This window comes from Xanthobacter variabilis (genome assembly GCF_043831965.2).
Classification (GTDB): domain Bacteria; phylum Pseudomonadota; class Alphaproteobacteria; order Rhizobiales; family Xanthobacteraceae; genus Xanthobacter.
In genome coordinates, this window is the sequence record NZ_CM195533.1 from 787,717 (window position 1) to 903,059 (window position 115,343).

Below are 115,343 nucleotides of genomic sequence, written 5' to 3' on the forward strand. Positions count from 1 at the left end.
TCCCGCCTCGGGCCGCTCAGCCTCACCACGGCGGAGGTGCGCCACCGCGCCGGCGCGCCCGCCACCGCCCTGCGCCTCACCGACGGCGCGCGGACCCTCGCCTTCTCCGGCGATACAGAGTGGACCGAGGCCCTCATCCCCATCGCCCGTGAAGCCGACCTGTTCATCTGCGAATGCTCGCTGTTCGAGACGGCGCCGCCCGGCCACATGGCCTATCGCGTGCTCGCCGGGCACCGGGGAGAGCTGGCCGCCGGCCGCGTGCTGCTCACCCACATGGGCGACGACGTGCTGGCCCGCCGCGATGAGGTGGACCGCGCCCTGTTCATGCTCGCCGAGGACGGCCTCGTGCTCGATGTCTGAGAGCGCGCTCGACACCCTGCTTGCTCGCATCCGGGCCTGCCGGGTGTGCGTGGAAACGCCGCGCGGCGCGCCTCTACCCCATGTGCCGCGGCCGGTGCTGCGGGTGTCCGCGACCGCCCGCATCCTGGTGGCGAGCCAGGCGCCGGGCACCAAGGTGCACGCCAGCGGCCGGCCCTTCACCGACGCGTCCGGCGACCGGCTGCGCGCCTGGATGGGGGTGAGCGCCGACGAATTCTATGATGTGGCGCGCATCGCCATCGCCCCCATGGGCTTCTGCTTTCCCGGCCAGGACGCCAAGGGCGCCGACCTGCCGCCCCGCCGGGAATGCGTCGCCACCTGGCACGACCAGCTGTTCGCCGCGCTGCCCGCATTCCGGCTGGTGCTGGCGGTGGGCCGGCCCGCCCAGGCCTATCACCTGAAACGCCTCGGCCTCGGCCACCTCACCGGCAGCAGCCTCACCGAGACGGTGGCGCGCTGGCGCACCGTGCGGGCGGAAGGCCGGCGGCTACCGCGGCCGGTGATCCTTTATCCGCTGCCCCACCCCTCCTGGCGCAATACCGGCTGGCTGAAGCGCAACCCCTTCTTCGAAGCCGAGCTGCTTCCGGAGTTGAAAGCCGACATCGCCCGCCTGCTGCGACTCGGCGGCACACCCCTCCAGGGCGCTTCCGATCCAAGTGGGACCGGCTCGCGTGAAGGACACCCGTAAAAACAATAGCCTGGAGCAGGCCTTGCCGCATTGCAGCGGGAAGATGCCCCAGCGGCGACTTCGCCCGCTGTGCTCCGGCGATCCTGTGCCAGCCACGCTCGGACGCGCGCAAAGTCCTTGCTTTCCCCCGTTCGCCACTCAGGTATGCAATGCGTCACCAGTGAACGAAGCTTAGGCGTGGAAATTGCCTTCTGCTTAAGCAGCGCTCATTAGTGAGGCTTTGCAGAAGGGCGACATCGTGCGAAGCAAGGGTACATTCAATTGGTTCCAGAGTGCCGCTCACGCGCTCCGCGCCCTGTTGCCGGGCGCCGCCGCAGGCCGGCGGCGCGGGAGAGACGTGATGGCCGACAGCACACTGGCCAACGGCGCCAGCGAAACCGCCACCGAGAGCGCCGTGCGCGCCGCCCTCAAGCAGGTGAAGACCCCGGAGGGCGTGACCCTTGCGGATTCGTCCGCCCTGTCGGGCGTGGTGATCACCTCCGGCAAGGTCTACCTGTCCATCAATGTGGATCCGGCCCAGGTGCGGGCCTGGGAAGATGTGCGGATCGCCGCGGAAAAGGCGGCCGCCTCCGTGCCCGGCGTCGCCTCGGCCCTGGTCGCGCTCACCGCCGAGCGCGCGGCCGCCCCGGCCGCCAAGCCCGCTCCCGCCGCCAAGCCCGCCCCGGCGGCCGCCCACGGGCACGCGCCCGCCAAGGGCACCGCGGTGCCGGGCGTGAAATCCATCATCGCCGTGGCCTCGGGCAAGGGCGGGGTGGGCAAGTCCACCACCTCCATCAATCTGGCCCTAGCCCTGCGTGATCTCGGCCTGAAGGTGGGCCTGCTCGACGCCGACATTTACGGCCCCTCTTTGCCCCGCCTCACCGGACTGTCCCAGAAGCCGGAGATGGAGGACGGCAAGACCCTCATTCCGCTGGAGAATTTTGGCCTGCAGCTGATGTCGATCGGGTTCCTCGTGGAAGAGGAAACGCCGATGATCTGGCGCGGCCCCATGGTGATGAGCGCCATCACCCAGATGCTGCGCGACGTGAAATGGGGCCCGCTCGACGTGCTGGTGGTGGACATGCCCCCTGGCACCGGCGACGCCCAGCTGACCATGGCGCAGAACGTGAACCTGGCCGGCGCCGTCATCGTCTCCACCCCCCAGGACCTCGCCCTCATCGACGCGCGGCGCGGCGTGGCCATGTTCGAGAAGGTGAACGTGCCCATTCTCGGCGTGGTGGAAAACATGGCCTATTTCGTGTGCCCCCACTGCGGCGGGCGCTCGGACATCTTCGGCCATGGGGGCGCCCATGCGGAGGCCGACAAGCTCGGCGTTCCCTTCCTGGGTGAAATCCCACTCAGCATGCGCATCCGCGAGATGTCGGACGCGGGCCTGCCGGTGATGGTTTCCGATCCGCAAAGCGAGCAGGCGGACGCCTACCGCCACGTTGCGGCGGGCGTGAAGGCCTCCCTCGACCGGCTGGAGACGGGCGGCAAGGCGGCCCCGCGCATCGTTATCGAGTAGTTGCGCAATTTTATGTCCAAATAGATGGCATTGGCGCAGTTTTAAGTACGCCAATGCCATTTTTGCGGTGCAAACATACTTTCCCTCTGCAGACTGCCGCTCTAGATAGGTCTTCGACGCCGCTTCGCCCGAAGCGATCAGGCGCGCGTCGTGCAAGACGTCCTAGGGAGCTGCCCGCATGAAACGCCGTGATTTCCTGACCGCCGCCGGTGCCGGTGTCGCCGCCTCCACCGCCGTGGCCATGCCGGCCATTGCCCAGTCCGCGCCGGAAGTGAAGTGGCGCTGCACCTCGTCCTTCCCCAAGTCGCTCGACACCATCTATGGCGCCGGCGAGCTGATGGCCAAGACGGTCGCCGAGGTGACGGACGGCAAGTTCCAGATCCAGGTGTTCGCGGCGGGCGAGATCGTCCCCGGCCTGCAGGCCCTCGACGCCACACAGAACAAGACCGTCGAGATGTGCCACTCGGCCTCCTATTATTATGTGGGCAAGGACCCGACCTTCGGCCTTGGCACCGCCATTCCGTTCTCGCTCAATACCCGGCAGATGAATTCCTGGTTCCTCTTCGGCAACGGGCTCAACCTGCTGAACGACTTCTACAAGAAGTACGGCGTCTCCATGCTGCCCGGCGGCAATACGGGCGGGCAGATGGGCGGCTGGTTCCGCAAGGAGATCAAGTCCACCGCCGATCTCCAGGGCCTCAAGATGCGCATCGCCGGCATGGGCGGGCAGGTGATGGCCAAGCTTGGCGTGGTGCCGCAGCAGCTCGCCGGCGGCGACATCTACCCGGCGCTGGAGAAGGGCACCATCGACGCCGCCGAGTGGGTCGGCCCCTATGACGACGAGAAGCTGGGCCTCTACAAAGTGGCGCCCTATTACTACTATCCCGGCTGGTGGGAAGGCTGCGCGGCCCTCAACTTCTTCTTCAACCTTGAAGAGCTGGAGAAGCTGCCGAAGACCTATCGCGCGGCCCTGACCACCGCCTGCGCCCGCGCCAACGAGAGCATGCTGGCCAGCTACGATGCCAAGAACCCCATCGCCATCCAGAGCCTCGTGAAGGCCGGCACCAAGCTGCGCCGCTACCCCAACGACGTGCTGGACGCGGCCTACAAGGCGGCCAACGGCCTCTATGACGAGGTTTCCGCCGTCAATCCCGAGTTCAAGAAGATCTGGGAAGACGTGAAGGCGTTCCGCAACAACGGCTATCTGTGGTGGCAGATCGCCGAGTTCAACTATGACGACTTCATGATCCGCGCGCGCTCGCGCGGCTGATCCCGACCGCGATCCTCCGCCATGGGAGCCCCGTCCGGCGCACCGGCCGGGGCTCCTCGCTCGCACGGCTCTCGCCCTGCGCGACTATTGCCGTACCCGCGCCGTGCACGGCTCTTGCCTCATCCGCACGCTGCGCGACTCCTGCCTTGCCCGCGCCGTTTGCAGCTCCTGGCCGACCCGGCTCCTGCCGTGCGCAGCTTTTGCCTCGCGCCAACGAGTTGGGGCCCACCGGGCCGCCTTCCCTTGATCTCGCCGGGCCGAAAAACTAGTGTCCGCCCGCGCGGCGGCGCATCCGGCCCTTCGGCTTCGCGTCCGCTCGCCCGTTTTCTCGCGAGCCCCTCATGATCGATCCCGCCCTTCCGCCCCACATGCGGCCCGACCGCTCCTTCCAGGCCCTGCTGCTGACCCTTCAGCGCTTTTGGGCGGACCAGGGTTGCGTGATCCTCCAGCCCTACGACATGGAAGTGGGCGCCGGCACCTTCCACCCCGCCACCACCCTGCGCGCGCTGGGGCCGAAGCACTGGAAGGCCGCTTATGTGCAGCCTTCGCGCCGGCCCAAGGACGGGCGCTATGGCGAAAACCCCAACCGGCTGCAGCATTATTACCAGTTCCAGGTGATCCTGAAGCCCTCGCCGGACAACCTCCAGGAGCTCTATCTCAAGTCGCTGGAAGCCATCGGCGTGAACCTCAAGGTGCACGACGTGCGCTTCGTGGAGGACGACTGGGAGAGCCCGACGCTGGGCGCCTGGGGCCTGGGCTGGGAGTGCTGGTGCGACGGCATGGAAGTCTCGCAATTCACCTATTTCCAGCAGGTGGCGGGCTTTGAGTGCTCGCCCGTCGCCGGCGAGCTCACCTATGGGCTGGAGCGCCTCGCCATGTATGTGCAGGGGGTCGAGAACGTCTACGACCTCAACTTCAACGGCCGCGAGGGCGCCGAGAAGACCACCTATGGCGACGTGTTCCTGCAGGCCGAGCAGGAATATTCGCGGCATAATTTCGAATATGCCGACACCGACATGCTGCTGGAGCAGTTCCGCATGGCGGAGGGCGCCTGCCACAAATATCTGGCGGCGGGCGACGCTGGCGAGAAGCACCTGATGGTGCTGCCGGCCTATGACCAGTGCATCAAGGCGTCCCACGTGTTCAACCTGCTCGATGCGCGCGGAGTCATCTCGGTGACCGAGCGCCAGAGCTACATTCTGCGCGTGCGCGAGCTGGCCAAGGCCTGCGGCGCGGCCTGGCTGAAGACCGCCGCCGGCCGCGCCGATGTGCGGGAGGATGCGGCATGAGCGGCGCGAAAACCCTGTTCCAGCTCGCGGGCGTGCCACAGCGCAAGCCGGCTCTTTCCGAATGCGCTGTGGTCGTCATCGACGCCCAGCGCGAATATGTGGACGGGCTCGTCCCGCTCGTGGGGGTTGAAGCCGCCCTCGCCGCCATCGGCCGGCTGCTTGAGGCAGCCCGCGCGGCCGGCGCACCGGTGATCCATGTGGCCCACAAGGGCGCCGAGGGCTCGGGCGGTCCGTTCGATCCCAAGGGGCCGGGCTTTGCCTTCGCCGCCCCCGCCATTCCCGGGCCGGGGGAAGGGGTGGTTGAAAAGCTGCTGCCCAATTCCTTCGCCGGCACCGACCTCAAGGCCCAGCTCGACGCCACCGGGCGCAAGGCCGTGATCTTCGTGGGCTTCATGACCCATATGTGCGTGAGCACCACGGCGCGGGCCGCGCTGGAGCTGGGCTACACCTCCTTCGTGGCGGCCGACGCCGTCGCCACCCGCGCGCTGCCGGACCCGCTGGGCGGACCCGACCTTGCCGCGCACGACATCCATCGCACCGCTCTCGCGGAGCTTGCCGACCGCTTCGCCACCGTCGTCACGACGGCCGAGATTGCTTGAAAAGCAGCCATGCCCGATCTTCTGCTCGAACTCTTCTCCGAAGAAATCCCCGCCCGCATGCAGGCCAATGCGGCCGACACCCTGCGCAAGCTCGTCACCGACGCGCTGGTGAACCGGGGCCTGCTCTATGAGGGCGCCAAGGCCTTCGTCACCCCGCGCCGGCTGGCGCTGGCGGTGCATGGCCTGCCCGGCAAGCAGGCGGACCAGAAGGAGGAGAAGAAGGGCCCGCGCGTGGGCGCGCCCGAGGCGGCGCTCGCCGGCTTCCTGAAGAGCGCGGGGCTTTCCTCCATCGATCAGGCCAAGGTGCAGACCGACCCCAAGAAGGGCGATTTCTATGTCGCCGTGGTGGAGAAGAAGGGCCGGCCCACGCCGGAGGTGATCGCCGAGATCATTCCGGAGATCATCCGTTCCTTCCCCTGGCCGAAATCCATGCGCTGGGGCACCGGAACGCTGCGCTGGGTGCGCCCGCTGCACTCCATCGTCTGCACCTTTGGCGCGGAAGGGGACGAGCCGGAAGTGGTGAGCTTCGAGGTGGAGGGCATCACCTCCTCCAACGTCACCTACGGCCACCGCTTCATGGCGTCGGAGCCCTTCACCGTGAAGCGGCTGGACGACTGGATGGCGAAGCTGGAGGCCGCCAAGGTGGTGGCCGACCGCGACCGCCGCAAGGACATCATCCTCAACGACGCCAAGGATCTGGCGCTCGCTGCCGGGCTGGAGCTGGTGGAGGATGAGGGCCTGCTGGAAGAGGTCTGCGGGCTGGTGGAATGGCCGGTGGTGCTCATGGGGTCGTTCGAGGAACGCTTCCTCGACATCCCGGATGAAGTCATCCGCGCCACCATCCGCGCCAACCAGAAGTGCTTCGTGCTCAAGGACCCCAAGACCGGGCGCCTGGCCAACCGCTTCGTCCTGATCTCGAACCTGGTCGCCACCGACGGCGGCGAGGCCATCGTGGCCGGTAATGGCCGGGTCATCCGTGCCCGGCTGTCGGATGCCAAGTTCTTCTGGGACACGGACTTGGCCAATGGCCTCGAAAGCCGCATGGGCAAGTTCGAGCACATCACCTTCCACGAGAAGCTCGGCTCGCAGAAGGCGCGCATCGATCGCATCGCCCGCCTCGCCAAGGAGATCGCGCCGCAGGTGGGTGCCGATCCGGCTCTCGCGGAGGAAGCGGCGCTAATCGCCAAGGCGGACCTGCTGACCGAGGTTGTGGGCGAGTTCCCCGAGCTGCAGGGCCTGATGGGCCGCTATTACGCGCAGGCTGAGCACATGGCGCCGGAAGTCGCCGTCGCCTGCGAGGAGCATTACAAGCCCCAGGGCCCCGGCGACCGCGTGCCCACCGCCCCGGTCTCCATCGCCGTGGCGCTGGCGGACAAGATCGACACCCTGGTGGGCTTCTGGGCCATCGACGAGAAGCCCACGGGCTCCAAGGACCCCTATGCCCTGCGCCGGGCGGCGCTGGGCGTGATCCGGATCATCTTGGAGAACGGGCTGCGGCTGCGGCTGCTCGATCTGATGAAGGCGGCGTGGATGCAGCTTCCGGAGAAGGTGCGAGAAACGTCTCTCCGCGAGAACTTCGACGTGAACGCGGTTTCAGTAGAAATTGGCGCCGCGCCGTCTCTTGCCACGCTACTCATTCAGCGCGAGCAGCTCGGGAACAGCCAAGAGGCAAAGGAGCTGGACGAGCTTCTGTACATTCCCTGTGCCGTCCAGCAGTCGACCGACCTCCTCTCCTTCTTCGCCGATCGCCTGAAGGTGTATCTGCGGGAGAATGGGGCGCGGTTTGATCTGGTGGATGCGGTGTTCGCCCTTCCCGGCCAGGACGATTTGTTCGAGCTGGTGCTGCGCATGAAGGCGCTGGCGCGCTTCCTGGAGAGCGAGGACGGCAAGACGCTGCTGGCCGGCTATCGCCGCGCGGTCAACATCCTGCGCATCGAGGAGAAGAAGGACGGCAAGACCTATAAGGGCCCGACCGAAGCCGCCCTGCTGAAGGAAGAGGCCGAGGAAAAGCTCGCCGCCGCCATGGACGACGTGAAAGAACGCATGGCCACCGCCCTTGCCGGCGAGGATTTCGAGGCCGCCATGACCGCGCTCGCGGACCTGCGCGCCCCGGTGGATGCCTTCTTCGAGGCGGTGACGGTGAATGCCGAGGACCCGGCCCTGCGCGAGAACCGGCTGAAGCTGCTGGACGAAATCCGCACCGCCACCCGCGCCATCGCCGACTTCGACCGCATCGAAGGCTGACGGCGGCGGCGAAAGCCGCGGAAGAGTGATGCAAGGCGCCCGGCTGGCAACGGCCGGGCGTTTTCGTTTTCCACCCACGCACACCGCACGGCCCCAGACAGCGGACGGGAAGACACCCCGCTCCGGGCTGTCATTCCAAATGTAAGGACCTGTCATTCTCGCCCATTATTCCAGATATTAACTCATAATCAACGCATTAGACGCTCGCCAAAGAACCGATCCGAAAGCGGATACTGCAAAATCTTCATATTCTGCCATTTCGTCTTGCCCATCACCGATGCGCGATGGTACGCAAGTGCGATACTCAGGGGGCAGGCCATGATGCAGCAGGTGGGGACGCGCGTCCGCTCGGACCTTCGGCAGGCGGTGTTCGGGACGAATGGGGGCACGGGCGCGCACGCCATATGCCGCCCCATATGGCGCCGCCCGCAGCGCAGCTTTCGCCAGTGGACGCGGGCGCTGCTGGCCGGGGTGGCGCTCTGCCTTTCCGCGGTGCCAGCCTTGGCCCAGGCCAGCTTTTGCCATACCCAGAGCTGCGCCGAGCACCAGACCGCGGACCACATCCGCGCCCTCTCGACATTCAGCACCCTGATGGACAGCGCGGCCGGCCAGGCGCTGCTGCAGGCCAATGCCCAGGCCACCATTGATGTCTACCAGGGCGCGAGCGAGGCGCTGAAGAACCTCGCCGTCAAGAATGCGCAGACCCCCTTCGACCCCTATGTTTCGACGGCCAACATCTTCGGCATGGTCTCCTCGCCCATCAGCGCGACCATCGTCGATTGGGCCTCGAACAACAGGCTGCCCGGCCATATCGCCTACGATCTCTACTATTCGTACGAGACCGAGCAGGTGAGCATTGTGAAAGACTATTTTGGCGAAAAGAACATCTATGGCCGCGCCTATAACCTGCCCGATCCACCAGTGGGCGATCCACGCCCGTTCCTAACCCTACCCGAAATCCGCGACCACCCTTGGACCACGCCCCCGACCGATCCCGACTCGGTGACCAGCCAGGTAGACCAGTGGGAGGGAAATAAGACGGTGGCGGCATTCCCGAGCGGCCACACCACCTACGGCTACACCTCCGCCATCTATTACGCCATCTTGCTGCCCACCTATTATCAGGAGCTTTTCGCGGCCGGCGAGCAATATGCCCTGAGCCGCAACGTCCTCGGCGTGCACTATGCGCTGGACGTAATCGGCGGCCGCATCGTGGCCATGCAGGCCCTGGCCAAGCTGATGGCTAACGATCCCAACTATTCGTCCAACTTCCAGGAATCCACCGAGAAGAACAAGCGGGACCTGGCCGAGGCCCTGGCCAGCGAGGGGCTCAGCGCCGTCTCGCCCCTTCATGCCGCCTGCGGCGCGGACGTGAAAGGCTGCATCGCCAGCGGCGCCGTTCCCACCGCCGCGGCCTATCGCCAGGCGCGCGAGGAGGCCACCTGGTTCCTCACCTACGGCCTGCCTTCGGTGGGCGCGACGAACCTCGCACCGATCGTGCCCGAAGAGGCCAAGGAGCTCATCCGCAACCGCTTCCCCTACATGACCGCCGACCAACTCGACGCCGTGCTGGCCAGCACCGAGCTGCCCTCCGGCGTCCCCCTGGACGACGGCACGGGCTGGGCCCGGCTCAACCTCTACGCGGCAGCCGGGGGCTATGGCGCCTTCGACGACACCGTGACCGTCACCATGAACGCGGCCGAGGGCGGCCTGCACGCCTTCGACATCTGGAGCAACGATATTTCCGGTGCCGGCGGCCTCGTGAAGATGGGCACGGGCACCCTGCTGCTGGCCGGGGACAACACCTATACCGGCGGCACCAGCGTCGGCGAAGGCACGCTCGCCTTGACCGGAACCCTGGCGGGCGACCTCGACATCAGCGCCGGTGCCAGCTTCATCAGCGCTGGCGGCTATGCCGTCGCCCCCGATGCCACCTTGAACAATGCGGGCACCTTCACCTCGGTGAATGCCGCGCTGTGGAACTTCGGCGCCCTGGTGAACAACGGCACCGTGGAGAGCACGGTGCAGAACTACGGCACCCTCTCCGGCAACGGCCTGATCGTGGGTGGCCTCGTCAATGCCGGGGTGGTGGCGCCGGGCAATTCCATCGGCACCATCACCGTCAGCGGGCCGGTCACCTTCACCTCGTCCTCGCTCTATGTGGCCGAAACCAATGCGGCGGGGGCCAGCGACCTCATCGCCGCCAGCGGCCTCGTTACCCTTGGCGGGCGCCTGGTGCTGGTGTCGGAGGATGGCGCCCTGGCCAAGCTGGGGTCCTACACCGTCCTGTCCTCGGCCACCGGCATCACCGGCAGCTTCGAGCAGGTGACGACGGCCGGCGCCTTCCTGAAGGCGGATGCGGTGGTGAGCGGCGACAGCCTGAGCGTTTCCGTGGCACCCGACCGGGCAGCCTTCGCCACCGCCGGCGGCACCCGTAATGCCGCGGCCGCGGGCCTCGCCGTGGCGAGCCTGCCCTATTCGAGCCCGATCCTGGAATTCGCCGTCACCCTCGACCGCGCCAGCGCGTTCGGTGCCCTCAACAGCCTCACCGGCGAGGTGCACGCCTCCACCACCTCGGTTCTGCAGAACCAGTCCATCTATCTGCGGCAGGCGGTGAATGGCCGCCTGCAGCAGGCGGCGGAGGAGACCGCGCCGCAGGCACAGCCCCTCGGCTACGCCCAGGCGCCCATCGCCACCGCGCAACTCGCCCCCACCCTCACCCCCACGGTCTGGGCCCAGGGCTTCGGCAGCTGGGGCAATGCCAGCGGAAACGGCGCCTTCGATGTCTCCAGCAATATCGGCGGCGTGTTCGGCGGCATCGACACGCGCCTGACGGCGGACTGGCGCCTGGGCATCGCCGGCGGCATCAGCCAGTCTTCCTTCGACACCGACGGCGTGAGCGGCTCCGGCACCAGCAACAATTACGATCTGGCGCTTTACGCGGCCACCCGCTTCGCCGGCTTCGATCTGAAGCTTGCGGGCAGCTATACGTGGCACGACATTTCCACCAGCCGCACCACGGCGCTGCCGGGCCTTCTGGCGCAAAGCCTCTCCGCCGACCAGAACGGCACCACCGGCCAGCTCTTCGGAGAGGCCGCCTACGACATGAACCTGTCGGGCGTGAGCCTCGCGCCCTATGCCGGCCTTGCCTATGTGCGGCTGAACCTCGACAGCTTCACCGAGACCGGGGGCGTGACCGCCCTGACCTCGAGCGGCCTGACCCAGGACAACGTCCTCACCGCCCTGGGCCTACGCACTGCCAAGACCTTCGCCCTGGGCCAGGCCAGCCTCACCGCGCGGGCGGCCCTCGCCTGGCAGCATGCCTTCGGGGATGTCGAGCCCACTCTCACCCAGAGCTTCGCCCTGGGCAGCGCGCCCTTCACCATCTATGGCGTGCCCATCGCTCGGGATGCCGCCCTGGTGGAGGCGGGAATCGACTGGAACCTGACGGCGAATGCCGTGCTCGCGGTGGCCTATTCCGGCCAGCTCGCCAGCGACTCGCAGGACAATGCCGTTCAGGGGCGCCTCAGCGTGTCCTTCTGAACGGCGCCAGCCTTTCAGAAGCAATTTTCTTCGGCGGTGGACCTCGATCGCGCCATCCGTTCCGTAAGCTCAGCAATGCCCGGCCTCGCGCCGGGCATTGACGTTTTGCGCCCCTCGCACATCCGCGCACTCTTCGGCCAAAGGCGGCGAAGAGCCGGAAAACGCAAGACCCGGCGCGGGTAACAGGAGGCGCCGCGCCCTTTCCCCGAGATGGGCCGTGCTTAACACTCTGCCGCGCGAAGTTTACACTTCTCCAACCATCTGTTCATGCCATGTTAAGATGAGTAAATGGCATCTTCATCAAGGCCTTAGGGAAATTTTCATCGCCACCTGCCAGTGTCTTCCCGGGTTGAGTAGAGTAAAAGGTGGCGTAAAGATGACCGATGCCTATCGGCCAAAAGCAAAATATGTGATCGGGCCGGATGGCAGTCCACTGACCATCGCCGATCTGCCGCCTCCGGACACACGGCGCTGGGTCATCCGGCGCAAGGCGGAGGTGGTGGCTGCGGTGCGCGGCGGGTTGATCTCCCTGGAGGAAGCCTGCAAGCGCTATACTTTGACGATGGACGAATTCCTCTCCTGGCAAGCCTCCATCGACCGACACGGCCTGCCGGGCCTGCGCACCACGCGCATCCAGCACTACCGGCAGTAAGCCGCCAATCGGGGCTCGCCCCCAAGGAAAAGCCAGCTTGCGCGAAAGCGGAAGCAACGGCGGAAGCACTTGCCCCAAGGCGGCGCGCGCAAAGGGACCTCCAGGGCACATGCGGTGAATTTCCATTCACCGCATGTGCCCTGTCTCCATTTGGCCAGCCTTTGCAGGAGCCCTGTTCCCGTTTTTGAGTGACGCAGGCGTCACGCGCCAGCCCCATCGGGACTTCCATCGTGGCAGATCACGCGATGCGGGCGGCGATGAAATCCGAAAGGCGCGCTCCGCCGTCATCCGGCGTCCCCACATTGTCGATCACCAGATCCGGCGCGATCGCCAGATCCGGCTGACGCAGCAGGCGCTCGCGGATGTCGGCCGCGTCCTCCCGCCCGCGCGCGGCAAGCCGCTCGGCGCGCACCTCCGCTGGCGCCGTCACCAGCACCACCGCGAGATGCGCAAAGCGGCGCCGCGCTTCCACCAGGGTCGCGCGCGAGCCGTTGGCCACCACCACGCCACCGGCGCGGATCTGCTGCGCCACCTCAGGCCCCAGGGCGTAGGCCAGGCCATGGGCGCGCCACCACAGCGCGAACCGGCCCTCGGCAAGGGCATCCGCGAACTCCGACTCGCTCAAGGTGCCGTGGGCTTCGCCGGCACCGGCCGCTCGGGTGACGAGCCGCCGCGCAAACATCACGCGGCCATCCCCTGCAAACCGCGCACGGGCGATGTCCAGCAGCGTGTCCTTGCCGGCACCAGAGGGGCCGACCACCAGAATCAGCGCGCCCGGACCCAAGGTCTCGATGGCAGGAGACGCCTCCGCAGGCGCCCCCTCTGCAGGTGAGCCGGCCACAGGAGGCCCGGCCGCAAGGCCGTTTCGATCACCCGTCATGCCACGCGCCGCCCCTCACGATAGACGCTCCTCACGGCTGGAATCCCGCCCAGCGGCGACACCCGCACCAGATCGGCGCGACGGCCCACGGCAATCTCGCCGCGATCCGCCAGCCCCACCGCCTCGGCCGGGATCTTGGTGACGCGCTGCACCGCTGCCGGCAGGGAAATGGAGGGCACGCGCCGCGCCAGGTCGAAGGCCGACCACAGCAGGCTTCCCGGCACGTAATCGGAAGACAGGATGTCGAGCAAGCCCGCCCGCGCAAGGTCCTCTGCGGAGGCGTTGCCGGTATGGGAGCCACCGCGCACCAGGTTCGGCGCCCCCATCAGCACGCGGATGCCCGCATCGCGCGAGATGCGCGCCGCCTCCTCGGAGGTGGGAAATTCGGCGATGGCCACCCCATCGCCAATGGCCTCGGCCACGTGCTCCGCCGTGGTGTCGTCATGGCTCGCCAGAACACAGCCATGGGCATGGGCGAGGGCAACGAGGCCGGCGCGGTTGTTGCGGGCATAACGCTCGTGGAAATCGAGGCGCGTGGAGACGATCACGTCCATTTCCTCGGCGCTGACGCCGCTTTTCTTCATGTAATAGCTGCGAAACTGCTCGATGGTGGCGAACTGGCGCTGGCCCGGCGTGTGGTCCATCAGCGAGATGAGATGGACGGGAGTAGCGGCCATGATGGCCGCGGCATCCTCCACCACCGTGTCGGTGGCGACCTCGCAGCGCAGATGAATGCGATGATCGGCGCGCAGGGCGTCGGCCTTCCGCGCGGTCTCGAAGGCCGTGATGAGGGAGGGCGCATCCCCATCCATGCCCACCGCGCGCTTGTCCGGCCACACCCGGAGCGAATCGAAGACGGTGGTGATGCCCGATGCGGCGATCTGCGCATCATGGGCGAGCACGGCGGAAAGCGGGTTCCACTTCACCTTGGGCCGCGGCGCCAGGTGGCCTTCCACATGGTCCGTGTGCAGCTCCACGAGGCCCGGCAAGAGATAGTCGCCGCCGAGATCCTCCGCGCCGGCGGGCACCGCACCGGTTCCGATCTCGACGATAAGGCCGTCAGCGACGCGCAGATGGCCTTCCAGAACCTCCCCGGCGAGCACCAGGCGGGCGTTGGCGAGCACCAATTCGTTCATGTCCTGTCCCTTTGCCTTCGGCGCCGGTCCTGGCCGGGGCCCCTCGGGCGGCGGGGGTGCGCCGCCCGGCTTCGTTCGTCAGGCGGAAAAACGCGTCACGTCCACCACCCGGTCGGCCACGGCCTCACGGGTGTCGGCATCGTGGAAGATGCCGAGGAGGGCGCAGCCGGCGGCCTTCTTCTCGGCGATGAGATCCACCACCACCGCGCGGTTGGCGGCATCCAGGGAGGCGGTGGGCTCGTCCAGCAGCAAGAGCGGCTGGGAGCCGATGAAGCCGCGCGCCACGTTCACACGCTGCTGCTCGCCGCCAGAGAAGGTGGCCGGCGGCAGGCGCCACAGCCGCTCGGGCAAATTGAGGCGGGCGAGCAGCGCGCCGGCCCGCGCCAGCGCCTCCTCCCGCGCAACGCCCTCCATCAGCAGCGGCTCGGCCACCACGTCGAGGGCGGATACGCGCGGGATCACCCGCAGGAACTGGCTGACATAGCCGATGCGCTCACGCCTGAGGCGGATGAGGCGGCGCGGATCGGCCCGCGCCACATCCACCAGTCCCTCGGCATCGGCTACCCGGATGGCGCCGGCATCGGTGCGGTAATTGCCATAGACCATCTTCAGGATGGAGCTCTTGCCCGCCCCCGAAGGCCCGCCCAAAGCGACGCATTCGCCGGGAAACACCTCGAACGAGACGCCCGCCACCGCCGGCAGTTCCACACCGCCCTGGAGGTGAAGGGTGAAGTGCTTGGCGATGGCCTCCACCGCCAGCAGGGGATGAGCCGCGCCAACGGGCGTCGTCGAAAGCTGCGTCTGGGTCATGGCGTGAGCACCGAGGAGACGAGGAGCTGGGTGTAGGGCTCGCGCGGATCGTCCAGCACCTGGTCGGTGAGCCCTTCCTCGATCACGTGGCCGGACTTCATCACCATGATGCGATGAGACAAAAGCCGCGCCACCGCGAGATCGTGGGTGACGATCACCACCGCAAGGCCGAACTCGGCCACCAGCTGGCGGATGAGATCGAGCAAACGCGCCTGCACCGACACGTCGAGCCCGCCCGTGGGCTCGTCCATGAAAACGAGGCGCGGGCGCGTCACGAGATTGCGGGCGATCTGCAGGCGCTGGCGCATGCCGCCGGAGAAGGTGCGCGGATCGTCGTCGACGCGCTCCGCCGCAATCTCCACCCGGCCCAGCCAGTCGATGGCCTCGGCGCGGATCCGGCCGTAATGGCGCTCGCCCACGGCCATCAGGCGCTCGCCCACATTGCCGCCGGCCGAAACCGCCATGCGCAGCCCCTGCTCGGCATGCTGGCGCACGAAGCCCCAGTCCGTGCGCAGCAGCAGGCGCCGCTCGCTTTCGCTCAAGGCGGCAAGGTCGCGCGTCTGCCCATCCCGCATGTGGTAGAGGACGCGGCCGGCGCTGGGGCCAAGCTCGGTGGAGAGAAGGCCCAGCAAGGTGGACTTGCCGGAGCCGGATTCGCCCACGATGGCCAGCACCTCGCCCGGATAAAGGGTGAGGTTCACATCCGCGCAGCCGAGCCGCGCGCCGTAATAACGGGTGAGGCCTTCGGCGATCAGCAAAGGCGTGTCGGCATCCCGGCCCTCATCATCGCGGCTCATGTCATCCCCGCTCATGGCTGGCCTCCCTCGCTCGGGGCGGCCTTGGGCGCATAGGGGGCGCTCATGCGGCCGGTGTGGCCCTCGCTCTGGCGGGTGGCGCAATGGTCCGTGTCCGAGCACACGAACATGCGCCCGCCCTGGTCATCCAGGATCACCTCGTCGAGATAGACCCCCTCGGCTCCGCACAAAGCGCAGGGCTCCGAGAAGGTCTGCACCTTGAAGGGGTGGTCCTCGAAATCCAGCGGCACCACCGGGGTGTAAGGTGGCACCGCATAGATGCGCTTCTCGCGCCCCGCACCAAACAACTGCAGCGCCGGGCTCATGTGCATCTTCGGATTGTCGAACTTCGGGATGGGCGAGGGGTCCATCACGTAGCGCCCGTTCACCCGCACCGGATAGGCATAGGTGGTGGCGATGTGGCCGTGATGGGCGATATCCTCGTAGAGTTTCACGTGAATCAATCCGTAGTCCGCCAGGCCGTGCAGGCGGCGCGTCTCGGTCTCGCGCGGCTCCAGGAAGCGCAGGGGCTCGGGGATGGGCACCTGATAGACCAGCACCTGGCCCGCCTTCAGCGGCGTCTCGGGAATGCGGTGGCGGGTCTGGATGACGCTGGCTTCCTCGGTGCGGGTGGTGGTTGCCACCCCCGCCGTGGTCTCGAAGAAGGTGCGGATGGCCACCGCATTGGTGGTGTCGTCCGAGCCCTGGTCGATGACTTTCAGCACATCGTCGGCACCAAGGATGGCGGCGGTCACCTGCACACCACCCGTGCCCCAGCCATAGGGCATCGGCATTTCGCGGCCGGCGAAGGGCACCTGATAGCCGGGAATGGCAATGGCCTTCAGGATGGCGCGGCGGATCATCCGCTTCGTCTGCTCGTCCAGATAGGCGAAGTTGTAGGTGATGGCCGGCATGCCCGCGCGGCGTTCTGCGGTGGGGTTCATTCGGCGGCCTCCTGTTGGGACGGCTCGGATACGGGCTCGGCGGCCTGCTCCTGCTCGGCGCGCATGCGGCGCACCAGCTCCAGCTCGGCCTGGAAATCCACGTAATGGGGCAGCTTCAGGTGCTCCACGAAGCCGGTGGCCTGCACATTGTCGCAATGGGAGAGGACGAATTCCTCGTCCTGAGCCGGGGCGCTCTTCTCCTCCCCCAGCTCGGCGAAGCGCAAAGTGCGGTCCACCAGCGCCATGGACATGGCCTTGCGCTCCGACTGGCCGAACACCAGGCCATAGCCGCGGGTGAATTGCGGGGGCTGGGTGGCGGAGCCCTTGAACTGGTTCACGCTCTGGCATTCGGTCAGCGTGATGTCGCCCAGCGGCACGGCAAAGCCCAGCTCCTCCGCGAACAGGCTCACCTCCACGGTGCCGAAGCGGATCTCGCCCACGAAGGGATGGGTGCGCGCATAGCCGCGCTGGCTGGAATAGCCGAGCGCCAGCAGGAAGCCCTCATCGCCCCGCGCCAGGGCCTGCAGCCGCAGCGGCCGCTCGGCCGGGAACGACAGCGGCGTGCGGGTCAGGTCCGGCGGCGTGCTGCCGTCATCCACTGGGGATGCCTCCACCAGGCCTTCGTCGCCGAGGAGGTCGGTGACGCGGGGCATGGGGGCGGCAACCGGCATCTCATCCGCCCCCCTGTCGGCGCCGTTCTCGGGCAATGCCGCATGGTTCTCCTGGGCAGCCAACGGAGGGACAGGGGCCGCCTGCGTGCTTTCCCCGCTGGCCGCGACGAGGGCGGAAGCCCCCTCCTCCCCCCGCGCCCAGGTGGCCAGGGTCTCGTCGAGCAGGCGGTGGGTGTAATCGAAGGTGGGGCCCAGCACCTGCCCGCCGGGCAGGTCCTTGAAGGTGGCGGAGATGCGCCGATGGATGCGCATGGCGCCTGTATCCACCGGGTCGCTCGAACCGAAGCGCGGCAAAGTGGTGCGGAAGGCCCGCGCCAGGAAGATGGCCTCGATCAGATCGCCCCGCGCCTGCTTGATGGCAAGGGCGGCCAGCTCCCGGTCATAGAGCGAGCCCTCGGCCATCACCCGGTCCACGGCCAGCGCCAATTGCTCGGCGATCTGGTCGAGCCCGATCTCCGGCACCTCGGGATCGCCCCGCCGGCGCCGCGCCAGCAGGTCGTGGGCGTTGCGGATGGCGTCCTCGCCGCCTTTGACAGCCACATACATGGCTCACACTCCGCTGTTCGTGTGCGAACGAACGGTGCGTGGCAGGCCTGCCACCGCGCCGGGCGCGCACAAGATGAGATCGATGCCGAGGGGAAAGCCCGCTGCATTGGCCTCGAGCCGCGCCGCGAAATCCGCCGGCAGCGGCTCGGCACCGAAGCCGCGATGACCCTCGATGCCCGGCGCGAAGAGGCTGAGCGGCCCCTCGGCAAAGCGCGCCACGTTCACCACCAGGGTGGCGGAACGGTCCGGATTGTCGGGCTCGCCCTGGGCGAAAGCGGTGAAGGAAGGCAGCTCCTCGCCCGTGCAGAAGAAAGCGAAGCGCGCTTCAGCCGCGTCCAGCACCCGCGGCGCGCCGGTGTGGAAGCGCAGGAAGTCCGCGACCTCCGGTTGCGCACCGAGGCGGCCGCCGAGGAAAACCGGGGTCTCATAATCAAGCAGAGCCAGGGCCACCGCGCCCAGTTCCGGCGTCAGCGGCGCGGGCGGGGTCAGATCGGCCGCCAGCGGCACCACCCGGCCCGGCTCGGCCATCGCCCACATGAGGGCGGAAAAGGTGCGCTGGGCATCGTGCACCGGATCGCCAAAGCCCGGCGCCAGGGCGGATGAGAGCTGTGCCATCAGTCTTCTCCCCGGGTCATGGTGAAGAAATTGACCTTGGTGGCCTCCGTTTCCGCAGCCTGGGCCGCGGCCTCCGCCGCCAGGCGCCGCCGCAGCGGGCGCAGAGCGTCGTCCACCGCAAGGCGCAAGGCCGGGTCCTGCCACAGGGCATCGAGCACCGCAGCCGCCCGCGCCCGCGCCGGAGCGCGACCCAGGAGATAGGACATGCCGGTGGCGCCGCCTTCCAGCTGCACGGCGGCGCGCGTCACCGTCGCCTCACCCAGATTGAAGGGGCCGCCATCACCGCCGGCCCGGCCCTGAACCATGACCAGCCCCACCTCGGCAGGACGCAGGTCCTTGAGCTTGGGCAGGGGCTGGAAACGCTCGACGGCCGCCTCCAGCTCCTTCAACGTGGCACGGGCCAGCAGCCCCATGAGTGCCTGACGGGCGGCAACCTCTGCGGACGCGGGCGGGGAAACGGCGGGCCCGGCCGCTGCCGATGCCTCGGTGCTGGTGTCGGGAATCATGGCGCTCTCGATGGCTTGATCGTTCGCCCGCGGTCACATCCGCACCGCGGCGTCACGGACGCTTCACTAGACTCAATTTGTCTATTCGTCTATACAAATATGCAAGACGCGAGAACAAGAGGGAGCAGCGCGTGTCGGGAGCAGCGCAGAATGTGCCCGCCGAGGGTCACAACGAGATGACGGAAGAAGCCGCCCCGGTGCCGCGCGGCACTGGCGTCACGCTCTGGCGCCAGATTGCCGAGCGCCTGGAGGCGGACATCGCCGCCGGCCGCTGGCAGCCGGGCGAGCGCCTGCCGGTGGAAGCGGAGCTGGCGAGCGCGTTCGGCGTGAACCGGCACACCCTGCGCCGGGCGCTGGCGTCCCTTGCCGAATCCGGGCTCATCGAAGCCACCGCCGGGCGCGGCACCTTCGTGAAGGCCTTGCCGTTGCGCTATCCCATCGGCCCGCGCACGCGCTTTTCGGAAATCGTTTCCGCCGGCGGGCGCTGGCCCTTCGGCCGCTTCCTGGGCGGACGGGTGGAGAATGCCGACGCCGAGGTAGCCCGGGAGCTGGAGATTGCGGAGGGCACGCCGGTGCTGCGCATCGAAAGCATCCACGAGGCGGACGGCGTGCCCATTTCCTATGGTACGGCCTGGTTCGTCGCCTCGCGCTGCCCGGACCTCGACCTCGTCTATGCGGCCACCGGCTCGCTGACGCGGGCCCTGTCCACCCTAGGCATCGAGGACTTCCGCCGCCGCGAGACCCGCATCACCGCCCGCCCCGCCAATGGACGGGAGATGGAACAGCTCTCCATTGCCCCCGGCCGGTCGGTGCTGGTGCTGGAGCGGGTGGACGTGGAGCCCAACGGACGCCCCCTGCAATGGGGCCGCTCCTCCTTCGCCGCCGACCGGGTCCAGCTCGTCTTCAAGCCCTGATACCGAGAGGCCCCCATGGCCCGCATCGACACCCTCGACGCCCTGCGCGCGCTCTACGGCTCCCCCTCCGGCCGCGCCCGCGACAAGGTTCTCGCGCGGCTTGACGCTCACTGCCGCCACTTCATTGCCCTGAGCCCGTTCGTGCTCATCGCGACCAGCGACGCGCACGGCGCCGCCGATGTTTCTCCGCGCGGCGACATGCCCGGTTTCGTAGTGGCGGAGGAGACGCGCCTGCTCATTCCCGACCGCCCCGGCAACAACCGCATCGACAGCCTTTGCAATATCATCGCCAATGCCCACGCCGGTCTCTTATTCCTGATCCCCGGCGTCAACGAGACCCTGCGCGTAAACGGCCGCGCCGCCATTCATGACGACGAGGCGTTGCTGGCCCGGTTCGCGGTGGCGGGGCGCCCGCCGCGCTCGGTCATCACGGTGGAGGTGGAGCAAGCCTTCCTCCACTGCGCCAAGGCGTTCATGCGCTCCGACCTGTGGAGCCCGCTGGCACAGCTTCCCCGCACAGCCTTGCCCACCATGGGCGAGATGCTCGCCGATCAGGTCGGTCATTGCGACCCGATGGAGACCCAGGACCAGATGGAGCAGCGCTACCGCGCCGCGCTCTATTGAAACCCCGCGTCAGGTGGTGATGCGGGCCTTGCCGATGATGGCAAAGCGCAGGCGTGAGGAAATGAAGTCGATCACGCCCACCATCACCAGCATCATGAGGATGAGGAACGACACCTTCTGCCATTCCAGCACGCGGATCTGCTCGGCCAGATGCAGACCGAGGCCGCCGGCGCCGACAATGCCGACGATGGTGGACTGGCGGGAATTGGACTCGAAATAATAGAGCAGCTGGCTCGCCAGCACCGGCAGAACCTGGGGCAGCATGCCGAAGCGCACCCCTTCCAGCCCCGAGCCCCCGGTGGACACCACGCCTTCCACGGGCTTGCGGTCCAGCGCCTCCACCGCCTCGGAAAACAGCTTGCCGAGCTCGCCGAAGCTGGCGGTGGCGATGGCCAGGATGCCCGCGAACGGGCCGAGGCCCACCACCGTCACATAGATCAGAGCCCAGATCAGGCGATCCACGCCGCGCACGGCGTCGAGGAACCGGCGCACGCCGAAATGCGCGAAGATGTTGGGAATGACGTTCTTTGCCGCCAGGAAGCCGAACGGCAGCGCCAACAGCGCCCCGCCCAGGGTGCCGAGGAAGGCGATGGCCAGCGTCTCGCCCAGCGCATGCATGTAGAGCGGAAGCTGGGTGCCGGGATCCGGCGGGAACATCAGCGTCACGAAATGGGCGAGCTGCGCCACGCCCGAGCCCAGCCGGTCCAGGCTGAAGCCCAGGCGCCAGAAGGCGTAGACCGCCAGCGCCGCGGCCGCCACCAACGCCGCCACGGCGCGCACCCGCCCGGCGGACGAAGGCTGCATGGCCTGCGGGAAGGCGGCGGCCAGGCGGGCCCGGTCGGCGTCGCCGAGGTCGAAGCGGGCGCGGCTCATCGGCTCCCCTCCAAGCCCAGCAGGCGGTGACGCACCTGCTCGGTCAAAAGATCAATAATCATCACCGTGCCGATGATGAGCAGCAGGATGGCCGAAACATCTGAATAGTAGAATTTGCGGATGGCCTCGATGAGATCCTGGCCGATGCCACCCGCCCCCACGAAGCCCATGATGGAGGCTTCGCGCACATTGATCTCGAACCGCAGCAGCCCGTAGGAGGCGAAGTTGGACGACACCTGCGGCACCACCGCGAAGCGCACCGCCTCGCTCCAGGACGCGCCGGACGCGGTGGCGCCCTCGACCGGCTTCATGTCGATATTCTCGACCACCTCCGCGAACAGCTTGCCGAGCGCGCCCATGGTGTGAATGGCCAGCGCCAGCACGCCCGGCAGCGGACCGAGGCCGAACGCCACCACGAACAGGAGCGCGAACACCAGCTCCGGCACCGTGCGGCAGAACTCCAGGAAGCGCCGCGCCGTGACCCGGATGAACGGGTTCGCCACCAGATTGGCGCTGGCGAGGAAGCTGAGGAAAAAGGCGCCGATGCCGCCCAGCAGCGTGCCCAGGTAGGCGATGAGGATGGTATCCACCAGCAGTTTCAGCCAGTGGTCGAGATTCCAATACCATTCGGACAGATCGGACCAGAGCGTGGCCCAGTGGAGGGTCGGCAGGATGGTCCAAAAATAGTTCGGCAGGCGGTCCATATGTTCAAGGAAGACGAGGGGCCGCACCTCGCCCATCCATCCGGACAGGAAGATGCACACCACCACCACCGCGACACCGATGAGCGTATGCCGCTGCCGCTCGCGCACCGCGGCGTCATAGCGGGTGAGCAGCGGGGCGAGCTGATCGTCGGGCAGGATGGGAACGGCGTGGGGCAAGGGCGCCTCTCTTGAACCGGCCGGGAAATGCGGGAATGTGGCCAATGGCGAAGCGGCAGCCCCGGGCATCCGCGCCCGAAGCCGCCGCCAGTCTCGACGCCCCCGAGGGGCGCGGGGATCAGTTCTTCTGCTTGCGCAGGTTGTCGACGAAGGTGATCAGCTCCACCACCGGGGTATAGGCTTCGTTGTCGACCGGCTGCCACATCTGCGACTTGCCTTCATAGATCTTGTCGAAGGCCGTCTTGTCGTTCTTGTCGATGGAGAAGAAGGCGTCGCGGATCTTCGCCTTCAGCTCCGGCGGCAGGGTGGAGAGATAGGCATAAGGCGAGTTCACGATCAGGTCGGACTTGTAGATGATCCGATAGTCGTCATACTTCGCCATGCCCTTGCGCTCCATGCGGCGCAGAGCGGATTCCTGGTCGTCGTTCCACCAGTTGAAGGCGGCGTCGCAGGTGCCCTGCTGCACGCCCAGCACCGCATTCTCATGCGAGCCGGCATAGACCACCTTACCGAAATATTCGTCCGGCTTGATGCCCATCTTGCTCATGGCGAAACGCGGGACGTTGTTGCCCGAGGTGGAATTGGGGTCCACCAGGCAGATGTTCTTGCCCTTGAGATCCTCGATGGTCTTGTAGGGGCTGTCCTTCTTCACATAGAGCACCGAGTGGTAGCCCTTGGTGCCGTCGGCATTCACCTCAATGGCGAAGGCTTCCACCGGCACGCCGGTCTTCAGCGCGCGGGCGAAGGAGGCCGGGCCATAGGAGGCGATCTGGATGTTGCCGGCGCGCTGGCCCTCGATCACCGCCGCATAATCGTTGGCGATGCGCAGCTTCACCGGAACGCCCAGCTCCTTGGTGAGGTAGTCCATCAGCGGCGCATAGCGCTCGGTGACGCCGGTGGCGTTCTCCGCCGGGATGATGGCGAAGGTGAGCTCCGGATACTTGGCCTTGTAGTCCTGCGCGGCGGCGGCGCCGGCCGAGAAGGTCAACGCGGCGGCGGCCGCGATCAGGGTACGACGGTTCAGCATGGTTCGGCTCCAGTCGAACGAAGAACAGGATGCGTGGGCGTGGTGCTTCACAGTGCGCGTGGGAAACGCATGATCCGCCACGCTCGCCCGGGCCTGCGGCCCCGGCGGAGTGCGGATCTCCGGCCGTGCTGGAAAACGGGTGTCGCGGCCGGTCGAGACCCATCATCGGGCGCGGCGCCGTGAGGCCCGCGCGAAATTTCAAAGGGCGGCGATCAGGCCAGCGCGGTATCAGGAAGGGGCACGGGCGCCACCTTCGGGGCGGCGACGGGCGCGGCCTCCATCACCTCGCCGACCTCCAGGCCATACAGGTCGCGCGCCACCTCGTCGGTGAGTGCTTCGGGCGCGCCGTCGAACACAACGCGGCCCTGGGCCATGCCCACCAGGCGATCGCAATAGGTGCGTGCGAGATCGAGGGAATGCAGGTTGCACAGCACCGTGATGCCGAAGTGCTTGTTGATGCGCAAAAGCGCATCCATCACGATCTTGGTGTTGCGCGGGTCGAGCGAGGCAATGGGCTCGTCGGCCAGGATAAGCCCGGGCTCCTGGGCGAGGGCGCGGGCGATGGCCACGCGCTGCTGCTGGCCGCCGGAAAGGCTGTCGGCGCGCTGGGCCGCCAGCGCGGCGATATCGAACTGTTCGAGGGCCGAAAGGGCCACCGCACGGTCCTCCCGGCTCCACATCTTGGTGAGCGCCCGCCAGGTGGGCACGGTGGCGAGCCGGCCCATCAGCACGTTGGTAAGCACGTCGAGACGGCCCACCAGGTTGAACTGCTGGAAGATCATGGCGGCCTGGGCGCGCCACTGGCGCAGCGCCGGCCCCTTGAGCGACGTCACGTCCTGCCCGTCGAACAGGATGCGACCGCTGGAGGGATCCTGAAGGCGGTTGATCATGCGCAGGAGCGTGGACTTGCCCGCCCCGGAACGGCCGATGACCCCGACGAACGCCCCATGGGCGATCTGGAGATTCACATCGGACACCGCAGCCTTGTCGCCAAACCGGCGGCCGAGGCCCTCGATCACAAGCATCGGGTCACTCCATGCGTTTCGGAGGCCCTAATTCACCTGCGCAACACTCTTGTGACGACTCAAAAGAATACTAACGCATACAAAAAAATCCCATTGTGCGGCGCACAGCGAATACAACTCAATGAGAAGGATTCCGGTCGTCTGACCGGTCTTCGCGCTGCAAGATGAAGCATCCGCGCCGCAGCATCGAATCCGCTTCTAATAGTTTCAGTTTTTGGTAACGTTAATCGGCACATCGATCCAGTGGGAGATGCCGATGATGTCGGACGTGCTCACCGTGTTTGAGACTTGCGCGGCCTTTGCCTTCATTGGCGCGGTCATCCTGGGCATGGTGTGAGGCCCGCCCCACGGCCTTCCGCGGACCCCCAAGACAAACAAGCCGGTACAAACAAGCCGGTACAAACAAGCCGGTCGGATCGATGATCACGGCGCCGGGGAGGCCTCCTCCCCGGCGCTCGCGTGTGAGGCGCCGTTCAGCGCACCGGCAGGATGCGCTTGCCGTTGCGGGCGGCCTCGTCATAGACGCGGGTGTCGCCGGGCTTCAGGGAATAGCACGTATCGGCGATCACCGGCCGCCCCGCCGCCAGCAGATCGGACACCGTGACGAAGCGGTAGCCCTTGGCGCGCAAGGCCGGGATGAGGCGCTGCAGCGCCTCCGCCGTGTGCTTTCCACGGCCATTGGCGTGCATGAGAACGATGGAACCGGGCCGGATCTGCCGCAACATGGTGTCGGCCATCACCTTCGCGCCCAGCAAGGCGGGGTCGCCGGAATCCACGTCCCACTGGATGGCGAGGTGCCCGGTATCATTCACATAAGCGAGGGACTCGGCGCTGCACGAGCCATAAGGGAAGCGGAACAAAGTGGGCCGCGCCGGCACGGAGGCGAGGCCGCAGCCCTGCGCCTGTGCGTCGGAGCGGCGCAGGGCATAGGCGATGTCCGCGTCATCCACCTGGCGCTGCATGGCCTCGCCGCTGCGCACCGTGAGATTGGCGTGGGACCAGGTGTGATTGCCCATCTCGAAGCCGGGGTCGGCAATGAGCTGCGCGCCGCGCTCGGGATGGCTCATCAGCCATTTGCCGCCGCCGAAAAAGGTCGCCGGAACGTCTTCGGTCCGCAGGTAATCGACGATGGCGCCATCATAGCCCGACCGCTCCGCCGAGGCCTCGCACAGATCGAACGTCAGGGCCACCAGCTTCTGCCCCTGGGGCAGGTCCACCCGGCGAATGGAGCCGCGCAGCCCCGCCGGTACCGCACTCGCCGGGGCCAGCGCCATCGAAGGCAGCGTGACCGGCTCGCCGCGCGGATGGGGCTCCACATTCTGTTCCCCCGGCCGGGCGGTGAGGGCGGATGGGGGATAGCAGGCCGGGCCGGCCGCCCAAGCGCACCCTCCTCCCGCGACGAGGGCTGCGGACAGTGCGGCACAGGCGGCCAGGCGGCGGACGACGGAATGAGACACGGGCGAAACTCGTCGCAGGAGGAAAACAGGTCGTGGAACTTTGCGTGGAGCCGGCACGGCCGGCACCGGAGCCCCTGAAAGCAAACGCCCGGCGCATGGCGAAAAGACGCCCATGAAACGGTTCCGATCAGAAGGCGCCCATCACCCGCGGCGGATGCCCCGCGCTGGGACGATGGAAAAGGCCGCCGGCTAAATTTCGGCCGGCCTCGCGCTTTCTCCTAGATCCGCCCTCCCCTGCGCCGCAAGGATGGCGTCCGTATTTTCCGCGCGCTGTTGCATGTGCACAACCCATGCGCTTCATGCACCTTTGGTCGCATGGAACGGCGCTGCGGGGCGGCTGCGCCCTCGGCTAGACTGGCGCACCGGCGGGTGCCCGCCGCCTCAGCGTATGGAGGATGCCGCGTTGCCGAAGGAGACCCCCGCCCCGCCCGCAGAGCGCTTCGCCGTGGTCACCGGCGCATCGAGCGGCATCGGCCTCGCCCTCGCCAAGCGCCTGGCGCAACGCGGCTATGACTTGGTGCTGGTGGGTCGCGACATGGACCGCCTCCATGGTGCGGCGGGGGAGATCGCAGCCCTCGACCGGCGGGTCGCCATCCGGCAGGTGGACCTTTCAGACCCCTATGCGCTCGAGGAATTCGCCGCCGACCTCATCACCCAGGTGCCGGACGTTCTGGTGAACAATGCGGGCTTCGGCGCCTATGGCCACTTCGCCGACATCGATCCCGGCCTCTCGCTCAACATGATCGACACCAACGTCGTCGCCCTGACGCGGCTCACCGCCGCCGTGCTGCCCGGTATGCGTGCCCGTGGCTCCGGCCACATTCTCAACGTGGCCTCCACCGGCGCCTTCGCGCCGCTGCCGTTTTCCGCGGTCTATGGCGCCACCAAGGCCTATGTGCTGAGCTTTTCCGAGGCGGTGGCGGAGGAGCTGAAGGGCAGCCCCGTCACCATCACCGCCCTGTGCCCGGGGCCCACCGAAACCCGCTTCTTCGATCGCGCCGGGTGGGATGGCACCCGCCTGTTCAAGGGCCCCATGACCAGCGTGGAGGAGGTGGCGGAGCGCGGCGTCAAGGCCATGGAGGCCGGCCGGCGGGTGACCGTGGTCGGGCTCCTCAACAAGCTGATGATCTTCGCCATCCGCCTGGCCCCGCGCCGGCTGGTGAGCGAGGCCACCCGCTTCATGCTGGCCTCGCGCCGGCGCTGAGGGCGCGCGCGGGACGCCCCGCGAATTCATTTGTCCCGCGCCGCCGGCGGGAGTAACGGCGGGCGGAGCTTTCTCTTGCGCCGGCCGAGGTCATGAATCTCCTGTCCATCCAGTCCCATGTCGCCTACGGGCATGTGGGCAACGCTTCCGCCGTCTTCCCGCTCCAGCGCCTGGGTGTGGAGGTGTGGCCCATCCACACCGTCCAGTTCTCCAACCACACCGGCTATGGCGCCTGGCGCGGCCAGGTGTTCGAGGCGGCGGCCATCTCCGATCTGGTGGAAGGCATCGCGGAGCGCGGCGCCCTGCCCCGCTGCGACGGCGTGCTGTCCGGCTACATGGGATCGGCGGATATCGGCGCCGCCATTCTCGACGCGGTGGAGCGGGTGCGCGAGGCCAATCCCCAGGCCAATTACTGCTGCGACCCGGTCATTGGCGACGTGGGCCGGGGCATCTTCGTGCGGCCCGGCATTCCGGAATTCATGCGCGAACGGGCCGTTCCCGCCGCCGACGTCATCACGCCGAACCAGTTCGAGCTGGAGCTGCTGTCCGGGCACGCGGTGGCGGACCTGGCAGACGCCCGCGCCGCCTGCGACCTTCTCCACCGGGCCGGGCCGAAGGTGATCCTGGTGACCAGCCTGCACACGCGGGAGACGCCCAAGGACTCCATCGACCTGCTCGCCTCCGGTCCCGATGGCCGCTTCCTGGTGCGCACCCCGCGCCTCGACGTGTCGCTGAACGGGGCGGGTGACGCCATCGCGGCCCTGTTCTTCTTCCACGTGAAGCGCACCGGCAGCGCCGCCCAGGCGCTGGGCGCCGCCGCCTCCTCCATTTTCGGCCTGCTGGAGCGGACCGAAAAAGCACACTCCCGGGAATTGCTGCTGGTCGAGGCCCAGGACGAGTTCGTGAAGCCCTCCAAGGTCTTCACGCCCATGACGGTCTGAGGCAAAGTCGGGGCGCCGGACACGGGAGGGGCGCCCCGGGGCCACGGCCACGCGCTCCCCATCACGTCGGCGGACCCTGAACCGGACCCCGTGGCCCTCCCTGGATGCCCGTGGACCCCTGTTGGCTCTCTTGGACCCTTGGACCCTGCCATGCCGCGCCGCTACGTGACGCTGGACGTCTTCACCACCCGCCCCTTCGGCGGCAATCCCCTCGCCGTGGTGCTGGACGCCTCTGGCCTCGACGACGCGGCCATGCAGCAGATCGCCCGCGAGTTCAACTTGTCCGAGACGGTGTTCGTGCTGCCCCCGCGCGACAAGTCCCACCGCGCGCGCATCCGCATCTTCACCGTGGCCCATGAAATGCCCTTCGCCGGCCACCCCACCGTGGGTGTCGCCGTGCTGCTCGGCCTCGAGGACAAAATCGAGAAGGGCACCATGCAGATCGAGCAGCCCATCGGCACCGTCACCTGCACGGTGACCACCGAGGGCGCCGGCTCCCGCAAGGGCACCGCCGTGTTCACCGTGCCGCGCCGGGCCGGGCTCGAAACCGCCGACATTTCCCGCGAGGCCTGCGCGGAAGCGCTTAATCTTGACCCGTCCGACATCGGCTTCGACGCCCATCGGCCGGTGGTGGCCTCCGCCGGCGTGCCGTTCCTGTTCATCCCCCTGGCGAACCTCACCGCCTTGGCGCGCGCCCGGCCGGACGAAGCGGCCTCCATCGCCGGCATCGGCGCGTTCGGGGATGCGGTGTTCCTCTACACCGTGGACGAGGAGGGCGACGCCGATTACCGCGCCCGCATGTTCTCCCCCGGCCTGGGCACCGTGGAGGACCCGGCCACGGGCGCCGCGGCCGCCGCCTTCCCCACCGTGCTCATGGACGCGGAAACCCGTGTCGACGGCCACCACAAGGTGCGTATCGACCAGGGCTTCGAGATGGGCCGCCCCAGCCGCATCGACCTCGGCTTCACGGTGAAGGGTGGCGCCCTGGTGGACGGCACCACGACCATCGGCGGCGGCGCCGTGCTGGTGGCCGAAGGCGTGCTGCACATCTGACGCGCCTTCGCGCCAGCGTTGCGAAGCTGCGCGGCGGTGCCCCAGCACCCACCTTCGCGCCTGCCCGCTCTATCCGCCCCGGCTCCGGCCGCAGGACAGGCCTGCCCTCGCGCGGCCTGTCTGTCGCCGCCATGCCGCGCAGCAGGACAAGCGCCGCAGGACGGGTCAACGCCTTCAAATCGCATACTCATGAGCAAACCTCATGAGTTCCATTTGAAATAAAGCGGAGCCGAAATGACTGAATCGGCGACCGACGGGGCCGTGGCCCCCTTGGCGTGGGCGCGGGGGTGCCTATGTTCGCCGCATCGCATCATCCCGCCCGCCATTCGCGGGCCTTTCCGAAGGGGATCTTCATGACTGCGAGCACCCCGTCCCTGTTCGACACGTATCGCCTGGGCGACATCACCCTGTCCAATCGCGTCGTCATGGCGCCGCTCACCCGCAATCGCGCTTTGCCGGGCTTCGTGCCCAGCGAGCTGGCCATTGAATATTATGCCCAGCGGGCGAGCGCCGGCCTCATCATCTCCGAGGCGTCGCAGATCAGCCAGCAGGGCCAGGGCTATCAGGACACCCCCGGCATCTATACCGACGAGCAGGTGGCCGCCTGGCGCAAGATCACCGATGCGGTGCACGCCAAGGGCGGGCACATGGTAATCCAGCTCTGGCATGTGGGGCGGGTTTCCCACACCTCGCTGCAGCCCGGCGGCGCAGCGCCGGTGGCGCCCTCGGCCATTTCCTCGGGCGGCAAGACCTTCGTCAACAACACCTTCACCGACACCTCGACGCCCCGCGCGCTCGACGTCTCCGAGATCCCCGGCATCCTGGCCGACTATCGCCGCGCGGCGGCCAACGCCATCAAGGCCGGCTTTGACGGGGTCGAGATCCACGCCGCCAACGGCTATCTCATCGACCAGTTCCTGAAGGACGGCGCCAACCACCGCACCGACGCTTATGGCGGCTCCATCGAGAACCGCTCGCGCTTCCTGCTGGAGGTGACGGACACCATCGTCGGCGAGATCGGCGCCAAGCGCACCGGCATCCGCCTGTCCCCCGTCTCACCCGCCAACGGCATTTCCGACAGCGCGCCCCAGCCGCTCTTCAACCATGTGGTGGAAGAGCTGGAAAAGCGGCATCCGGTCTATATCCACGTGGTGGAGGGCGCCACTGGCGGCCCGCGTGACGTGGCTCCAGACTTCTCCTTCGAGGAGCTGCGCAAGCGCTATAGCGGCACCTGGATGGTGAATAACGGCTATGACCTGAACCTCGCCACCAAGGTGGTGGCCGAGCGCAAGGCGGACCTGGTGGCTTTCGGCCGCCCCTTCATCGCCAATCCGGACCTGGTGGAGCGCCTGCGCCGCGATGCCCCCTGGAACGAGCTCGACCGCGACACCCTCTATGGCGGCGGCGCCAAGGGCTACCTGGACTACCCCACCCTGGACAGCGCGGCGTGAGCGCCGACGCCGCGTGGGGAACCATCACGCACGAGGATCGGCGCATCGCGCCGGTCCTTTCCCTCTCGCTCACCCTGGAAGCCGGAGGCTGGCCCGAGGCCGATGCCCGGCGGGATGAGATCGCGGTGCATTTCGCCGCCCGGCAGGCCGCCAACCCGCATCTGTGGAATGGCGACATCCTTCTGCTGCGCTCCCATCGCTTCGCGCGGGGCCATCTGGAAGGCCGCGTGCGGCAGACGGATTTCGCCTCCTTCCTGTGGTGGCGCGACCAGGGCTGGCCCGACCTCGGCATGGTCAACATCTTCGCCCTGGCCGCCCTCGAAGGCGCGGACGGCGGCTTTCTGATGGGGGTGATGGGCGCCCAGACCTCGTCCGCCGGGCGCATCTATTTTCCCGGCGGCACGCCCGACCTCTCCGACCTGACGGCGGACGGGCACTTGGACCTCGAAGCCTCCCTGTGGCGCGAGCTTCAGGAGGAAACGGGGCTGTGCCGCGCCGACATGGGCCAGGACGGCGGCTTCATCGCCGTGTTCGACGGGCCACGCCTGGCGCTGCTGCGCCGGCTCGTTCTGCCCCACAGTGCGCAGGACGCGGCCGGGCGCATCCGCGCGTTCCTTGCCGATGACCCCATGCCCGAGCTGAGCGACATGGCCATCGTCCGCAACGTCAAGGACATCTCGCCGCAGATGGCGCCGTTCGCGGTGGCGTATATGCGCCATCGGTGGGACATCGCGTCGCCGGCATCGTGACCGGTGGCGGGGTCCCGCGCGCGGAAACCCGCGTGCGAACGAGAGAGGCGAGACTCGCACATGATGGACACGGACGCGCGGCCGGCGCAGAGGCAGCGACTTCAAGGGCTGCGGGTTGGGCGACAGGCCCGGCCGACGATCTTCGGCAAAGGCGCGCGGGCGCTGATGGGCCGCGTCTGCAGCCTGGGCGCGCTGGTGGCGGCCACCGCCCTGCTGGCCAGCCCCTCCCACGCCGAGCCCGCATGGAGCGAGCTCCAGGGCCGCGTGCAGGGCACCTCCTATGGCGAGGCCGGCGGCATCGCGGTGTTCGTGCTCGGCTGCGGCCAGGGCACCGACCCGTTCGTGCAGGCGCCCCTGCCCGCCGGCGTGCGCCCGCGCGCCGGCCGCAGCACCACCTTCTACCTCGCGGTCGATGGCAAGCGCTTCGCCGTGCGCGGCCGCATCGTGGTCGATGACAAGGCGGAAGGCGGGCCGCGCGGCGCCGTGGTGGCGCCCGTGCATCTGGACGACGCGCTGGTGAAGGCCCTCACCACCGGCAAGCGCCTCACCCTCGGCAAGGGCGAAGCCAAGGAGGGCGAGCTTTCCATTCCGCTGGACGGGGGCACGGCCCTGCTCGCCAAGGCTGTGACCACTTGCGGTGGCCCGGCACCCGCTAAGCCCGATTCCAGCGCCAAACCTGAGGCAGGCGCCAAGCCTGATTCCAGCGCCAAGCCCGAAGCGGCCACGCCCGCACCCGCTCCGCAGGCTGCGGAAGCCCGGCCCGCACCGGCACAGGCGCCCGCCGAGGCGGCCAAGCCGGGGCGCGCCGGGGTGCCGGCGGCCCGCGACATCGCGGCCGCGATCTTCGTCGATCCGGCGGAAGGCCAGCGGGTGGCGGACAAGCTGAAGATTACGCCGGTGGACCTCAACGGCGACGGCGCGCCGGAGGCCATCATCACCCTCAACGATCCCACCTGGTGCGGCGACACCGGCTGCACCTGGTTCGTGGTGGACCTTTCCGGCAAGCCGCGGGTGATGGGCCAGTTCATCGGCCTCGGCCTTGCCCCCGGCAAGGACAGCAATGACGGCTGGCGGGACCTGTCGCTGAAGACCCCCGGCGGCGGCTCCGAGCGCATGTACTACAAGGACGGCACCTACCACTAAGGTGCGCGGGCGAGGCCCTGCCGGCCTCGCCGCCCCGGCGCCCGAAGGTGCGGCCTTCAGTTGTTGTTGAGCTCGGCCTCTTCGAGGGGCCGGGCATCGTCGGCGAGCATGATCGGGATGCCGTCGCGGATGGGATAGGCCAGCCGCGCCGCCCGCGAGATCAGCTCCTGGCGCTCGCGATCATATTCAAGCGGCCCCTTGGTGAGAGGGCACACGAGGATCTCGAGGAGCTTGGGGTCCACTTCCTGGCCGGAACGCTGGGACTGGGGCATGGCTTTCACCTTGAAGGACTCCCGCCGCGAACGCCGCGCGGCGTCGCAGGAGTGGCAAAGGCTTGAACAGGCGGCCGGCCGAAGCCGGGCCAAACGAAAACGGCCCTCCGGGGAGGGCCGTTCCGGTTGAGGTCACGCAGCCTGGCGGCGGGGCGTGATGAGCTTGCGGTTCACCAGAACCTCGGCGATCTGCACCGCGTTCAGGGCCGCGCCCTTGCGCAGATTGTCGGAGACGCACCAGAAATTGATGCCGTTCTCCACCGTCGGGTCGTCGCGCAGACGCGAGATATAGGTGGCATCCTCGCCGGCCGCCTCGTGCGGGGTGGCATAGCCACCGGGCTCGCGGGTATCGACCACCAGGATGCCCGGAGCCTCGCGCAGGATCTTGCGCGCGTCCTCCGCGGACAGTTCCTTCTCGAACTCCACGTTCACCGCCTCGGAATGGGAGATGAAGACCGGCACACGCACGCAGGTGGCGGTGAGCTTGATCTTGGGGTCGAGAATCTTCTTGGTCTCGGCCACCATCTTCCACTCTTCCTTGGTCGAGCCGTCATCGAGGAAGACGTCGATCTGGGGAATGAGGTTGAAGGCGATGCGCTTGGGGAACTTCTTCGCTTCCACGGGATCGGAAACGAAGATGGCCCGGGTCTGCGTGAACAGCTCGTCCATGGCGTCCTTGCCGGCGCCGGAGACGGACTGGTAGGTGGAGACCACCACGCGCTTGATGGTGGCGGCGTCGTGCAGGGGCTTCAGCGCCACCACGAGCTGCGCCGTGGAGCAGTTCGGGTTGGCGATGATGTTCTTCGCCTTGAAGCCGGTGATGGCGTCGGCATTCACTTCCGGAACGATCAGCGGCACGTCCGGATCGGTGCGCCACTGGGAGGAATTGTCGATGACCACGCAGCCCTGCGCGCCGATCTTCGGCGCCCATTCCTTCGACACCGAGCCGCCGGCCGACATCAGGCAGATGTCGGTGTCGGAGAAGTCGTAAGTGTCGAGCGCCTTCACCTTCAGGGTTTTGTCGCCAAACGAGACCTCGGTGCCCTGCGAGCGGCGCGATGCGAGTGCAACCACCTCGTCCGCGGGGAAGCCCCGCTCGGCGAGGATCGAGAGAATCTCCCGGCCCACGTTGCCCGTGGCGCCGACGACGGCGACCTTGTAACCCATAAATCATCCTCGGGATTGCCGGCCGAGGGCCATGAACGACCCCGCCGGTGAACGCGCCTTTTATGACGAACGCGCGCGCGATTCAATTACACCGAATCAAATAGGCCGCCGAACGTTTTTCACAAGGACGGCCCGGCACACGGCTTCGGCGCGCCCCCAAGGAGCGGCGAAAACGCTCGGGAAGGTGGCGGCAATGTGTTGCCACCTCGCCACGGGGGAAGATTCTCCCGTCGGAACACACCCCGCGCCGCTGACGTTTCCTTGCGCAAGGCAGCCAAGTGCCCTAATCGAAGCTAGACGGCAGATGTTTTCGGAAAGTGCCGTTTCCAGGAGGGTCCCATGCGTTTCGCGCCGCTTCACACCCTTGCCACCGCGTTGGCCGTTGCGCTCGCGGGCACGGTGGCGGTCGCCGGCTCTGCCGACGCGCAGACCACCAAGAAGCGCACCAAGGTCACCATCGAGCAGCGCTCGTACCTCAATCCGGGCAATGTGGTGAAGCCGGGCTCGAAGTCGTATCTCGATTACGCTTTGCCCATGAACTACAATTTCCCGAATTATCAGGGCTCCGGCGTCGGCCCCGGCCCCATCACCGGCATTCGCTGGCCGCTGCCCGGCCCGTTTGACCTGCCAGGCTACTGAAGCGCTCGATTTGAGTCGCAGCCGCTCGGCGGCTTCGCCCGCGACAAAACCGGGGGAGCACTGCGAGACAGGACGGCGAGGGGGAAGGGCCGGCCCTTAGGCGCGGCCCTTTTTCGGGGTCCAATTACACAGAATTATCGCGTTTTATTATAACTTTACAGAAGCGGGATGACATTTACGGAAAATCACGGTATAAAATGTCATCCACGGTGGTGAGGATGGGCGACCCGTTGAACGGCCGCGCCGCAGGCCGCCTGCCCGGCCCCAAATGTCCAGTTTCCGGCTTCCCATGCGATTGTCCCTTGGCCTTTCCCGTCCCACCGTCATTCCTGGCTTTCGCCTGTCTCTGGGCCTGACGCTGGCCTATCTCGGGCTTATCGTTCTTCTTCCCATCGCCGCCCTTCTGCTGAAATCGGCCGATGTGGGGTTCGCCCGCTACATCGCCATCATCACCTCGCCGCGCACGCTGGCCTCGTTCCAGGTCACCTTCACCACCGCGGCGGCCGCCACCCTTTTCAATGCGGTCTATGGCCTGGCCCTGGCCTGGGTGCTGGTGCGCTACGAGTTTCCGGGAAAGCGGCTGCTGGACGCCCTGGTGGACGTGCCCTTCGCCCTGCCCACGGCGGTGGCCGGGCTGGCGCTGACCACCCTGTTCGCGAAAAACGGCTGGTTCGGCGCGCCGCTGGCGGAAGTGGGCATCCAGGTGGCCTATGCGCCCGCCGGCATCGCCTGCGCCATGGCGTTCACCTCCATCCCGTTCGTGGTGCGCACCGTGCAGCCGGTGCTGGAGGATCTGGAGCCCGAGCTGGAGGAGGCCGCCGCCACCCTCGGCGCCACTGACGGGCGCATCTTCCGCTCTGTGATCTTCCCAGCGCTGTTTCCCGCCTTCCTGGCGGGTGCGTCCCTGGCCTTTGCCCGCTCCCTGGGCGAGTTCGGGGCCGTGGTGTTCATCGCCGGAAACCAGCCCTTCCGGACCGAGATCGTGGCGCTGCTCACCTATATCCGGCTAGAGGAATATGACTATTCCGCCGCCGCCGCCATCGCGGTGACGCTGCTGGCGGTCGCCTTTGTGATGCTGCTGGTGGTCAACCTCATCCAGGCCTGGCATCAGCGCCACACGGTGGGGGAGGAGTAAGCATGGCCCGGCCGACCAACCGCTATCGGGTGCGGGTGGGCGACGCGCCCGCCTTCCGCCGCACCATTACGGCCCTGGTTCTGGCGACGACGGCGTTGGTGCTGCTGGCGCCCCTGTCCATCATCTTCGCGGAAGCGTTCCGCAGGGGCCTTGGGCCCTATCTGGAAGCCCTGGCCCGGCCGGATACGCTACATGCCATGGGACTCACCGTGTTCGCCGCCCTGGTGTGCGTACCGGTGAACGTGGCGTTCGGCATCGCCGCCGCCTGGACCGTCACCAAGTTCACCTTTCCCGGCCGCAGCCTGCTGCTGGCCCTGGTGGAGCTGCCTTTCTCCATCTCGCCCATCATCGCTGGCGTCGCCTATCTGTTCGTCTATGGCGCGCAGGGGCTGCTGGGGCCGTTCCTGGCGGAACACGATATCAAGATCATGTTCGCGGTGCCGGCCATCATCCTCGCCAGCCTGTTCGTCACGGCCCCATTCGTGGTGCGCGAGCTGGTGCCACTGATGATGGCCCAGGGCCGCGACCAGGAGGAAGCCGCCGTGAGCCTGGGCGCTTCCGGCTTCCAGACGCTGCGGCTGGTGACCTTGCCCAATGTGAAGCTGGCGCTGCTCTATGGCGCGGCCTTGTGCAATGCGCGGGTGATGGGCGAGTTCGGCGCCGTTTCCGTGGTGTCCGGCAACATCCGCGGCCAGACCTCCACCCTGCCCCTGCAGATCGAGCTGCTCTACCAGGACAGCCAGGTGCTGGCCGCCTTCGCGGCGGCAACCGTGCTGGCAGGTGTCGCCCTGTTCACGCTGGTGGCCAAGTTCCTGATCGAGCGCGCGCAGGCCGCCCGCGCGGCCGCGAGCCTGGAAGACGCATAGGGCGCATCAGCGCTCGAGGCACGCGCCAGCCCCGACCACCAGCGCGGGCACCTGAGCCGCGTCGGCGCCTCCGGATGTGGTCACCGGTTGGGGATGCCCGAAGACCCAGGCGCAGGCAATTCGGTGCCGCGAGCGGTCTCCAGCGGATTGCGCGTGGAACCGCCAGGGCGCGTTCGAGCGAGCGGGGACGCCGGTTGGCCCCGGAAGGCGGTCAGGTCGACAGCGAGAACGTCGCCCCGAATCGCGCGCAACACGGACATGCTCACGGCCCCAGGGCTCCGCCAGCCGCCGGAAACTCCGCACTGCGTCTCAGCCGCGCGGCGCCGGCAGGCTCAGGCCATCAGCGCGGGGAGCGGCGGCCTTCTGCTCGCGGCGGGCCATGCGGGCCTCGCGGCGGAAGCGGCCCTGGCGCACCCAGGTGACGGCCCCCCCGAGGATCACGCCCACCAGCAGCGAGGCGAAGATGACCGCGTAGAGCGGCACCGTCGCAGCCAGCACCGGAGAGTTGGGCGAGAACGGGTCGAGGGAGACCAGGACTTCTCGCCGGTTGGCCACCGCGAGCGCGATGATCAGGACCGAGAAGGGCAGGCCGATGAGAATGGACAGGACTCGCGTCACGAAAACTACTTTCCGTCGTTGAGACGCTCGCGCATCTCCTTGCCCGTCTTGAAATAGGGCACGGTCTTTTCGCTCACGTCCACCTGTTTGCCGGTGCGCGGGTTGCGCCCCACGCGGGCCTCGCGCTTCTTCACGGAAAAGGCGCCGAAGCCGCGCAGCTCCACCCGGTCGCCCCGCTCCAAAGCGGAGACGATCTGTTCCAGGATGGCGTTGACGATGTTTTCCACATCCCGCTGGTACAGGTGCGGATTGGTTTCGGCGATTTTTTGAACGAGTTCGGACTTGATCATGATGGCTTCACTTCCCCTCACGACCGATCCGCAAGGAGCGGTGCAGACGTTTTGATTTGAAGGAAAATCGCGACCGAAATTTAAAGGTCTGCACCCCGATCATCTCTCGGCCGGAGGTTGCCAGACGGCCAACAGGCCGTCAAGCTGGGCGCGATCGAGGGCTTGGCGAGTGGCGGCGGAGAAAATCGCAGCAAGCTGGGGCAGGCCGACCGCGTCAAGGGCGGCGCGGCCCATGCCGAGCAGCCAGCCGAACTCGCTGCCCACCTGGCCGGTGCTCCAGGTCCGCACCTTCAGCTTTTCGGAAACCCCCTTCTCCCGGGCGAGCCAGGCGCGCGCGGTGCGCTCGTCGCCGATCTCGTCCACGAGCTGAAGCTCAAGCCCCTGGTGCCCGGTGAAGACCCGCCCGTCGGCGACAGTCGCCAAGCGGTTGTCGGACAGCTTGCGGCGCTCGCCCACCAGCCCCTTGAACCAGGCGAAGCTGTCAGCCACCAGCGATTCCACCGCCGCGCGGGCTTCCGGCGTCACCGGCGTGTAGGGATTGGGAGAGGCCTTGAGGGGGGAGGACTTGATGTCCTCCATGGTCACGCCCACCGTCTTCAGAAGCTCGGTGACGTTGGGAAACTGGTAGATGACACCCACCGAGCCCACCAGCGCGTTGCGCTGGGCGATGATGTGATCCGCCCCAAGTGCGGCGATATAGGCGCCCGAAGCACCCACCCCTTCCACCACTGCCACCACCGGCTTTTTCGCGGCCAGCCGGCGCAGGGCGTCATAGAGCTGCTCGGAGCCGGTGACCGTTCCGCCGGGGCTATCGATGGCGAGAATGACCGCCTGCGCCTGCGAGCGCGCAATCTCGTCCAGCATCTCCACCCGCGGCCGGTCATTGCGGATGATTCCGCCGATGACCACGCGCGCCACATGGGGGCTACCCGTGGACAGCCCGCGGCCGGCGACCATGCCGATGCCCACCGCCAGCAGCGCCACCACCGCGAGCACGCCCACCACGCGCCAGAAGGTGACCTTCCGGCGCAGCCTGCGGCGATCCACGATCTGGTCGGCGTCGAGGGACATCGGGGCCTCCTGCCTTCACCCTGCGGAACCGCGCCCTTCGGTCCGGCGCCAGGACGGAAGACCAAGCAGCGGCGGGGACATGCAAACGCATCCGGGAGTTTGACGCGCTCCGATTGGACTTAAGGGGGTGCGCCCGCCTTGGCAAGCGGCGCGGCCCCGGCGCCGGGAGGGCGCGGCGCCCACCAGAGCACCCTTGAATGCGGAAAACGGCTGCGCTCAACGGCCGGACGCCTTTCTACCACTCCTCCGCCAGCGGCATTCCGGCGCGCCATTCGGCGATGCGCCGCAGGGTGGCCGGCGTCACCTCCCGTGGCAGGTCATCGAGCGGGAAGAAGGAGGCAGCCACGATTTCGGCGTTGGGCCTGAAGGGCGCCCCTGCGCGCACCCGCCCGCGAAAGCAGGCCACATGGTCGCGCCCACCATAGGCCGGGTGGAAAAAGAGGCCGTGCAGCTCCAGCGCCCCCTCCACCTCGGCCCGGGTTTCCTCCCGCAGCTCCCGATGGGCGGCCGCCAGGGCGCTCTCGCCCACATCCACGCCGCCCCCGGGCAGGTGCCAGCCGGGGGTGTAGCTGTGCTTCACCAGCAGCAGCCGGTCATCGCCATCAATGCCGAGCACCCGCACCCCGAGGGTGAGGCCATGGCGCATGCGGCGCACGAGGGGGAGAAACGGAACCATGACCGACTATAGCGCATCCACCTCCGCCGCGGCATGGCCCCTGGAGGCGAGCACCACCCGGTTGCGGCCGCCCCGCTTGGCCGCGTAAAGAGCCTCGTCGCAACAGCGGATCGTATGGTCGATGTTCGCGGGCTCGCCCGGCACGATGAGCGCACAGCCGATGCTGACCGAGCAGGCGAGCTCCGGCGCCGACGGCACGGCGAGCGCCTGAACCGCCGCCCGGATCCGCTCCGCCGCCGCGAGCACGCCATCGCCGTCACCCGCATCACGCAACAGCAAGGCGAACTCCTCGCCACCCAGGCGGCCGAAAATGTCGGCCGAGCGGGCACAGCGGGCAATGCTGGCCGCGAGCTGCTGCAGCACGAGGTCACCCACCGGGTGGCCATAGGTGTCGTTGATGCGCTTGAAATGGTCCACGTCCAGCAGCAGCAGCGCCAGCGGCCGGCCGCTGGCCGTGGCCTCGGTGATGGCCGCGCCCGCCGCGTCGAAGAAGGAGCGGCGGTTGAGGATGCCGGTCAGCGCGTCGGTTGTGGCCGCGATGCGCAATTGCTGCTCGTCCTGCTCCTTCATCAGCAGCAGAAAGCCGACGCCACCCGCCACCGCATAGGCATACATGACGATGAGGCCCAGCATCTGGAGCATGTTGTTGTCCAGCACCGAGCGCTGCTGCAGGAAGCCCGCATAGGCCCGCAGCAGGAACGTCACCGCCAGGGCCAGGAAGAAGACGGCCATGGTCCATTGCAGGCGCGAGGCGCCGCGCGCCAGCACCACAGCGGCCGGCGCGAACAGGGCCGCCACCGTCAGCCCCGCCACACCCACCAGCTGGCCCGGTGTCGCCGCCGCGAACGTGATGGCAAGGCTGCCCACAGTCGCCACCGCCAGCGTCACGGGCGCCAGGCCGACGCCGCGGGTGCGCAGCGCGACAATGGTCAGGATCTCCAGGGCAAAGCCGAAATACATCAGCGAATTGGCGAGATTGATGGACAGCCAGGGCGAAAGCTCGCCGCGAAAGCCGATCAGCAGGCAGCCCAGCGCCTGAAGCATGCGCGCGGCGATGAAGCGGTGCACCAGGGCGCGCTCCGCCCCATGCTGGCGATAGACCAGCAGCATTACGCAGGCCACCACATGGGTGATGAACAGGAGCCGAAAGAGGGTCCGCAGCTCAAAGGGCCCGAAGAAGTCGAACGCCACGGCCGTCACCACACCTGGTTACCGGGCGACCCCGACACGACAAAGGCATCCGGCTCGCGCACCCATCGGGCCAAGCGGGGCCACGATGGAGCTGACACCTGCCGACCTGCGCCGAGCCCCCCTCGATCAATCCGCCATCCAGCGGCGGCATGTTAGAAGGGCATACACCAAATGGTAGATCCGTCGTAGGAGAAAACCGCGCGTCAGGGCCGCGCCTGCCGCAGGCTTGCGCGGCTGCAAACCGCGCGCTGGCCGCACGGCGCCCGTGCCGAGCATGCGCGGCCGGCGCTCGCTTATTGCCCTGCCGCGCCGTCTTCACGCAAACGGGCGCACACGTCGCCCGAGAACACTCCGGATTATCGCCGGAGCGCTCTCTTCCCGTGCACGGCGACGGGCCCCACACGAGCCCGTCTGGCGTCAGGCCGCCGGCTTCAGCGCCTGCAGCTCGCCGGGCAACGCATAGGCCCAGCCGCTGATGGAGCCGGCGCCCAGGCACACCACATAATCGCCCGGCCTTGCGATGCCGGCCACGATGTCCGCCAGCGCCTCCGGTCCCGACAGGGCGGTGACGCTGCGGTGGCCGTGGGCGATGAGCCCTTCCACCAGGCGGTCGCGGTCCACTCCGGGAATCGGCGCCTCGCCGGCCGCATAGACGGGGGCCACGATCACATGGTCCGCATCGTTGAAGCAGGTGCAGAACTCGTCGAACAGGGATTGCAGGCGGCTGTAACGGTGCGGCTGCACCACCGCGATCACCTGCCCCTCGCTGGCGCCGCGGGCGGCGCGCAGCACGGCGGCGATCTCCACCGGGTGGTGGCCGTAATCGTCAAAGATGGTCACGCCGTGCCATTCGCCAGTGCGGGTGAAGCGGCGCTTCACGCCGCCGAACCCTGCAATGGCCTCCACGATCTTTTCGTCGCTCACGCCCAGATCATGGGCCACGGCGATCGCAGCGGTGGCGTTGAGGGCATTGTGCTTGCCCGGCATGGGCAGCTTGAGACCGGAGATCCTGCGGCTCTCGCCCCCGGCGCGATCGCGGAAGACCACGCCGAACTTGGTCACCCCGCCCTTCAGGTCCACATCCACCAGACGCACGTCGGCCTGGGGATTCTCGCCATAGGTGATCACGCGCCGGTCCTCGATGCGGCCCACCAGGGCCTGCACCACCGGATGGTCGATGCACATCACGGCGAAACCGTAGAAGGGCAGGTTTTCCACGAAGGTCTCGAACGCTTCCTGCACCTTCTCGAAGGTCTTGAAGTGGTCGAGATGCTCGGGGTCCACATTGGTGACAATGGCCACTTCCGTGGGCAGCTTCAGGAAGGTGCCGTCGCTCTCGTCGGCCTCCACCACCATCCACTCGCCGCCGCCCCAACGGGCGTTGGTGCCATAGGCGTTGATGATGCCGCCATTGATGACGGTGGGATCGAAGCCGCCGGCGTCCAAAAGGGTGGCCACCAGGGACGTGGTGGTGGTCTTGCCGTGGGTGCCGGCGATGGCGACGCAGCTCTTCAGGCGCATCAGCTCGGCCAGCATCTCGGCGCGGCGCACCACCGGCAGGCGCTTGGCGCGGGCGGCGGCGAGCTCAGGATTCTCGCGCTTGATGGCGGAGGAGACCACCACCACGGCGGCGTCCTCCACATTGGCGGCGTCATGGCCCACGGTGACCTTGATGCCGAGATCGCGCAGGCGCTTCACATTGGCGTTTTCCGCCGCGTCCGAGCCCTGCACGGTGTAGCCGAGATTGCTCAGCACCTCGGCGATGCCGCTCATGCCGATGCCGCCGATGCCGACGAAATGGATGGGGCCGAGCCGCTCCGGCAGCTTCATGACGAATGTCCTTGGAAAGTTGCGGCCGCGCCCCCGCGGGCCAGATGTTGCACCAGATCGCCCAGGCGTTCCGCAGCGTCGAGCACGCCCGCGCTTCTCGCGCGATCCGCCATCTGCGTCAACGCTTCCGGTTCGCCGGCAAAGCGGGTCAGCTCTGCGGCGAGGCGCTGGGCATCGAATTCCACCTGCCGCAAGGTGAGCGCGCCGCCAATCTCGCTGAGGGTGCGGGCATTAGCGGCCTGGTCCTGGTCCAGCGCGTGGGGCAGTGGCACCAGGATGGAGGGCCGGCCGATGGCCGCCAGCTCTGCCACCGTGCCCGCACCCGAGCGGGAGATGACGAGATGGGCCTGCGCCATGCGCTGGGGCAGGTCGTCGAAGAAGGGGGCGAGCTCCGATTTCAGGCCGAGCACGTCATAGGTGGTGCGCACGCGCGGCAGGTCCTCCTCGCGCGCCTGCTGGGTCACAACGAGGCGGGCGCGGATTTCGGGAGAGAGCGCATTGATGGCCTCGGGCACCACGTCCGACATCACCCGCGCGCCCTGGCTGCCGCCGAACACCAACACGCGCAGCGGGCCGCCCGCCACCGGCGGGTCATAGGGCACCCGCGCGGCCGCGAGCGCGGCGGGGCGCAGGGGGTTGCCGGTCCAGAAGGTCTTGGGCGCCAGGGCCGGATTGGCCTTCGTCAGATCGGGAAAGCCGGTGGCGATGGCGCTCACCCGGCCCGCCAGCAGCCGGTTGGCGCGGCCCATCACCCCATTGGCCTCATGGATGACAGTCGGCACCTTCATCAGCGAGGCCGCCAGCAGCGGCGGCAGGGTGGGATAACCGCCGAAGCCCACCACCACCGCCGGCTTCAGCTCGCGCATCAGAGCGAGCCCGCGCACCAGCCCGGAGGCCAGGGCGAAACCGGTGCGCGCGAGCGCGATGGGGGAGCGGCCGCGCACCGTGTCCGCCGGCAGCACATGCAGCTCGCGGGCGGGGAAATGCTCGGCATAGCGCGCGGCGCGCTCATCGGTGGCAAGGTCCACCATCAGGCCGCGCGCATCCAGCACGGCGGCCAGCGCCTCGGCCGGGAAGAGATGACCGCCGGTGCCACCGGCGGCGAGAAGAACGAGCGGTGTCACGGACCCCTCATGTTGCATGTCGTGGAACGCGCGCTCATGGAACGGCAATCCGTGGAACCCGTCTCGGACGCTTCCTTTTGGACGCCAATATGGCGGCGCCCCGTCTTACCTCACGCTGGGTGGGCAAGGCCCTCGGGCGCGGCCTGATCGGCGGCATAGGACTTCGGCATGGCCATTTGCGGCCCGCTCACGGTCTTCGGCTCGGAAAGGGCGGCCAGCGCCGCCGCCCCCGGCCGCTTACGCGACAGTGCGATGAGCATGCCCATGCCGAACGCCAGCGAGATGAGCGAGGAGCCGCCATAGGAGATGAAGGGCAGCGTCATGCCCTTGGCGGGCGCGATGTGCACGTTCACCGCCATGTTGATGGCCGCCTGCAGGCCGAACAGCAGCGCCAGGCCCGTAATGGCGAAGCGCGCGAAGGGGTCGGTCTCGTTCATGGCGCGGGTGAGCGCGCGCAGGATGATGAAGGCGAACAGAGCCAGGATGATGAGGCACAGAATGATGCCGAACTCCTCCGCCGCCACCGCGAACACGAAGTCGGTGTGCCCGTCCGGCAGAAGGCGCTTCATGGTGCCCTCGCCCGGGCCCTGGCCGAACCAGCCGCCATTGCGGAAGGAGTTGAGCGCCGCGTCGATCTGGTAGGTGTCGCCCGATTCCGGGTTGAGGAAGCGGCTGATGCGCTTATTCACATGCGAAACCGTGAAATAAGCGATGGTGCCGGCGCCGGCGCCCACACCCACGAGGCCGATCATCCAGATCCAGCGCAGGCCGGCGAGGAAGAACAGGGACGCCCAGACCAGACAGATGAGGAGGCTCTGGCCGAAGTCCGGCTGCTTCACCAGCGGCCCGAGCACGCTGGCGAGCAGGCCGATGGCGAGGAGCTGAGCCGGCATTTCCGGCCGCTTGGAACTCTCGGAGAACAGCCACGCGGCGATGATGACGAAGGCCGGCTTGATGAATTCCGACGGCTGGACAGTGATGCCCGCGATGGTGAGCCAGCGCCGCGCGCCCTTCACCTCTGGCCCCACCACCAGGGTGGCGAGCAGCAGTATGAAGAAGATGGCGAATACCACCATGCACACCCGCCGGATGGAGCGCGGCGAGAGGAAGGAGGTGGCGATCATCACCACCGCCGCCGGAATGAGGAAGGCCACCTGCCGGTTCACGAAGTGGAACGGATCGGAAATGTTGAGGCGCGCCGCCACCGCCGGGCTCGCGGCCAGGCACAGGACGATGCCCACCACCATGAGGGCGAACAGGCCGGCCAACAGCCCGCGGTCCACCGTCCACCACCACTCGCTCAAAGGGGTGCGATCGGCACGCGACATCATGGGGTGGCTACTCCTCGACGGATCCGGACGGAACTGACCCCCACCATGCGTCCACGAGGGTTGACGGGGCTTTAATGACGCACAGACAGCACGCCTTCCCCAAACCCCAAACCCCAAACCCCAAACCCGAGGACCGGCGGAGCGGGCCGCCGCGACGGGCGTGCGCCGTACCTTCCGGGCCCGCATCGCCGCGCGGCATGACGGAGGGGCTCTAGCTTATTGAATTGGCGCGTTTTCCTCGCGCGAACCGGTATCCCCTTCACGCGAAAACGCTCTATGGTGGGGTGTGGCCCGGATGACCCGAAGCACCAAGGCGAAGCGCGCGGGCGCGATCGCCCTTCCCGAACCCTTCCGCCGCTGGTTCGAGGCGCGCGGATGGGCGCCGCGCGTGCACCAGCTCGACCTGCTGGCGGCGGCGCGAGCGGGGCGCTCGGTGCTGCTGATCGCCCCCACCGGCGCCGGCAAGACCCTGGCCGGCTTCCTGCCGACCCTGGTGGAGCTGGCCGACGGCCGCGCCACCCGCAAAGCCGCAGCCCCCTCGTCACCAGCCCACCCGGATGATGGCAAACAATCCTCCCCGAGCAGCGCCCCCCTGACCGCCGAGACCGACACGGACGGGGGGAAAAAGACGCGGGCCAAAGCCGCGAAGGCCAAGCGCACAGCAGCCACCAGCACGGCAACCGAGACCCCGGACGCACCGACGGCGGAACCGGAGCGCTCCGGTGGAGATGCCCCCAGCGCCGCCCGCCCGGAATGCGCCCCGCCGGACCATGAAGCGGCAGCGCCGCGCTCCACGTCCGCGGGAGCCGCAGACGGCGCGAGGGGACAGGAAGCCGCGCTGGCGCAGACGGCGACCGCGCCCGAAGCCAGTCCCGCGCCCTTCGCGCGCTGGGTGGCGCAGGAGCGCGTGTCGCCGCTTCACACGCTCTATATCTCCCCACTGAAGGCCCTGGCGGTGGATATCGCGCGCAATCTGGAAACGCCCATCGCTGAGATGGGCCTGCCCATCCGCGTGGAAACCCGCACCGGTGACACACCCTCGTCCCGTCGCCAGCGCCAGCGGCATGATCCGCCGGACGTTCTGCTCACCACCCCTGAGCAGATCTCGCTCCTGCTCGCCTCCAAGGACGCAGAGACTCTGTTTTCCGGCCTGAAGCGTGTGGTGCTGGACGAATTGCACGCCCTCGTCACCTCCAAGCGCGGCGACCTCCTGGCCCTGGCGCTGGCACGCCTGAGAAGCATCGCCCCCGGCCTGCAATGCGTGGGCCTTTCCGCCACCGTGGCGGAACCGGACGACCTGCGCCGCTATCTGGTACCCCAGCCAGGCAACGAGGCGCTGGCCGAGCTGGTGGTGGCTGCGGGCGGCGCCGCGCCCGACATCGCCATGCTCGACACGGCCGCCCCCATGCCTTGGGCGAGCCATATGGCGCTTCACGCGGTGCCGGACATCTATGCGGCCATCCGCGCCAGCGGGCTCAGCCTCGTCTTCGTGAACACGCGGCGGCAGGCGGAATTCCTGTTTCAGGAGCTCTGGCGCATCAATGACGACAATTTGCCCATCGCCCTCCACCACGGCTCGCTGGCGGTGGACCAGCGCCGCAAGGTGGAAGCGGCCATGGCGGCGGGGCGGCTGAAGGCGGTGGTGGCCACCTCCTCCCTCGATCTCGGCATCGACTGGGGCAATGTGGATCTCGTCATCAATGTGGGCGCGCCGAAAGGCTCCTCCCGCCTCATGCAGCGCATCGGCCGCGCCAACCACCGCCTGGACGAGCCGTCCCAGGCGGTGCTGGTGCCGGCCAATCAGTTCGAGGTATTGGAATGCCGAGCGGCCCTGGAGGCCGTGCAGGCCGGCGCCCAGGACACCCCGCCCGAACGCACCGGCGCCCTCGACGTTTTGGCCCAGCACCTGCTCGGCATGGCCTGCGCCGCGCCCTTCGACGCCGACACGCTCTATGGGGAGGTCACCAGCGCCGCGCCCTATCGCGCCCTGACGCGGGCGGATTTCGATGCGGCCCTCGATTTCGTCGCCACCGGGGGCTACGCCCTGAAGGCCTATGAGCGCTTCGCCAAGATCCGTCGCACCAAGGACGGCCTGTGGCGGGTGGCCAACCCCATGGTGGCGCAGGCCTATCGGCTGAACATCGGCACCATCGTGGAAAGCCCCATGATCAAGGTGCGCCTCGTCTCCGCGCGCGGGGCGGCCAAGAGCGGGGTGGCCGGGCGGGTGCGCTGGGGCGGGCGCGTGCTGGGGGAGGTGGAGGAATATTTCGTCGAGAGCCTGGTGGCCGGCGACACCTTCGTGTTCGCGGGGGAGATCCTGCGGTTCGAGACCATGGTGGAAGACGAGATCTATGTCTCGCGCACCACCGCCACCGAGCCCAAGGTGCCGGCCTATGCGGGCGGCAAATTCCCGCTCTCCACCTTCCTCGCCGCCGGGGTGCGCGCGCTGCTCGCCGCGCCTGAGCGCTGGGCGAGCCTGCCGCCCCAGGTGGCCGAATGGCTGGAGCTGCAGCGCGCGCGCTCCCGCCTGCCCGGCCGCGACGACCTTCTTGTGGAGACCTTCGAGCGGGCCTCGCGGCACTATCTCGTCACCTATCCGTTCGAGGGGCGCCTTGCCCACCAGACCTTGGGGATGCTGCTCACCCGCCGGCTGGAGCGGCTCGGGCTGAAGCCTCTGGGCTTCACCGCCAATGATTATGCCCTGGGCATCTATGGGGTGGGGGATCTGAGCCTCGCCATCCGCCAGAGCCGGCTTTCCCTGGCGGAGCTGTTCGACGAGGACATGCTGGGCGACGACCTGGAGGCGTGGCTGGACGAGAGCAGCCTGATGAAGCGCACCTTCCGCTATTGCGCGGTGATCGCCGGCCTCATCGAGCGGCGCTTTCCGGGCAAGGAGAAGAGCGCGCGGCAGGTCACCATGTCCACGGACCTCGTCTATGACGTGCTGCGTCGCCACCAACCCGACCACCTGCTGCTGCGCGCCGCGCGGGCGGACGCCGCCACCGGCCTCCTGGACGTGAAGCGGCTTTCGGAAATGCTCGCGCGCATCAAGGGCCACATCGTGCACGAGCCTTTGGCCCGGGTGTCGCCCCTCTCGGTGCCGGTGCTGCTGGAGATCGGCCGCGAGGGCGTGGGCGGGGATGCGGAAGAGGCGCTGCTCGCCGAGGCCGAAGATGAGCTGGTGCGCGCCGCAATGGAGTAAGGCCCATCGCCCTGCCGCGCGATGCGCATTCGTCTCTTGCCGCCTGAGGCGATCCCCACGCTCCCGCACCCGCTTAAGGGGGCGGGGTAAGGCGTTGGGCTTTTTGGGATCCGGCAGCGGGGCGAAGGGCGCCGCCTCCGGCAGCCAGCACGCTTTGGATTCCAATCCTCTATCCCCTCCGAGACGGTCCCCGCGCCGCCTTGTCCCTTTCCCGCTTGCCAGGAGGAAGGGAGGGCGCTCCGCGATGACGCAGCCGATGCTTCAGAGGGGCGACCTTGACCGCGCAATGGCCATTTGAACCGGTGGCCTGGCGGCCATCGCCCCGTCCGATCCAGCGGCTCTCGCCTCGCCGCCCCACCGCGCTGGGCAAGCGCGCCGGCGGGCGAAGTGTCGGGGTCGCATGCTTCCGAAGGAGATGGGAACCGCCGCGCATGACAGGCCGGCGGAAACACAAAAGGCGCGATGGCGATTTCGCGGAATCGCGATGGGGTTGAGAGCGCAAGACGCCTCTACCGCGCGACCGCCAACGGGGCTGGCCCCCTGTCGCGCCCACAAACAAAAGGGGCGCCGCAATGGGCGCCCCTTGAAATCGTCTGGCACAGAGCCCCACTGCCCCCTGAGGAGCACGCGGGCCTGCGGATGCGCCGCGTCAGCTCCAGTCGCTGTCGTCTCCGCCGCCGCCGGCGTCCCAGCCGCCATCGTCATTGCTGGCGAACTGCTGGTCGCCACTCCAGATGTCCTGAGGCGACTGGCCGCCGAGAGCCTGCTGGGCCGCATTGCCCAGATCGCCGAAGCTGTTGGCGGCGTCGCCCACGGGCTTGATGGCCTCGGCCGCCGACTGCGCGATGGCGCCTTCGCCGCCGGACATCATGCCCTTGATGCCGTCGAACAGCAGGGCACCGCCCGCCACGCCGGCCGCCGTCGCCAGGGCGCTCTGCAGGAAGCCGCCACCGCCGAAGCCGCCGCGCTGCTGCATGGGCGCCATGGGGGCCGCCTGCTGGCCCCAAGGACCGCCCGGCTGACCGCCCGGCTGGCCGCCGGGATAGCCGGGCTGCTGCCCATAGCCGGGCTGGGCGTAACCCTGCTGGCCGTAACCGGGCTGGGCATAGCCCTGCTGCGGCGCGTAGCCTTGCTGGGGGTAGCCGGCGGGGGTGGCCGCCGCGTCAGCGGGCAGGCGCGAGCCCGCCGCGGGCACGGACGAGCGGCCGCCGCCAAAGAGTCCGCCCAGAAAGCCGCCGGACGACGGCTGCGCCGCCTGCTGGCTCGCCGCCTGGGCACGGGCCTCGGCGTCCTGAAGCTGGGCTTCCAGCTCCTGCACGCGGGCATAGGCCTGCTGCAAGGCATGCTCCTGCACCAGCACGCTCTGGGCGAGGGCGTAGGGCGCATGGGGTGCCTGGGCCACGCGGCGCGCAATGAGCGCATCCGCCTCGGCGTCTCGCGGCGCGTTCTCGAATTCCCGCATGCGGTCGAAAAGGCCGTCGATCAGGGCACGTTCCTCGGGGGTCATCTCCGCCTCCGGTGGTTGGACCGGGTCGGATATGAGCAGCCGAGCGCGGCACCGATAGGGCGCCGCCGCATGAAATTTTCGTAACCTAACGTAAGGAGAGGGCGGACGTGCCTTATTCAGCCGCGTCGGCGGGGTTTTTCGCGGTTCCCAGGCCGAAGCGCTGCTCCACATAAGCCTCCACCATCTGGCGGAACTCGGCCTGGATGTTGGCGCCGCGCAGGGTGGCCACCTTCTTGCCGTCGATGAAGACGGGAGCGGAGGGCGTCTCGCCGGTGCCGGGCAGGGAAATGCCGATGTCGGCGTGCTTGGATTCGCCCGGGCCGTTCACGATGCAGCCCATCACCGCCACATTGAGGGTCTCGACCCCCGGATAGCGCGCCTTCCACGCGGGCATGGCCTCGCGGATCATCTCCTGCACGCTCTGCGCCAGCTCCTGGAACACGGTGGAGGTGGTGCGCCCACAGCCGGGGCACGCCGCCACCAGGGGCACGAACGTGCGCAGGCCCATGGTCTGGAGAATCTCCTGCGCCACCTGCACCTCGCGGGTGCGGTCACCGCCCGGCTCGGGGGTGAGGGACACGCGGATGGTGTCGCCGATGCCCTGCTGGAGCACCACGCCCATGGCCGCCGTGGAGGCCACGATGCCCTTGGAGCCCATGCCCGCCTCGGTGAGGCCGAGATGCAGGGCATAGTCCGAGCGGCGCGACAGCTCGCAATAGACCGCGATCAGATCCTGAACGGCCGAGACCTTGGCCGAGAGAATGATGCGATCGCGCTTGAGGCCGATCTCCTCCGCCAGCGCCGCCGAAAGCAGGGCCGAGCGCACCAGCGCCTCACGCGTCACCGCGCGCGCCTCCGCCGGGCGGGGCAGGCGGGAATTCTCGTCCATCAGGCTGGTCAGCAATTCCTGGTCGAGGGAACCCCAATTGGCGCCGATGCGCACCGGCTTGTCGTGGCGGATGGCGGTTTCCACGATGGCTGCGAACTGCCGGTCCTTCTTGTCGCCGAAGCCCACATTGCCGGGATTGATGCGGTATTTGTCGAGGGCCTCGGCACACGCCGGGTGATCGGCCAGCAGCTTGTGGCCGATATAATGGAAGTCGCCCACCAGCGGCACCTCGATGCCGCGCGCCGCGAGCTTCTCCTTGATGTGGGGAATGGCGGCGGCCGCCTCGTCGCGGTCTACCGTCAGGCGCACCAGCTCCGAGCCGGCGCGGGCCAGGGCCGCCACCTGGGCCACGCTCGCCTCGATGTCGGCGGTGTCGGTGTTGGTCATGGACTGCACCACCACCGGCGCGCCACCGCCCACCATCACCTTGCCGACACTGACACCCACCGTGGGGCGACGGGCGGCGGGGCCGGCCTCCAAAAGCTCGGCGGGCACCACGGGCGGTGCTTCAGGGGCGTTATGGGAGGGAGAAGAGGTCATGGGGCAGTGATCCTCGATCGGCGCTCGGGCCATCGGCTGCAATCGAGGTAGGCCCACCGCCGCCCAGCGTCAACCGGCGGCGGCAGGAGCCGCGACGCTGTCGCCGCCCGGCTCGCTTTCGCGGCAGCGGGCGCACAGGCCGGCCACCTCCAGCACCCGCTGGCGTGGCGTGAAGCCGGCGGCGCGGGCCGCCCAGGCGAGGTCCCGCCCCACCGCGTGGGAGCCAACCTCCCGCGTCAGCCCGCAGCGCTCGCAGATGAGGAACACCACCACCTCTTCCGCCTCATGGGGATGGGCGCAGGCGAGGAAGGCGTTGCGGCTCTCGATGCGGTGGGCCAGCCCTTCCGCCACCAGGAAATCGAGTGCGCGATAGACGGACATGGGTGGCGCGCCCTCGCCGGACGCGGCCAGCCGCTCCACGATGTCATAGGCACCGAGCGGGGTGTGGCTGGCGGCGAGCGCCCGCATCACATTGCGGCGCAGGGCCGTGAGCCGCAGCCCCTTGCCGGCGCAGCACGCCTCCATGCGCGCCACCGCACCGGCGACGCATTGCGCGTGATCGTGATCGTCCGCCGGGTCCTGCGGCGGCATATGGCTGTGTTCGTGGCTCACGACGGCAAATCTAGTGCATCAGGTGCCGTTTCGCCATCGCCCGGCTTTAACCATGGGACACGGCGCCCCTACTCGGATAGCCTGCGGGCGGATTGCGCCGCCGCGGCGGGCGGGGCAATCTGCGCGCGCGGCGGCCTCCGGGAAGTCGCCGTGTCGTGACAGCATCGTCACACCCGCCCGCTAGAGGGTGATTGGCGCTCGCGCCGCATCACCCGCGCCTCATTGGGGAAAAGCCATGATCAAAGGGAAGGTCGCCGTCGTTACCGGTTCCACCAGCGGCATCGGGCTCGCTTATGCGCGCGCCTTCGCCAAGGAAGGCGCCAACATCGTGATCAACGGCCTGGGTGACGCCGCCGCCATCGAGACCGAGCGCTCCAAGATCGAGACCGAATTCGGCGTGAAGTGCCTGTATTCCCCGGCCAACATGCTGAAGCCCGAAGAGATCGAGGGCATGATCAAGCTGGCCGAGACCGAGCTCGGCTCCTGCGACATCCTCGTGAACAATGCTGGCATCCAGCATGTGGCGCCGATCGAGGAGTTCCCCATCGACAAGTGGAACATGATCATCGCCATCAACCTGTCGGCGGCCTTCTTCGCCATGCGCGCGGCCATTCCCGGCATGAAGGCGCGCAAGTGGGGCCGCATCATCAACACCGCCTCCGCCCACGCGCTGGTGGCCTCGCCCTTCAAGTCCGCTTACGTTTCCGCCAAGCACGGCATTGCGGGCCTCACCAAGACCGCTGCCCTGGAAACGGCGCAGTTCGGCATCACCGTGAACGCCATCTGCCCCGGTTACGTCTGGACCCCCCTGGTGGAGAAGCAGATTCCCGATACCGCCAAGGCCCGCGGCATGACGGAAGAGCAGGTGAAGAAGGAAGTGCTGCTCGCCGCCCAGCCCACGAAGGAATTCGTGACGGTCGAGGAAGTCGCCGCTTTGGCGGTGTTCCTGGCGTCCGACAACGCCCGTTCCATCACCGGCTCCATGCAGCAGATCGACGGCGGCTGGGTCGCGGAGTGATCGGGCCGCGACGGGTTGGGGTGCGGTCTTTGGCCGGGTCTGAGAGGACCTCATGCTGAGGAGGCGGTCACGAATGACCCGTCGCGACGGCGAAAAGAAGATTCTTTCGCTCGCGCTCCAGGGGGGAGGCGCCCACGGCGCCTTCACCTGGGGCGTGCTCGACCGCATCTTGCAGGACGAGCGCATCACCATCGCCGGCATTTCCGGAACCTCGGCCGGCGCCATGAATGCGGTGGTGCTCGCCAACGGCCTCGCCAAGAATGATCCGGAGGAGGCCCGCCACGGGCTCACCCAGTTCTGGCGCGATGTCTCGCGCGACGGGCGCATGTCGCCGCTCCAGCGCACCGCCTTTGACCGGCTCATGGGCAACTGGTCGCTGGCCAACAACCCCACCTATCTGGCGCTGGAAGTGGCCTCGCGCTTTTTCTCGCCCTATGACTTCAATCCGCTGAACATCAATCCCCTGCGCGAGATCATCGAGGCGCATGTGGACTTCGAGGCGCTGCGGCGCTCGCAGGTGAAGGTGTTCATCTCCGCCACCAATGTGCACACCGGCCGCGCCCGCATCTTCGGCCATGACGAGATGACCGCCGACGCGGTGATGGCCTCCGCCTGCCTGCCCTTCATGTTCCAGGCGGTGGAGATCGAGGGCGTGCCCTATTGGGACGGCGGCTACATGGGTAATCCGCCGCTCTTCCCGCTCTATGAGAAGGCCGACGCGGACGACATCCTGCTGGTGCAGATCAATCCGGTCGCGCGCAAGACCACGCCCCGCACGGCCTCGGAAATTCACAACCGCATCAACGAGATCACCTTCAACGCCTCGCTCCTGGCCCAGCTGCGCGCCATCGACCACGCCAGCAAGCTGATCGACCAGGGGCTCATCAGCCGCTGGACTCTGGGCGGCTCCAGCTTCCGCCGGGTGCGGTTGCACCGCATCGGCGGGGAAGACCAGCTCGCGACCCTCGACGCCACGTCCAAGCTCAATGCGGAATGGCACTTCCTGCAGCATCTGCGCGATCTGGGCCGTGCCTCCGCTGAAATCTTCCTCGACACCCATTTCGACGATCTCGGCCGCCGTTCCACCCTGGATCTCAAACTGGAACTCGCGGACGACTGAGCGCCAGGGCCATAAGACGCCGCCATGACGCGCCACCATGGAGCACAGCCACGGGGCGGCTCCCGCTCCCGCTTGCGGCGGGGCCAGACGGCGTGGTGAGCACGGCACCAGGAAGGTGAACGCAGGCCGGCGGAAGAGAGGGCCCCGAAGAACCACCGCGCGTTCGAGGCGGAGACGTCCGGGTTATCGGAAGCTCCCTCCCCCGCGAGCGGGAGAGGGATGCCGCCTCAGCGGACCGATGCTCTCAAATGCCGATCAATCCTCAGACGCAAAATCCCGCGCGTTCGCCGGGATCCGCCGCCTTTGGCCGCTCAGGCCCCGCGCGCATCCTTCTTCGCCTGCGCCGTGGCCACGAACTTGGTCACCCGCCCGGCCTCGCCCGCCGGGGAGCCGATGCGGTCGAGGCGCTGCTTGGCCTTGCTGGTCATGCCGGAATTGCCGCGCGGCAGGGTGGCGGGGCGGGTGGCGCGCTTGGCATCCCGCTTCAGCTCCAGGGCCCGGTGGGCATTGACCATCAGCTCCGCGCGCGCGGCCTCGGCCTGGCGGCGGGTCACCTCGCGGCGGGCGCGGGTTAGCGCGTCGGTGAGCACGGACGCCTTCTGGCGATTGCCCGAATCGGCCTTCTCGAAGGTCACCTCGCCGCGACCGCCCTTGCCGCGCAGGGCCCGGCGCTGGTTGTTGGCAATGGTCAGCGCCCGCTCGCGGTGGCTCCGCAGATGACCGACAAGGGCGTGAAGATCCGCGTCGGCCAGCTCCGACAGCACGGGGTGGCGGGCCTTGGCCACGAACTCCATCTCCGCGTCGGTGAGGAGCTGCCGTTCCATGTTCCGCGTATGCGCCATGATAAAGTGCCTTGAAGTCTGCAAAAAGGGCCTGAATGGCTATGCCACGGAGTGTGAAACGCGTAAGACACTCCGCCCCTTGGGAGCCTGACCCGATGTTTCCTGCGGCCTCATCCGCTTCCTCCGCATTCGGCTGGCGCGGCGCGCGCCTTGAGGTGGAGGTGGGCGACATCACACGCCTTGACCTCGACGCCATCGTGAATGCCGCCAACTCCTCCCTGCTGGGCGGCGGCGGCGTGGATGGCGCCATCCATCGGGCGGCAGGCCCGCAGCTTCTGGCCTATTGCCGCACCCTGGGCGGCTGCCCCACGGGCGAGGCGCGCATCAGCCCCGGCTTCGCCTTGCCGGCACGGCGCGTCATCCACACCGTGGGCCCCGTCTGGCACGGCGGCGGCGCGGGAGAGGATGCGCTCCTGGCCTCCTGCTATCGCGAAAGCCTCGCTTTGGCCGCCGGCGAGGGACTGGAATCCGTTGCGTTTCCAGCGATTTCCACCGGGGTTTACGGCTTCCCGCCGGAACGGGCGGCGCCGCTGGCGGTGGCAGCCGTTCTGGACCATCTGGAAAGCGCCACCTCCGTCGCCCGTATCGTGTTCTGCTGCTTTTCACCTTCCGCCGCCGAGCTGCACAATGACGCCCTCGCCCGAAGCCGCGCCGCACGCCTCTGAGCCGCCGGCCCTGCCCGTCCTCCACCGGGACGGCATGATGCTCATCATCGACAAGCCGTTCGGCCTGCCGGTGCATGCGGGGCCCAAGGGCGGAGAAACACTGTCCGATCACCTGGACGCGCTGCGCTTCGGCCTGCCCAAGCGGCCCGAGCTCGCGCACCGGCTGGACAAGGACACCTCCGGCTGCCTGGTGCTGGGCCGCCACGCCAAGGCGCTGGCCCTGCTGGGCAAATTGTTCGCCCAGGGGCAGGTGGACAAGACCTATGTGGCCGTCACGCGCGGCGGTCCGGCCGATGATGCCGGCCGCATCGACCAGCCGCTAGCCAAGCGCTCACCCCATCGCGGATGGTGGATGCAGGCGGTGCCCAAGGGCGCGCCGGGGGCGCAGGAGGCGATCACCGATTATCGCGTGCTCCATCGCGGCGAGGGGCTCTGCGTGCTCGCCCTGTCGCCGGTGACGGGGCGCACCCACCAGCTGCGTGCCCACCTCTCCCACCTGGGCGCGCCCATCCTGGGCGATGCCATCTATGGCGGTGCCTCGCGCCTTCCGGGCGGGCCGAAACTGCATCTGCACTCGCGCCGCATCGTGGTGCCGCTCGCCAAGAAGGGGCCGCCCGTGGCGGTCAGCGCCCCGTTGCCGCCGCATATGTGCGAGACGCTGCTGGCGCTCGGGCTTTCGCCGGACGAGATCGGACAGGCGGCCGACGCCGCATTCCCATCAAAGACGGCGGCCGCCCCAACCTCTGCCGAGTGACGCGCAACCCAGGACCCGGCCCGTGACGCCATCGGTGCACTCCGCGTCGAGACAGCACGATGTCACAGCGCTGGGGAGAGCCTCCGGGCAGGTTCCAGCCGCCCCCCCGGCGCCGCTGACGGATCGGGGCGGGAACGCCGGGGGATGTGAAGACGGCGGGCGCTGGTGCACGCGGTGCGGCGTGATAAGCTCCATGGGTTTTATGACGGGCCCCGGCCCTGGATGAGGAGTTGGCGTGAGCCCGGCAAAGCGGTCCCAGGACGGCGCTGAAGAAGACCCGAAGCTTGCGCCCGGCACGGCGAAGGCGGAAGCCGCGCGCCTGCTGCTGGCGCGCGCCCTGCGGCGTGCGCGCCTCACCCTGCTGTGGGAGCGCATATGGCCCGGTCTCGCCGCCATGCTGGCGGTGGGCGCCCTGTTTCTCGCCCTCTCCTTCGCCGGGCTGTGGCAGGAGCTGCCGGCGCTCGGACGCATGGTCGGCCTCGGCGTGTTCGTGGTGCTGTTCGCCGCCGCCGCGCTGCCTCTGGCGCGCCTGAAGCGCCCCGATGACGGGGAGGCGCTGACCCGCCTCGACAGCCATAGCGCCCTGGCCCACCGGCCCGCCACCGCCCTTTCCGACAGCCTCGCCACCCGGCCGGACGATCCGGTGGGAGCGGTGCTGTGGCGCGCCCACCTCGCCCGCGCCATGGCGGCGGCCGAGCGGCTGCGCGCCGGCCTGCCGGCCCCCGGCCTGGCCCGGCGCGACCCTTATGCGCTGCGTGCCCTGGCGCTGCTGGGGCTGTTCGCCACCGTATTCATGGCGCCGGGGGAGCACCTCTCCCGCATCCGTGCCGCCTTCGACTGGCATGCTTTGACCCCGCCCACCCCGTTCCGGCTCGACGCCTGGGTGGATCCGCCCTCCTATACGGGCCGCCCGCCCGTGGTGCTGCCCGGCCTGCGCTGGGACGACCCCACCACCCTGAACGCCGCCGCCCTCCAGGTGCCGGCCGGTAGCGTGCTGGTGGTGCGCGGGGCCGGCGTGGACGTCTCCGCCCTGAAGCTGGACGGCGGCATCACGCCCGAGGAGGTCGCGCCCGGCGGCGCCAAGGCCGGCGCCACCGCGGCCGACCAGGGGCAGGCCGCCGAGCGGCGCTTCGTCATCCGCGATACGGGCGACGCCAGCTTCACCGGGCCGGACCAGCGGCGGGTGATGTGGCACTTCAAGGTGGTGCCCGACACCACCCCCAGCATCGCCTTCGCCAAGCCGCCGCAGCCCGGCGCGCGCAACACCCTGCAGCTCACCTATCGGGTCGAGGACGATTACGGCGTGAAGGAGGCCGAGGCCCTGCTCTCGCCCTTGCCGCCCGAGCCGCCTTTGTTCCCGCGCCCCGGCGCGCCGGCGCCGCGCGTTCCCGACAAGCCGCTGGTGCCGCCGCCGGAGGTCAAGCTTTCGCTGCCGCCCGGCGGGCGCTCCGGCACGGCCCAGACCAGCAAGGACCTGCTCGCCCACCCCTGGGCCGGTGCCACGGTGAAGCTTATGCTCCGCGCCCGCGACGAGGCCGGTAATGAGGGCTTCAGCGAGACCCGCACGGTGCGCCTGCCCTCCCGCGCCTTCACCAAGCCGCTGGCCCGCGCGCTGATCGACGAGCGCCGCCTCCTGGCCTTCGACGCGCGCAACCGCAGGCGGCTGGTGGCGGTGCTCACCGCACTCACGGATTTTCCCGAGCAGTTCGCTCCGCCGGCGAGCGAGTATCTGGGCCTGCGCGCCGCCCTCGCAAAGGCCAAGTACGCCCGCAATGACGACGATCTGCGGGCCCTCGTGGACTATCTCTGGGAAATGGCGGTCGCCATCGAGGATGGGACCCTCACCGAGGCGGAACGCGCCCTGAAGGCGGCCCAGGAGGCCCTGCGCGAGGCGCTGGAGCGCGGCGCCAGCGACGAGGAGATCGCCCGCCTCACCCAGGACCTGCGGGCGGCCATGGACAAGATGATGCAGCAGCTCGCCGCCCAGGCGCGTCGCGACGGCGGCACCGATTCGCGGCCGCTGGATCCGAACACCCGCATCGTGCGCCCCCAGGACATCCAGCGCATGCTGGACCAGATCGAGAACCTCGCCCGCTCCGGCAATCGCGAGGCCGCCCAGCAGCTTCTCGACCAGCTCCAGGCCATGATGGAAAACATGCGCCCCGGCAACCTCCAGGCCGGCCGCCAGGATGGCCAGCAGCAGAACGAGCTCGGCGGCATGATCCGCGAGCAGCAGCGCCTGCGCGACCGCACCTTCCGCCAGGGTCGCGAGCAGGGCCAGCAGCAGGAGCGCGGCCAGCAGCGGCAGGGTCAGCAAGGGCAAGGCCAGCAGGAGCAGCAGAACAACTTCGACGAGCTGAAGCAGGGCCAGCAGGAGCTGCGCCAGCGCCTGGGTAAGATGCTCGACGCGCTGCGCCAATACCAGCAGGGCCGGCAGGGCCAGTCCGAGCAGCAGGGCCGCGGCAACGAGGGCGCTCAGGAAGGCGACGACGGCGAGAAGGCCCAGGCCGAGGCCCTCGACCGGGCGGGCGAGGCCCTGGGCCGGGCCGAGCAGGCCATGCGGGAGGCTGAAGAGGCCCTCGGTCGCGGGGACGGCCAGCCCGCGCTCGATGCGGAGGGCCGCGCCCTTCAATCCCTGCGTCAGGGCGCCCAGGCGCTCGCGGAGGGCCAGCGGGGCAATCAGGGCCAGCCCGGCCCCGGCGGTCCCGGCGAGGAGAGCGCCCAGCGCACAGACCCCCTCGGCCGCCCCCTGCGCAGCCAGGACTATGGCGACGATTTCACCGTGAAGGTGCCCGACGAGGTGGACGCCCAACGCGCCCGCCGGGTTCTCGAGGAATTGCGCCGCCGGCTGGAGCAGCCCGAGCGCCCGCAGATCGAGCTCGACTATCTGGAGCGCCTCCTCAACGGCCTGTGACGCTTAGCGGCGCGCGGCTTTGAAAGCAGCGCGCCCTGGGATCGGTAATTGCTGAAGAAGCAAGCGGTGGTGGGGAACACACGGCCTGCCCCGCTTGCGAACGAGGGTGCCAACCGCGACCCGCCTCGGTGGCAAGGAAGCTTCGCGTCCAAGGCTCAAGACCTTCCGGAATATCGCCATTCATCTCCGCGAGGGTCGCATCGCCCGCGTCCCTCTCCCCCGCAAACGGGCGCGGGAGTGGCAATCTGAGGCGCATCCTTGGCGGTTGGGCATAAAGCGGGCCGCCGGCGCTGAACGTCGCTTGGGGCGCGCTTGCCTTCACCCGCCTGCTGCACGGGAACCCGTGCCCACCGCACTTGGAAGCGCGCCCCATCCCGGCTTTCGAGAGCCCGGGATGCGGAACGCGGCCTTCTGTCGGCCCGGGCCCGCGCTTGCGGAAAAGAGAGGCCCGAGGCGCGCGAGGGCCCGACACACCCCAATGCCGATCGTGCGGAGCGCCAGCTCAAGCCCCGTTGGGATACGCCTTTTCGGGTCACCGCATGTAAACGCAGCGCCGCCCTCGCCAGTCCCGCAAGCGCGAGGGCGACAGCAGGACTATCCAGATGACTTGGCAGCGGCCGCCCCGCGGATTGAGTGGCGATCGGAAAGCGCGCCGCAGCCGGGCGGAGGGGGCCACGGAAGCCACACGCCCTTCCGCCTCGCATCCCTGGCCGGAGCGGGCCTGCAATGTGCCCCGTGCGGCCCCCGTAAGGCGCCGCCACGCGGAAGCCGGTGCGGATCACCGCCCTGGCCGCCACCGGCACGCGGTCGCGCCGGGCGGCCTACGGAGGCCGCCGCACAACGGCCCAATCTCATCACCTGGAGCAGCTCCTCTTTTCATGGTAACGGGGAAATGCTCTAGAGTGTTGAATTAACGCGTGTTCCCGGCGCCCCGCGAGGTGAGCTTCGCGCGAAGGCACGCGAGCGGGGCGATAGGCATTGAGAATGAACAGCGACTGGCCGCCCGCGCCCGAAGCCGCCACGCCCAGCCGCAGGGGCCGGGCATGGGCGCGACAGGGCGGCGGCTGCCCCCTTCACCCCCTCTCCCAGTGGGAAAGGGCGCGCCCATGACACCGTTCGGCCGGCGGGTGCGCGATCTGAGGGCGGCGCGGGGTGTCACGCTCAGCGAGATGGCCCATGCCCTCGGCGTCACCCCCACCTATCTCTCGGCCCTGGAGAACGGCAAGCGCGGCCGGCCCACCTGGAGCATGGTTCAGCGCATCATCGCCTATTTCAACGTGATCTGGGATGAAGCTGAAGACCTGCAGCGGCTGGCGGAGCTGTCACAGCCGAAGGTGACCGTGGACACGGCCGGCCTGAGCCCGGAGGCCACCGAATTCGCCAATCTGCTGGCCCAGGAAATCCGCCACCTGCCGCCGGAAGCGGTCGCCGAGCTGCTGGGACGCCTGAAAATCCTGCGCAAGCGGGCCTAGACGACTTCCGTTTTTCACGCGCGCACTGAGGCCATCGATCCTTTTTGGCGCGTTGCCTTCGCGCACGCCGTTTCCCACTCCGCTCGGACGCGCTCCGAGACCGCTCAACGTTCGCGAGACAGGGCGCAAAACGCCGCGCCCTTTCCCGCCTGAGGAGCAGGGGCCAGCGCCGACCCTGCGCATGGAGGCATGGACTTCGAAGCAGAGCGGCTTCCCAGGCGATGCCGGTGGCCTCCGTGCCTGACCCCACTCCCAGCGGTTCGCCCCTCCCCCGAAAGCGGAGGGCAGGAGCGTGAGGAACAGGTTGGTGGGGGCGCAGGCCGCGCCGGGCGCGCAGGGTGTCAACCGGCCTTGGGGTGTGTTCCGGCAAAGGGGCGGGGTCGTTCGGAGAGATAGACAATCTCACTGAGTGACACGGTGCATTTCCCCATTTCACGGAATTTGGGGTGTTCCCGCTGGCCAAGTCCATGTGCCTCCGCACGCGACTGACCCGCCCCATCGCCCCAGGACGCTCCATGCCGGGTTCTGAAGGCATTGCACGCGGGCACGCCGCGACTTCAGTCGGGGTGTCGGCCGCGTTCGTCCCACCGGTGGCCGAGGATCGCTCGGGTTCAGGCCTCGGCGGGCCGGGCCAGGGCGCAATCGGGGCCGGAGGTCCGGCGGCTGGCCTTGGGCCGCGCGGCTCCCTGCTCCCAGGACTGCTTTTTCCGGTAGAGCGTTGAGGGGCTGAGATCCAGCGCCGCCGCCGCCAGGGCGATATTGCCCTGGAACGCGGCGATGGCATGCTCGATGGCCCGCCGCTCGGTCACGGCGAGAGGCTCCACCGTCTGCGGCTCTAGAGGCTCCACCGCCTGCGGCTCCCGGGGCGCAGCGGTGTCCAACACTTCCACCGGAAGCGGCTCCGGGATCGCGGCCATGCGGTCGTCCACGAAAAGGGTGGCCGGCAGCGCCACGCCCTCGCTCAGCACCACCGCGCGCCGCATCAGGTTCTGCAACTCGCGGACATTGCCCCGCCACCGGCGCCGGCGCAGCACATCGGCAGCCTCCGGGGTGAGGCGCGGCAGGGGGCGCCCCTCCTCACCGGCAAAGCGGGCCAGGAAAGCCTCGGCGAGGCGGATTACATCATCCCCCCGCTCGCAGAGCGGCGGCAAATGCAGGTTCAGCACGTGCAGGCGGTAGAAGAGGTCCTCGCGCAGGCGGCCGGCCTTCACCTCCGCCACCGGGTCGCGATTGGTGGCGCAGACGATGCGCACATCCACCTGCCGTTCATGCCCCTCGCCGATGCGCCGAACCTTCCCATCCTGCAGGAAGCGCAGCAGCTTGGCCTGCAGGGCGAGGTCCATTTCGCCGATCTCATCGAGGAACAGGGTGCCACCGTCCGCCAGCTCGGCGGCGCCGGTCCGGTCCGCATGGGCACCGGTGAAGGCGCCGCGCGCATGGCCGAAAATCTCGCTCTCCATCAGCTCGCGCGGAATGGCGCCGCAATTGAGGGCATGGAACGGCGCCATATGCCGCGGCGAACGCAGGTGAACGGCATTGGCCGCCAGCTCCTTGCCCGTGCCGCTCTCGCCGGTGACGAACACGGGCGCGCGGGAGGGAGCGACCCGGTTGATCTGCTCATAGAGCTGCACCATGGGCGCGGAACGGCCGAGAAAGCCGCAGAAATCGCCATTCTGCGCCACCAGGGGACGCCGATCCTCGCGCAGCGCGCGGCGGCGCTCGGGCCGGCCGCTGGGCGCGGCCAGAAGGCGCTCCGCCACGTCCTCCACCTTGATGGGCTTCAACACCACGTCGTCGGCACCCGCCCGCATCGCCGCCACGGCGCCGGACACGGAACCCTGCGCCAGCGCCACCACCAGCGTTCCGGAGAGGCCAGCGGCGCGCAGCCGGGTGACCACCCCCTCTTCGCCCGGCACCAGGCAGATGAGCGCGGCGTCACAATTTGCGAGGGATGAGAAAGCAGCATCGAGGCTTTCCGCCTCGATCATATTGAGCACATCGCGACGCGCCAGCGCCGCCCGCACCGTGCGCCGGGTGGCGGGATCAGGGTCGCAGACGAGAATGCGAACGCTCTGGATGGGTCGGGCAGCGGTCATCTGGGCTCGATTGGAGCAGGGCCGATCACGGCCACAGTGGCGTGTGATCCGTAAACAAATCTTTGCCCGCACGCCCCCTATTTAGGCGTGCCTTCAGCATCTCTCAACCGTGCGGGCGCTTGCCGGTGGCGGCTTCCTGAGAAAGGCCCGCACTTTCGAGCGCGTTCAGGGCCCGTTCCGAAACCACGGGAGCCGGCAGCAGATGGCGCACCAGCCGCCGCACCGCCTCGGGCCCACCTCCCTCCAGATGGGCAAGGCTGCGCACCGCCTCCCGCTCGTCGCTGTCGCGGTCGAGGGCGTGAAGGGCGAGCGCCAGGGCCAGCCGGTTGCCGGGATTGGGATGCAGCCGCAGCTGCGGCACCAGCGCCTGGGCGGCGAACGGATCGTCCCGCAGGAAGGCGGCGATGGCGAGGTAGGTTTCCTGAAGGGGCGAGCGTGCCGCCCCCTGGGTGCGGGCCGAAACCAGCAGCGCCTCGCCCTCCTCCACGCGCCCGGCACCGATCAGGACCGTGCCCACCGTGGCGGCAATATCGTGATCCAGCGGATTAAGCCGCAGCGCCTCTTGGCCGGACGCCACCGCGGCTTCGGTCTCCCCGAGGAACAACTGCACCAGCGCCAGGGTGCGCTCGGCATAGGCGCTGCCGGGGGCCAGATCCACCGCCAGCTCGGCCTCATGCAACATCTGCGCGGCCCGCTCGGGGGCCAGCTGGGCCGTATCGCGCATGGCGTCGTCCAGCATGGCGGCGGCGCGCACGGCATGGCCCAGCGCGAATTCGCCGTCTCGCTCCACCAGCTGGCTGAGGCAGGCGCGCGGCACGGCCGGAGGCGCGGTGCCATCATTGCGCAGCACCGCGAATGCCTCGGCGATGCAGCCGAAGCCGGAGGACGGCGCATGGGCCCGCACCTGCGAGCGCGCCCGCACCGACACCACACCGTAATTCTCCAGCAGCGTGGCGGCGATCTCCCGCACCACCCTCTGCTCGGCATCGGCGGCATCGGCGCTCTTCAGCCCCTCGATGGCGTGGGACCAAACGATGATGCCTTCGCACCGGTCGGTGAGGTGGAGCATCAGGGCATAGGTGCCGTCCGCGCGCGCCTCCGCGAGGCCCCCTAGCGAGAAGACGGAACGCGGCAGCCCGCCGCCGCACTCCCGCGCGGAGACATCGCCGCGCGAGCTGCCCGCGCGCACTTCCACGAAATCGAACTGGGCAAAGCTGTCGCGCAGCCGCTCCTCCATGCTGCGCAGATCGCCGCCGGAGGGACCATGCGCGTCCGCGGCATCCAGCGTCCCCACCTCGATGATGGGCAGCCGCACCCGATCGGCCATGGACGGCGGCTCACCGAACCAAGCCTGCACCGGCCAGTCGAAACTCCCTCCAAACCGCACCATGGCACCGGTAGCCAGCAGCACAATCGCCGCCACGGCCCAGCCCGCGAACCGCCATGCCCGCCGGCCGGATGGCGCGGGCGGCACAGACACCGCCACGGGGGCCTCGGCCGGAACCGGGGAGGCGACCGGCACCGGCGCATCCTCCACCTCGTCCGCCACCGGCGGCGCGCTGGCCACCCGCCGGTCCTCGAACTGCGGCACGTAACCGCCCTTGGGGATGTGGATCAGGACCGGATCAGCGAGACCGACTGTATTGTAATAGTTCTGCAGGGCGCGCCGCAGGCGGGTGGCCTCGACCCGCACAATGGGATCGGACTGGGGATCGAACGAGGGCGCGCGCCCCAGCGCCTCGACCGCGATGGTGTAGCCCTTGATCTGGTCCGCCCGCCCGGCCAGCTTGGATTCCACCACATAACGCAGGAATGCGCCCAGGCGCGGCGAAGTGCACAAATCGGGCGAAGCCAGCACCCGCTCCAGCCCGGCGCGCACCAGCGCGTCCCAGGCCTCCGGGCCATCGGGCTCGGTTTCGGCGGTCGCGGCGTCACCGTCCGGCGGCAGGGCGGGATCCTCGCCCTCAGGGCGCAGGGACTCCTCCGCCGTCGACGGATCGCTGAGCGCTTTGCTGGTGCCGGCATTCCCCTCGGTCATGTGCCCTTTGTCCGTCAGAAGCCGAGCGCGTGCAAGGGGCAGGTTTCGGACCGGCTCCGTGGAAGCTTCCGAAGTTGAACGATCCCTGTTTCGCACGCGGCGAGACTGCTAGCTTGCCGACAGCAGCGGCCGAAACATGGCAATGCTGCTGCGCCCCGTATGCGCGAGGAGAAAATCATGGCTTTGGACGACATGGCTGCGGAGACCGTAACGGCGCATGTGACCGAAGTACCGCCGAACGACCTCGAAGCATTCTGGATGCCCTTCACCGCCAACCGCGCTTTCAAGAAGTGGCCGCGGCTGGTGGCCCGCGCGAAGGACATGCACTATTTCACCCCCGAGGGCCACGCCGTGCTGGATGGCTGCTCGGGCCTGTGGTGCACCAATCCCGGGCACAATCGCGAGCCCATCGTCGCCGCCATCCGCGCGGCGGCGGCCGAGCTCGATTTCGGCCCCACCTTCCAGTTCGGCCATCCGGCCGCCTTCACCTTGGCCAACCGCATCGCCGCTTTGGCACCCGGCGACCTCGACCACGTCTTCTTCTGCAATTCCGGATCGGAGGCGGTGGACACGGCGCTGAAGATCGCGCTCGCCTATCACAATGTCACCGGCAACGCCTCGCGCACCCGCCTCATCGGCCGCGAGCGGGCCTATCACGGGGTGGGCTTCGGCGGCATTTCGGTGGGCGGCATCGTCACCAACCGGCGCAATTTCGGCACCATGCTCACCGGTGTCGACCATCTGCGCACCACCTATGACCGCGAGCACCAAGCCTTCACCAAGGGCGAGCCCGGCTACGGCGCCCATTTCGCCGACGAGCTGGAGCGTCTCGTGGGCCTGCACGACGCCTCCACCATCGCCGCAGTGATCGTCGAGCCCATGGCCGGGTCCACCGGCGTCATCCCCGCACCAAAAGGCTATCTCCAGCGCCTGCGCGAGATCTGCGACAAATACGGCATTCTGCTCATCTTCGACGAGGTGATCACCGGCTATGGCCGCCTGGGCCATGCCTTCGCCGCGGAGCGCTACGGCGTGGTGCCGGACCTCATCACCTTCGCCAAGGGCGTCACCGCCGGTGCGGTGCCCATGGGCGGCGTGCTGGCGCGCAAGGGCATCTACGAAGCCTTCATGAAGGGGCCGGAACACGCCATCGAGCTGTTCCACGGCTACACTTATTCCGCCCATCCGCTGGCCTGCGCCGCCGCGCTCGCCACCCTCGACCTTTATGCGCAGGAGGACCTGTTCGCCCGCGCCCGCAAGATCGAGCCCCTGTGGGCCGACGCCATCATGAGTCTCCGGGACCGCCCCGGCGTGCTCGACATCCGCACCGTCGGCCTGACCGGCGCCGTGGATCTCGCCCCCCGCGACGGGGCCCCGGGCGCGCGCGGATATGAGGGGCTGGAACGGGCCTTCCACGAGGAGCGCCTCATGATCCGCACCTCTGGCGACACGCTGGTGGTCACGCCGCCCCTCATCATCTCCGAGGCTCAGGTGGGCGAGCTGGTGGAGAAACTGGGCCGGGTGATCGAAAAAACGGCCTGACCCAAGCCGGCGGCCGGACCCCGGCACGCCATGGCGTCAAGCGCTCGGGGCCGGCCTGGCGGGCCGGTTCCGGGTCTTGTTCAGATGTAGCCGACCAATGTCAGGGCAGCGACCACGATGAGCAGGAGGCCCGCGACGGCGCCGGGGATATAGCCCCAATGCTCGCTGTAATCCCAGGTGGGCAGGGCCACCACCGTGAGCACCACCAGCAGAATGATCAGGACCGCCGCCATCGGTGCTCCCCCCGTTCGCTGGCCTGCGCTGCCTTCGGAAAGGTTCCCACGGCGCACCGCCAACAAAAAGCAAAAACGGGCGGCGGAGGCCAGCAGCCAGCGATTGCCTTGCGCCGAAAGTGGAATTTTGCCCGCGGCGTCAGCGTCCTATGAGCGCTTTTTAGCAAAATGCCGATCGGCTCGCGTGCAGAAATGCCTGCGGCCAGTCGTTTAGAGGATTTCGGAGCAGGCGCTCAGGCTTCGAGAGCGACAGCCGCCGCGCATCGCGGGATGCGCGGCAAGAAGGGGAGGACGACGCCATGGGAAAGCCCCACATCAACGCCGAGGAAGCCCTGGTGCCCCTGCTGTCCGTTATCGCCAGCACGGCGCTGGCGCTGATCGTGCTCCTCAGCCCGGCCTGACGGCGCGGCCGCGCACAAAAAAGCCCGGCGCGAGGCCGGGCTTCAGATTTGGAGCCGTGAGGCGAGGTCGCTCAGGCCTGGAAGGGATGCTTGACTGCGTCGCGCTTTTCGGTGGCTTCCTTTGCGGAGGGCTCACCCTTGACGGCGCGGGCGATGGCGAGCTTGGTGGCCTCGTAGTTGTAGGACTGGATCTTGGCGTCGTCGGCCGCTTCCCAGTGGATGAACACGCCCACGCAGATGTAGAGGTCGTCGGCCTCTTCCATGGGGATGATGCCCTCGGCCACCGCGTCCTGCACCGCCTTGGCGACGCCGTGCTGGGCCGGGCCGAACATCTGCACCGCCTGGCGCGCGTCCTTGATGGTCACCTTGTTGAACATCACCGTGTTCGGCTTGCACGCCAGGTTCGGCGCGATCACCGCCAGGAGGCTGGTGAAGCCATCCTTGTTGTTGGTCAGGCTGGTGCAGAAGGCGGTTTCCGCCGCGCTGCCGCGCGGGCCGATGAGCAGATCGATGTGCGCGACTTCGTTGCCGTCGCCCACCAGAGCCTCACCCACCATCACCTTGTCGATCTTCGCCATTGGTCTCGTCCTCCCAAAAATCTCACCGGGTGCTGTTCTTGTGCAGCCTCACGCTGAACCCCAAGGCGCGCCTTGAAACAAGAAACGCCTTGAAAAACGGCGCGCCTCGGAACCCAAGGAAAACCTCGAAACAACGAACACCCGGCAGGGGACGACCGCTTCCGGAAAGTCTCGGATAGCGGTCGGCTGCCGCTTACCCTTGTTTCAGCGCCCGGCTCCCTGCCGAGCCGGTTCACCGGATAGCGGGCGGGAAACTACCTCAGCTCTGCAGTAGCGGCAAGATGCCTGTGGGCGGCCTCCTGCCCTCAACAGCCCGCTCGCACACAGGCAAAGTGGATCGGACCCGACGCCACAGACCACAATACCGTTAAAACGCTCATTTTTGTTGCATTGCACAAAAGGACTTTTCACACAGGAGAAAATGCGTTTACGATTACATATGGACCCGGCGCGGAAACGCTTCTGCTCTCCTGAGGAGACAGCAACGCGGCTGGCCGGAGCCCTGCGCCAGCCCTGGGCGCGACGCCCGCGGCCTGGCCACGAATCTCGGGAGTGACAACGACGGGACGGCACCCCTAACCTGTGGGTCAAGGACACCGTTCATGTTCATCGTTCTTTATGCCTGCCTCATCAGCGCCCCGGCCACCTGCCGCGAGGAGCACATCAACTTTTCCATGGAAGTGTCCGCTCCCATGGCCTGCATGACGACGTCCCAGACCACGCTCGCCCAGTGGTCGCAGGAGCACCCCCAGTGGCGCATTGGCCGCTGGAAGTGCGTGCCGGCCGAGCGCCTGTCCCACGACATCTGATCGCGCCGCCTTCCGAACACCGCCGCCCGCTCCTGACCAAGGCGCGTGGGCCCAATCACCCGGCCCACCTCCCCTTGCGTCCGCGGCGTCGCGCACCCATCCTCTTGGCATCGCGGCGTGGCATTGCCGCGCACCGGTGGATGCCGGAGGCCAGGGAGCGGACAACGAGATGAACCATCTGAAGACGGTGATCCTGCTGGCGGGCCTCACCGCTCTGTTCATGGCCGTGGGCTTCGCCCTGGGCGGGCGCAGCGGCATGATGATCGCCTTTGTCGTCGCCGCCGGCATGAACCTGTTCAGCTATTGGAACTCGGACAAGATGGTGCTGCGCATGTACGGCGCGCGCCAGGTGGACGAGACCACCGCCCCTGAATTCGTGGGCATGGTGCGCACCCTGGCGCAGCGGGCGGGCCTGCCCATGCCCAAGGTCTACATCATGGACAATCCGCAGCCGAACGCCTTCGCCACCGGCCGCAACCCGGAAAACGCCGCCGTGGCCGCCACCACCGGCCTGCTGCAGATGCTGCCGCCCGACGAGGTGGCCGGCGTGATGGCGCACGAGCTGGCGCACATCAAGCATTACGACACCCTCACCATGACCATGACCGCCACCATCGCCGGCGCCATCTCCATGCTGGCGAATTTCGGCCTGCTCTTCGGCGGCGGAAACCGGGGGAACAATGGCAACCCGTTCGGCGCCATCGGCACCATCCTCATGGCGGTGCTGGCGCCCATGGCGGCCATGATCGTGCAGATGGCCATTTCCCGTTCGCGCGAATATGAGGCCGATCGCGGCGGCGCGGAGATTTCCGGCCGGCCCATGGCGCTGGCCTCGGCCCTCGCCCGCATCTCGGGGGAGGCGCATCAGCTGCCGAACTACGAGGCGGAGGCGAACCCCGCCACCGCGCACATGTTCATCATCAATCCCCTGTCTGGGGCGCGCATGGACAATCTGTTCTCCACCCATCCGGCGACCGAGAACCGCATCGCCGCCTTGCGTGACATCGCAAGCCGCATGGGCCCACCCTCGCGGCCGGCTGGCGGCCCCTTCGGCACGCCGCCGAACACGCCGGGCGGGCCCTGGGGTGGTGGCGCCCAGCCTCCGCGCGGCCCCTGGGGCTGAACGTCAGATCGCCCGAAGCCCATCGACCGGCCATGTGCGCACCAGCCCCGCGGCCGGCGCTGCGAATGCTCTTGTCCGCGCGGGGCAGGCGGGCCTTGCTCAACTGCGCCGCGTCCAGGTCCACCAGTCGGGCGGGGAAAAGAGGAAGGGCCGCTACCGCACGCGGGCCAGATTTCCTGTCGAAGGCGGGCATGGCGCACTGACAGCGCGGGCCGTGCCCGTTAGCTTGGCGCCATGACCTCACGCCCTTCGTCCGCCCGCTCCAAAGCCGCCCTTCAGCCGGCCCCCCCCGACGACGCCCTGCCGCCGCCCGAAGCCATCGATCCGCCGATCGCGCCCGAGCCCGCCGCCGAAGCGCCCCCCGTCGAGGCCGCGCCCGCGCCGAAGATGCCGGAGCCCGCCGCCCCGCCGGACGAAGGCCGCGTGACGCCCATGATGGCGCAGTATCTGGAGATCAAGGCCGCCAATCCGGACAGTCTTCTGTTCTACCGGATGGGCGATTTCTACGAGCTGTTCTTCGCCGATGCGGAACAGGCCTCGCAGGCCTTGGGCATCGTACTCACCAAGCGCGGCAAGCACCTGGGGGAAGACATCCCCATGTGCGGCGTGCCCCTCGAACGGTCGGACGAATATCTGCACAAGCTCATCGCGCTCGGTTTCCGGGTGGCGGTGTGCGAGCAGCTGGAAGACCCGGCCGCGGCCAAGAAGCGTGGCCCGAAAAGCGTGGTGCGGCGTGATGTGACGCGCCTCGTCACCCCCGGCACCCTCACCGAGGATTCCCTTCTGGACGCCCGGCGCGAGAACGTGCTCGCGGCCATCGCCCGCACCCGCGCCGGCAGCGGGGCCGACGACTTCGCCTATGCGCTTGCCTTCACGGACATGTCCACCGGCTCATTCCGGGTGGCCATGACCAGCCGCGAGGCGCTGGGGGCGGACCTTGCCCGCATCGAGCCGGCGGAAATCCTGGTCTCCGACGCGCTCCTGGACGATGCGGAGCTGAAGACCCTGCTGCGCGATTTTCCGGCGGTGACGCCCCTGCCCCGCCAGAGCTTCGACGGCGCCAGCGCGGAAAAGCGGCTCGCCGGCTTCTTCGGCGTCGCCGCCCTTGATGCCTTCGGCCCCTTCACCCGGCCGGAATTGGTCGCGGCCGCCGCCATCGTCGCCTATGTGGAGCGCACCCAGCTCGGCGCCCGCCCCGCCCTCGCCCGGCCAGTGAAGGAGGCGGAGGGCGGCATCATGCTCATTGATGCCGGCACCCGCGCTAACCTGGAGCTGGTGAAGACCACCTCCGGCGAACGGCGCGGCTCTTTGCTCGGCGCCATCGACCGCACGGTGACCGCCGCAGGCGCGCGGCTTTTGGCCCGCCGCATCGCCGAGCCGCTGACCGCCATCGCGGCCATTCGCGATCGCCACGACGCCCTGGGCTTCCTCATGGATGACGGCGAGCTGCGCCGCGCCCTGCGCGCGCGCCTGTCGGCCGCGCCGGACATGGCCCGCGCCCTCACCCGCCTTTCCCTCGGCCGGGGCGGCCCGCGCGATCTCGCCGCCATCCGCGACGGGCTCGCCGGAGCGCTTGATCTGGTGGGGCTGTTCGCCGCCGCGCCGCCCTCCGACATCGCCCGCGGCCTCGCCATCCTCTCCCGGGCCCCCGGCGAGCTGGCCCTGGAGCTGGAAGCGGCGCTGGGCGCCGAGCTTCCGCTTTATCGCCGCGACGGCGGCTTCGTGCGCTCCGGCTATGACAGCGAGCTCGACGCCACCCGCGCGTTGCGCGACGAGAGCCGCCGGGTGGTGGCCGCCCTGGAGCGGCGCTATGCCGAGGAGACCGGCGTCAAGTCCCTCAAGATCAAGCACAATGCAGTGCTGGGCTATTTCGTGGAGGTGACTGCCCAGAATGCGGACCGCCTGCGCGAGCCGCCCCATCTCGACGTGTTCGTGCACCGCCAGACCATGGCGGGCGCGGTGCGCTTTTCCTCCGTGGAACTGGGCGAGCTGGAAAGCCGCATCGCCAGCGCCGGCGAGCGGGCTCTGGGCCTCGAACAGATCATCTTCGACCGGCTCGCCGCCGCCGTGGTGGATGCCGCCCTCACCATCCGCGAGGCCGCCGACGCCTTGGCCGAGCTGGACGTGACCGCCGCCCTGGCAGAGCTCGCCGCCACCGAGCGCCACGTGCGCCCGCATATGGAGGAGGGCTCCGCCTTCGCCATTTCCGGCGGCCGTCATCCGGTGGTGGAACAGGCGCTGGCGCGCTCGGATTCCACCTCCTCCACCGCCTTCGTGCCCAATGACTGCGAATTGTCCCCGCCCGAGGGCGAGAGCGATGGGCGCATCGTGCTCGTCACCGGGCCGAACATGGCGGGCAAATCCACCTTCCTGCGCCAGAATGCGCTGATCGCGGTGCTGGCCCAGGCCGGCGCCTTCGTTCCGGCGCGGGACGCGCGCATCGGCATCGTGGACCGGTTGTTTTCCCGCGTCGGCGCGGCGGACGATCTGGCGCGCGGGCGCTCCACCTTCATGGTGGAAATGGTGGAGACCGCCGCCATCCTGAACCAGGCCACGCCCCGCTCCCTGGTCATCCTGGACGAGATCGGGCGGGGCACCGCCACGTTCGACGGCATGTCCATCGCCTGGGCGAGCCTTGAGCACCTGCACGAGGTGAACCGCTGCCGGGCCCTGTTCGCCACCCACTTCCATGAGCTCACCGCTTTGTCCCAGCGCTGCAAGCGGCTGTTCAACGCCACGGTGAAGGTAACGGAATGGCAGGGCGACGTGATCTTCCTGCATGAGGTGGTGCCCGGCGCGGCGGACCGTTCCTACGGCATCCAGGTGGCGAAGCTCGCCGGCCTGCCGGACGCGGTCATCACCCGCGCCAAGGCGGTGCTGGCTGAGCTGGAAGCCGCAGAGCGCGCCTCACCCGTCCAGCGCATGGTGGACGACCTGCCCCTGTTCGCCGCCCTGCGTCCGCAACCGGCCGCCGCGCCCGCGCCGTCGGCGGGCCCAGACCCGGTGGCCGAGGCCCTCGACACCCTGGACCCGGACGCCCTTTCCCCCCGCGAGGCGCTGGATGCCCTCTATCGCCTGAAAGGCCTGCGTCAGCCACAGCATCCCGGGGTCCAACCGGCATTCAGGAAACCCCTATAGGCGAAGGTGTTCGGGCCCTTGCGTAAACGGAAATTGCGGCGCGGAGGGGCGCGGTTGACCCGATAAGGGCGGGCCCCTCCCGGAAATGTCCAGCGCGCCGGGCGCGGGTTCGACGGCGACATCCCCGCTTCGCGCATCTCACGTCCCTCGTCTGAGACGGGGCAAAGAAAAAGGCCGGCGGAAGCACCCGCCGGCCTTCAATCTGTGCAGGGTCGTTAGTCGCCCTATTCGCCGGTCTTCTGTTCGGCCGGCGCCTGCTCTTGCTGCTGCGGCTGCTGAGCGGGCTGGATGAGCTCACCCCAGGCGGAAAAGGCGTCGTTGAAAGCCTGATCGCCCGCCTGACCCTTCTCGAACACGAACACCGCCTTCTTGTTGTTGGTGTAGACCACCGGAACGTCGAACCAGGGATAAAGCTGGAGCAGCGCCAGGTTGCGCTGGCGATCGGCGGTCGACGGCGACAGGCCCACCAGGAACAAAGTGGGGCTCACCTTCACCGAGAGACCGGACAGCGGCACACCCTGGGCCTGCTGGCTCTGCTTCGCCCGCACACCCGGCACGTTGGCGATGCCGCCGAAGGCGAAATCCTGGGGTAGCTTGAACGAAATCTCGATGGTGTGCGACGCCGGCAGGGTCTGGTCCGTGTTGCGGCGCAGCACGAAGCTCATGGCAATCTGCCGCTCGGGGATGGTGATCTCACCGCGCAGGCCGATATCCGGAGGAAGGCCGGGGCCGGAATTGAAGGTTTCCGTCTTCCAGGTGACGGTGCCCTCGAAGGTCTGGGGCGGACTGGTGCCGCCCGGGCTTTCCTCCAGCAACACGGCGCGGCTCGTGCCGACCGCGCGGCTCGGCACCGGGGCCCGGCGCGCAGCCTCGCCCGCATTCGATGCCACCCGGTCCTCGCTCTTGGGCTGCTCCACCGGAGCACTCGGAGCGGCGACCGGCGCCTGCGCCGTCTGGGTTTCGCCGGAAAAGAGGCCTACGCCCACGACGGCGGCCACGATGCCGCCCAGGACCACCAGCGCCAGCACCGCCCAGAGGGCGAATCGTGTCCAGGACGCCTTGCGCGGCTCAGGCGTGCGAACACTGGGACGCACGGGGGTCGCGGGCTCCCGGCTGCGCACTTCGCCGCGGCGCAGGGCGCCCCGGCGCAGCGTGTTTTCCTCCGCCGGCACCTCTGGTTCCGCCCCAGCCGCCGGCTCCGGTTCGGCGGGAGCCTCAGGCGCCGAAGCGCCCTCATCGGCAACGGTGGTCACATCCGGCGGCGCGGGAGGCGCGACAGGCTCGGGGGCGACGGCCTCGCCCACGGGCTCGGTCGCCACTTCCGGCTTCTCATTGTCCTGGGGCGCGTATTCCGCCTCCAGGCGGCGGATGGCCTCCTCCAGGCCCAGCCGCTCCCGCGTGATCTCCCCTTCTGGAAGAGGCGGATCGACGCCACGCAACTGCCGGAGCAGCGCCGTGCGCGCGCGGTCGAACACGGCCTTCCGCGCTTCCGCAGTGTTCTGCGGAAGGCTGGAAACGGCACGTGCAAGGAGCGGGTAATAGTCAGCCATCAGCGCCTAAGCTTCGCCTTCGAGTTGAGGGACTCCGATCAATCCTGGAAAGGATTGTGCACCAGAATCGTGTCGTCCCGCTCGGGGCTCGTGGACAACACCGCCACCGGGCAGCCGATCAATTCCTCGACCCGCCGCACGTACTTGACCGCCTCCGCCGGCAGGTCCGCCCAGGACCGCGCACCAGCGGTGGATTCCTGCCACCCCTCCATGGTCTCGTAGATGGGCTCGGCGCGCGCCTGGGCCCCGCTTTCGGCCGGGAGGTGGTCGATCACTTGACCGTCGACCTTGTAGCCCACGCACACTTTCAGTTCGGTAAAACCGTCCAGCACGTCGAGCTTGGTGAGGGCGATGCCGTGGATGCCGCAGGTGCGCACGGTCTGGCGCACCAGCACCGCGTCGAACCAGCCGCAGCGGCGGGCGCGGCCGGTGACGACACCGAATTCGTGGCCCTTGCTGCCCAGCGTCTTGCCGACTTCATCGGTGAGCTCGGTGGGGAACGGCCCCTCGCCCACGCGGGTGGTGTAGGCCTTGGTGATGCCGAGCACGTAGTCCAACGCGCCCGGGCCGATGCCGGTGCCGCTGGAGGCCGAACCCGCCACCGTGTTGGAGGAGGTCACGAACGGATAAGTGCCGTGGTCGATATCCAAAAGCGCGCCCTGGGCGCCTTCGAACAGGATGCGCTTGCCGTCGCGGCGCGCCTTGTCCAGCAGCTCCCACACCCGATCCATGAAGGGCAGAACCTTGGGCGCGATGGCCAGCAGCTCGTCCACCAGCGCGGCGCCGTTCACGTCCTCGAGGCCGAGGCCGCGGCGCAGGGCATTGTGGTGGCTGAGCAGGCGGTCCACCTTGGCGGGCAGGGTTTTGGCGTCCACCAGGTCGATGAGGCGGATGGCGCGGCGGCCCACCTTGTCCTCGTAAGCGGGGCCAATGCCGCGCTTGGTGGTGCCGATACGGGTGCCGGCGGCGCCGGCCTCGCGCAGCGCGTCGAGCTCGCGGTGCAGCGGCAGGATGAGGGGCGTCGTCTCGGCAATGCGCAGCCGGTCCGGACCGACCACCACGCCCTGGGCCGCGAGGCGCGCCAGCTCGTCGACCAGCGCCTGCGGGTCCAGCACCACGCCGTTGCCGATCACCGAGAGCTTGCCGGGCCGCACCACGCCCGAGGGCAGCAGCGACAATTTATAGGTGACGCCGTTCACCACCAGGGTATGGCCGGCATTGTGCCCGCCCTGGAACCGCACGACCACGTCGGCCTGCTCGGAGAGCCAGTCGACGATCTTACCCTTGCCTTCGTCGCCCCACTGAGAGCCGACCACGACCACGTTGGCCACGCTGAATTGCCTCCTCGCGCGGCGCGGGTCACATCGGCCCGCGCGAACAAAGCAAAGCCCCGGCTTCCGGCCAGGGCGTTGCCCATGTCTCTTACGGGATCAGGGCTTTGGAGGCAAGGCATGGCCGTAGCAGATGGTAACATAGTGTGATTGCACAGGGCGCGGCCGCGCGCCGCTGGCGGGAAGGGCGGGTTCGTGCTCTATCTCGCGCGATGAAACCGCCTTCGCGTTCCCCGCATCCGCCACGCCCCAGCGTTCCCGCCGGCTTCGCCGCCCGCCGCCTTGCCGTGGATGGGCTCGACCGCATCCTTCACCACAACACCACTCTCGAGGACGCGTTCGAGACCGCCCCGCCGGGGCTCGATCCGCGTGACCGCGCGCTCGCTTATCGCATCGTCGCCACCGCCCTGCGACGGATCGGCACGCTGCGCGGCGCGCTCAGCCGGCTGATGGAGCGCGGCCTGCCCAAATCCGCACCGCGCCTGGAGCCAATCCTGCTGGCGGGCGCGACTCAGCTCCTGTTCATGGACGTGCCGGACCATGCGGCCGTCGGCCTCAGCGTGGACCTTGCCCGCGCCGACCGGTCCACGGCGGGTTTCGCCGGCCTGGTGAACGCCGTGCTGCGGCGGATCGCCCGTGACAAGGCCGCCGTGCTCGACAGCCTCGACCCCTTCACCGCCGACACTCCCGCCTGGCTGCGCGAGCGCTGGACCGCCGCCTATGGCCAGGAGACCGCCCGCGCCATCGCCGCCATGCATGCGGTCGAGCCGCCCCTCGACATCACGGTGAAAGCCGACCCGGACGCGTGGGCGGAAAAGCTCTCGGGTGAGGTGCTGCCCACCGGCACCGTGCGCGTTCTCCAGGCCGGCCCGGTGCGCCTCCTGCCCGGCTTCGCGGAGGGCGACTGGTGGGTGCAGGACGCCGCCGCCGCCCTGCCCGCCCGCCTGCTGGGCGATGTGAAGGGGCTTTCGGTGGCAGACCTGTGCGCGGCCCCCGGCGGCAAGACCGCCCAGCTCGCCGCCGCCGGCGCCACGGTGACCGCGGTCGACCGCTCCGCCACCCGCCTCGCGCGGCTGAGGGACAATCTCGCCCGGCTACAGCTCACCGCCCAGATGGTCGAGGCCGATACGCTCCAATTCACCGGCGGGCCGTTCGACGCGGTGCTGCTTGACGCCCCCTGCTCGGCCACCGGCACCCTGCGCCGGCATCCGGACATCGCCCTCTCCAAGCGCCCGTCGGACATCGCCACCCTGGCGGCCCTCCAGGGCCGGCTCATCGACCATGCGGTGGGGCTGGTGAAGGTGGGCGGCCTCATCGTCTATTCCACCTGCTCCCTGGAGCCGGAGGAAGGCGAGGAGCAGGTGGCCCGCCTGCTGGCCGCGCGCAGCGACGTGGAGCGGGTGCCCGTCACGGTGGAGGAAATGGAGGGCATCGCGCCGTTCATAACTCCTCAAGGGGATGTCCGCACTCTACCCAGTGAGTGGATGCGCGGGGAGAAGGAACGCTCGGGGCTCGATGGCTTCTTCGCGGCCCGTCTCCGGCGCATCGGGTGAGGCGGAACATTAATCCTTCCAAGGGGTTGGAGGGCTATGCGGAGGTCTGGCGGGGGTCGCCGGGCGCCGAAGGCCCGTCCGAATCATGGGCCGCGTCACCATAGGAGCTGATTCGCCGCCGGATGGGCCGAGGGGAGAGACGTCGTCATGTGGCATGGGCTAGCCGGGCGCTTCCATTCCACCGCGTCGCTCTCCGCGCCCCGGGCCGGGACCCAGAGGACCCACGTGAGCCGAGACAGCCTCGCCGAGCGCCTCCGCCTCGCCGCCCTCGTGGCGGGACAGTGGATGCGCGCGCTTGTCGGCCGCGCGGATGCGAGCGCCCTCGGCCTCGCTTATGCCCCGGTTCCGGTGCCCGAGCGGCTGCTCATCGCCCCCCAGGACCTGCGCACCGGCGACCCCACCCTGGCCGCCGAGATCTATTCCGGCCGCTTCGCCTTCGCCGGCAAGGCGGTGCAGCTGGACGGGCGCGCCCCGTTCGAGCTGGTGCCGCCTTCGGTGGATTGGGCCGCCACCCTGCACGGCTTCGGCTGGCTCGGCCACCTGCACGCCGCCAACACCACCATCGCCCGCGCCAATGCCCGCGCCCTGGTGGGCGACTGGATCCGCAATCCGGGCGTCGCCCGCGCCATCGCCAACCGGCCGGAAGTCACCGCGCGACGGGTGATCTCCTGGCTCACCCAGGCCACCTTCCTGCTGCAGGACGCGGAACTCGATTTCTACCGCCGCTTCATGCGCTCGCTGGCCCGGCAGGTGCGTCAGCTGCGCCGTGGCGCCACCGAGGCGCCGGACGGCTATCCGCGCCTGCTCATCATCGTTGCCCTCACCTTCGCCGGCCTGTGCATGTCGGACCAGGGGCGGCTGCTGAAGGCCGCCCAGCGCCGGCTGAGCGAGGAGCTGGACCGCCAGATCCTGCCCGATGGCGGGCCCATCACCCGCAATCCCGGCATGCTCATCGACCTGCTGCTGGATCTTCTGCCCCTGCGCCAGGCCTTCACCGCGCGCAACCAGCCGGCTCCCGCCGCGCTGATGAACGCCATCGACCGCATGATGCCCATGCTGCGCTTCTTCCGGCATGGGGATGGCGCCTTCGCCCATTTCCACGGCATGGGCTTCACCGCGGCCGACCAGCTCGCCACCATTCTCGCCTTCGACGACGCGCGCGGCGCGCCGGTGGCGAATGCGCCCTATTCCGGCTACCAGCGCCTGGACGCCAAGAATGCCGTGGTGATCGCCGATACCGGCCCGCCGCCGCCCCTGTCGGTGAGCTGGGAGGCCCATGCGAGCTGCCTGGCCTTCGAATTCTCCACCGGGCGCAACCGCATCGTGGTGAATTGCGGCATGCCGGCGGTGAACCGCGATCAATGGCGGCAGGTGGCGCGTTCCACCGCCGCCCATTCCACCGCGGTGATCGCCGACACCTCCTCCTGCCGTTTCCTGAAGGGCTCGCCCCTCACCCGGCTGGTGGGGCTGCCCATCGTCGACGGGCCGAAGACCGTGGACGTGCAGCGCGGTACCCGCAACGAAGCCATTCTGCTGCGCGCCAGCCATGACGGCTATGGCGCCGAGTTCGGGGTCATCCACCAGCGCTCCTGGCGGCTGGCCCTCGACGGCCACCGGCTCGACGGGGAGGACGTGTTCCGCCCCGCCGCCGAAGGGGCGGAGCTGGCCTCGCACCCGTTCGCCATCCGCTTCCACCTGCACCCCCAGGTGGCCGTGGAGCGGTTCGACGATCCCCATACCGCCCTGCTCAGCCTGCCCAATGGCGAGGCCTGGGCCTTTGCCGCGCCCCATGTGCCGCTGGCGGTGGAGGAGAGCATCTACCTCGCCGCCTCCGGCGGGCCGCGCCGCACCTCCCAGCTGGTGCTGCTGGGCGATGTGCGCGACACGCCGCGCCTGGTGTGGACCTTCATGCGCACCCGCGAGGCGCCCAGCGGCAACCTCAACGGCACCTATATCGGCTCGCGCGGCACCGCCCGCCCACGCTGAAGCCACGCCGCGCGAAGGGCTCCCGGATCCGCGTGAAACACGGACGTGCGCGAGAGCGAAAAGCGGAAGGTTGAGCCCTCCGCAGGGGTGGGCCGCGCGGTCCGCCCTTTCGAGTCCGGCCCATTAGTGCTAGGCGAACGTCACTTTTCGTTCACCGGAGCCGCCAACATGCCTGCCGATATCCGTCCCGTGACCCGCGCTTTGATCTCGGTGTCGGACAAGACGGGGCTGGTGCCGTTCGCCTCCGCCCTGGCCCAGCACGGGGTGGAACTGGTGTCCACCGGCGGCACCTCCAAGGCCATCGCCGAAGCGGGCCTGAAGGTGAAGGACGTGTCCGAGCTCACCGGCTTTCCCGAGATGATGGATGGCCGGGTGAAGACCCTGCATCCCAAGGTCCATGGCGGCATCCTCGCCATCCGCGACGATGCCAGCCACCAGGCCGCCATGGCCGAGCACGCCATCGCCCCCATCGACCTCGTTGTGGTGAACCTCTATCCGTTCGAGGCGACCGTCGCCCGCAAGGCGGATTTCGAGGAGACCATCGAGAATATCGACATTGGCGGCCCCTCCATGATCCGTGGCGCGGCCAAGAACCACAATGACGTGGCCGTGGTGGTGGACGCTGCCGACTACGAGGCGGTCATCAAGGAGATCGCCGAGCACGGCGGCACCACCTTGGCCACCCGCCGGCGCCTGGCCCAGAAGGCCTACGCCCGCACCGCCGCCTATGACGCGGCCATCTCCAACTGGTTCGCCCGCGAGCTGAAGGAAGAGGCCCCGGCCTATCGCGCCGTCGGCGGCAAGCTCATCGAGGCCCTGCGCTACGGCGAGAACCCGCACCAGTCCGCCGCTTTCTACGCCTCCGACGAGATCCGTCCCGGCGTCGCCACGGCCCGGCAGGTGCAGGGCAAGCAGCTCTCCTACAACAACATCAACGATACCGACGCCGCCTTCGAGGCGGTGGCCGAATTCCACCCCGCCCGCACCGCCGCCGTGGTGATCGTGAAGCACGCCAATCCCTGCGGCGTGGCCGAGGGGGCGAGCCTTCAGGAAGCCTATGCCAAGGCGCTGGCCTGCGATCCGGTGTCGGCCTTCGGCGGCATCATCGCCGTCAACCGCACGCTCGACGCCGACGCCGCCCGCGCCATGGTGGAGATCTTCACCGAGGTGATCGTGGCCCCCGACGCCACCGAGGAGGCCATTGCCGTGGTGGGCGCCAAGAAGAACCTGCGCCTTCTGCTCACCGGCGGCCTGCCGGACGTGCGCGCCTCGGGCCTCGTGGTCAAGACCGTGGCCGGCGGCTTCCTGGTGCAGGGCCGCGACAATGTGAGCGCCGACGACCTGGAACTGAAGGTGGTGACCAAGCGCGCCCCCACCGAGGCCGAGCTCACCGACCTGCGCTTCGCCTTCCGCGTGGCCAAGCATGTGAAGTCCAACACCATCATCTATGCCAAGGACCTTGCCACCGTGGGCATCGGCGCCGGCCAGATGAGCCGCGTGGACTCCGCCCGCATCGCCGCCCGCAAGGCGGAGGACGCGGCGGCGGCCGCTGGCCTCGCGGTGCCTCTGACCAAGGGCTCCGTGGTCGCCTCCGACGCCTTCTTCCCCTTCGCCGACGGCCTGCTGGCGGCGGTGGAGGCGGGCGCCACGGCGGTGATCCAGCCCGGCGGCTCCATGCGTGATGCCGAGGTGATCGCCGCCGCCGACGAGGCGGGCTTGGCCATGGTGTTCACCGGCGTGCGCCACTTCCGGCATTGAGGCTTCCCTCCGCGAAGGACCTGGCCGGGCGAATGCCCGGCCGGAACCGCGCGCCTCACCGCCATCCGCATCGCAGCGACCGTTACGTTCTGCCGATGGTCAAGGCATCCTGAAGGTCCCCAGCGCGCAGGCCTGCGCTTCCAGCCGCCCGGCAGGCGCACCATGGCCCCAGCAGTCGCGAAGAACACCGCCCACCGGCGTGTCGGTGGCCCTGCCAACGACGGCCCGTCAGGCCTCCTCATCGAGAGCGGAGGCGACCGGCTCCCTCCAGCGTGAACGCCACGGAAGTTGAGCCATCACGGCCGGATCGATAGAAGGCGAGTGACTTCGCCATTGCGGACGGGATAGGCCTCTGTCGTGGCCGCCGCCTCACGCCGTGCCCGGCAGGCTGACCGTCGGGGGCACGAAGGGACCTAAGATGAGTGCTTTGACCAGGATGTTTTCTGGCACATCCAGCCTCCTTTCCGGCCTGCTCAAACACAAGAAAGGCGCGGCTCCGCAGGAGATCTCGAGCCTGAAGATTCCAGGCTGGTACCGTCCCCACCTGCTCCCGGAAACCAGAAGACTCATTCACGGCGACAAGCCGGTATTTTTATACATTCCGTGGATTGCCGAGCACACGGACGCACTGATCGCGAAGCTCGGAAGCGATCAGGGTTACACGCTGGTGCCCTTCGACATTTTCCAAGGTGTCGAGGACAATACCACGCGCCGCGAGATTTTTCGATTCGCACAGGAGAACCCGGACGTTTACCGGAGGCTTGTTGCGCGTCGTCTCGTTCAATTGCGCAGACATATCTGCGGCATCATATTTACATTTGACTGGGCGCCCATTGCACACATGATTGCCAATGTATGCGCGGAGCTGGACATACCGCGCATTCTCATTCCACATGAGTCTGTCTTCGTCGATCGAGATAAATATTACTGGGACCCCACCACTCGCGCCTCGGTGCCAATCGCCGATCTGGTGCTCGGCTGGGGGCGACTGCAACGGGAGATCTTCCTGGAGCGCGGATACCCTGCGGAGCGCTTCCAAGTGGTGGGCGCGCCCAAGTTCGATCCATATGCGGCCTACCAACCGGCGCTGACCCGGGAGCAGTTCTGCCGGCTATATGGTCTGCGCGCCGACCATAAGATCATCCTGTTCGCGACACAGCCGCTCGACTCACAGCTCGACACGCGCCAGGCGCGGAAATCCCAGGCCAGCGCCATCTCCGATCTGTTCGAGTACGCGCAAGCCCACGGGTGCCAGTTGCTGGTGCGGCTGCCCCCTTCAAAGGACGATGTCCTCGGTGACGAGCTGCGCACGCGCCTCATTAGGTCGCCCGCCGGAGCGGTGGACGACGCCCATTGCTACCTCGTCCCCCCCGAGGAGGCCGTATACCACGCGGACGTGGTCAGCTCAGTCAACAGCACGATGCTTTTCGAGGCGGTGCTGCTTGGGCGGCCCGCGCTTTCCATGAAGTATGTTGCCTTCGACCAGGTCTGGGAGAAGGTGGGAATTCCCGCCGCGCACAATCGCGAGGAAATGGCGGCAATCCTCGCCGACATGCTCGCGGGCCGATGGGCCCCGACAGAAGAAGGCATGGCCTGGGCCGCCGACATGTTCAGCATCGGCGCTTTTGATGGCAAGGCCTCGTCGCGCATCGGCATGGTGTTGGCGGATATCGCCAGCGGCAAGAGAAACCTGCAGCTGCGCGCCGATGCCGGGGAGCGTCTGTTCGCGGGGCAGAGTATCGACGTCGTCGGCGTCCCGCCCATCCCTGCTTTGTCGCAGGACCGCCAACCCCACCTTCTCTCGCTGCTGAAGGCCCGCACGCGCGTCGACCGCAACGGCGCGGCTGAGCTGAAATGGCTCTCGGGCGTGGATGTCTTCCTGCGCTGGGGCATGGGGGAGAGCGAGGAGGAGCGCGCGCAATTCGAGATCGCCCGCGCTTTGGGGCGGCCTTTGATCACAGCGGAAGACGGGCTGATCGGCCCACCAGGGGCTTCGCTGATCCTCGACGACACCACGGCGCATTATGATGCCGCAGGAGGCTCGCGGCTGGAGCGATGGCTCAAGAGCGGCCCCGACCTCACGGTGGCCGAACGCCAGCGCGCGCAGGCCGCCATCAACCGGATCGTGAGCGGGCATCTGTCCCGCATTGGTCCCGCGACTGCGGCATGCGCAGCCATAGGCAGCAGCGAACACCGCAAAATTCTCGTCGTGGACCAAGCAATTGACGACCCCGCCGTGCGCTGCTCCGCAGCCGGGCAGGCAGCCTTTGCCCAAATGCTGCGCAACGCCATGGACCGCTTCAAGGGCTGCGACATCATTATTTTCCGGGATTTCGCCGACGGCACCGGGCACCTCGGCGCCGACGCCCTCACAGCGGCGCAAATCGATCCTCAGCTCATCGGCACCCAAGTCTTCGAGGCGCCCGCGGGGACCAATCCCCACGCCATCTTTCAGGCGGTTGACGAGGTCTTTGTGGTGACCTCCCATGTGGGCTTTGAAGCGCTCATGGCCGGCAAGACGGTTCAATGCCACGGGACCCCATTTTACGCCGGCTGGGGGCTCACCGAGGACCACGTGCCGGCGGCAGGTCGCGGGCGCAGTCGCACGATAGAAGACCTGTTCCACGCCTCCTACATCCTGCATTCGCGCTATTGCGACCCACGAAGCGGCGAAGCAGTGGAGCTGGAGCAAGCCCTCGACCAGGTTGCAGCTGCGGCTCCTTGATCGCCTCCCGGCGGCCGCGCCGCTGGACCGGGCGATGATCGCTCAGCCCCGGGGGTGCGTTCAGGATGCGGCCTCTGCCGAAGATCACAGGGAAGCGCATCAGGTCCACGGACACATCGAGACCGAGAGGGAGGCCGGAGCCGTCCGGCCCCGGACGGCCCCATGCGAAGGAACGCGGTGTGAACGAACACGGTTCTCGAACCGGGGGCAGGTCCGCGCCACCTTCCGACGCCGGCAGGCAGACAATAGACCGAGCGGCCTCGCTGTAGACCGGACCATTGATCCCCCAGCGAGTTCGCCGCATCCATCACACGGGAAAGCGCCGCTGCCCGCCACCGTGACTCGGGCAGCAGCCTTGCTCCCAACCCGGAGGAGAAAAGGGGTCAGGCCCGGCTACTCGACCGTGACGGACTTGGCGAGATTTCGGGGCTGGTCCACGTCGGTGCCCATTATGACAGCAGTGTGATAGGCGATGAGCTGCACGGGCAGCACATAGACCATGGGGCACACCACGGCCGGCATCTCCGGCAGGATCAGCTTCTGCACGGCATCGCCATGGGCCATCTCCGCGCCCCTGGCATCGGTGATGAGGATGATCCTGCCGCCGCGGGCCGCCACCTCCTCCATGTTGGAGACGGTCTTCTCGAAGATGCGGTCATGGGGCGCGATCACCACCACCGGCATCTTCTCGTCGATGAGGGCGATGGGGCCGTGCTTCAGCTCGCCGGCGGCGTAGCCCTCGGCGTGGATGTAGGAAATCTCCTTCAGCTTCAGCGCCCCTTCCAGCGCCAGCGGATAGTTCGGGCCGCGGCCGAGATAGAGCACGTCCTGCGCATGCGCGAGGGTGCGGGTCAGCACCTCGATGTCGGGGGCGAGCTTCAGCGCCTCGGTCATCAGGCGCGGCACCTCCATGAAGGCGCGCACCAGCCGGCGTTCGTCATCCTCCGCCACATGCCCCGAGGCCCGCCCCAGCGCCACCGCGAGGCAGGCGAGCGTGGCGAGCTGGCAGGTGAAGGCCTTGGTGGAGGCCACGCCGATTTCCGGACCCGCCAGGGTGGGCAGCACCATGTCCGCCTCGCGGGCGATGGTGGAGGTGGCCACGTTCACCACCGCAACCACCTTCTGCCCGCACGCCTTGGCATAGCGCAGGGACGCCAGGGTGTCGGCCGTCTCGCCCGACTGGGAAATGACGATGGTCACCCCGCCCGGCTCCAGCGGCGTTTCCCGGTAGCGGAATTCCGACGCGATATCGATGGAGACGGGAATGCGGGCGAACTGCTCGATCCAGTATTCCGCCACCGCGCCGGCATAGAGGGCGGTGCCGCAGGCGGTGATGGAGATGTGCCGCACATCCTTCAGGTCGAACGGCAGCTCCGGCAGCGCGACCTTTTCGGCGGCAAGGTCGAGATAATGGCCGAAGGCATGGGACATCACCTCCGGCTGCTCATAGATCTCCTTCGCCATGAAGTGGCGATGGTTGCCCTTGTCCACCAGCAGCGCGCCGGCCGGCACCTTCTGCACGGGGCGGGCCGCCACCGCGCCGCTCTCGTCCCGGATGGTGGCGCCCTCGCGGGTCAGCACCGCCCAGTCGCCCTCTTCCAGATAGGTGATGCGATCGGTGAAGCTGCCGAGCGCGATGGCATCGGAGCCCAGGAACATTTCCCCGCTGCCATAGCCGATGGCGAGGGGCGAGCCGCGCCGGGCGGCGATCAGCAGGTCGTTTTCACCGTCGAACAGGAAGGCGAGGGCGAACGCGCCCTTGAGGCGCGGCAGCACGGCTTCCACCGCCGCTGCCGGCGTGCGGCCGGCGAGCAGCTCGCGGTCCACCAGCTGGGCCACCACCTCGGTGTCGGTGTCACTCTTGAAGCTCACCCCCAGATCGGTCAGATCCTGCTTGAGCTCGCGGAAGTTCTCGATGATCCCGTTGTGCACCACCGCCACCCGCTTGGTGGCATGGGGGTGGGCGTTGCGCTCGGAGGGCTTGCCATGGGTGGCCCAGCGCGTGTGCCCGATGCCGATATGGCCGTGCAGCGGATGCTTCATCAGCTTCTGCTCGAGGTGGCGCAGCTTGCCCTCGGCGCGGCAGACCTCGAGATGGCCATTCTCCAGCGTCGCGACACCGGCCGAATCGTAGCCCCGGTACTCCAGGCGGCGCAGGGACTCCACCAGGTGATCCGCGACCGCGCTCTTACCCAGGATGCCGACGATGCCACACATGCACTGAAGCTCCACATTGCGTTGCGCGCGCCCCGCTTCCGCCAGGGAATCGGTGTGCGCCGCGGGACTGGTTCATTCCTACCCCGCTGCACCGCAAGGCCAGAATCACTTCCGCTTTCGGTTCCTGTCTGCGGGCGCCGGCCGCGGCGCGGCCGCCCTCAGCGGGGGACGTGGCCTGCAAGTCTCGCTGACTTGCAGGAGGGCTGACTTGCAGGGAGCTGACTTGCGCGGATCCCTGACTTGGGGGCGCGGCTCATTCCCTGGCCTTGCGGGCGCGGAACTCGCGGGCCCAGCCTTCCTTCACCGTCTGCCGGCTGCGGGCCAGCACCAGGGCATCCTCGGGCACGCTGTCGGTCACCACCGCGCCGGTGCCCACAAAGGCGCCCCTGCCGATGGTCACCGGAGCCACCAGCGCCGAATTGACGCCGATGAAGGCGCCCTCGCCGATCTCGGTGCGGTGCTTGCCGAAGCCGTCATAATTGCAGGTGATGGTGCCGGCGCCGAGATTGGAGCGCGCGCCCACATGGGCATCGCCCACATAAGAGAGATGGTTGATCTTGGCGCCCTGTTCCACGTGGGAGGCCTTGATTTCCACGAAATTGCCGATGCGTACGCCGCTTTCCAGGCGCGCCCCGGGACGCAGGCGGGCGAACGGGCCGATGCTGGCCCCCTCCGCCACAGAGGCCCCCTCCAGATGGCTGAAGGAATGGATGACCACGTCATCCCCCACCGTCACGTCGGGGCCGAACACCACATGGGGTTCCACCACCACGTCCCGGCCCAGCCGCGTGTCGGCGGAAAGAAAGACCGTCTCCGGCGCCACCAGGGTCGCGCCCGCCGCCATGGCGGCCCGGCGCAGGCGCCCTTGCAGGATCGCCTCGGCCTCGGCGAGCTGGAGGCGGCTGTTGACGCCGGCCACCTCCTCCACGTCCGCCTCGGCGGCGACCGCCTTCAGGCCATCCGCGCGGGCCAGCTCCACCATGTCGGTCAGGTAGTACTCGCCCTTCGCATTGGCGTTGCCGATGCGCTCCAGCAGACCCAGCGCCACATCCCCCGAAAGGGCCATGAGGCCGGCATTGCAGAAGCCCACCGCCTTTTCGGCGGCGCTGGCGTCCTTCTCCTCGCGGATGGCGCGCAGCGTGTCGCCCTCGGTCAAAAGCCGGCCGTAGCCGGTGGGATCGGCGGGGCGGAAGCCCAGCACCGCCACCGCCGCCCCTTCGGCCAGGGGGGCGCGCAGGCGGGCCAGCGTCTCGGGCCGGATCAGCGGGGTGTCGGCATAAAGCACGAGAATGTCGTCGGCGCCCTGCTCCAGCGCCGCGCGGGCGGCGAGAACCGCATGGGCGGTGCCGAGCCGCTCGCGCTGGACGAACACGCGCGCATCGGGGCTCACCCGCAGCGCCTCGGCCGCCACATCCTCCCGGTCAGGGCCCACCACCACCGCCGTGCCCGTGGCGCCCGCGGCCCGCGTCGTCTCCAGCACATGGTGAAGCATGGTGCGGCCCGCCACCTTGTGCAGCACCTTCGGCAGACGCGAGGCCATGCGCGTGCCCTCACCTGCAGCCAGCACAACCACCAGCAGCGCCCGTTCCCTCATCATGCTTACTCCCTGCCCCCGCTCCAACCGCCCAGCCCCCAGCGGAAAGGCAGCGCTCGGCGTGGTTGTTGCCGCTCATTCCGCCTTGGGCGCGCGCTCAACCCTAGCGAGTGACCAGCGCCCATTGGGTGCTGGCACGGTTCGCCACGCGCACCGGCTCGTCACCGCCGCAGGAGACGCAGGAAGGATGCGGAGGCCTCCCCATCCCCATATCGCGCGCCGGACTCAGCCCTCCAGGATCTTCGCTTCGTCGCAAACGACATCGAACTCGTCATCTCCCGCCTCCAGGGCAGATGTCGCGAATTCCGACGCCAATGGACCGGTGAAGAACTGCTGCATCACGAGATCCACGCCGAACTCATTAACGTTCCGCATATCGGGTTCAAAGAAAAACCCTCGAGACGGATGTCCGATGATGATCTCGTAAGATGGGAAATAATGAATATCTGCATGGTCGGACGCGAGGTCGCCAGCCACCGCCCGCAACACCGACTTTGAATAAGTCGTCGCAGGCAGGACATGCTGGCCGGTCGCGGTCGCGATCAAGGGAACGGGCGAGACCGTCAGCAACATCCGCGCGCCCGGGTTGACCGACTTCAGCAATTGCCAGAAGGCCTGCATGTCCTCAAGGATCTCGCCATAGCGCAGATTGCGGAAGGCGTATTTCGCCGGATCATAGCTGCCGGCAATGGTCCCTGGCGCGGTGGGAAACATGGTCCCGTCCGCCTTCGCTTCCCAGCCCTCGGTCAGGCCAAGGGTGAAGACCAGCAGGTCGAGGGTTTCCAGCATGCGCCGCACGGCTGCGAGGTGGTCCGCCCGCGCGGAAAGGACGTCCTCGACGCGGGCCTCGCCAACCGGATCTATACCGGGGCGCATCGCGTCGAAGAACCGGCCCTGCTTTTCCCAGACGATTTCAAATGGCGTACGCAGTCCCAACGCTTCCTGCGCGAGCTGCAGCATCTGGCGGGCGGTGTAGACATTGCCGTATCGGCACGAAAAAACCCCGAACCCGAAGCGACGGGCGCCCGCCTCGTCCGTAAAGATGTCCGGCGCCGGCTCAAGATCCATGTAATTTGCGCCACGCACCTTCAGATTGCGCCCCAGGTGCTGGGCAAAGCAACTGCCTGCCGTTGCAACCTTATCGGCCTTTTTCAGAGGCAGCGGATCCCACATGTCGGCCATATCGGCGACATGACGCTCCGTCACCGCGGGCTTCCAAAAGCTACGCTGCGGAAACTGGCGATAGGGATTAACCATTTCAGCTCTCCTTCCGCTTGCGGAGTTCCGCCAACAAAGCGTGGATCTCCAGATCGGCGGGTGCGAACGTTTTGGGCTTGGCCGCAGCCTCGCCCTTTGCGGCCTGAAGGCGGTTCACCGAGCTTTCCACGCGAAAACGGGTTTTCAGCAGCTTCTCGGGGTCCAGATCATCGAGCATGGACGCCGCCTTAATCCAAAAGACGTACTCTCGCGGCTGAGCAACGTGGCCGGTGCGCCCCCAGAAATCCGAATGTAGAAGAAATCTCTCCGGCGTATTGGTACCTGCGACAGCCGCGCAAAATGGCAGCGCATGCTTGAGGTAATGGTGCCGATCTCCAATAGACTGAACGTAGATGACCGTATTACTGAATCCAGCCGCGTATACCTTACAAAGGTCACTCGTGATCACGTCGCTCAGTGGGCGATCCGCCGCAAGATCAGGCCAAACCGCCTCGCGATACCGCTCGATCGCCGCAGGGTAATAGGATTCAATATTGGTCTGCGGATTGCCGACTACGGCAACACTGTCGGGGTCGCCATGGGAGAAGGCCAATGCGGCGAAACCGCCCCCCGAAGTGCCGTGATAGATGCGCCTGGAAACTCCCAGAACCTCCGAAACAGATCGGATCATCTCAGACACAAGCCCGCGCGTATCGCACTGCTGATCGCCAGCATACCAAGCGATACCGAGGCGCGGATAGCGCAGAAGCAACGGATCCGCGATCGAAAGGCAGTGCGCTGCGGCCATCAAGGTCTTGGATGGCGCGACAAATTCCGGCGGCTTGCGCGTTTTCCTGTCCAGCGCTCCATGAAACAGAACGAGCACCGTCCTTGCGCCCGGACGAGTCGTCAGGCGCGCGTGAAGCATCACGTTCCCGGAACGAAACGGGAGATCCACGGTAACGGGGCTGGTCGCTGCTGCGGCCACCCGGAGTGCTTCGTCTGGTATCTCTAGCATTTGGCTTTCCCTGCCACGAACCAACCGGAACCGCGCTGTGGAGTCCTTATCCGCGCGCATCGGCTCACGGCAAACGCCCGGAATCTCCCGTTGACGCGTTTTCTTCAAGCAAGCCTACCCGCTTTGCTTGAACTTGCCCTAGTCCAAGAAACCGTCCAGCACCATTTTCGCGGTCGATGCCGTACGTTCCCAGGTGCGATTGCGTTCCACCCAGTCTCGGGCATTGCGTCCAAGAGTTTGGCGCAGGTCGGCATCCCGGATCAGACGCTCAAGGCCATCTGCCAAGCTATTCAGGTCGCCTTTCGCGAACACAAGCCCGGTTTCGTTCGGGACGACCATTTCGGCCAGAGCCTGAACCGAGGAGACCAGAACCGCTTTCTCCATCGACAGCGCCTCAAGCGGCTTCATGGGTGAAACCATCTCGGTCACCGGCTGCGGCTTGCGGGGGAATGGAGCAACGTCAATGAGTGAATACAGGCCGTGAACTTGCTCGTGAGGGACTCGGCCCGCCAAGATCACCTTGTCGGTAATTCCCTCTTCTGCGGCGATCCGCTCGATCGCCTTGCGAATCGGGCCATGATTGTTCGTCAGCGTATTTTCGCTGCCAACCAACAGCAGACGGAAGTCCACGCCACGTCGGCGAAGAATGCCACAGGCGCGCGTCAAATCATCAAGCCCTTCATACTGCACGAAGGTCCCGATGTACCCGATGACCGGCACCCCGTCGGGAATGCCCAGCTCACGCCCCAAGGCCGCATCACGCGCGCGTGGAACAAACTTTGAGGGATCGCAGGAATTGGGCACCAGCGTGATTTTCTCAGGCGCCACTCCGCGCTTGATCAGCTCGTCGCGCATCCCGCCGGTCAAGGTGAGAATGGCATCCGCATTCTTGGCGATATGGGTCTCAAGAAACGTCTCCGCGATCACTATAGGAGACGTCTTCATGACCGGCTTCGCCGAATAGCGGGCGACTTCCCACAGGCCACGCACCTCATAGATGAACGGTCGCCCGGTCCGGCGTGCGGCGACGAGCGCAGGCAGTGCCGAAACATAGGCGGAAGCAGCGAGAACGCAGTCGACATCAAACTCGCGGATGCGCGCTTCGAGGACCTGGCTTGCCGCAACAGAATACTCTTTCGAGTTCCATCCACGGCGGAAAACCGGCGTCTCGCTTCGGTGGTAAGGCACCGCGTCGATCAGATCCAGGGCCGGAATTTCCGTGCCCTCAAGCGCAGGGTCGGTGTCGGCAGGGAAGCCGGGCCGGGAGAGACAGAGCAAGTCGATCCCCTGCGCCCTCAATCCACTGGCCAGACCATGCCCGCGCGTTGCGTAGCCACCGGTCGCATAAGGCCGGGAGTTGTGCAGAACATAAAGAACCCTGTTCCGCGCGCCGCGGGTGCGGGGACCAGAGGGAACAGAACCGGCCTCCGCCAGCAGGCCAGAGTCGACTTCCGGCGCCAGAAACCCGCCCACGCGCTGATACAGCGCCTTGCGCTCCTCCTCCGGACAATGCGCATTGATCAGATCACGCGCGCCCTGCGCAAACTCCGGATCGCGGGCGTCCATGCTTTTGCGATAGATCTCGGTCAGCATCTTCAGGGCTGCGGGCCGCATGCCACCATATTGCAGCATCGCCAGCGCGGACCGAAAGCGACCGATCTTCATCAGCCGCTCGGCGGCTTCATAAAGGCCGTTCGCCTTTTGTAGATCTAACGCGACCTCGCTTGCTTCGCACTCCACATGAACTGCAGTCATGGTGTCACCCCAAAATGGGCGAAGACTTCGCGCGCTTGCGCAGCGGTGCGCTCCCACGTCCGCTCCTGCAGAACCCATTTCCGGCCTTCTGCGGCAAGGGACCGGCGCAGCTCAGGATGCAGGATCAGCTCTTGGAGAACGTCCGCCAAAGCCTCCACATTGCCCTTCTCGAACAGCATTCCGGTTTGATTGTGCTGCACCATCTCGGCCAGCGCCTGGACCGATGATGCGACGACCACCTTACCCATGGCATAAGCTTCCAAGGGCTTAATGGGCGACACCATTTCCGTTACGGGCTGGGGCTTGCGGGGGAAGGGTGCGATGTCGATCAGGGAATAATGGGCCGCGACCTGATCGTGGGGGATTCTGCCCGGCATGATCAGGCGGTGTGCCAGGGCCTCATCCGCCGCAGCCTCTTCGATCGCAGCCGTGACAGGGCCCTTGGTATTCGACGAGACATCCTCGCTGCCGACCAGCAGCAAACGGAAATCGAGGCCCCGCCGGGCCAACATGGCGCAAGCCCTGGCCAGGTCGTCCAGTCCTTCATATTGCACGAAGGATCCGATGTAGCCGATCACCGGAACATCGGGAGGAATGCCGAGTCGAGCCGCAAGCTCCAGATCGCGCTCCCGAGGCGCGAAGCGCGCCGGATCGCACGAATTCGGAAGCAGTGAAATCTGCTGTTCGGGCACCCCGCGCGCGACCAACTCCTCCTGCATCGGAGTGGTCAAAGTGAAGATGTGATCGGCGTAGATGGCGGACAGCGCCTCAAGCCGGGAAAACCGCGCATAGCTGAGCGATTTCTTGAACTTCGGCTCCCGCGAGATCCGGGTGACTTCCCAGAATCCTCGAACCTCATACATGAACGGGATACCCAACGCCCGAGCTGCGAGCTGCGCCGGCAACGACGTCAGGTGGTTCGAAGCCGCCAGAACCAAAGCCGGCCGGAGCTCCTGAAATACGCCCTTCAAGACTTCGGCGGATTGGATCACATACTCCTCGCCCTTGACCTCATTGCGGTCCGGCGAGACGAGATGGCGATAGGAAATCCCATCGGTGTTGCTGGAGGCGGGAACATCTTCCTTGCGGATGTCCGTGGTGTCGACGGGAAAGCCCGGCCGGGTGATCCCAATCACCTCGAATCCCTGCGCCTGCAGTCCCTTGGCCAACCCCTGGGCGCGCGTCGCATATCCGCCCGATGCGAACGGCAGGGCATTATGAAGGACGTAGCAGATGCGCCCCTTGACGGGACTATCCGTCCGAGGGGCGCGCTGGCGAAGCCGGGGCTCGATCACCGCCGGCACCAATGGGCGCCCGAGAACCTTGCGACGGGCAATCTGCAGCCAGTTCTGGTCCTTCTCCGACTCCGATGACAGCAGAAAAGGCTCTATGCGATGCAGAGCCTCTATGGCGTCGGGATAAGCCTCCAGCTCCATCGCAGTGGCAAAGATCTTCCGCATGATCATTGGATCTGCATGCAGATCCAATGCCATCTTGAGCATAAAGAGCTTAGATGCGCTCCGTCCAAACCGCCCCAATGTGTCGGCGGCTTCCACATATTGACGGCTGGCTGCAGCAGGATCCACCGCGGGAGTGTCGAGATCGCTCATCGTCGGGCTATACCGTTGCGTAGTTCGCCTGCCCGGTCCACACGCCTCGCGTGTCAACCAGACGCCGGGGCTTCTGCGGCATTGGCATTGCCTTGAAGTCGTCGTGATCGACCAGCAGGACGACAACGTCGCAGGCGTCGAGCGCCTCGCGCGGACGCACCAGGCGCGTCCGTCCTTCAAGCGAAGCCGGAAGCTTGCTGACGAAGGGCTCCACCACGTCCACGCGGTCCGGATACAGCTCCACCAGCCGGGTGGCGATGCTCAGCGCCGGGCTTTCGCGCAGGTCATCAATATTTGGCTTGAATGCCAGTCCGAGACAGGCGATCCGCGCGGGCTTTCCGGTCTCCTCGACATGCTCCGCGACCGCTTGATGGACCTTGGCGAGCACCCATTCCGGCTTGCCGTCATTGACCTCTCGCGCAGCACGGATGATGCGGGCTTCCGCCGGGGTCTGGCTCACAATGAACCATGGGTCGACAGCGATGCAGTGGCCACCCACGCCGGGGCCCGGCTGGAGGATGTTGACCCGCGGGTGACGGTTGGCGAGCCGAATCAGCTCCCAAACATTGATCTGCAAACGATCGCAGATCAGCGAAAGCTCGTTGGCGAAGGCGATATTCACGTCGCGGAAGCTGTTCTCGGTCAGCTTCGCCATTTCGGCGGTACGCGCGTCCGTTTCGATGCAATCCCCATCGACGGCAAGCTTGTAGAGCGTGCGTGCGCGCGCCGCGCAAGCCGGCGTCATTCCGCCGATGATGCGATCGTTGGTGACCAGCTCCGTGAGGGCATGGCCCGGCAAAATCCGTTCAGGGCAATGGGCCACACGGATATCCGAGTCCTCACCATGGGTATGGGGGAAAGTCAGGTCCGGGCGCTCCTCGGCCAACCAACCCGCCATCTTTTCCGTCGCACCCACCGGGCTCGTGGACTCGAGCACCACCAAGTCACCGCGCTTCAGGACCGGCGCGATGGAACGTGCGGCCTTTTCGACAAAGGTCAGGTCCGGATCGTGCCCGTCACCCTCGTGCACAAACGGCGTGGGAACGGCAATCAGAAACGCTGAGGCCGGCTCCGGCTGAGTCACCGCGCGCAGATGCCCCGCAGCCACGACCCGGCGCAGAGCGTCATTCAGACCCGGTTCGACGATGTGGCTTTCGCCACGGTTGATCATGTCCACCGCGGCTTTGTTGACATCAAGGCCGACTACATTGACGCCGCGGAGCCCGAAGACCACGGCGGTGGGCAGGCCGATATAGCCCAGCCCCACCATGCAGACACAATCGAAAGCCTTGTTCATCTCTGCTCTCCGAACCGTTCCAGCGCGTCCAGAATCCGCGGAACGGCCTTTCCATCGCCATAAGGGTTATGGGCGAAGCTCATCTTGTTCCAAGCGTCTTCGTCAGTTAGCAAGCGCGCCGTCCAATCGAAAATCGCGTCGGTATCAGTGCCGACCAGACGCACCGTCCCAGCCTCGACGGCCTCCGGGCGCTCGGTCGTGTCGCGCATCACCAGGACTGGACGACCCAGCGAAGGCGCTTCCTCCTGAATACCCCCCGAATCGGTGACGATTACGTAAGCGCGATTCATCAGCCACACAAACGGCAGATAGTCCTGCGGCTCAATCAGATGGATGTTGGCGCAGTTCCCCAGGATCCGAAGCACGGGTTCCCGCACATTGGGATTGAGGTGCATCGGATAGACGATGTCGACATCGGGGAAACGCCGCGCGAGTCGGGCCAGCGCCTGGCAGATGCGTTCAAATCCACCGCCGAAGCTCTCCCGGCGGTGACCTGTGACCAGAACCATCCGCCGGCTGCGGTCGGCGAGAAACTCGAAGCGCCCGGCGAGCTCCGCTTCGAGCGCCGGAGTGTCCCGAATACGCTCGACCACATGCAGAAGCGCGTCGATAACGGTATTGCCCGTTACCACAATACTCCCATCAGCCACATTCTCTCGCAAAAGCGCCTGCCGCGAACCCTCGGTGGGCGCAAAATGCAGGGCTGCCAATGCCCCGGTGACGCGCCGGCTGCCTTCCTCCGGCCACGGAGAATAGAGATTACCCGTTCTCAGCCCCGCCTCGACGTGGGCCACCGGTACCCGAGCATAGTAAGCACCGAGTGTAGCTGCCAACGTGGTTGCCGTATCACCATGAACAAGAACGATGTCCGGCCGCGCCTGAGCGATGACGTCGCGCAGCCCCAGCAGAATCGCGCTGGTGACATCATAAAGATCCTGACCCCGGCGCATCACGTTAAGGTCATAATCCGGAGAAATTTTAAATAGATTAAGGACCTGATCCAACATCTCTCGATGCTGCGCGGTCACGCAGACCGAATTTTCGAAACGGGGGTCAGCCGCGAGTCCAAGGACAAGAGGGGCCATTTTGATCGCTTCAGGACGCGTGCCGAAGACCGTGAGTGTCCGCAGAGTACTCATCACAGTTGAATAGCCATCCTTCGAAATTGCGGCAGAGCTATAAGGGACAAGGCCTAAAATGCCAACCTCATTTTGAGACGGATGGGTGCCCGGGACTCTGCAACTTTGGAGAAGTTAGGGCTAACACGGCACAAATTTCCTCTGCGGCATGCGGGAGGGACGTGCGATTGGCGCCGGATCCGCCCCTTGAACACGCTTCAAGCTTGCAGGTGATCAGGTCAACCGTGGCGACGCTCGCCGTTCCCCCGTTTCCTCGTGCAATTACCAGAAGATAGCGGGAGCCGATGTGGGCAAGGGGCTGTCCATGCAGATCGGCGGCACGCTGTACGGGGCCGGAGCAGACCAATCAAAGCGTGCTTCGGACCTTAGGATATCTTGCTCTGCGCGCATTCGACGACCTGCGGAGGACATGATTTCCACGGCTCAACGCGCGCTGCTGGGCCCACGTCGGTGAATGCGCCCGCAAGTCATCGATGTATGTTATTATTGTACCCCCACTTCTGGCACGCTGATTTGGTCCATCGAACGATTCGCCCCGGCACGACAAAGCGAAGCCTTGCGACCGGAAAGCGCCCGCTCGCGACCTGAACTCTTGAGGTGAGCAAGACCGGCCGGGGCATGCTCAACCGCCGCCAAAACGAGGGCGCACTGGCTTTCGTTTCCCATGACCGAGGCTCGAGCCCCCTCGAAGGGGACGCAACCGGCGTCGAATCCTGAGGCTGCAGGATCGATTCGCGCAAAGCTTCTTCTTAGCCATCTGCCTCGTCGCAGCTTTCGCATTCCGGCTGCGATGGCGGCATCCCGCGACAAAACACCCAGGGCCCCGCCTCATAACCAATAGCTGACGACGGCGGCGATGCGGCGCCATCGCAGGTCAGCAGCGGAGAGAAGCCGCGTTTCCAACGCCAACAGGCATTGGAAAGAATATTCGGCATCGCCCCACACCCCCGCCGCTCGGTCGCCCGGTTGCCGTCCTGGCCCCTGCCCCCTTGCAAGATCGCGCCTTCGGCATCCCCTTGGGCTCCGGCCATCCAACCGAGTAGTCAGCCGCCTGGCCGCCGACGAGAAGGAGGAGGATGGGCCAACCGACCGGTGCGCGCAGCGGCCAAACGAGCCCGCCATGGGTCCGCGCTACAAACGGACATAGCGATTTTAGAGGGGGCACGCGGCCCTTCCCGGCCAGCACATGGACCCCGCTCCCTGCACACGCGCGACCCGATGGCTGATCCGCCACTTCACCCGCCGATCCACGACGCGCGGCTGGCCGTGCGTGTCGCTCGGCATGTGGAGTTCATTCCGCGCGAGGCGGATTATTCAGCTGCGAAAACAAGTTGCTACCCCTCGTCCGGTCGCCTCCCGACGCGGCGAGCACAATCCGCGCCGCGCGCCGACCACGGCCACCCTCGGCCCCGGAACAACTTAGACTAACGCGGCCAATGTTACCTTTTTACATAAGCTCAATCATCGCGGTGGTGGCGCGCCGGGCGGCGCTTTGCTCAGGTTGCGGCCTCTGGCTCGGTGGCCGCCTCGAACCGCTGGAGCAACTCTTTCTCGAGCCGATCCCGCTCGCGGGCAAGTTCGGGGGCGGATAGCAGGGTGCGCAGCAGGGCTCGTGCCTCCGCCGCGCCGGCGGCCGCGGCCAAGCCGAGCACCCGGCGCCGGGCGAGCTTGAGCGTCGCGGGGTTCGAGCTGGCACGAGCCGCGCGAAAATATTCTACAGCCCGATCCGCGCAGTCAAATCGCAACAGGATCTCGCCAAAGGGCAGCGAAAGAGCCTCTTTCTTGAGAAGGAGAGCGCGATGTCGCTGCTCGACAGCCAGCACGTCAGCTTTCGATCCGTGATCACGAAGCAGTCGAAGGAGGACTCTCATTTGAGATTCGGTAACGGGGACCGGCAGCGCGATCGCCTCCCGGAGCTTCGCCGCGGCCGCTGCCTTGTCTCCAATCTCGGCCAGCGCCGCGCCCAGCGTTAGATGGAGCAGAAGGGTGTCCGGCTTGGCCACCGAAGGGATCCAGCGCCGCAGCAGCTCGACGACATCGCGATGGTGTCCCGCCGCCCCGAGCGCCTTGGCCCTGATCATCACCAATCTCGCGGCGACCTTTGATGTGTATGATTTCGCGGCGTATCTCGGGTCCACCGCCACGCGCTGTTCCAGCATCTCATAGCTAAAGCTATCTATCTCTGCCGCCGCCGCCCGGCTGCGCGCTCCCACCCGACGCGTCAAAGCCTGCGCCAGGCGCCCCATGTAAATGGGCGACAGGCGACGCGTGGAACGAACCCGGCTTCGAAATGGCACGCCAGACGACCCGTTGAGCAACAGGGCAACAACAGTGGAGGAGAGGATGCCCATGTCCTTAAGAAGCCCGCCAGGCCCATGGACGGCGAACGGCACCGGCAACGCCGTGATGGCGCGATGCCGCCGCAGACGATCGACGTGGATGCAATCGGCTCGAAACAACGGATCAAACAGAACCATCACCTCTCCGCCCTTGATCAGGCCGGCATCCATATCATCATGCTGCAAAACGATCCGCTCTCGATCAGCGCCCCAGCGCGTTTCGGTGGGGATCTTTTCCCCATCGATCGAATATTGCGGCACGCCGGCGAGCACCCGATGAGCACCCAACCGCTCCGAGAACATGAGGGCGCCATAGCCGCCCATGCTCATGCCATAGGTTACGATCGTTTTATATTTTGAAAGAATCCGCTCCCTGTGAAGCTTATCGATGACCTCATCCATTTCGGGCGTCTGCCACCAATGGTTCCAGCGATTATAAAAGCTGATCGATGGTATTTTATTTTTATTCAGGAAAGTCTCAGCTGGCCCCACGATCTCACTAGCCGGCTTACCTCGCCATTTGGCACGCCCGTCGCGGGCCGCGAAGCTGATGACCAGGGTGTCTCCACGGTGCTCCAAATGCTGCCGAACAACGAGATCAGCCCCGTCATGCAAAATTGTCTGCTTCCGCTTACCTAGCCACGAGCTTATCCACTTGACTTCGAACACGACCGCCGTCTCCGCATCGCTAGGTGTTTGGTCCGGGCATTTGGTGGAGTGAATTAAACCTGAATCGTTCCGGCAAATTTGTCCAGCATTTGGAGATCACCTCGCGGGGCTCCGAGGGCGACCGGGTTTTGGGAAAGACGTGCGCCTCAAGTCAGATGCACCATTTCTGCTCAACGCTAAGGGTAATGGCATGCCTCGGCCTCGGCCAGTGGGCTGTGCCCGGTGGTCTCCTGAAGCCGTCCACCTTCGTCGCGGCGGCTGAGGATCTCGCAAGTGGTTCGAGGAGTTTGGACTGTCAAAGAGCGGAATGTCGTGCCCGAGAGCGCAGGCAACGTCTCCACACCTCAGGACCAGGCAATGACCACGTGAACCTGCCGGCGCCGCTCCGCAGCCTTCAAGACCGAGGTGGCGTTGGCCGCAGTGACGCGCAACTATATGGCCCCCCGGGGAGGGCGCCAGTACCATTGTAGCTGGATCCAATCGCCCCGTGGATACACCAACCCCAAGACATAGCGGGCGATATCTCGCGTGGAGAAAGCGGCGGAGCGCTGAGCCGCTGCAGATCGATTTACGGGCGTTTTAGGCTGAAATTAGAACGTGTACGTCGGCGCGGTTAACCGCGCCGGGTTGAACGCAAGACCGTATTCGATCTGGAGGGAGCTCTACCGCGTCTCGGCAGGCAAATGCGCTCGATCTCGCTCGCTCGGCGGTCCACGACAAAGCCGTGCCGGGTTCGGTGGTGGATGTTGCGGCGATTGACGGGCTCGACGCGTAGCATCCCACTTCCCGCTCGCCGGAGCGCGTAAGTTACTGTCCCTCGACGGCGAGAGGCGGAGGGGGCCGCCGTAGCCTCCATCGGCTCGGACGAGCCAATGCCTCGACGGATCGCAACGATGACGTCATCCGAGGAGCTTGCACAGGCGCCAGGGGACGGCCGCCGCACCGCGGTCTCTGCAGTGCCACCCTTCGCACGCGAGCTGACCAGCCGCGGCTCTACGCCGAAGGTTCCAAGCCAAATTGCGCCGCTCACCCCGGGGGCCACGGCCAGCCGAACAACTTCCGCACCGCGCGAGAACGCGAGGCAGCGGCAAGCGCGCCTTCATCGCGGCCGAAGAGAATGGCACCCCGTCAGATTCGGCCAACCGGGCGGGGACAGAACGCGGCGCTGCCTTCATTCCGCCACGAGATCGGCCACCCGGCAGCCATGGTGGCGACCAATGACCAGAGGGCCGAGCACGACGGCGCGCACCCCGTTCAACGTCCCGGCAACGGTCAATGCTTTCATCTGCGACGCGAGCTATGACCGCATCTGAGCCGACGCGCCCCTGGCCGCAGACGGGGTCAGGACACGTCGCCTCTCACCGCGAAGCGGCAATCCGCCCCCAATGACCGCGCGCTCTATCGCCGACGCGACGGGTGGAAGGCGTCGTTCCCGGTGAGGAAAACAGGGCCACCGTCAAATCCGTCATTGCCCCGAGCGCCAAACCCAGCGCTCAGCGCCGATTGGATAGCGACGCTATGGCGCCATACAGCTTTTGAAGAAAAGTCTTTTTCGGTGCCGGCTTCGGCTTTTTATTAACCTGCTTTTTTAAGGCGCTTATTTCGCTTTTTAGCTTCTTCTCTTCCGTCAAAAAACGGTTGCTAAGCTCAACAATATCATCGATTCTTTCTTGAAGGCATTTTTTTAGCTCAGCATTCTCGGAAATGACGGTCTCTAGGGTAGCATTTTGGCTGATATTGCGTTCGATCATTTCTTTAAGCTCGTCATTTACATAGCTTGCGGATCATCATGCCTCGGATTTTTGCCCGCTCCGGGGCTCATAGCATAAATTGCCCTGCCTTAAAATCGTATGACGAACGCCGCAGGTCCGCGCCTCGCAGACCCCGGGCTCACCAGCACACCGACGGCAGCCTTCACTCTACATGTCCGGCGATCGGAACCGTTCTGAGCGACATCCGTGATGAGGCCCCTACAACGCCAAGATGGCGTAGAACACGCATGGAAAGCGGAGCGCCTTCTCTCCAGCAGAGTTTCAGGCGGCCGGAGCGTTTCAAACGCCGGACCCTAAGCTGCCGAAGATACAAGGTTCTATTCCACCACCGCTGTTCAGCCAGTGCGCTATCCCGGCGAGAGCCAGTCCAAAGGGACGAAATGTCGTTGGCTAGGAATCGGAAGCCTGATCCTTGCCAAGGTAAAGCGTCTTGCCGTTACGCAATGCCTCGGCATGCCGCTTGCGCCATTGCTCCCAATAGGTCAGGCGCTCCGCGTTCATTGCCACGCCGCGACCACCGCCAGTCGTCAGATCTGTCGTCAGAGAGCCCGCCCGATAGGCGCCAAATACCAGCGGCTTGTGGATGCCCTTCCAACTGCCAGGCCCGTATACCAGCTTTAGTCTCGCGATATATTCACTGTCCGCTCCCGTGCGAGCATTTTCGTAAAACCCGACCCGATCGAGGGTTTCCTGCCGACGGAACATGGGTGATGCCGGGTTGAGCCTTGTTATTGGATAAAATTGGCGCACATAAAAATTTCCATCGTCCGTTATCCGGACCCATTTTGACGTCGTAAATTTTAGAGAATTATCTGAAAGCATCGGCTTTAATTGCAGATGTATCTTATCCGGATGTGCCCAATCGTCGGAATCATGGCAGGTGACGAATTCCCCCCGGGCATTTTCAAGCCCGATATTTCTTGCAACATACGGACCGGAGTTGGAGCCTGTTTTGAACACGCGGATCCGGCGATCGCGCTGTGCAAGAGACTCCACGACTGAGAGCGTATCGTCAGTGCTGCAATCGTCGACTACAACTATTTCGAGATTCTCATAGGTTTGGCCGCAGAGCGATTCAACTGAGGCCGCGATACGATCGGCGGTATTATACGCCGGCACCACAATGCTAACCAGCGGCCCATCCGTTTCTGCGTTACGCCGTGACGCGGTGATCGTATTGGCCGACAATGACACAGCTCCAGCACGCGCCTCCACGCGCGTCAGCTTATGTGCGTCCAGGCACGTGTTGATATAGCTCAGTTTTTCTGGTATTCCCGCCTCTAGATTTGCCATAATCAGGAAAATATCGTTATCTTTCCTTTTGTCATTTGTCTGAAAATACGCATCACAAAGCTCTCGCGCGGCGGCAACATTTCCAAGTTCGACCTGCAGCGCGATCATAAGCCCCGGATTGAGAAATTGATGACTGGAGAGGAGCTCGGCCGACAACTCGGGACTATACTGAGCAACAAGCCGCGCAGCTTCCGACAGCAGCTTCGGCTTCGCTTCCAGCATTTTCAGCCCGTTGCGCAGAACCGATGCGCCCTCGTCGGTTCTGCCACACGTTATCAGTGACACGCCAAACGCCAACACTGCTTCAGGCGTCGTTGGCCTGCAATTGGAATTGGCAGCCCACTGATAGCAGCCTGTTTTATATAGCGTCCACATCTCATCATTTGAGATATGATTATTATTTGTTCTGCAATACGCCAATGCATTCGCAAAGCGTTTCGTCCGCAGCAACCGGCGAATGCGAAATGAGGAGATGAGATTTAGCATCAATTGTCTTCTTTATGAATTCCGGGACAATGAGACATGCTGCTCCCTGACCTGATGCGCGGTTTCATCATACGACCTGAACGCATGTCATGAAGCTTCTCCACACTTCCGCGGCGCACCGTGAGGCCTGCATCATCCGCCTTCCCCAGGTGGTCGCTGACAAAATCCGACGCTCTTGCAGGGGCTCGGGTCAACGCGCGTAGACGTCCTCCAGCCGCACGATGTCGTCTTCGCCGGTATAGCTGCCCACCTGGACCTCGATCAGCTCAAGGTCGATTTTTCCAGGGTTGTGCAAACGATGAATGCATCCGATTGGCAGATACGCCGATTCATTTTCATGGAGATAGGACACAACGCCATCTCGCGTGACCTCTGCCGTCCCGGAGACCACCACCCAGTGTTCCGCGCGATGGAAATGCTTTTGCAGGCTAAGCTTGCGACCGGGTTTCACGCTGAGACGCTTGACTTGAAAACGCGTTCCGATGTCGATCCTCTGATACCAGCCCCACGGCCTGTGGATCCGCAGGTGGTGGTCGGCCTCCCGCCGCTCGGACCGCTTCAGCACTTGCACCAGGTCCTTGACCTTGGCCACCTCAGACTTGCTGGCCACCAGAACCGCGTCACGGGTGGAGACGACGACCACCTCATTGAGGCCGATCACCGTGGTCAGGATCTCCTCGGACCGCACCAGAGAACCGCGGCTGTCGAGCATTAGGACATTGCCCTCGAGCACGTTGTCGTTCTCGTCCTTGGCCTTCAAGTCGTAAATGGCGTCCCACGCTCCCACGTCCGACCAGTCGAAGTGGGCGGCCAAGACCCCCGCATGGCGGGTTTTCTCCATCACCGCGTAGTCGATGGAGATTCGCGGGGCCAGCTCGAAACCGGCAGCGTCGAGCCGCAAGAAGTCGAGATCTCTCTTCGCCCCGACAACCGCGGCACTGGCGCCCGCCAGCACTTCAGGTGCCAGCGCATCGAGCTCGGAAAGCATCGTGTCCAGGGAGAAGACGAAATTGCCGCTGTTCCAGAGCAGCCCCTCGGCGCAATAACGCTGTGCGGTCGCGCGGTCCGGCTTTTCGACGAAGCGCGCCAGCCGGTGGCTGCGGGTTGCCACACCGTCAAGCTCAAGAACCTCGCCGACCTCGATATAGCCATAGGCGGTGGACGGAGAGGTCGGCACGATGCCCAGGGTCATGATGAACCCTTCGGCGGCCATGGCGCTCGCCGCCACGCAGTCCTCGCGGAACCGCTCAGCATCCTGCACCACGTGATCGGCCGCCAGGGCGAGGCCCACGGCATGCGGGTCGCGCGCCTGCGCCAGCAGGGCCCCTACGGCTACGGCGGGGGCACTGTCTCGCCGCTCCGGCTCCAGGACGACGTCACCTTCGATCTGGAGCATCTGCATCTGCTCCGCCACCACGAAACGAAATTCATGGTTGGTAATGACGATCGGCGAGCTGAAGCGCGGATCACGCACACGCAGCAGCGTGGCCTGAAATGTCGAGAGCCCGCCACTGAGCAACGGAATGAACTGTTTCGGCATCGTTTCGCGAGAGAGCGGCCAAAGGCGCGTCCCGGCTCCGCCCGCCATCACGATCGGCACGATGGGTGTGCCCGTCATCAAGGTCTCCCAACGGGGCGCCATCCCTCCCCTGCGCAGGCATCGCCGCCCCGGAATGTGCACCGCTGAACGGCAGCCCCCGTTGCGCCTATTTCCGTCCAATCGACCGGAACGTCAACCGCCTCCATGGGCCCAAGCCTGACATGACAAGAGGCTGATGGCCGCGTCGGCGCCCGGAAAATTCCCCGCGGCACTGACAGCCGGGCGCCACGTCCCGCCGGCAATCCGGCGACCGAGGGCATGATGAGGCTCACAAGTTCAGCGCTCAGGGTCGCGCAGCAGCCCGGACGGGGGAAGCGCACCGGAGAGGGACCACCGGTGACCGCTGTCCAGCCCCTGCCCTCGAGCGGTGTCGGGCCGGCCTCAAATTTGTCGAGACGACGATAGAAATCCAACGAACAGGGACAATCGGCGCCCGGAAGCACGGATATGATCCTGAGGGAACAGGTAATTCCACGGCCTCGCCACCAGGTGCCGGCCATTGCATCGCCTACCGCGCGCACCACTGAAGAGGGTCCCGAACTCCACAATGCCTGGTCAAAAAGCAGCTTAATATTACTCACGCCCAACGCACCGGAAGGGAGTTGATAACGTCCCGCCACACAACCCAATCACCCAATGAGCCTTGATTCAGACGGCAGTGCGATAGGTCGACGCGGCCCGCGCGCCCTGCCATCAAGGCAGCATCGGCGCCGGCCAGGCGAAAGGCGGCCGCCGTCTTGTTCACGGGGCGCAGATCCCGAAAAGAGCACTGACGACGGCTAGCGACCTATGGTCATACCATCTACATTGTGCGCTGGGGCAACTGGCAATTTGCCGCCACGAGCCGTAACCATAACCAGGGTTCCAAGCTGATGCGCGTGGTTGCCTTGGCCGTGCGACGCCCCTAACAGTCATGGTTCATTCCGTTTCCGTCCATCGGCTATCCTTGCAGGTCACGCCATGTGGAGATCAGGTCCCTTCGCCGCAATCCTCGCTGCCGTCGCAACGGTGGCCACTGGCGCCCACGCGCAGGAGCTCACGCGGCTTTATGCGCCGAAGCCCCCGGCCGGCTCCGCCTATGTGCGCGTGGTGGACCTTTCGCGCTCCGGAGCCCTCATCGGCTTTGACGCCGGCTCAGGCATCGCCGCCGCCCAGGGTGAGCCGGCCACCATCTATCGCATCGTGAAAGGCGGCACGCCGCTCAACCTGACCCTCTCCGGCAAGCCGGTGAAGGGCGCGGTGACACCGCCGGCCGACGCCTTTTCCACGGTGATCATCGGGGCCGGCGGCAATGCCGTGCTCATTCCCGATTCCGTCGAGGGGCGCAACGACCTGAAGGCGCAGTTGCGCTTCTACAATCTGGTGCCGGGCTGCGCCGGGGCGGTCGCCGTGGTGGATGGCCCAGCCGTGTTCGAGGGCGTGGCCACCAACGAGACCCGCCAGCGCGCCATCAACCCCATCGAGGCGACCCTGGCCGGCCGCTGCGGCGAGATGAAGACCGAGAGCCTGAAGCTGCCGCCCCTGAAGGCGGGCGACCATTTCAGCCTGTTCCTCGTGCCCGGCCCTTCCGGCGTGGTGCTGGCGGGCCAGCGCGACGAAACCGAACCCTATCGCGGACCGAACTGACCGCGCCATGGTCTTTGCTTCCGACAGCTTCCTCTTCCTGTTCCTTCCGGTCTTCCTCATCGTCTACGGGCTGACCCCCGGGGCGGCGCGCAATCTCGCCATCCTGGCCTTCTCGTGGCTGTTCTATGCCTGGTGGCGGGCGGATTTCCTGCCCCTCATCGTGTCCATCGCCATCTGGTCGTGGGCGACGGGGCTATGGATCGCCCGCGCCACCGGGCCCGCGCGGCGGAACGCTTTACTGGTGGGCATTGCCTGGCCGCTGGCGTCCCTGCTCTGGTTCAAATACGCCAACATGCTGGTGGCCACGGGGCAGGCCGTCACCGCCTCGGTCTGGGGCTGGGAGGATGTGCTGCTGCCCATCGGCCTCAGCTTCTTCGTGTTCGGCGCCATCTCCTATTCCATGGACGTCTACCGCACGACGGTGCCGGCCGAACCCTCGTTCGTGAACTATGCCACCTACCAGTCCATGTTCGGCCACCTCGTGGCCGGCCCGGTGGTGCGCTACAAATGGGTGGCCGAGCGGCTGAAGGCGCGCACGTTCCAGCGCGAGGAATTCATGTTCGGCGTCGAGCGCTTCATGCTCGGCTTCGCGCAGAAGGTGCTGATCGCCGACACGCTGGCGCCCCTGGTGGATGCCGGCTACGCGCTCGCCCACCCTACCACGGCGGACGTGGCGCTGGCCGTGACGGGCTATACCCTTCAGCTTTATTTCGATTTCTGCGGCTACAGCGCCATGGCCATCGGCCTCGGCCTGATGGTGGGGCTGAAGTTTCCGGAGAACTTCGACAATCCCTATCTGTCCACGTCCTTGTCCGAGTTCTGGCGGCGCTGGCACATCTCCCTGTCCAGCTGGCTGCGCGACTATCTGTATATTCCCCTTGGCGGAAATCGCGGCTCCACCGCCCGCACCTCCGCCAACCTCGTCATCACCATGGGTCTTGGCGGCCTGTGGCATGGGGCGAGCTGGACCTTCCTCGCCTGGGGCCTGTGGCACGGGTTCGGCCTGATGGCCGGGCGGGTGTGGACCCATCGTTCCCTGCCCGCCCTCGGCCCGCTGCTCGGCCATGGGCTGACCCTGTTGTTCGTGATGGTGGGCTGGGCCCTGTTCCGCGCGCAGAACTGGGGGGAGGCCGCCACCATTTTCTCGGGCCTTGTGGGCGCGAACGGCCTCACCCTGTCGCCCGCCATGGGCGCGGCGGTGCGGCCGGTGGAGATTCTCGCCCTCGTGGTGGGCATCGGCTTCGTCTATCTGCCGAAGGTGCTGCGCATCGATCCCGCCGCGCCCGAGCCGGGCCACGCCTTGCGCGCCTGGGCCGCGCTGCCCCTGTTCCTGTTCGCGCTGCTGGTGCTGCAAGGGCGTACCGTGGTGCCCTTCCTCTACTTCCAGTTCTGAGGCAGGAGCGCCACCATGACAGGGCTTGCCCGCATCCTCGCCACCCTCGCCTTCCTGGGCCTGATGCTCGTCGGGCTCGGCTTCGTCGTGGTCCACATGGCCGGCCCCGCCGGCGGGCGCATTGCCGAACAGGCGAGCGTCACCGCGGTGCTGAACGGCTCCCTCACCGCCGCCATCGACAAGACGGTGGTGAGCGCCCTGCCGACCATGCCGGGGCTGGAGGATGTGGTCTCCGGCCTGTCCTATCGCATGCTGGGGGACGCGGGGCCGCAGGTGCGGGCCGGCTGCCCCGGCTGGCTGTTCCTCGCCGAGGAGCTGGTGGAGACCCGCAGCGGCGAGGCCCACCTGGCGGACCGGCTGCGGCTCGCCGCCAAGATCAAAGCCGCCGTTGAGGCGAAGGGGGTGGCGCTGGTGGTGCTGCCGGTGCCCGACAAGGCGGACCTTTCCCGCTCCACCCTGTGCGGCCTGCCCGTGTCCGACCAGGCCCGCGCGCGCGCAGACGCGTGGCGGCAAAGAAGCACCGGCCTGGGTCTCGATCAGGTGGATATCGCCGCCGACTGGCCCTCCGGCGCCTTCCTGCGCACGGACACCCACTGGAACGACGATGGCGCCGCCTTCGCCGCCCACCGTGTGGCGCGGCACATCGTGGCCCGCCTTGGCCCCGGCGATCTGCCGGCGCGCGTGGTGGTGGGCGAGCCGAAGGATCGCATCGGCGACCTGATGCGCCTGGCCGGCCTCGCCCGCTCCTGGCCCTGGTCGGGCCCGCAGCCGGACCGCCAACCGGAGGTGACGACCGAATTTACCCGCTCCGGCGGCCTGCTCGATGACGTGCCCGCCCCCACCGTGCTGCTGGCGGGCTCCTCCTATTCCCGCAATTCGGGCTTTCTCGACTATCTTCAGGACGCGCTGGACCGCGAGGTGGCGCAGAAAAGCCAGGACGGGGGCGGCTTCGCCGGGCCCCTGCTCGACATCCTCACCAAAGAGCCCGCCCTTCTGGACCAGACCCGGCTGGTGGTTTGGGAATTTCCCATGCGGGTGCTGACCCAGCCCCTGACCCCGGCGGAACGCAACTTTCTGGGAGACGACAGATGACGCAATCCTTCCCGCGACCTCTGGGCACCGCCTTGAAGCTGCTGCGCGGCGCCGCGCTGGCGGTCAGCCTCGCCACCGCGGGCCTTGCCGCTGCCACGCTCCCCGCCGCGGCGCAGAGCGGCGTCATCCAGGGCCAGGGTGGCTGGCTGTTCCCGGGCTGGGAAAGCCTCACCGTGCTCGACAAGGCCGGCATCGCCCGCACGATCGGCCTGCTGAAGGACACCCAGACCGCCCTTGCGGCCAAAAATATCAAGCTGATGCCCATCGTGGTGCCGCTGAAGGCCAGCTTCTACACGGACAAGCTGCCCAACGGCACGCGTATTTCCGCAGAGGTGGCCGGCCAATACGATTATATCCTGGCTGAGCTGAAGAAAGCCGGGCTCGACACCGTGGACCTGCGCCCGGCGCTGAAGTCGGCACAGACCGGCAAACAGGTCATCTTCTATCGGGCCGACTATCACTGGAGCGCATGGTCCGCGGAAGCGGCCGCCGATGCTGTCGCGCAGGCCATCAAGGCCAGCGGCGTCAAGCTGGCAGGAGCCGCCGGCAGCGGCGACAAGCTCGGTTCCTGGGTCACCCAGCGCCATATGGGCGACCTGGCCGAACGCTTCCTCACCCCCGACCAGCAGAAGCAGGTGGGGCCCGACCTCTACACAGTGCGCGTCCAGCCCGAGGCGAAGGGCGGCCTGGTGGATACGGCCAGCGCGCCGGTGCATGTGGTGGGCAACAGCTTCGTTCAACCCTATCTCGGCTTCCCGCAGAAGCTTTCAAGCGCTCTCGACCGGCCGGTGGCGCTGACCTGGAACCCCGGCAATGTCGGCCCCTGGGTGACCTTCCTGCAGTTCGCGAGCGCCCCCGACTTCGCGCGCAATCCGCCGCAGGTGGTGGTGTGGCAGTTCAACGAGGGGCCCTTCCACTCCTCGCCCGAGGCCACCGACCAGTGGGATGCCTCCTCCATCATGACCTCGCAGCAGTTCCGCGACCGGATGCAGGCCGCCGTGGCGAAATAGAGCCGCCGGCCGGAAACTTTTTCTTAACCTTGCGGCCCCGCCCGGGTGCCGCCGCGTTCGAGGGGAGGTCCACCGACCTCCCCTTTTTGCTGCGCTGACGCGTAACATCTTGTTTTTGAAGGCGCTGCGGGATTTGCCCCCGGCGGGTGCGCTGGCCGCCGCCTTAATGACGGGTAAAGATCGCAATTGGCTTTTTACTTTAGATTAACATTCGAATACTTGTTAAGGTTAACTGCTGTTTAAGTAATCTCGGCGATGGTAGCGTCATGACGACCGCTATCTCCCTCCCCCCTGCCCTTCCGCCCGCGCTCCATTGGGAGAGCCCGCGGCTCCCGAGGCGCCTTGCCTTGGGCTTGATGCTGGCCGCTTCGGTCAGCGTCGTCACCCTGGGCACGGCGGGATATGCGGGCGCGCAGCCCAGTGGGCAGCCGGTGCTCGGCGCACCGGCGCCAGCCGCTCCCACACCGGCGCCGGCCACGGCGGCGCCAAGCCTGCCAAGCCCGCCGCCAGCGGCGGCAGCGCCGGCGAGCAGCATGCAGCCGGTTCCCCCCTCCCTCACCGGTGCGGCGTGGAACACGGCGAATCAGGCCTACCAGGCCTTCCAGCAGAAGAATTTCGCCCGTTCGGCCTATCTCGCCCGCGAGGTGCTGCGGCTGCGGCCGGATTCGGCGGCGATGTGGCTGCTGCTGATGGATTCCCTCGATGGGGAGGGCAAGCTTGCCGAATCGGTGGCGGCGGGCAACGAGGCCGTCGCGGCGGGTGTTGACGACCAGTCGATCCGCGCCCGCCTGAAGGCGCAGAGCAAGATGCTCGCCCAGGCCCCCTCCCTTGCCGCCAACAAGGCGCTGGAGGCGAACGACCCGGCCAAGGCCGCCGACGAGGCGCGCAAGGCCATCATGCTGGTTCCTGACGACCTCAGCTACCGCATGCTTCTGGTCTACGCTTTGATCGCGCAGAAGAATTACGAGGCGGCGGAGCGGGCCGCCAGCGACGCCGTGGAGGTGGACCCGCGCTCGTTCCTGCCGCGCAGCCTGCGCGGCTTCCTGCGCGTGCGCCTCGGCCAGGTGGCGGACGGCGAGCGCGACTTCGACGAGGCGCTGAAGGATGAGGTGCTGTCCGGCGACACCGAGCGCGACGCGCGCCTGGTGGCGGCGGACGCCGCCCTGTCCGTCGGCCACGTGGACCGCGCCATGAAGATCCTGGAGCCGCTGGCCAATAGCGGCAACAGCGCGGTGCTGGCTCGCCTCTCGGTGGCGCGGGCGGTGCAGAAGAATCCCCGCATCATGCCCGAGAAGGCGAACCAGAGCCTTCCGGTGCCGTTCCAGAAGTGCGTGGACACCCCTTATGGGCCGTCCTGCTCCCTGGTGCCCGCCGACGCCCCGCCCGGCAGCGGCGTCACCGACACCCCCGGCTTCTATGCCGCCCAGGATGCGTTCGAGGCCTATCGCAAGGGCGATGACGCCACGGCGGAAAAGCGCATCCGCGAGGCGCTGCAGTTCAATCCGAACAACGGCGCCTGGCACCGCCTGCTGATCGACACCCTCGAGCGTGCCGGCAAGCTGAAGGAGCTGGAAGCCGCCATCAACGACGCGGTGGCCAAAGCGGGCGACGATCCCTCGCTCCAGGCCCTGCGCGCCGTGACCGACAAGCGCATCGCCGAGCCGGACGCGGCCCAGGCCATCAAGGAACTCACCGCCGGACGGCCCAAGAACGCCGCCGCCCTCGCCCGCAAGGCGGTGGAGCGCGCGCCCAGCGTCATGCCGTTCCGCCTCATCCTCATCAATGCCCTGATGGCCTCCGGCCAGATGCAGGACGCCCAGAACGAGGCCGCCGCCGCGGTCAAGGAAGACGAGAACGACCCGCTGCCACGCGTGCTGGACGCCTGGCTGCTGGACAAGCTCGGCCGGCGCGACGAAGCGGTGGCGGAGTTCGAAAAGGTGCTCGCCTCCAACATCCTCACCGACGTGGAGGAGGTGAATTACCGCCTCATCGCCGCCAATGCCGCGCTCGCCGCCGGACAGGGCGAGGAGGCGCTGAAGATCCTGCAATCGCTGGACGATTCCAAGAACAAGGACGTCACCGCCTATCGCCGCACGGCGGAAGCCCTGGTGAAGACGCCCAATATGAAGCGCCCGGCGCTGGTGTCGCCCACGGTGTTCTGCCAGCCCACCAAATATGGCGTCATCTGCTCGGTCTTCTTCGGCGCTCCGGGGGGACCGGGAGGCGCGGGCCTGAACCCGGCCAGCCCCGGCTATGCCGCCGCCAGCGCGGCCTACACCGCCTTCGGCCGGCGCGATTATGCGACCGCCATCCGCGAGATCCGCAAGGCGATCGACGCAGAGCCCGGCAACAGCAACTATCGCATGCTGCTGATGAACGCGCTGATGGCCTCCGGCCGCTATGCGGAGGCCGAGCGGATTCTCGACCAATTGCTGGCGGCGAGCCCGCGTGACGCCACCTTGCTGGTGCAGCGCGGCAATCTGCGCATGCAGGCCCACCAATATGGCGCCGCCATCCGCGACTTCCGCGCGGCGCTGGCCTCCGGCCGCCTGCCGGCCGCCCAGGCCCGCATGGTGCGCTTCTCGCTGGTGGATGCCGCCCTTCAGGTCAAGGACCCGGAACTGGCCCTCTCCATTCTCCAGCCCATGGCGAACGAGCAGAGCTATGACGTGCAGACCCGCCTGGGCTACACCTATCTCGCGCTCGGCGAGAAGGAGCAGGCGCTTGCCGCGTTCGAGACGGCATCGCGCCTCGCCCGGAGCCGCGAGCAGCGCAACGCCATGCTCACCGCCCGCGTCAACCTGCTGGTGCAGCTCAACCGGAAGGACGAGGCGCGCGCGCTGTTCGTCGCCGCCTATGAGCGCGGCGACCTGCGCAACATGCGCACCGTCGACCTCGCGGTGCTGGCGAGCCAGGCGGGCGAGGACGATCTGGCCTTCCAGCTCTTCCAGCAGGCCAACGACAAGTGGCAGCTGCGCGGCACCAACCTCATCAATGCCGCCTACAATGCCCGGCGCACCTACAACAACGCCACCGCCGTGGACTATTTCAAGCGGGCCATCGACGAGAACCGCAAGGGTGATTTGCCGCTTGATCCGCAATATGTCTTCGGCCTGCGGCGCGAAGTGGCGGAGCTGAGCCGCACCTGGGGCGCCTACGCCTCCATCAGCTATGGCGCGGTGGGCGTGGCCCCGGGCTCCTATTACGCGCCGCCGACCAATGGCGCCTATCACACCCTCAGCGCCGGCGGAGAGCTCTACTGGCGTCCGCCGGGCATCGGCTATCGCGACGGCTCCACCTTCGAGCTGTTCGTGCGCGGCTTCACCACGCTCTATGATGAGAATGGCGGCGCCACCGGCTTCAACACCTTCCAGGGCAGCGTGGGCGCCCGCTGGAAGCCGTTCAAGACCGAGAACCTGGTGCTGGAGGCGTCCTACCTCTTCCCCACCGGCGGCACCTCGCGGGAGGATGTGCTGCTGCGCGCCGCCTATTCCAGGGGCGAGGGCACCGACCTGCGCGTGGACGAGCCCAACTGGCGCGCCTGGCAGATCTATGCCGACTACAACTACTACACCATGCTGCCGGAAACGGTGGCGAGCTTCGAGCTGCGCTACGGCCATGCCTTCCGGCTGGACCCCATCAGCGACCACCTGGTGTTCTGGCCGTTCGTCGCTCTCGGCGGCGCCTATGACAATGGCTACGAGACGCCATTCGCCCTCGGTGTCGGCCCTGGCGCCACGCTGCGCTACTGGTTCAACGAGGACGAATATCAGGCGCCCCACTCGTATCTGGACCTCATGGCCCAGTACCGCTTCAAGCTCGCCGGCGACGATCGCGCCGAGGGCATCTTCGCCGGCGCCTTCCTCTCCTATTAGGAAGGCTCTGGCGGCGGGCTGGAATAACCGGCACGAGACGGGGGCCCTGGCGGGTCCCCGTTTGCATTTCGCCCACGCGTTGACCGCACGGCGAAGCAGGCGCCACAGCTCCCTCGCGGCATTCCAGCACCGGCGAGCGGGCCAAGGGGGGCCCAAGAGGCGCGCTCTTGCGGCGAATTCTTGCGGCAGGTCAAGGCGAATTCGCCCGCAGGGGGCACATGGATGGGCTAAGATAATTTCGTCAGCCCCGAGACGATGTGATGACCGCCCCTGCCCCCCTTGATGCTTCCACCCTGCTCGCGCGCTACGGGCGCCCCGTGCCGCGCTACACCTCCTACCCCACCGCACCCCACTTCACGCCTGCCGTGACGGGCGAGACCTATGCCCGATGGCTCTCCGCCATTCCCGCGGGCGGTGAGGTTTCGGTCTATGTGCATGTGCCGTTCTGCGCCGAGCTGTGCCTCTATTGCGGCTGCCAGACGGCGGTGGTGCACAATGCCAAGCCCGTCAGCGCCTATGCGGAGCGGCTGGAGGAAGAGATTGCGCGGGTGCGCGCGCACCTGCCCGGCCCGCTCCGGCTGAAGCACCTGCATTTCGGCGGCGGCACCCCGACCATGCTGGCCGATGCGGACTTCGCCCGCGTGATGGGCGCGCTGCGCCGCGCCTTCGACTTCGCGCCCGATGCGGAGATCGCCATCGAGATCGACCCGCGCACCATGGATGCGGACAAGGTAGCGGTGCTGGCCCGCGAGGGCTTCAACCGCGCCAGCCTCGGCGTGCAGGACTTCGAGGAGAAGGTCCAGGACGCCATCGGCCGGCGCCAGTCCTATGCCGACACCAAGGCGGTGGCCGATGCGCTGCGGGCGGCCGGCATCACCGCCATCAATCTCGACCTCATGTACGGCTTGCCGCACCAGACCGCCGCATCGGTGCGGCAGACGGTGGAACAGGCGCTCGGCCTCGATCCGGACCGCATCGCCGTCTTCGGCTACGCCCATGTGCCATGGATGAAGAAGCACCAGACCCTCATTCCCGAGGCAGACCTGCCGGGCGCCGACGAGCGCCTGGCCCAGGCGGAGCTGGTGTCGCAGGTTCTCACCGCGCACGGCTATCGGGCCGTGGGGCTGGACCATTTCGCCCGCGCCAGCGACCCCATGGCCCAGCGTGCCGAGGCCGGCACCCTGAAGCGCAATTTCCAGGGCTACACCACCGACGACGCACCGGTGCTGCTGGGCTTCGGCGCCTCCTCCATCGGCGCGCTGCCGCAGGGCTATGTGCAGAACGTGTCTTCCACCGCACAATGGCACAAGGCCATGGAGGAGGGCGGGCTACCCATCGCCCGGGGCATCGCCCTCAATGAGGAAGACCGGCTGCGCCGCGCCGTCATCGAGCGGCTGATGTGCGACCTGAAGGTGGACCTCGACGCCCTCGCCATCACCCATGGCTTCGATGGCGCCCTGTTCGATGCGGAGCTGGAACGGCTCGAGCCGCTGATCGCGGACGGCCTGGCGGTGCGCCACGGCCGTGTCGTGGAAGTGCCTGAGGCCGCGCGGGCCTTCACCCGCGTGGTGTGCGCGGAGTTCGACCCCCGCCTTCGCGCCGCCCGGGCCCAGGAGCCGGAAAAGAAAAGGCACGCCGCTGCGGTGTAACGCAGGACGTGCCGAGGAAAAGTGCGGCGGTCGATTGCGCCTCCGCCGCACATCGGGGCGCCCCCCGTTGGTGAAATGCGCCAGGCCCGAATGATGGCCGTCTTGAAACCTCTTCGCGGAACGGGAACTCTTCCGCTCACGCGCCGCGTCTACCCGCGAAGCCCCAGCCGTCAGGCGTTGAGGCCGCGCAGCGCGCTGCTGTCCTTCAGGAGCACCCGGCGCGAGGACGGCAGGGCGATGGCCGCAGTCTCCTCAAGATGCGTCAGGGTGCGCGAAACGGTCTCGATGGTCAGGCCGAGATAATCGGCAATGTCCTGGCGGGACATGGGCAGGGTCACTTCCGTGCCGCCGGTGGCGGAGCGCTGCGCCATGTCGAGCAGGAAGGTGGCCACACGCTCCTGCGCGGTCTTGCGACCCAGCACCAGGAGGTGGTTCTGCGCCCGCGTGAGCTCGGCGGCGGTCAGCGCCCAAAGGGCATGGGCGAGGTCGGAATCGTCGCTGGCACGGGCGAACAGGATGGAGCGCTTCACCCGCACCACCTTGCACTCACTCACCGCCTCCGCGGAGAAGCGATGCCGGGCCGCCGTCTCCCAGCCGAACACGTCGCCGGCGAGGCAGAAGGTTTCGATCTGGCGGCGGCCGTCGCCCAGGAGCTTGCAGATCCGCACGGTGCCCGAGAGCACCACGAAGATGTGGTCGGCCGCGGCGTCCTCGGCAAAGATTTCGCAATTGCGGTCGAAGGAGGTCACGACTCCGAGACTAGCGAGCAGTTCGCGCGGGCTGCGCGGGCTCGGCTCCTCGCTCCACTGGACAGACGGCAGCGACGGGACGTAGGCCGTCTGAGTCATTGCGGCAGCGGGGCTCGGCATCGGAAAAACCCTCCTGAAATCCCTATCAGCGATACCGCCATGCCGCCTTGCGTGAAATTCGGACTGAACACTTAAGTCGTGTTCCTTAGGTAGGTTTACGGAGGCGCATCCATTGCGTAACAAGGTATGGACGCGTGCCGCGCGTGTGCGGCGGCTCGACCACCGGCCGCCGCGCGGAACGCCGGCCGAAGCGTGGCGGTGAACACGTTCCCCGCCGCGCCTCGGAACGCACAGGGATGAGGTCAGGGACTTGACGGAGGGAAATACGGCGGCCCCCGAAACGGCGCCTGCACCGGGCTTGTCGCACGGCCTTTCACAGAGCCTCCTGCTGGACCTGGCGCGGGGCGCGGGCGCCGCGGCGGGCGCGCTCGGCCTGTGCACCCTGCTTCAGGTCCCGCCGTTTCAGGGCGCGGGGCCGCTCGTGCTGCTGCTCGCCCCGGTGGCGGTGGGCAGCTTCGGCCTTGCGGCCGCGCTGGCCGCGCTGGCGGGCACACTGGGCGGGGGGCTCGCTCTGGCACTGCTGCAGCCCGCGCTCGGCCCGGTGGACATCACCGCCGCCCTGCTGCTGCCCGTGGCCGGCGGCGGCATCGCGGTGATCGGCGAGCGCCTGCGCCGCACCCGTCTCGACGCCGCTGCCCGCAATCGCGACCTGGTGGCGCGCGAAGCTCACCTGTCCTCCATCCTCAGCACCGTGCCCGACGCCATGGTGGTGATCGACGAGCACGGCGTCATGCAGTCCTTCTCCGCCGCCGCCGAACGCCTGTTCGGCTACAGCGCGGAAGAGGCCGTGGGCCAGAACGTCTCCATTCTCATGCCCTCGCCCCAT

General features: G+C 67.4%; 89 protein-coding genes (2 of these 89 only partly in view). 43 read left to right on the plus strand and 46 right to left on the minus strand.

The genetic code is table 11. The annotated features are described in order from the left end of the window. From V5F26_RS03485 to sciP, 9 genes are all read left to right on the plus strand, one after another. On the plus strand, window positions 1-360 hold the end of the coding sequence (locus V5F26_RS03485) for an MBL fold metallo-hydrolase (protein ID WP_394947726.1). 384 nt of this gene lie to the left of the window's left edge; 360 of the gene's 744 nt are visible here — the last part of the coding sequence; its start codon lies off the left edge, out of view; its stop codon occupies window positions 358-360. Continuing rightward, window positions 353-1,066: a uracil-DNA glycosylase family protein gene (locus V5F26_RS03490; RefSeq protein ID WP_394947727.1), complete on the plus strand. Its 714-nt coding sequence runs from the start codon at window positions 353-355 to the stop codon at window positions 1,064-1,066. Before V5F26_RS03485 ends, V5F26_RS03490 begins: the two co-directional genes overlap by 8 nt. 340 nt (window positions 1,067-1,406) lie before the next feature. Beyond that, window positions 1,407-2,570, plus strand: a complete 1,164-nt coding sequence (locus V5F26_RS03495; protein ID WP_394058140.1) for an Mrp/NBP35 family ATP-binding protein — start codon at window positions 1,407-1,409, stop codon at window positions 2,568-2,570. Window positions 2,571-2,748: 178 nt separating this feature from the next. Then, window positions 2,749-3,840, plus strand: coding sequence for a TRAP transporter substrate-binding protein (locus tag V5F26_RS03500; protein WP_394058142.1), 1,092 nt, complete (start codon window positions 2,749-2,751; stop codon window positions 3,838-3,840). 341 nt (window positions 3,841-4,181) lie between these two features. Continuing rightward, on the plus strand, window positions 4,182-5,129 hold the full coding sequence (locus V5F26_RS03505; protein WP_394947728.1) for a glycine--tRNA ligase subunit alpha: 948 nt from the start codon (window positions 4,182-4,184) through the stop codon (window positions 5,127-5,129). Continuing rightward, window positions 5,126-5,728, plus strand: coding sequence for a cysteine hydrolase family protein (locus tag V5F26_RS03510; protein WP_394058143.1), 603 nt, complete (start codon window positions 5,126-5,128; stop codon window positions 5,726-5,728). The genes V5F26_RS03505 and V5F26_RS03510 overlap by 4 nt, the downstream gene beginning before the upstream one ends. Before the next feature lie 9 nt (window positions 5,729-5,737). After that, window positions 5,738-7,972, plus strand: a complete 2,235-nt coding sequence (gene glyS / locus V5F26_RS03515) for a glycine--tRNA ligase subunit beta (protein ID WP_394947729.1) — start codon at window positions 5,738-5,740, stop codon at window positions 7,970-7,972. A gap of 318 nt (window positions 7,973-8,290) precedes the next feature. Beyond that, window positions 8,291-11,515: an autotransporter domain-containing protein gene (locus V5F26_RS03520; RefSeq protein WP_394947730.1), complete on the plus strand. Its 3,225-nt coding sequence runs from the start codon at window positions 8,291-8,293 to the stop codon at window positions 11,513-11,515. Between the two features lie 376 nt (window positions 11,516-11,891). Next, complete coding sequence (sciP, locus tag V5F26_RS03525; RefSeq protein ID WP_234053240.1) at window positions 11,892-12,167, plus strand: CtrA inhibitor SciP; 276 nt, start codon at window positions 11,892-11,894, stop codon at window positions 12,165-12,167. A gap of 238 nt (window positions 12,168-12,405) precedes the next feature. Here the strand turns inward: sciP and phnN are convergent, their stop codons facing one another. From phnN to phnG, 8 genes are all read right to left on the minus strand, one after another. Beyond that, window positions 12,406-13,047, minus strand: a complete 642-nt coding sequence (gene phnN / locus V5F26_RS03530) for a phosphonate metabolism protein/1,5-bisphosphokinase (PRPP-forming) PhnN (protein WP_394058148.1) — start codon at window positions 13,045-13,047, stop codon at window positions 12,406-12,408. After that, window positions 13,044-14,183, minus strand: a complete 1,140-nt coding sequence (locus V5F26_RS03535) for an alpha-D-ribose 1-methylphosphonate 5-triphosphate diphosphatase (RefSeq protein WP_394058150.1) — start codon at window positions 14,181-14,183, stop codon at window positions 13,044-13,046. Before V5F26_RS03535 ends, phnN begins: the two co-directional genes overlap by 4 nt. Window positions 14,184-14,261: 78 nt before the next feature. After that, window positions 14,262-14,993, minus strand: a complete 732-nt coding sequence (phnL, locus tag V5F26_RS03540; RefSeq protein WP_394947731.1) for a phosphonate C-P lyase system protein PhnL — start codon at window positions 14,991-14,993, stop codon at window positions 14,262-14,264. Next, window positions 14,990-15,805, minus strand: coding sequence for a phosphonate C-P lyase system protein PhnK (gene phnK, locus V5F26_RS03545; protein ID WP_394058153.1), 816 nt, complete (start codon window positions 15,803-15,805; stop codon window positions 14,990-14,992). The genes phnL and phnK overlap by 4 nt, the downstream gene beginning before the upstream one ends. Then, window positions 15,802-16,701, minus strand: coding sequence for an alpha-D-ribose 1-methylphosphonate 5-phosphate C-P-lyase PhnJ (locus V5F26_RS03550; protein ID WP_234053292.1), 900 nt, complete (start codon window positions 16,699-16,701; stop codon window positions 15,802-15,804). The genes phnK and V5F26_RS03550 overlap by 4 nt, the downstream gene beginning before the upstream one ends. Before the next feature lie 26 nt (window positions 16,702-16,727). Further along, window positions 16,728-17,948, minus strand: a complete 1,221-nt coding sequence (locus tag V5F26_RS03555) for a carbon-phosphorus lyase complex subunit (RefSeq protein ID WP_394058155.1) — start codon at window positions 17,946-17,948, stop codon at window positions 16,728-16,730. A 3-nt stretch (window positions 17,949-17,951) separates the two neighbouring features. Next, on the minus strand, window positions 17,952-18,563 hold the full coding sequence (phnH, locus tag V5F26_RS03560) for a phosphonate C-P lyase system protein PhnH (protein ID WP_394058156.1): 612 nt from the start codon (window positions 18,561-18,563) through the stop codon (window positions 17,952-17,954). Next, window positions 18,563-19,069, minus strand: coding sequence for a phosphonate C-P lyase system protein PhnG (gene phnG, locus V5F26_RS03565; RefSeq protein WP_394058157.1), 507 nt, complete (start codon window positions 19,067-19,069; stop codon window positions 18,563-18,565). The genes phnH and phnG overlap by 1 nt, the downstream gene beginning before the upstream one ends. A gap of 131 nt (window positions 19,070-19,200) precedes the next feature. On the opposite strand from phnG, the gene phnF reads away from it, so the two are divergent. Further along, entirely contained in the window at window positions 19,201-19,983 is a 783-nt protein-coding gene (gene phnF / locus V5F26_RS03570) for a phosphonate metabolism transcriptional regulator PhnF (RefSeq protein WP_234053246.1), read from the plus strand. Between the two features lie 15 nt (window positions 19,984-19,998). After that, entirely contained in the window at window positions 19,999-20,607 is a 609-nt protein-coding gene (locus tag V5F26_RS03575; RefSeq protein WP_394947732.1) for a pyridoxamine 5'-phosphate oxidase family protein, read from the plus strand. A gap of 9 nt (window positions 20,608-20,616) precedes the next feature. On the opposite strand, the gene phnE (V5F26_RS03580) is transcribed toward V5F26_RS03575, so the two are convergent. From phnE (V5F26_RS03580) to phnC, 4 genes are all read right to left on the minus strand, one after another. Beyond that, on the minus strand, window positions 20,617-21,480 hold the full coding sequence (gene phnE / locus V5F26_RS03580) for a phosphonate ABC transporter, permease protein PhnE (protein WP_234053248.1): 864 nt from the start codon (window positions 21,478-21,480) through the stop codon (window positions 20,617-20,619). Continuing rightward, complete coding sequence (gene phnE, locus V5F26_RS03585; protein ID WP_394947733.1) at window positions 21,477-22,361, minus strand: phosphonate ABC transporter, permease protein PhnE; 885 nt, start codon at window positions 22,359-22,361, stop codon at window positions 21,477-21,479. The genes phnE (V5F26_RS03580) and phnE (V5F26_RS03585) overlap by 4 nt, the downstream gene beginning before the upstream one ends. Window positions 22,362-22,479: 118 nt before the next feature. After that, the gene (gene phnD / locus V5F26_RS03590) at window positions 22,480-23,388 is read right to left on the minus strand and encodes a phosphonate ABC transporter substrate-binding protein (protein ID WP_234053250.1); all 909 of its coding nucleotides are present in this window, start codon (window positions 23,386-23,388) and stop codon (window positions 22,480-22,482) included. Window positions 23,389-23,600: 212 nt separating this feature from the next. Beyond that, on the minus strand, window positions 23,601-24,413 hold the full coding sequence (gene phnC, locus V5F26_RS03595) for a phosphonate ABC transporter ATP-binding protein (RefSeq protein WP_394947734.1): 813 nt from the start codon (window positions 24,411-24,413) through the stop codon (window positions 23,601-23,603). A 214-nt stretch (window positions 24,414-24,627) separates the two neighbouring features. Here phnC and V5F26_RS03600 point away from each other — a divergent pair, with 214 nt between their 5' ends. Continuing rightward, window positions 24,628-24,750 (plus strand): hypothetical protein, encoded by a 123-nt coding sequence (locus V5F26_RS03600; protein ID WP_394947735.1) that lies wholly within the window; start codon window positions 24,628-24,630, stop codon window positions 24,748-24,750. A gap of 136 nt (window positions 24,751-24,886) precedes the next feature. Here V5F26_RS03600 and V5F26_RS03605 read toward each other — a convergent pair whose 3' ends face one another. Next, entirely contained in the window at window positions 24,887-25,870 is a 984-nt protein-coding gene (locus V5F26_RS03605) for a polysaccharide deacetylase family protein (RefSeq protein ID WP_394947736.1), read from the minus strand. Window positions 25,871-26,273: 403 nt separating this feature from the next. Here V5F26_RS03605 and V5F26_RS03610 point away from each other — a divergent pair, with 403 nt between their 5' ends. The 6 genes from V5F26_RS03610 (at window position 26,274) to V5F26_RS03635 (ending at window position 32,411) form a co-directional block, all read left to right on the plus strand. Next, entirely contained in the window at window positions 26,274-27,074 is an 801-nt protein-coding gene (locus tag V5F26_RS03610) for an SDR family NAD(P)-dependent oxidoreductase (RefSeq protein ID WP_394058164.1), read from the plus strand. A 92-nt stretch (window positions 27,075-27,166) separates the two neighbouring features. Next, window positions 27,167-28,015 carry a pyridoxal kinase PdxY gene (gene pdxY / locus V5F26_RS03615; protein ID WP_394947737.1) on the plus strand — a complete coding sequence of 283 codons (849 nt, stop codon included), beginning with the start codon at window positions 27,167-27,169 and terminating at the stop codon, window positions 28,013-28,015. Window positions 28,016-28,165: 150 nt separating this feature from the next. Then, window positions 28,166-29,068: a PhzF family protein gene (locus V5F26_RS03620; RefSeq protein ID WP_394058167.1), complete on the plus strand. Its 903-nt coding sequence runs from the start codon at window positions 28,166-28,168 to the stop codon at window positions 29,066-29,068. Window positions 29,069-29,421: 353 nt separating this feature from the next. Continuing rightward, window positions 29,422-30,519, plus strand: a complete 1,098-nt coding sequence (locus V5F26_RS03625) for an alkene reductase (RefSeq protein ID WP_394947738.1) — start codon at window positions 29,422-29,424, stop codon at window positions 30,517-30,519. Beyond that, a complete protein-coding gene (locus V5F26_RS03630; protein ID WP_394947739.1) occupies window positions 30,516-31,268 on the plus strand; it encodes an NUDIX hydrolase in 753 nt (250 codons plus the stop codon). Before V5F26_RS03625 ends, V5F26_RS03630 begins: the two co-directional genes overlap by 4 nt. Window positions 31,269-31,328: 60 nt before the next feature. Further along, window positions 31,329-32,411: a hypothetical protein gene (locus tag V5F26_RS03635; RefSeq protein WP_394947740.1), complete on the plus strand. Its 1,083-nt coding sequence runs from the start codon at window positions 31,329-31,331 to the stop codon at window positions 32,409-32,411. A gap of 56 nt (window positions 32,412-32,467) precedes the next feature. On the opposite strand, the gene V5F26_RS03640 is transcribed toward V5F26_RS03635, so the two are convergent. Beyond that, on the minus strand, window positions 32,468-32,683 hold the full coding sequence (locus tag V5F26_RS03640) for a Trm112 family protein (RefSeq protein WP_234053259.1): 216 nt from the start codon (window positions 32,681-32,683) through the stop codon (window positions 32,468-32,470). A gap of 132 nt (window positions 32,684-32,815) precedes the next feature. Beyond that, window positions 32,816-33,850, minus strand: a complete 1,035-nt coding sequence (locus V5F26_RS03645) for an aspartate-semialdehyde dehydrogenase (RefSeq protein ID WP_234053260.1) — start codon at window positions 33,848-33,850, stop codon at window positions 32,816-32,818. A gap of 339 nt (window positions 33,851-34,189) precedes the next feature. On the opposite strand from V5F26_RS03645, the gene V5F26_RS03650 reads away from it, so the two are divergent. From V5F26_RS03650 to cysW, 3 genes are all read left to right on the plus strand, one after another. Continuing rightward, entirely contained in the window at window positions 34,190-34,489 is a 300-nt protein-coding gene (locus tag V5F26_RS03650) for a hypothetical protein (protein WP_234053261.1), read from the plus strand. A gap of 289 nt (window positions 34,490-34,778) precedes the next feature. Next, window positions 34,779-35,624 carry a sulfate ABC transporter permease subunit CysT gene (gene cysT, locus V5F26_RS03655; protein ID WP_394947741.1) on the plus strand — a complete coding sequence of 282 codons (846 nt, stop codon included), beginning with the start codon at window positions 34,779-34,781 and terminating at the stop codon, window positions 35,622-35,624. A gap of 2 nt (window positions 35,625-35,626) precedes the next feature. After that, window positions 35,627-36,490, plus strand: coding sequence for a sulfate ABC transporter permease subunit CysW (gene cysW / locus V5F26_RS03660; RefSeq protein WP_234053263.1), 864 nt, complete (start codon window positions 35,627-35,629; stop codon window positions 36,488-36,490). Window positions 36,491-36,799: 309 nt separating this feature from the next. Here the strand turns inward: cysW and V5F26_RS03665 are convergent, their stop codons facing one another. The 8 genes from V5F26_RS03665 to ftsW form a co-directional block, all read right to left on the minus strand. After that, entirely contained in the window at window positions 36,800-37,108 is a 309-nt protein-coding gene (locus V5F26_RS03665) for a lipopolysaccharide assembly protein LapA domain-containing protein (RefSeq protein ID WP_234053264.1), read from the minus strand. A 5-nt stretch (window positions 37,109-37,113) separates the two neighbouring features. Next, the gene (locus V5F26_RS03670) at window positions 37,114-37,398 is read right to left on the minus strand and encodes an integration host factor subunit beta (protein ID WP_234053265.1); all 285 of its coding nucleotides are present in this window, start codon (window positions 37,396-37,398) and stop codon (window positions 37,114-37,116) included. 99 nt (window positions 37,399-37,497) lie between these two features. After that, window positions 37,498-38,469, minus strand: coding sequence for a signal peptide peptidase SppA (sppA, locus tag V5F26_RS03675; protein ID WP_394058179.1), 972 nt, complete (start codon window positions 38,467-38,469; stop codon window positions 37,498-37,500). Between the two features lie 235 nt (window positions 38,470-38,704). Beyond that, the gene (locus V5F26_RS03680) at window positions 38,705-39,145 is read right to left on the minus strand and encodes an NUDIX domain-containing protein (RefSeq protein WP_394947742.1); all 441 of its coding nucleotides are present in this window, start codon (window positions 39,143-39,145) and stop codon (window positions 38,705-38,707) included. A 6-nt stretch (window positions 39,146-39,151) separates the two neighbouring features. Continuing rightward, a complete protein-coding gene (locus tag V5F26_RS03685; RefSeq protein WP_394947743.1) occupies window positions 39,152-40,336 on the minus strand; it encodes a GGDEF domain-containing protein in 1,185 nt (394 codons plus the stop codon). A 417-nt stretch (window positions 40,337-40,753) separates the two neighbouring features. Further along, window positions 40,754-42,166, minus strand: coding sequence for a UDP-N-acetylmuramate--L-alanine ligase (gene murC / locus V5F26_RS03690; RefSeq protein ID WP_394947744.1), 1,413 nt, complete (start codon window positions 42,164-42,166; stop codon window positions 40,754-40,756). Continuing rightward, window positions 42,163-43,308: an undecaprenyldiphospho-muramoylpentapeptide beta-N-acetylglucosaminyltransferase gene (murG, locus tag V5F26_RS03695; protein WP_394947745.1), complete on the minus strand. Its 1,146-nt coding sequence runs from the start codon at window positions 43,306-43,308 to the stop codon at window positions 42,163-42,165. Before murG ends, murC begins: the two co-directional genes overlap by 4 nt. Window positions 43,309-43,400: 92 nt before the next feature. Then, window positions 43,401-44,621: a putative lipid II flippase FtsW gene (ftsW, locus tag V5F26_RS03700; RefSeq protein WP_394947746.1), complete on the minus strand. Its 1,221-nt coding sequence runs from the start codon at window positions 44,619-44,621 to the stop codon at window positions 43,401-43,403. A 295-nt stretch (window positions 44,622-44,916) separates the two neighbouring features. Between ftsW and V5F26_RS03705 the strand changes: the two genes are divergently transcribed. Continuing rightward, window positions 44,917-47,823, plus strand: a complete 2,907-nt coding sequence (locus V5F26_RS03705; RefSeq protein ID WP_394947747.1) for a ligase-associated DNA damage response DEXH box helicase — start codon at window positions 44,917-44,919, stop codon at window positions 47,821-47,823. Window positions 47,824-48,472: 649 nt separating this feature from the next. Here V5F26_RS03705 and V5F26_RS03710 read toward each other — a convergent pair. From V5F26_RS03710 to V5F26_RS03720, 3 genes are all read right to left on the minus strand, one after another. After that, window positions 48,473-49,330 (minus strand): DUF2076 domain-containing protein, encoded by an 858-nt coding sequence (locus V5F26_RS03710; protein WP_394947748.1) that lies wholly within the window; start codon window positions 49,328-49,330, stop codon window positions 48,473-48,475. Window positions 49,331-49,442: 112 nt separating this feature from the next. After that, a complete protein-coding gene (gene ispG, locus V5F26_RS03715; RefSeq protein WP_394947749.1) occupies window positions 49,443-50,759 on the minus strand; it encodes a flavodoxin-dependent (E)-4-hydroxy-3-methylbut-2-enyl-diphosphate synthase in 1,317 nt (438 codons plus the stop codon). Between the two features lie 69 nt (window positions 50,760-50,828). Beyond that, the gene (locus tag V5F26_RS03720) at window positions 50,829-51,350 is read right to left on the minus strand and encodes a Fur family transcriptional regulator (RefSeq protein WP_234053295.1); all 522 of its coding nucleotides are present in this window, start codon (window positions 51,348-51,350) and stop codon (window positions 50,829-50,831) included. A 256-nt stretch (window positions 51,351-51,606) separates the two neighbouring features. On the opposite strand from V5F26_RS03720, the gene V5F26_RS03725 reads away from it, so the two are divergent. Together V5F26_RS03725 and V5F26_RS03730 are read left to right on the plus strand one after the other, a co-directional pair. After that, window positions 51,607-52,389: a 3-hydroxybutyrate dehydrogenase gene (locus V5F26_RS03725; RefSeq protein WP_234053274.1), complete on the plus strand. Its 783-nt coding sequence runs from the start codon at window positions 51,607-51,609 to the stop codon at window positions 52,387-52,389. Between the two features lie 73 nt (window positions 52,390-52,462). Continuing rightward, entirely contained in the window at window positions 52,463-53,509 is a 1,047-nt protein-coding gene (locus V5F26_RS03730; RefSeq protein WP_394947750.1) for a patatin-like phospholipase family protein, read from the plus strand. A 311-nt stretch (window positions 53,510-53,820) separates the two neighbouring features. Here the strand turns inward: V5F26_RS03730 and V5F26_RS03735 are convergent, their stop codons facing one another. Then, entirely contained in the window at window positions 53,821-54,351 is a 531-nt protein-coding gene (locus V5F26_RS03735; RefSeq protein ID WP_394947751.1) for a hypothetical protein, read from the minus strand. Between the two features lie 95 nt (window positions 54,352-54,446). Here V5F26_RS03735 and V5F26_RS03740 point away from each other — a divergent pair, with 95 nt between their 5' ends. From V5F26_RS03740 to V5F26_RS03755, 4 genes are all read left to right on the plus strand, one after another. Next, window positions 54,447-55,016 carry an O-acetyl-ADP-ribose deacetylase gene (locus V5F26_RS03740; protein ID WP_394058198.1) on the plus strand — a complete coding sequence of 190 codons (570 nt, stop codon included), beginning with the start codon at window positions 54,447-54,449 and terminating at the stop codon, window positions 55,014-55,016. Beyond that, entirely contained in the window at window positions 54,979-55,770 is a 792-nt protein-coding gene (locus V5F26_RS03745; RefSeq protein WP_394947752.1) for an RluA family pseudouridine synthase, read from the plus strand. Before V5F26_RS03740 ends, V5F26_RS03745 begins: the two co-directional genes overlap by 38 nt. A gap of 235 nt (window positions 55,771-56,005) precedes the next feature. Then, the gene (locus V5F26_RS03750) at window positions 56,006-58,684 is read left to right on the plus strand and encodes a TIGR02302 family protein (RefSeq protein WP_394947753.1); all 2,679 of its coding nucleotides are present in this window, start codon (window positions 56,006-56,008) and stop codon (window positions 58,682-58,684) included. Between the two features lie 1,106 nt (window positions 58,685-59,790). Continuing rightward, on the plus strand, window positions 59,791-60,156 hold the full coding sequence (locus V5F26_RS03755; RefSeq protein WP_234053280.1) for a helix-turn-helix domain-containing protein: 366 nt from the start codon (window positions 59,791-59,793) through the stop codon (window positions 60,154-60,156). A gap of 611 nt (window positions 60,157-60,767) precedes the next feature. Here V5F26_RS03755 and V5F26_RS03760 read toward each other — a convergent pair. Continuing rightward, window positions 60,768-62,252 carry a sigma-54-dependent transcriptional regulator gene (locus tag V5F26_RS03760; protein WP_394947754.1) on the minus strand — a complete coding sequence of 495 codons (1,485 nt, stop codon included), beginning with the start codon at window positions 62,250-62,252 and terminating at the stop codon, window positions 60,768-60,770. A gap of 103 nt (window positions 62,253-62,355) precedes the next feature. Next, window positions 62,356-64,290 (minus strand): tetratricopeptide repeat protein, encoded by a 1,935-nt coding sequence (locus tag V5F26_RS03765; protein WP_394947755.1) that lies wholly within the window; start codon window positions 64,288-64,290, stop codon window positions 62,356-62,358. Between the two features lie 177 nt (window positions 64,291-64,467). Here V5F26_RS03765 and aptA point away from each other — a divergent pair, with 177 nt between their 5' ends. Continuing rightward, entirely contained in the window at window positions 64,468-65,832 is a 1,365-nt protein-coding gene (gene aptA / locus V5F26_RS03770; RefSeq protein ID WP_394947756.1) for an omega-aminotransferase AptA, read from the plus strand. 80 nt (window positions 65,833-65,912) lie between these two features. On the opposite strand, the gene V5F26_RS03775 is transcribed toward aptA, so the two are convergent. Both V5F26_RS03775 and fae read right to left on the minus strand, forming a co-directional pair. Further along, window positions 65,913-66,065, minus strand: coding sequence for a DUF3309 family protein (locus tag V5F26_RS03775; protein ID WP_394947757.1), 153 nt, complete (start codon window positions 66,063-66,065; stop codon window positions 65,913-65,915). Between the two features lie 472 nt (window positions 66,066-66,537). After that, the gene (fae, locus tag V5F26_RS03780) at window positions 66,538-67,044 is read right to left on the minus strand and encodes a formaldehyde-activating enzyme (RefSeq protein ID WP_394059588.1); all 507 of its coding nucleotides are present in this window, start codon (window positions 67,042-67,044) and stop codon (window positions 66,538-66,540) included. 602 nt (window positions 67,045-67,646) lie between these two features. Between fae and V5F26_RS03785 the strand changes: the two genes are divergently transcribed. The 3 genes from V5F26_RS03785 to mutS all read left to right on the plus strand — a co-directional run bounded on the left by V5F26_RS03785 (window position 67,647) and on the right by mutS (window position 72,114). Next, entirely contained in the window at window positions 67,647-67,853 is a 207-nt protein-coding gene (locus tag V5F26_RS03785; RefSeq protein ID WP_234054241.1) for a hypothetical protein, read from the plus strand. A 169-nt stretch (window positions 67,854-68,022) separates the two neighbouring features. After that, entirely contained in the window at window positions 68,023-68,976 is a 954-nt protein-coding gene (gene htpX, locus V5F26_RS03790) for a zinc metalloprotease HtpX (protein WP_394947941.1), read from the plus strand. 387 nt (window positions 68,977-69,363) lie between these two features. Further along, window positions 69,364-72,114: a DNA mismatch repair protein MutS gene (gene mutS / locus V5F26_RS03795; RefSeq protein WP_394947942.1), complete on the plus strand. Its 2,751-nt coding sequence runs from the start codon at window positions 69,364-69,366 to the stop codon at window positions 72,112-72,114. A gap of 224 nt (window positions 72,115-72,338) precedes the next feature. Here mutS and V5F26_RS03800 read toward each other — a convergent pair whose 3' ends face one another. Both V5F26_RS03800 and V5F26_RS03805 read right to left on the minus strand, forming a co-directional pair. After that, entirely contained in the window at window positions 72,339-73,664 is a 1,326-nt protein-coding gene (locus V5F26_RS03800) for a hypothetical protein (RefSeq protein ID WP_394947940.1), read from the minus strand. Window positions 73,665-73,702: 38 nt separating this feature from the next. Then, complete coding sequence (locus V5F26_RS03805) at window positions 73,703-74,995, minus strand: adenylosuccinate synthase (protein WP_234054244.1); 1,293 nt, start codon at window positions 74,993-74,995, stop codon at window positions 73,703-73,705. A gap of 212 nt (window positions 74,996-75,207) precedes the next feature. On the opposite strand from V5F26_RS03805, the gene V5F26_RS03810 reads away from it, so the two are divergent. The 4 genes from V5F26_RS03810 to V5F26_RS03825 all read left to right on the plus strand — a co-directional run bounded on the left by V5F26_RS03810 (window position 75,208) and on the right by V5F26_RS03825 (window position 83,017). Then, on the plus strand, window positions 75,208-76,548 hold the full coding sequence (locus V5F26_RS03810) for an RsmB/NOP family class I SAM-dependent RNA methyltransferase (protein WP_394947939.1): 1,341 nt from the start codon (window positions 75,208-75,210) through the stop codon (window positions 76,546-76,548). 285 nt (window positions 76,549-76,833) lie between these two features. Beyond that, entirely contained in the window at window positions 76,834-78,534 is a 1,701-nt protein-coding gene (locus tag V5F26_RS03815) for a heparinase II/III family protein (RefSeq protein ID WP_394059521.1), read from the plus strand. A 168-nt stretch (window positions 78,535-78,702) separates the two neighbouring features. Next, window positions 78,703-80,292: a bifunctional phosphoribosylaminoimidazolecarboxamide formyltransferase/IMP cyclohydrolase gene (gene purH / locus V5F26_RS03820; RefSeq protein ID WP_234054247.1), complete on the plus strand. Its 1,590-nt coding sequence runs from the start codon at window positions 78,703-78,705 to the stop codon at window positions 80,290-80,292. 418 nt (window positions 80,293-80,710) lie between these two features. Then, window positions 80,711-83,017 (plus strand): capsular polysaccharide export protein, LipB/KpsS family, encoded by a 2,307-nt coding sequence (locus tag V5F26_RS03825; protein ID WP_394947938.1) that lies wholly within the window; start codon window positions 80,711-80,713, stop codon window positions 83,015-83,017. Window positions 83,018-83,410: 393 nt separating this feature from the next. Here the strand turns inward: V5F26_RS03825 and glmS are convergent, their stop codons facing one another. The 12 genes from glmS to V5F26_RS03885 form a co-directional block, all read right to left on the minus strand. Then, a complete protein-coding gene (glmS, locus tag V5F26_RS03830; protein WP_509210519.1) occupies window positions 83,411-85,234 on the minus strand; it encodes a glutamine--fructose-6-phosphate transaminase (isomerizing) in 1,824 nt (607 codons plus the stop codon). A gap of 253 nt (window positions 85,235-85,487) precedes the next feature. Then, complete coding sequence (gene glmU / locus V5F26_RS03835) at window positions 85,488-86,828, minus strand: bifunctional UDP-N-acetylglucosamine diphosphorylase/glucosamine-1-phosphate N-acetyltransferase GlmU (RefSeq protein ID WP_509210556.1); 1,341 nt, start codon at window positions 86,826-86,828, stop codon at window positions 85,488-85,490. 225 nt (window positions 86,829-87,053) lie between these two features. Next, window positions 87,054-88,085, minus strand: a complete 1,032-nt coding sequence (locus V5F26_RS03840; protein WP_394058414.1) for a GSCFA domain-containing protein — start codon at window positions 88,083-88,085, stop codon at window positions 87,054-87,056. 1 nt (window position 88,086) lies between these two features. After that, a complete protein-coding gene (locus tag V5F26_RS03845) occupies window positions 88,087-89,151 on the minus strand; it encodes a hypothetical protein (RefSeq protein ID WP_509210537.1) in 1,065 nt (354 codons plus the stop codon). Between the two features lie 30 nt (window positions 89,152-89,181). Next, window positions 89,182-90,798 (minus strand): glycosyltransferase family 4 protein, encoded by a 1,617-nt coding sequence (locus tag V5F26_RS03850; RefSeq protein ID WP_394947876.1) that lies wholly within the window; start codon window positions 90,796-90,798, stop codon window positions 89,182-89,184. Further along, a complete protein-coding gene (locus V5F26_RS03855) occupies window positions 90,795-92,408 on the minus strand; it encodes a glycosyltransferase family 4 protein (protein ID WP_394947875.1) in 1,614 nt (537 codons plus the stop codon). The genes V5F26_RS03850 and V5F26_RS03855 overlap by 4 nt, the downstream gene beginning before the upstream one ends. Before the next feature lie 7 nt (window positions 92,409-92,415). After that, window positions 92,416-93,705 (minus strand): UDP-N-acetyl-D-mannosamine dehydrogenase, encoded by a 1,290-nt coding sequence (wecC, locus tag V5F26_RS03860; protein ID WP_394058408.1) that lies wholly within the window; start codon window positions 93,703-93,705, stop codon window positions 92,416-92,418. Continuing rightward, window positions 93,702-94,844, minus strand: a complete 1,143-nt coding sequence (gene wecB, locus V5F26_RS03865) for a non-hydrolyzing UDP-N-acetylglucosamine 2-epimerase (RefSeq protein ID WP_394947886.1) — start codon at window positions 94,842-94,844, stop codon at window positions 93,702-93,704. The genes wecC and wecB overlap by 4 nt, the downstream gene beginning before the upstream one ends. Before the next feature lie 1,496 nt (window positions 94,845-96,340). Beyond that, window positions 96,341-97,852, minus strand: a complete 1,512-nt coding sequence (locus tag V5F26_RS03870; protein WP_394947874.1) for a hypothetical protein — start codon at window positions 97,850-97,852, stop codon at window positions 96,341-96,343. 1,493 nt (window positions 97,853-99,345) lie between these two features. After that, the gene (locus V5F26_RS03875; RefSeq protein ID WP_394947873.1) at window positions 99,346-99,603 is read right to left on the minus strand and encodes a hypothetical protein; all 258 of its coding nucleotides are present in this window, start codon (window positions 99,601-99,603) and stop codon (window positions 99,346-99,348) included. A 411-nt stretch (window positions 99,604-100,014) separates the two neighbouring features. Continuing rightward, on the minus strand, window positions 100,015-101,403 hold the full coding sequence (locus V5F26_RS03880; RefSeq protein ID WP_394947872.1) for a glycosyltransferase family 2 protein: 1,389 nt from the start codon (window positions 101,401-101,403) through the stop codon (window positions 100,015-100,017). 190 nt (window positions 101,404-101,593) lie between these two features. Then, window positions 101,594-103,021, minus strand: a complete 1,428-nt coding sequence (locus V5F26_RS03885; RefSeq protein WP_394947871.1) for a mannose-1-phosphate guanylyltransferase/mannose-6-phosphate isomerase — start codon at window positions 103,019-103,021, stop codon at window positions 101,594-101,596. A gap of 942 nt (window positions 103,022-103,963) precedes the next feature. Between V5F26_RS03885 and V5F26_RS03890 the strand changes: the two genes are divergently transcribed. From V5F26_RS03890 to hemN, 6 genes are all read left to right on the plus strand, one after another. Continuing rightward, window positions 103,964-104,629 carry a hypothetical protein gene (locus tag V5F26_RS03890; RefSeq protein ID WP_394058400.1) on the plus strand — a complete coding sequence of 222 codons (666 nt, stop codon included), beginning with the start codon at window positions 103,964-103,966 and terminating at the stop codon, window positions 104,627-104,629. A 7-nt stretch (window positions 104,630-104,636) separates the two neighbouring features. Next, window positions 104,637-106,022: an MBOAT family O-acyltransferase gene (locus tag V5F26_RS03895; RefSeq protein ID WP_394058398.1), complete on the plus strand. Its 1,386-nt coding sequence runs from the start codon at window positions 104,637-104,639 to the stop codon at window positions 106,020-106,022. A gap of 15 nt (window positions 106,023-106,037) precedes the next feature. Further along, entirely contained in the window at window positions 106,038-107,114 is a 1,077-nt protein-coding gene (locus V5F26_RS03900) for an alginate O-acetyltransferase AlgX-related protein (protein WP_394058397.1), read from the plus strand. Further along, entirely contained in the window at window positions 107,111-108,124 is a 1,014-nt protein-coding gene (locus V5F26_RS03905; RefSeq protein ID WP_394947870.1) for an alginate O-acetyltransferase AlgX-related protein, read from the plus strand. Before V5F26_RS03900 ends, V5F26_RS03905 begins: the two co-directional genes overlap by 4 nt. A gap of 533 nt (window positions 108,125-108,657) precedes the next feature. Beyond that, on the plus strand, window positions 108,658-111,999 hold the full coding sequence (locus V5F26_RS03910) for a bacteriophage N4 adsorption protein A (RefSeq protein WP_394947869.1): 3,342 nt from the start codon (window positions 108,658-108,660) through the stop codon (window positions 111,997-111,999). Window positions 112,000-112,259: 260 nt separating this feature from the next. Further along, the gene (gene hemN / locus V5F26_RS03915; protein ID WP_394058394.1) at window positions 112,260-113,648 is read left to right on the plus strand and encodes an oxygen-independent coproporphyrinogen III oxidase; all 1,389 of its coding nucleotides are present in this window, start codon (window positions 112,260-112,262) and stop codon (window positions 113,646-113,648) included. Window positions 113,649-113,818: 170 nt separating this feature from the next. Here the strand turns inward: hemN and V5F26_RS03920 are convergent, their stop codons facing one another. After that, window positions 113,819-114,517, minus strand: coding sequence for a helix-turn-helix domain-containing protein (locus tag V5F26_RS03920; RefSeq protein ID WP_394947868.1), 699 nt, complete (start codon window positions 114,515-114,517; stop codon window positions 113,819-113,821). Between the two features lie 250 nt (window positions 114,518-114,767). On the opposite strand from V5F26_RS03920, the gene V5F26_RS03925 reads away from it, so the two are divergent. After that, a protein-coding gene (locus tag V5F26_RS03925) for a PAS domain-containing sensor histidine kinase (RefSeq protein ID WP_234052854.1) crosses the window boundary here: on the plus strand, window positions 114,768-115,343 show its 5' end (the start). It continues 942 nt past the right edge of the window; the window shows 576 of its 1,518 coding nt (coding positions 1-576); it begins with the start codon at window positions 114,768-114,770; the stop codon falls past the right edge of the window.

Bases quoted from the DNA above. Each gene is read 5' to 3' on its own strand.
- V5F26_RS03490 (WP_394947727.1), top strand. From the start codon at position 353: ATGTCTGAGAGCGCGCTCGACACCCTGCTTGCTCGCATCCGGGCCTGC.
- V5F26_RS03495 (WP_394058140.1), top strand. From the start codon at position 1,407: ATGGCCGACAGCACACTGGCCAACGGCGCCAGCGAAACCGCCACCGAG.
- V5F26_RS03500 (WP_394058142.1), top strand. From the start codon at position 2,749: ATGAAACGCCGTGATTTCCTGACCGCCGCCGGTGCCGGTGTCGCCGCC.
- V5F26_RS03505 (WP_394947728.1), top strand. From the start codon at position 4,182: ATGATCGATCCCGCCCTTCCGCCCCACATGCGGCCCGACCGCTCCTTC.
- V5F26_RS03510 (WP_394058143.1), top strand. From the start codon at position 5,126: ATGAGCGGCGCGAAAACCCTGTTCCAGCTCGCGGGCGTGCCACAGCGC.
- glyS (WP_394947729.1), top strand. From the start codon at position 5,738: ATGCCCGATCTTCTGCTCGAACTCTTCTCCGAAGAAATCCCCGCCCGC.
- V5F26_RS03520 (WP_394947730.1), top strand. From the start codon at position 8,291: ATGATGCAGCAGGTGGGGACGCGCGTCCGCTCGGACCTTCGGCAGGCG.
- sciP (WP_234053240.1), top strand. From the start codon at position 11,892: ATGACCGATGCCTATCGGCCAAAAGCAAAATATGTGATCGGGCCGGAT.
- phnN (WP_394058148.1), bottom strand. From the start codon at position 13,047: ATGACGGGTGATCGAAACGGCCTTGCGGCCGGGCCTCCTGTGGCCGGC.
- V5F26_RS03535 (WP_394058150.1), bottom strand. From the start codon at position 14,183: ATGAACGAATTGGTGCTCGCCAACGCCCGCCTGGTGCTCGCCGGGGAG.
- phnL (WP_394947731.1), bottom strand. From the start codon at position 14,993: ATGACCCAGACGCAGCTTTCGACGACGCCCGTTGGCGCGGCTCATCCC.
- phnK (WP_394058153.1), bottom strand. From the start codon at position 15,805: ATGAGCGGGGATGACATGAGCCGCGATGATGAGGGCCGGGATGCCGAC.
- V5F26_RS03550 (WP_234053292.1), bottom strand. From the start codon at position 16,701: ATGCCGGCCATCACCTACAACTTCGCCTATCTGGACGAGCAGACGAAG.
- V5F26_RS03555 (WP_394058155.1), bottom strand. From the start codon at position 17,948: ATGTATGTGGCTGTCAAAGGCGGCGAGGACGCCATCCGCAACGCCCAC.
- phnH (WP_394058156.1), bottom strand. From the start codon at position 18,563: ATGGCACAGCTCTCATCCGCCCTGGCGCCGGGCTTTGGCGATCCGGTG.
- phnG (WP_394058157.1), bottom strand. From the start codon at position 19,069: ATGATTCCCGACACCAGCACCGAGGCATCGGCAGCGGCCGGGCCCGCC.
- V5F26_RS03575 (WP_394947732.1), top strand. From the start codon at position 19,999: ATGGCCCGCATCGACACCCTCGACGCCCTGCGCGCGCTCTACGGCTCC.
- phnE (WP_234053248.1), bottom strand. From the start codon at position 21,480: ATGAGCCGCGCCCGCTTCGACCTCGGCGACGCCGACCGGGCCCGCCTG.
- phnD (WP_234053250.1), bottom strand. From the start codon at position 23,388: ATGCTGAACCGTCGTACCCTGATCGCGGCCGCCGCCGCGTTGACCTTC.
- phnC (WP_394947734.1), bottom strand. From the start codon at position 24,413: ATGCTTGTGATCGAGGGCCTCGGCCGCCGGTTTGGCGACAAGGCTGCG.
- pdxY (WP_394947737.1), top strand. From the start codon at position 27,167: ATGAATCTCCTGTCCATCCAGTCCCATGTCGCCTACGGGCATGTGGGC.
- V5F26_RS03620 (WP_394058167.1), top strand. From the start codon at position 28,166: ATGCCGCGCCGCTACGTGACGCTGGACGTCTTCACCACCCGCCCCTTC.
- V5F26_RS03625 (WP_394947738.1), top strand. From the start codon at position 29,422: ATGACTGCGAGCACCCCGTCCCTGTTCGACACGTATCGCCTGGGCGAC.
- V5F26_RS03635 (WP_394947740.1), top strand. From the start codon at position 31,329: ATGATGGACACGGACGCGCGGCCGGCGCAGAGGCAGCGACTTCAAGGG.
- V5F26_RS03640 (WP_234053259.1), bottom strand. From the start codon at position 32,683: ATGCCCCAGTCCCAGCGTTCCGGCCAGGAAGTGGACCCCAAGCTCCTC.
- V5F26_RS03645 (WP_234053260.1), bottom strand. From the start codon at position 33,850: ATGGGTTACAAGGTCGCCGTCGTCGGCGCCACGGGCAACGTGGGCCGG.
- V5F26_RS03650 (WP_234053261.1), top strand. From the start codon at position 34,190: ATGCGTTTCGCGCCGCTTCACACCCTTGCCACCGCGTTGGCCGTTGCG.
- cysT (WP_394947741.1), top strand. From the start codon at position 34,779: ATGCGATTGTCCCTTGGCCTTTCCCGTCCCACCGTCATTCCTGGCTTT.
- cysW (WP_234053263.1), top strand. From the start codon at position 35,627: ATGGCCCGGCCGACCAACCGCTATCGGGTGCGGGTGGGCGACGCGCCC.
- V5F26_RS03670 (WP_234053265.1), bottom strand. From the start codon at position 37,398: ATGATCAAGTCCGAACTCGTTCAAAAAATCGCCGAAACCAATCCGCAC.
- sppA (WP_394058179.1), bottom strand. From the start codon at position 38,469: ATGTCCCTCGACGCCGACCAGATCGTGGATCGCCGCAGGCTGCGCCGG.
- V5F26_RS03680 (WP_394947742.1), bottom strand. From the start codon at position 39,145: ATGGTTCCGTTTCTCCCCCTCGTGCGCCGCATGCGCCATGGCCTCACC.
- murC (WP_394947744.1), bottom strand. From the start codon at position 42,166: ATGAAGCTGCCGGAGCGGCTCGGCCCCATCCATTTCGTCGGCATCGGC.
- murG (WP_394947745.1), bottom strand. From the start codon at position 43,308: ATGCAACATGAGGGGTCCGTGACACCGCTCGTTCTTCTCGCCGCCGGT.
- ftsW (WP_394947746.1), bottom strand. From the start codon at position 44,621: ATGATGTCGCGTGCCGATCGCACCCCTTTGAGCGAGTGGTGGTGGACG.
- V5F26_RS03705 (WP_394947747.1), top strand. From the start codon at position 44,917: ATGACCCGAAGCACCAAGGCGAAGCGCGCGGGCGCGATCGCCCTTCCC.
- V5F26_RS03710 (WP_394947748.1), bottom strand. From the start codon at position 49,330: ATGACCCCCGAGGAACGTGCCCTGATCGACGGCCTTTTCGACCGCATG.
- ispG (WP_394947749.1), bottom strand. From the start codon at position 50,759: ATGACCTCTTCTCCCTCCCATAACGCCCCTGAAGCACCGCCCGTGGTG.
- V5F26_RS03720 (WP_234053295.1), bottom strand. From the start codon at position 51,350: ATGCCGCCGCAGGACCCGGCGGACGATCACGATCACGCGCAATGCGTC.
- V5F26_RS03725 (WP_234053274.1), top strand. From the start codon at position 51,607: ATGATCAAAGGGAAGGTCGCCGTCGTTACCGGTTCCACCAGCGGCATC.
- V5F26_RS03730 (WP_394947750.1), top strand. From the start codon at position 52,463: ATGACCCGTCGCGACGGCGAAAAGAAGATTCTTTCGCTCGCGCTCCAG.
- V5F26_RS03735 (WP_394947751.1), bottom strand. From the start codon at position 54,351: ATGGCGCATACGCGGAACATGGAACGGCAGCTCCTCACCGACGCGGAG.
- V5F26_RS03740 (WP_394058198.1), top strand. From the start codon at position 54,447: ATGTTTCCTGCGGCCTCATCCGCTTCCTCCGCATTCGGCTGGCGCGGC.
- V5F26_RS03745 (WP_394947752.1), top strand. From the start codon at position 54,979: ATGACGCCCTCGCCCGAAGCCGCGCCGCACGCCTCTGAGCCGCCGGCC.
- V5F26_RS03755 (WP_234053280.1), top strand. From the start codon at position 59,791: ATGACACCGTTCGGCCGGCGGGTGCGCGATCTGAGGGCGGCGCGGGGT.
- V5F26_RS03760 (WP_394947754.1), bottom strand. From the start codon at position 62,252: ATGACCGCTGCCCGACCCATCCAGAGCGTTCGCATTCTCGTCTGCGAC.
- V5F26_RS03765 (WP_394947755.1), bottom strand. From the start codon at position 64,290: ATGACCGAGGGGAATGCCGGCACCAGCAAAGCGCTCAGCGATCCGTCG.
- aptA (WP_394947756.1), top strand. From the start codon at position 64,468: ATGGCTTTGGACGACATGGCTGCGGAGACCGTAACGGCGCATGTGACC.
- V5F26_RS03775 (WP_394947757.1), bottom strand. From the start codon at position 66,065: ATGGCGGCGGTCCTGATCATTCTGCTGGTGGTGCTCACGGTGGTGGCC.
- fae (WP_394059588.1), bottom strand. From the start codon at position 67,044: ATGGCGAAGATCGACAAGGTGATGGTGGGTGAGGCTCTGGTGGGCGAC.
- V5F26_RS03785 (WP_234054241.1), top strand. From the start codon at position 67,647: ATGTTCATCGTTCTTTATGCCTGCCTCATCAGCGCCCCGGCCACCTGC.
- htpX (WP_394947941.1), top strand. From the start codon at position 68,023: ATGAACCATCTGAAGACGGTGATCCTGCTGGCGGGCCTCACCGCTCTG.
- mutS (WP_394947942.1), top strand. From the start codon at position 69,364: ATGCCGGAGCCCGCCGCCCCGCCGGACGAAGGCCGCGTGACGCCCATG.
- V5F26_RS03800 (WP_394947940.1), bottom strand. From the start codon at position 73,664: ATGGCTGACTATTACCCGCTCCTTGCACGTGCCGTTTCCAGCCTTCCG.
- V5F26_RS03810 (WP_394947939.1), top strand. From the start codon at position 75,208: ATGAAACCGCCTTCGCGTTCCCCGCATCCGCCACGCCCCAGCGTTCCC.
- V5F26_RS03815 (WP_394059521.1), top strand. From the start codon at position 76,834: ATGCGCGCGCTTGTCGGCCGCGCGGATGCGAGCGCCCTCGGCCTCGCT.
- purH (WP_234054247.1), top strand. From the start codon at position 78,703: ATGCCTGCCGATATCCGTCCCGTGACCCGCGCTTTGATCTCGGTGTCG.
- V5F26_RS03825 (WP_394947938.1), top strand. From the start codon at position 80,711: ATGAGTGCTTTGACCAGGATGTTTTCTGGCACATCCAGCCTCCTTTCC.
- glmS (WP_509210519.1), bottom strand. From the start codon at position 85,234: ATGTGTGGCATCGTCGGCATCCTGGGTAAGAGCGCGGTCGCGGATCAC.
- glmU (WP_509210556.1), bottom strand. From the start codon at position 86,828: ATGAGGGAACGGGCGCTGCTGGTGGTTGTGCTGGCTGCAGGTGAGGGC.
- V5F26_RS03840 (WP_394058414.1), bottom strand. From the start codon at position 88,085: ATGGTTAATCCCTATCGCCAGTTTCCGCAGCGTAGCTTTTGGAAGCCC.
- V5F26_RS03850 (WP_394947876.1), bottom strand. From the start codon at position 90,798: ATGACTGCAGTTCATGTGGAGTGCGAAGCAAGCGAGGTCGCGTTAGAT.
- V5F26_RS03855 (WP_394947875.1), bottom strand. From the start codon at position 92,408: ATGAGCGATCTCGACACTCCCGCGGTGGATCCTGCTGCAGCCAGCCGT.
- wecC (WP_394058408.1), bottom strand. From the start codon at position 93,705: ATGAACAAGGCTTTCGATTGTGTCTGCATGGTGGGGCTGGGCTATATC.
- wecB (WP_394947886.1), bottom strand. From the start codon at position 94,844: ATGAGTACTCTGCGGACACTCACGGTCTTCGGCACGCGTCCTGAAGCG.
- V5F26_RS03875 (WP_394947873.1), bottom strand. From the start codon at position 99,603: ATGATCGAACGCAATATCAGCCAAAATGCTACCCTAGAGACCGTCATT.
- V5F26_RS03880 (WP_394947872.1), bottom strand. From the start codon at position 101,403: ATGCTAAATCTCATCTCCTCATTTCGCATTCGCCGGTTGCTGCGGACG.
- V5F26_RS03885 (WP_394947871.1), bottom strand. From the start codon at position 103,021: ATGACGGGCACACCCATCGTGCCGATCGTGATGGCGGGCGGAGCCGGG.
- V5F26_RS03890 (WP_394058400.1), top strand. From the start codon at position 103,964: ATGTGGAGATCAGGTCCCTTCGCCGCAATCCTCGCTGCCGTCGCAACG.
- V5F26_RS03895 (WP_394058398.1), top strand. From the start codon at position 104,637: ATGGTCTTTGCTTCCGACAGCTTCCTCTTCCTGTTCCTTCCGGTCTTC.
- V5F26_RS03900 (WP_394058397.1), top strand. From the start codon at position 106,038: ATGACAGGGCTTGCCCGCATCCTCGCCACCCTCGCCTTCCTGGGCCTG.
- V5F26_RS03905 (WP_394947870.1), top strand. From the start codon at position 107,111: ATGACGCAATCCTTCCCGCGACCTCTGGGCACCGCCTTGAAGCTGCTG.
- V5F26_RS03910 (WP_394947869.1), top strand. From the start codon at position 108,658: ATGCAGCCGGTTCCCCCCTCCCTCACCGGTGCGGCGTGGAACACGGCG.
- hemN (WP_394058394.1), top strand. From the start codon at position 112,260: ATGACCGCCCCTGCCCCCCTTGATGCTTCCACCCTGCTCGCGCGCTAC.
- V5F26_RS03920 (WP_394947868.1), bottom strand. From the start codon at position 114,517: ATGCCGAGCCCCGCTGCCGCAATGACTCAGACGGCCTACGTCCCGTCG.